Source organism: Stenotrophomonas sp. Pemsol (assembly GCF_003586545.1).
GTDB lineage: Bacteria > Pseudomonadota > Gammaproteobacteria > Xanthomonadales > Xanthomonadaceae > Stenotrophomonas > Stenotrophomonas sepilia.
On the sequence record NZ_CP025780.1, the window covers coordinates 1695697 to 1806821 of the forward strand.

At 65.5% G+C, this 111125-nt stretch carries 110 protein-coding genes (1 of these 110 running past the window's edge); 40 read left to right on the plus strand and 70 right to left on the minus strand.

Translation table 11 applies throughout. The features are described 5' to 3' along the window. The 13 genes from PEM_RS07860 to PEM_RS07920 form a co-directional block, all read right to left on the minus strand. A partial coding sequence (locus PEM_RS07860) for a flagellin (RefSeq protein WP_162911583.1) occupies nt 1-1185 on the minus strand: 1185 nt, incomplete at its 3' end. A gap of 399 nt (nt 1186-1584) precedes the next feature. Then, on the minus strand, nt 1585-2787 hold the full coding sequence (gene flgL / locus PEM_RS07865; RefSeq protein ID WP_111127722.1) for a flagellar hook-associated protein FlgL: 1203 nt from the start codon (nt 2785-2787) through the stop codon (nt 1585-1587). Then, nucleotides 2784-4664 (minus strand): flagellar hook-associated protein FlgK, encoded by a 1881-nt coding sequence (gene flgK, locus PEM_RS07870; RefSeq protein ID WP_111127719.1) that lies wholly within the window; start codon nt 4662-4664, stop codon nt 2784-2786. Before flgK ends, flgL begins: the two co-directional genes overlap by 4 nt. Nucleotides 4665-4672: 8 nt before the next feature. Next, nucleotides 4673-5872, minus strand: coding sequence for a flagellar assembly peptidoglycan hydrolase FlgJ (gene flgJ / locus PEM_RS07875; RefSeq protein WP_111127717.1), 1200 nt, complete (start codon nt 5870-5872; stop codon nt 4673-4675). A gap of 1 nt (nt 5873) precedes the next feature. Then, nucleotides 5874-7016, minus strand: coding sequence for a flagellar basal body P-ring protein FlgI (locus tag PEM_RS07880; RefSeq protein WP_032954158.1), 1143 nt, complete (start codon nt 7014-7016; stop codon nt 5874-5876). A gap of 2 nt (nt 7017-7018) precedes the next feature. Further along, the gene (gene flgH, locus PEM_RS07885; RefSeq protein WP_005416456.1) at nt 7019-7711 is read right to left on the minus strand and encodes a flagellar basal body L-ring protein FlgH; all 693 of its coding nucleotides are present in this window, start codon (nt 7709-7711) and stop codon (nt 7019-7021) included. A gap of 22 nt (nt 7712-7733) precedes the next feature. Then, entirely contained in the window at nt 7734-8519 is a 786-nt protein-coding gene (gene flgG / locus PEM_RS07890; RefSeq protein WP_005416457.1) for a flagellar basal-body rod protein FlgG, read from the minus strand. 103 nt (nt 8520-8622) lie between these two features. Then, on the minus strand, nt 8623-9372 hold the full coding sequence (locus PEM_RS07895) for a flagellar basal body rod protein FlgF (RefSeq protein WP_005416458.1): 750 nt from the start codon (nt 9370-9372) through the stop codon (nt 8623-8625). Between the two features lie 32 nt (nt 9373-9404). Next, nucleotides 9405-10628, minus strand: a complete 1224-nt coding sequence (gene flgE, locus PEM_RS07900) for a flagellar hook protein FlgE (RefSeq protein ID WP_005416459.1) — start codon at nt 10626-10628, stop codon at nt 9405-9407. Nucleotides 10629-10660: 32 nt separating this feature from the next. Continuing rightward, nucleotides 10661-11344 (minus strand): flagellar hook capping FlgD N-terminal domain-containing protein, encoded by a 684-nt coding sequence (locus PEM_RS07905; RefSeq protein WP_005416460.1) that lies wholly within the window; start codon nt 11342-11344, stop codon nt 10661-10663. 23 nt (nt 11345-11367) lie between these two features. Continuing rightward, complete coding sequence (gene flgC / locus PEM_RS07910; protein WP_005416461.1) at nt 11368-11775, minus strand: flagellar basal body rod protein FlgC; 408 nt, start codon at nt 11773-11775, stop codon at nt 11368-11370. A gap of 3 nt (nt 11776-11778) precedes the next feature. Then, nucleotides 11779-12174, minus strand: coding sequence for a flagellar basal body rod protein FlgB (gene flgB / locus PEM_RS07915; protein WP_005409576.1), 396 nt, complete (start codon nt 12172-12174; stop codon nt 11779-11781). A gap of 138 nt (nt 12175-12312) precedes the next feature. Beyond that, complete coding sequence (locus PEM_RS07920) at nt 12313-13257, minus strand: chemotaxis protein (protein ID WP_019659622.1); 945 nt, start codon at nt 13255-13257, stop codon at nt 12313-12315. 231 nt (nt 13258-13488) lie between these two features. Here PEM_RS07920 and flgA point away from each other — a divergent pair, with 231 nt between their 5' ends. From flgA to PEM_RS07940, 4 genes are all read left to right on the plus strand, one after another. After that, entirely contained in the window at nt 13489-14145 is a 657-nt protein-coding gene (gene flgA, locus PEM_RS07925) for a flagellar basal body P-ring formation chaperone FlgA (RefSeq protein ID WP_111127714.1), read from the plus strand. A gap of 75 nt (nt 14146-14220) precedes the next feature. After that, nucleotides 14221-14526 (plus strand): flagellar biosynthesis anti-sigma factor FlgM, encoded by a 306-nt coding sequence (gene flgM / locus PEM_RS07930; RefSeq protein WP_111127712.1) that lies wholly within the window; start codon nt 14221-14223, stop codon nt 14524-14526. After that, complete coding sequence (locus PEM_RS07935; protein WP_014037132.1) at nt 14523-14861, plus strand: FlgN family protein; 339 nt, start codon at nt 14523-14525, stop codon at nt 14859-14861. The genes flgM and PEM_RS07935 overlap by 4 nt, the downstream gene beginning before the upstream one ends. Before the next feature lie 91 nt (nt 14862-14952). Continuing rightward, nucleotides 14953-16173: an ATP-binding protein gene (locus PEM_RS07940; protein ID WP_005416465.1), complete on the plus strand. Its 1221-nt coding sequence runs from the start codon at nt 14953-14955 to the stop codon at nt 16171-16173. A gap of 93 nt (nt 16174-16266) precedes the next feature. Here the strand turns inward: PEM_RS07940 and PEM_RS07945 are convergent, their stop codons facing one another. Both PEM_RS07945 and PEM_RS07950 read right to left on the minus strand, forming a co-directional pair. Beyond that, nucleotides 16267-18039 (minus strand): EAL domain-containing protein, encoded by a 1773-nt coding sequence (locus tag PEM_RS07945; RefSeq protein ID WP_005416466.1) that lies wholly within the window; start codon nt 18037-18039, stop codon nt 16267-16269. A 3-nt stretch (nt 18040-18042) separates the two neighbouring features. After that, the gene (locus tag PEM_RS07950) at nt 18043-20145 is read right to left on the minus strand and encodes a PAS domain S-box protein (protein WP_032954159.1); all 2103 of its coding nucleotides are present in this window, start codon (nt 20143-20145) and stop codon (nt 18043-18045) included. 130 nt (nt 20146-20275) lie between these two features. Between PEM_RS07950 and PEM_RS07955 the strand changes: the two genes are divergently transcribed. Next, nucleotides 20276-23035 (plus strand): EAL domain-containing protein, encoded by a 2760-nt coding sequence (locus PEM_RS07955; protein ID WP_049461077.1) that lies wholly within the window; start codon nt 20276-20278, stop codon nt 23033-23035. Nucleotides 23036-23219: 184 nt separating this feature from the next. Here PEM_RS07955 and PEM_RS07960 read toward each other — a convergent pair whose 3' ends face one another. The 9 genes from PEM_RS07960 to PEM_RS08005 form a co-directional block, all read right to left on the minus strand. Next, the gene (locus PEM_RS07960; RefSeq protein ID WP_111127710.1) at nt 23220-24335 is read right to left on the minus strand and encodes a GAD-like domain-containing protein; all 1116 of its coding nucleotides are present in this window, start codon (nt 24333-24335) and stop codon (nt 23220-23222) included. A gap of 283 nt (nt 24336-24618) precedes the next feature. Further along, nucleotides 24619-25077 (minus strand): Imm26 family immunity protein, encoded by a 459-nt coding sequence (locus tag PEM_RS07965; RefSeq protein ID WP_050562696.1) that lies wholly within the window; start codon nt 25075-25077, stop codon nt 24619-24621. 535 nt (nt 25078-25612) lie between these two features. Next, nucleotides 25613-26077, minus strand: coding sequence for a hypothetical protein (locus PEM_RS07975; RefSeq protein ID WP_005416470.1), 465 nt, complete (start codon nt 26075-26077; stop codon nt 25613-25615). 119 nt (nt 26078-26196) lie between these two features. Then, entirely contained in the window at nt 26197-26412 is a 216-nt protein-coding gene (locus PEM_RS07980; RefSeq protein WP_111127709.1) for a hypothetical protein, read from the minus strand. 98 nt (nt 26413-26510) lie between these two features. After that, a complete protein-coding gene (locus PEM_RS07985) occupies nt 26511-27701 on the minus strand; it encodes a methyl-accepting chemotaxis protein (protein ID WP_005416472.1) in 1191 nt (396 codons plus the stop codon). A gap of 216 nt (nt 27702-27917) precedes the next feature. Beyond that, nucleotides 27918-28532, minus strand: a complete 615-nt coding sequence (hflD, locus tag PEM_RS07990) for a high frequency lysogenization protein HflD (protein ID WP_005416473.1) — start codon at nt 28530-28532, stop codon at nt 27918-27920. Beyond that, on the minus strand, nt 28529-29671 hold the full coding sequence (gene mnmA / locus PEM_RS07995) for a tRNA 2-thiouridine(34) synthase MnmA (protein WP_005416474.1): 1143 nt from the start codon (nt 29669-29671) through the stop codon (nt 28529-28531). Before mnmA ends, hflD begins: the two co-directional genes overlap by 4 nt. Beyond that, the gene (locus tag PEM_RS08000; protein ID WP_005416475.1) at nt 29668-30129 is read right to left on the minus strand and encodes an NUDIX hydrolase; all 462 of its coding nucleotides are present in this window, start codon (nt 30127-30129) and stop codon (nt 29668-29670) included. The genes mnmA and PEM_RS08000 overlap by 4 nt, the downstream gene beginning before the upstream one ends. A 1-nt stretch (nt 30130) precedes the next feature. Beyond that, on the minus strand, nt 30131-30604 hold the full coding sequence (locus tag PEM_RS08005) for a hypothetical protein (RefSeq protein WP_005416476.1): 474 nt from the start codon (nt 30602-30604) through the stop codon (nt 30131-30133). Nucleotides 30605-30716: 112 nt separating this feature from the next. Between PEM_RS08005 and clpS the strand changes: the two genes are divergently transcribed. Continuing rightward, entirely contained in the window at nt 30717-31043 is a 327-nt protein-coding gene (clpS, locus tag PEM_RS08010) for an ATP-dependent Clp protease adapter ClpS (protein WP_005416477.1), read from the plus strand. A 104-nt stretch (nt 31044-31147) separates the two neighbouring features. Here clpS and PEM_RS08015 read toward each other — a convergent pair whose 3' ends face one another. Next, nucleotides 31148-31960 carry an APH(6) family putative aminoglycoside O-phosphotransferase gene (locus PEM_RS08015; protein WP_111127707.1) on the minus strand — a complete coding sequence of 271 codons (813 nt, stop codon included), beginning with the start codon at nt 31958-31960 and terminating at the stop codon, nt 31148-31150. A gap of 138 nt (nt 31961-32098) precedes the next feature. Between PEM_RS08015 and clpA the strand changes: the two genes are divergently transcribed. After that, on the plus strand, nt 32099-34384 hold the full coding sequence (gene clpA, locus PEM_RS08020; RefSeq protein ID WP_005416479.1) for an ATP-dependent Clp protease ATP-binding subunit ClpA: 2286 nt from the start codon (nt 32099-32101) through the stop codon (nt 34382-34384). A 72-nt stretch (nt 34385-34456) separates the two neighbouring features. Here clpA and PEM_RS08025 read toward each other — a convergent pair whose 3' ends face one another. The 3 genes from PEM_RS08025 to aat all read right to left on the minus strand — a co-directional run bounded on the left by PEM_RS08025 (nt 34457) and on the right by aat (nt 36085). After that, nucleotides 34457-34837 carry a hypothetical protein gene (locus PEM_RS08025; RefSeq protein ID WP_119706087.1) on the minus strand — a complete coding sequence of 127 codons (381 nt, stop codon included), beginning with the start codon at nt 34835-34837 and terminating at the stop codon, nt 34457-34459. A gap of 202 nt (nt 34838-35039) precedes the next feature. Next, nucleotides 35040-35258 (minus strand): translation initiation factor IF-1, encoded by a 219-nt coding sequence (gene infA, locus PEM_RS08030; protein WP_005409596.1) that lies wholly within the window; start codon nt 35256-35258, stop codon nt 35040-35042. A gap of 86 nt (nt 35259-35344) precedes the next feature. Beyond that, nucleotides 35345-36085: a leucyl/phenylalanyl-tRNA--protein transferase gene (gene aat / locus PEM_RS08035; RefSeq protein ID WP_111127765.1), complete on the minus strand. Its 741-nt coding sequence runs from the start codon at nt 36083-36085 to the stop codon at nt 35345-35347. A gap of 72 nt (nt 36086-36157) precedes the next feature. Here aat and PEM_RS08040 point away from each other — a divergent pair, with 72 nt between their 5' ends. The 3 genes from PEM_RS08040 to PEM_RS08050 all read left to right on the plus strand — a co-directional run bounded on the left by PEM_RS08040 (nt 36158) and on the right by PEM_RS08050 (nt 39679). Beyond that, nucleotides 36158-37426, plus strand: coding sequence for a hypothetical protein (locus PEM_RS08040; protein ID WP_111127704.1), 1269 nt, complete (start codon nt 36158-36160; stop codon nt 37424-37426). Between the two features lie 105 nt (nt 37427-37531). Continuing rightward, nucleotides 37532-38809 carry a hypothetical protein gene (locus tag PEM_RS08045; RefSeq protein ID WP_240431597.1) on the plus strand — a complete coding sequence of 426 codons (1278 nt, stop codon included), beginning with the start codon at nt 37532-37534 and terminating at the stop codon, nt 38807-38809. Nucleotides 38810-39040: 231 nt separating this feature from the next. Continuing rightward, on the plus strand, nt 39041-39679 hold the full coding sequence (locus PEM_RS08050) for a hypothetical protein (RefSeq protein WP_111127703.1): 639 nt from the start codon (nt 39041-39043) through the stop codon (nt 39677-39679). Between the two features lie 18 nt (nt 39680-39697). Here PEM_RS08050 and PEM_RS08055 read toward each other — a convergent pair whose 3' ends face one another. Together PEM_RS08055 and trxB are read right to left on the minus strand one after the other, a co-directional pair. Then, entirely contained in the window at nt 39698-40843 is a 1146-nt protein-coding gene (locus PEM_RS08055) for a GNAT family N-acetyltransferase (RefSeq protein WP_095378003.1), read from the minus strand. A 102-nt stretch (nt 40844-40945) separates the two neighbouring features. After that, entirely contained in the window at nt 40946-41917 is a 972-nt protein-coding gene (trxB, locus tag PEM_RS08060; protein WP_005416486.1) for a thioredoxin-disulfide reductase, read from the minus strand. A 233-nt stretch (nt 41918-42150) separates the two neighbouring features. On the opposite strand from trxB, the gene PEM_RS08065 reads away from it, so the two are divergent. The 3 genes from PEM_RS08065 to lolA all read left to right on the plus strand — a co-directional run bounded on the left by PEM_RS08065 (nt 42151) and on the right by lolA (nt 47244). Next, nucleotides 42151-44511: a DNA translocase FtsK gene (locus PEM_RS08065; RefSeq protein WP_005416487.1), complete on the plus strand. Its 2361-nt coding sequence runs from the start codon at nt 42151-42153 to the stop codon at nt 44509-44511. Nucleotides 44512-44550: 39 nt separating this feature from the next. After that, on the plus strand, nt 44551-46494 hold the full coding sequence (locus tag PEM_RS08070; protein WP_111127701.1) for a DUF3857 domain-containing protein: 1944 nt from the start codon (nt 44551-44553) through the stop codon (nt 46492-46494). 111 nt (nt 46495-46605) lie between these two features. Further along, on the plus strand, nt 46606-47244 hold the full coding sequence (gene lolA, locus PEM_RS08075; protein WP_111127699.1) for an outer membrane lipoprotein chaperone LolA: 639 nt from the start codon (nt 46606-46608) through the stop codon (nt 47242-47244). Nucleotides 47245-47335: 91 nt separating this feature from the next. On the opposite strand, the gene PEM_RS08080 is transcribed toward lolA, so the two are convergent. Next, nucleotides 47336-48508, minus strand: coding sequence for a hypothetical protein (locus PEM_RS08080; protein ID WP_111127694.1), 1173 nt, complete (start codon nt 48506-48508; stop codon nt 47336-47338). A 290-nt stretch (nt 48509-48798) separates the two neighbouring features. On the opposite strand from PEM_RS08080, the gene PEM_RS08085 reads away from it, so the two are divergent. Continuing rightward, nucleotides 48799-50076: a replication-associated recombination protein A gene (locus tag PEM_RS08085; protein WP_240431598.1), complete on the plus strand. Its 1278-nt coding sequence runs from the start codon at nt 48799-48801 to the stop codon at nt 50074-50076. Nucleotides 50077-50264: 188 nt separating this feature from the next. Further along, nucleotides 50265-50636 carry a DUF805 domain-containing protein gene (locus PEM_RS08090; protein WP_026346975.1) on the plus strand — a complete coding sequence of 124 codons (372 nt, stop codon included), beginning with the start codon at nt 50265-50267 and terminating at the stop codon, nt 50634-50636. Nucleotides 50637-50709: 73 nt separating this feature from the next. Here PEM_RS08090 and PEM_RS08095 read toward each other — a convergent pair whose 3' ends face one another. After that, entirely contained in the window at nt 50710-51084 is a 375-nt protein-coding gene (locus tag PEM_RS08095) for a hypothetical protein (RefSeq protein ID WP_005416493.1), read from the minus strand. 320 nt (nt 51085-51404) lie between these two features. On the opposite strand from PEM_RS08095, the gene PEM_RS08100 reads away from it, so the two are divergent. The 9 genes from PEM_RS08100 to PEM_RS08140 all read left to right on the plus strand — a co-directional run bounded on the left by PEM_RS08100 (nt 51405) and on the right by PEM_RS08140 (nt 61435). Continuing rightward, a complete protein-coding gene (locus PEM_RS08100) occupies nt 51405-52433 on the plus strand; it encodes an alpha/beta hydrolase-fold protein (RefSeq protein WP_095378005.1) in 1029 nt (342 codons plus the stop codon). A gap of 122 nt (nt 52434-52555) precedes the next feature. Then, nucleotides 52556-53932 carry a YncE family protein gene (locus PEM_RS08105; protein ID WP_111127690.1) on the plus strand — a complete coding sequence of 459 codons (1377 nt, stop codon included), beginning with the start codon at nt 52556-52558 and terminating at the stop codon, nt 53930-53932. Nucleotides 53933-53983: 51 nt separating this feature from the next. Next, a complete protein-coding gene (locus PEM_RS08110; protein WP_065178574.1) occupies nt 53984-55030 on the plus strand; it encodes an ABC transporter substrate-binding protein in 1047 nt (348 codons plus the stop codon). Then, on the plus strand, nt 55027-56070 hold the full coding sequence (locus PEM_RS08115) for an iron ABC transporter permease (RefSeq protein ID WP_072166990.1): 1044 nt from the start codon (nt 55027-55029) through the stop codon (nt 56068-56070). Before PEM_RS08110 ends, PEM_RS08115 begins: the two co-directional genes overlap by 4 nt. Next, nucleotides 56067-56828 carry a heme ABC transporter ATP-binding protein gene (locus PEM_RS08120; protein WP_111127688.1) on the plus strand — a complete coding sequence of 254 codons (762 nt, stop codon included), beginning with the start codon at nt 56067-56069 and terminating at the stop codon, nt 56826-56828. The genes PEM_RS08115 and PEM_RS08120 overlap by 4 nt, the downstream gene beginning before the upstream one ends. Nucleotides 56829-56892: 64 nt before the next feature. After that, on the plus strand, nt 56893-57642 hold the full coding sequence (locus PEM_RS08125) for a hypothetical protein (RefSeq protein WP_111127686.1): 750 nt from the start codon (nt 56893-56895) through the stop codon (nt 57640-57642). Between the two features lie 416 nt (nt 57643-58058). Next, nucleotides 58059-60095: an elongation factor G gene (gene fusA, locus PEM_RS08130; protein WP_111127685.1), complete on the plus strand. Its 2037-nt coding sequence runs from the start codon at nt 58059-58061 to the stop codon at nt 60093-60095. Nucleotides 60096-60296: 201 nt separating this feature from the next. Further along, entirely contained in the window at nt 60297-60569 is a 273-nt protein-coding gene (locus tag PEM_RS08135; RefSeq protein ID WP_005409616.1) for a hypothetical protein, read from the plus strand. A 110-nt stretch (nt 60570-60679) separates the two neighbouring features. Next, on the plus strand, nt 60680-61435 hold the full coding sequence (locus PEM_RS08140; RefSeq protein ID WP_053496662.1) for a SapC family protein: 756 nt from the start codon (nt 60680-60682) through the stop codon (nt 61433-61435). On the opposite strand, the gene PEM_RS08145 is transcribed toward PEM_RS08140, so the two are convergent. The 11 genes from PEM_RS08145 to PEM_RS08195 all read right to left on the minus strand — a co-directional run bounded on the left by PEM_RS08145 (nt 61392) and on the right by PEM_RS08195 (nt 72741). Continuing rightward, nucleotides 61392-63596: an ATP-binding protein gene (locus tag PEM_RS08145; protein ID WP_240431623.1), complete on the minus strand. Its 2205-nt coding sequence runs from the start codon at nt 63594-63596 to the stop codon at nt 61392-61394. The genes PEM_RS08140 and PEM_RS08145 overlap by 44 nt on opposite strands. 161 nt (nt 63597-63757) lie before the next feature. After that, nucleotides 63758-64423 carry a response regulator transcription factor gene (locus PEM_RS08150; protein ID WP_240431599.1) on the minus strand — a complete coding sequence of 222 codons (666 nt, stop codon included), beginning with the start codon at nt 64421-64423 and terminating at the stop codon, nt 63758-63760. A gap of 278 nt (nt 64424-64701) precedes the next feature. Continuing rightward, nucleotides 64702-65235, minus strand: a complete 534-nt coding sequence (locus tag PEM_RS08155; RefSeq protein ID WP_005416504.1) for a lipocalin family protein — start codon at nt 65233-65235, stop codon at nt 64702-64704. A gap of 8 nt (nt 65236-65243) precedes the next feature. Then, nucleotides 65244-66317, minus strand: coding sequence for a cyclopropane-fatty-acyl-phospholipid synthase family protein (locus tag PEM_RS08160; protein ID WP_005416505.1), 1074 nt, complete (start codon nt 66315-66317; stop codon nt 65244-65246). Then, nucleotides 66314-67099: a DUF1295 domain-containing protein gene (locus PEM_RS08165; protein ID WP_005416506.1), complete on the minus strand. Its 786-nt coding sequence runs from the start codon at nt 67097-67099 to the stop codon at nt 66314-66316. The genes PEM_RS08160 and PEM_RS08165 overlap by 4 nt, the downstream gene beginning before the upstream one ends. Next, nucleotides 67096-67641: a DUF2878 domain-containing protein gene (locus PEM_RS08170; RefSeq protein WP_111127681.1), complete on the minus strand. Its 546-nt coding sequence runs from the start codon at nt 67639-67641 to the stop codon at nt 67096-67098. Before PEM_RS08170 ends, PEM_RS08165 begins: the two co-directional genes overlap by 4 nt. Nucleotide 67642: 1 nt before the next feature. Next, on the minus strand, nt 67643-68902 hold the full coding sequence (locus PEM_RS08175; protein WP_111127679.1) for a cyclopropane-fatty-acyl-phospholipid synthase family protein: 1260 nt from the start codon (nt 68900-68902) through the stop codon (nt 67643-67645). Further along, nucleotides 68899-69666, minus strand: a complete 768-nt coding sequence (locus PEM_RS08180) for a DUF1365 domain-containing protein (protein ID WP_005416509.1) — start codon at nt 69664-69666, stop codon at nt 68899-68901. Before PEM_RS08180 ends, PEM_RS08175 begins: the two co-directional genes overlap by 4 nt. After that, nucleotides 69663-70940: an FAD-dependent oxidoreductase gene (locus PEM_RS08185; protein WP_005416510.1), complete on the minus strand. Its 1278-nt coding sequence runs from the start codon at nt 70938-70940 to the stop codon at nt 69663-69665. The genes PEM_RS08180 and PEM_RS08185 overlap by 4 nt, the downstream gene beginning before the upstream one ends. A gap of 1 nt (nt 70941) precedes the next feature. Further along, complete coding sequence (locus tag PEM_RS08190; protein WP_053496655.1) at nt 70942-71892, minus strand: acyl-CoA desaturase; 951 nt, start codon at nt 71890-71892, stop codon at nt 70942-70944. Between the two features lie 81 nt (nt 71893-71973). Further along, complete coding sequence (locus PEM_RS08195; RefSeq protein ID WP_032954199.1) at nt 71974-72741, minus strand: hypothetical protein; 768 nt, start codon at nt 72739-72741, stop codon at nt 71974-71976. A gap of 131 nt (nt 72742-72872) precedes the next feature. Between PEM_RS08195 and PEM_RS08200 the strand changes: the two genes are divergently transcribed. The 3 genes from PEM_RS08200 to PEM_RS08210 are packed head-to-tail and all read left to right on the plus strand — an operon-like array spanning nt 72873 to nt 74873. Then, a complete protein-coding gene (locus PEM_RS08200; RefSeq protein WP_005416513.1) occupies nt 72873-73496 on the plus strand; it encodes a sigma-70 family RNA polymerase sigma factor in 624 nt (207 codons plus the stop codon). Next, nucleotides 73493-74167, plus strand: coding sequence for a ChrR family anti-sigma-E factor (locus tag PEM_RS08205; protein WP_005416514.1), 675 nt, complete (start codon nt 73493-73495; stop codon nt 74165-74167). The genes PEM_RS08200 and PEM_RS08205 overlap by 4 nt, the downstream gene beginning before the upstream one ends. Before the next feature lie 13 nt (nt 74168-74180). Then, nucleotides 74181-74873 (plus strand): NAD-dependent epimerase/dehydratase family protein, encoded by a 693-nt coding sequence (locus PEM_RS08210; RefSeq protein WP_111127762.1) that lies wholly within the window; start codon nt 74181-74183, stop codon nt 74871-74873. 2 nt (nt 74874-74875) lie between these two features. Here PEM_RS08210 and PEM_RS08215 read toward each other — a convergent pair whose 3' ends face one another. The 4 genes from PEM_RS08215 to PEM_RS08230 form a co-directional block, all read right to left on the minus strand. After that, entirely contained in the window at nt 74876-77275 is a 2400-nt protein-coding gene (locus PEM_RS08215) for a response regulator (protein ID WP_111127677.1), read from the minus strand. Next, nucleotides 77268-77735 carry a response regulator gene (locus tag PEM_RS08220; RefSeq protein ID WP_005416517.1) on the minus strand — a complete coding sequence of 156 codons (468 nt, stop codon included), beginning with the start codon at nt 77733-77735 and terminating at the stop codon, nt 77268-77270. The genes PEM_RS08215 and PEM_RS08220 overlap by 8 nt, the downstream gene beginning before the upstream one ends. Beyond that, on the minus strand, nt 77732-79972 hold the full coding sequence (locus PEM_RS08225; RefSeq protein WP_111127675.1) for an ATP-binding protein: 2241 nt from the start codon (nt 79970-79972) through the stop codon (nt 77732-77734). The genes PEM_RS08220 and PEM_RS08225 overlap by 4 nt, the downstream gene beginning before the upstream one ends. 115 nt (nt 79973-80087) lie before the next feature. Further along, nucleotides 80088-80675, minus strand: a complete 588-nt coding sequence (locus PEM_RS08230) for a biliverdin-producing heme oxygenase (RefSeq protein ID WP_162911584.1) — start codon at nt 80673-80675, stop codon at nt 80088-80090. A 127-nt stretch (nt 80676-80802) separates the two neighbouring features. Between PEM_RS08230 and PEM_RS08235 the strand changes: the two genes are divergently transcribed. After that, complete coding sequence (locus PEM_RS08235) at nt 80803-81096, plus strand: hypothetical protein (protein WP_088497482.1); 294 nt, start codon at nt 80803-80805, stop codon at nt 81094-81096. A 16-nt stretch (nt 81097-81112) separates the two neighbouring features. Here PEM_RS08235 and PEM_RS08240 read toward each other — a convergent pair whose 3' ends face one another. Both PEM_RS08240 and PEM_RS08245 read right to left on the minus strand, forming a co-directional pair. Next, complete coding sequence (locus PEM_RS08240; RefSeq protein WP_005416521.1) at nt 81113-81598, minus strand: TspO/MBR family protein; 486 nt, start codon at nt 81596-81598, stop codon at nt 81113-81115. A gap of 73 nt (nt 81599-81671) precedes the next feature. Further along, a complete protein-coding gene (locus PEM_RS08245; protein WP_111127671.1) occupies nt 81672-83867 on the minus strand; it encodes a hypothetical protein in 2196 nt (731 codons plus the stop codon). A gap of 133 nt (nt 83868-84000) precedes the next feature. Here PEM_RS08245 and PEM_RS08250 point away from each other — a divergent pair, with 133 nt between their 5' ends. The 3 genes from PEM_RS08250 to PEM_RS08260 all read left to right on the plus strand — a co-directional run bounded on the left by PEM_RS08250 (nt 84001) and on the right by PEM_RS08260 (nt 85734). Further along, a complete protein-coding gene (locus PEM_RS08250) occupies nt 84001-84480 on the plus strand; it encodes an N-acetyltransferase (protein ID WP_111127669.1) in 480 nt (159 codons plus the stop codon). A gap of 70 nt (nt 84481-84550) precedes the next feature. Beyond that, the gene (locus PEM_RS08255) at nt 84551-84871 is read left to right on the plus strand and encodes a hypothetical protein (RefSeq protein WP_119706088.1); all 321 of its coding nucleotides are present in this window, start codon (nt 84551-84553) and stop codon (nt 84869-84871) included. Nucleotides 84872-85374: 503 nt separating this feature from the next. Next, nucleotides 85375-85734, plus strand: a complete 360-nt coding sequence (locus PEM_RS08260) for a DUF3653 domain-containing protein (RefSeq protein ID WP_080352922.1) — start codon at nt 85375-85377, stop codon at nt 85732-85734. Nucleotides 85735-85771: 37 nt separating this feature from the next. Here the strand turns inward: PEM_RS08260 and PEM_RS08265 are convergent, their stop codons facing one another. From PEM_RS08265 to PEM_RS08290, 5 genes are all read right to left on the minus strand, one after another. Continuing rightward, the gene (locus tag PEM_RS08265) at nt 85772-86251 is read right to left on the minus strand and encodes a hypothetical protein (RefSeq protein ID WP_111127665.1); all 480 of its coding nucleotides are present in this window, start codon (nt 86249-86251) and stop codon (nt 85772-85774) included. Between the two features lie 567 nt (nt 86252-86818). After that, on the minus strand, nt 86819-87409 hold the full coding sequence (locus PEM_RS20255) for a hypothetical protein (protein WP_088430501.1): 591 nt from the start codon (nt 87407-87409) through the stop codon (nt 86819-86821). A 24-nt stretch (nt 87410-87433) separates the two neighbouring features. Continuing rightward, nucleotides 87434-87931 carry a hypothetical protein gene (locus PEM_RS08280; RefSeq protein ID WP_196757859.1) on the minus strand — a complete coding sequence of 166 codons (498 nt, stop codon included), beginning with the start codon at nt 87929-87931 and terminating at the stop codon, nt 87434-87436. 196 nt (nt 87932-88127) lie between these two features. Further along, entirely contained in the window at nt 88128-88775 is a 648-nt protein-coding gene (locus tag PEM_RS08285) for a DarT ssDNA thymidine ADP-ribosyltransferase family protein (RefSeq protein ID WP_080352925.1), read from the minus strand. Nucleotides 88776-89023: 248 nt separating this feature from the next. After that, nucleotides 89024-89725 carry a hypothetical protein gene (locus tag PEM_RS08290; RefSeq protein WP_049414796.1) on the minus strand — a complete coding sequence of 234 codons (702 nt, stop codon included), beginning with the start codon at nt 89723-89725 and terminating at the stop codon, nt 89024-89026. A gap of 170 nt (nt 89726-89895) precedes the next feature. Here PEM_RS08290 and PEM_RS08295 point away from each other — a divergent pair, with 170 nt between their 5' ends. Next, complete coding sequence (locus PEM_RS08295) at nt 89896-90651, plus strand: hypothetical protein (RefSeq protein ID WP_119706089.1); 756 nt, start codon at nt 89896-89898, stop codon at nt 90649-90651. Nucleotides 90652-90711: 60 nt separating this feature from the next. Here the strand turns inward: PEM_RS08295 and PEM_RS08300 are convergent, their stop codons facing one another. Continuing rightward, nucleotides 90712-91236 carry a transporter gene (locus PEM_RS08300; protein WP_111127009.1) on the minus strand — a complete coding sequence of 175 codons (525 nt, stop codon included), beginning with the start codon at nt 91234-91236 and terminating at the stop codon, nt 90712-90714. Between the two features lie 590 nt (nt 91237-91826). On the opposite strand from PEM_RS08300, the gene PEM_RS08305 reads away from it, so the two are divergent. After that, nucleotides 91827-92183 (plus strand): hypothetical protein, encoded by a 357-nt coding sequence (locus tag PEM_RS08305; RefSeq protein ID WP_119706090.1) that lies wholly within the window; start codon nt 91827-91829, stop codon nt 92181-92183. Continuing rightward, nucleotides 92184-92654 (plus strand): hypothetical protein, encoded by a 471-nt coding sequence (locus PEM_RS08310; RefSeq protein WP_111128490.1) that lies wholly within the window; start codon nt 92184-92186, stop codon nt 92652-92654. 39 nt (nt 92655-92693) lie between these two features. Here PEM_RS08310 and PEM_RS08315 read toward each other — a convergent pair whose 3' ends face one another. From PEM_RS08315 to PEM_RS08360, 10 genes are all read right to left on the minus strand, one after another. Beyond that, complete coding sequence (locus PEM_RS08315) at nt 92694-93320, minus strand: nucleotidyltransferase family protein (RefSeq protein WP_111128489.1); 627 nt, start codon at nt 93318-93320, stop codon at nt 92694-92696. Beyond that, on the minus strand, nt 93296-94357 hold the full coding sequence (locus PEM_RS08320; protein WP_111128487.1) for an XdhC/CoxI family protein: 1062 nt from the start codon (nt 94355-94357) through the stop codon (nt 93296-93298). The genes PEM_RS08315 and PEM_RS08320 overlap by 25 nt, the downstream gene beginning before the upstream one ends. Before the next feature lie 9 nt (nt 94358-94366). After that, the gene (gene paoC / locus PEM_RS08325; protein WP_111128486.1) at nt 94367-96571 is read right to left on the minus strand and encodes an aldehyde oxidoreductase molybdenum-binding subunit PaoC; all 2205 of its coding nucleotides are present in this window, start codon (nt 96569-96571) and stop codon (nt 94367-94369) included. After that, a complete protein-coding gene (locus tag PEM_RS08330; RefSeq protein WP_111128484.1) occupies nt 96571-97521 on the minus strand; it encodes a xanthine dehydrogenase family protein subunit M in 951 nt (316 codons plus the stop codon). The genes paoC and PEM_RS08330 overlap by 1 nt, the downstream gene beginning before the upstream one ends. Next, nucleotides 97518-98165, minus strand: a complete 648-nt coding sequence (gene paoA / locus PEM_RS08335) for an aldehyde dehydrogenase iron-sulfur subunit PaoA (protein WP_019336581.1) — start codon at nt 98163-98165, stop codon at nt 97518-97520. Before paoA ends, PEM_RS08330 begins: the two co-directional genes overlap by 4 nt. A gap of 223 nt (nt 98166-98388) precedes the next feature. Next, complete coding sequence (locus PEM_RS08340) at nt 98389-99120, minus strand: hypothetical protein (protein WP_111128483.1); 732 nt, start codon at nt 99118-99120, stop codon at nt 98389-98391. A gap of 127 nt (nt 99121-99247) precedes the next feature. Then, a complete protein-coding gene (locus tag PEM_RS08345; RefSeq protein WP_111128481.1) occupies nt 99248-99763 on the minus strand; it encodes an Ohr family peroxiredoxin in 516 nt (171 codons plus the stop codon). Between the two features lie 47 nt (nt 99764-99810). Next, nucleotides 99811-100578: an SDR family oxidoreductase gene (locus PEM_RS08350; protein ID WP_005416551.1), complete on the minus strand. Its 768-nt coding sequence runs from the start codon at nt 100576-100578 to the stop codon at nt 99811-99813. Between the two features lie 127 nt (nt 100579-100705). Then, entirely contained in the window at nt 100706-101737 is a 1032-nt protein-coding gene (locus PEM_RS08355; protein WP_065186735.1) for a LysR family transcriptional regulator, read from the minus strand. Beyond that, a complete protein-coding gene (locus tag PEM_RS08360) occupies nt 101734-102042 on the minus strand; it encodes a sigma factor-like helix-turn-helix DNA-binding protein (RefSeq protein WP_065186736.1) in 309 nt (102 codons plus the stop codon). The genes PEM_RS08355 and PEM_RS08360 overlap by 4 nt, the downstream gene beginning before the upstream one ends. A gap of 89 nt (nt 102043-102131) precedes the next feature. Between PEM_RS08360 and PEM_RS08365 the strand changes: the two genes are divergently transcribed. The 3 genes from PEM_RS08365 (at nt 102132) to PEM_RS08375 (ending at nt 104028) form a co-directional block, all read left to right on the plus strand. Beyond that, entirely contained in the window at nt 102132-102611 is a 480-nt protein-coding gene (locus PEM_RS08365) for a carboxymuconolactone decarboxylase family protein (RefSeq protein WP_119706091.1), read from the plus strand. 55 nt (nt 102612-102666) lie between these two features. Further along, a complete protein-coding gene (locus PEM_RS08370; RefSeq protein ID WP_065186737.1) occupies nt 102667-103071 on the plus strand; it encodes a cupin domain-containing protein in 405 nt (134 codons plus the stop codon). A gap of 75 nt (nt 103072-103146) precedes the next feature. Beyond that, the gene (locus tag PEM_RS08375; protein WP_111128480.1) at nt 103147-104028 is read left to right on the plus strand and encodes an RNA polymerase sigma-70 factor; all 882 of its coding nucleotides are present in this window, start codon (nt 103147-103149) and stop codon (nt 104026-104028) included. Between the two features lie 112 nt (nt 104029-104140). Here PEM_RS08375 and PEM_RS08380 read toward each other — a convergent pair whose 3' ends face one another. Continuing rightward, nucleotides 104141-105061: an MBL fold metallo-hydrolase gene (locus PEM_RS08380; protein WP_111128478.1), complete on the minus strand. Its 921-nt coding sequence runs from the start codon at nt 105059-105061 to the stop codon at nt 104141-104143. 480 nt (nt 105062-105541) lie between these two features. Between PEM_RS08380 and PEM_RS08385 the strand changes: the two genes are divergently transcribed. Next, complete coding sequence (locus PEM_RS08385) at nt 105542-106495, plus strand: alpha/beta hydrolase (protein ID WP_111128477.1); 954 nt, start codon at nt 105542-105544, stop codon at nt 106493-106495. 237 nt (nt 106496-106732) lie between these two features. Then, nucleotides 106733-107044 (plus strand): hypothetical protein, encoded by a 312-nt coding sequence (locus tag PEM_RS08390; protein WP_061478249.1) that lies wholly within the window; start codon nt 106733-106735, stop codon nt 107042-107044. A gap of 43 nt (nt 107045-107087) precedes the next feature. Here the strand turns inward: PEM_RS08390 and PEM_RS08395 are convergent, their stop codons facing one another. The 3 genes from PEM_RS08395 to PEM_RS08410 all read right to left on the minus strand — a co-directional run bounded on the left by PEM_RS08395 (nt 107088) and on the right by PEM_RS08410 (nt 108192). Beyond that, a complete protein-coding gene (locus PEM_RS08395; RefSeq protein WP_005416560.1) occupies nt 107088-107369 on the minus strand; it encodes a hypothetical protein in 282 nt (93 codons plus the stop codon). 281 nt (nt 107370-107650) lie between these two features. Next, nucleotides 107651-107920, minus strand: coding sequence for a hypothetical protein (locus PEM_RS08405; protein ID WP_005416562.1), 270 nt, complete (start codon nt 107918-107920; stop codon nt 107651-107653). A 56-nt stretch (nt 107921-107976) separates the two neighbouring features. Continuing rightward, a complete protein-coding gene (locus PEM_RS08410) occupies nt 107977-108192 on the minus strand; it encodes a hypothetical protein (protein WP_111128475.1) in 216 nt (71 codons plus the stop codon). Between the two features lie 187 nt (nt 108193-108379). On the opposite strand from PEM_RS08410, the gene PEM_RS08415 reads away from it, so the two are divergent. After that, nucleotides 108380-108628 carry a hypothetical protein gene (locus PEM_RS08415; RefSeq protein WP_240431600.1) on the plus strand — a complete coding sequence of 83 codons (249 nt, stop codon included), beginning with the start codon at nt 108380-108382 and terminating at the stop codon, nt 108626-108628. Here the strand turns inward: PEM_RS08415 and PEM_RS08420 are convergent. After that, on the minus strand, nt 108625-111125 hold the 3' portion of the coding sequence (locus tag PEM_RS08420; RefSeq protein ID WP_111128472.1) for an excinuclease ABC subunit UvrA. It continues 181 nt past the right edge of the window; 2501 of the gene's 2682 nt are visible here — the last part of the coding sequence; its start codon lies beyond the right edge, outside the window; its stop codon occupies nt 108625-108627. The two genes, PEM_RS08415 and PEM_RS08420, sit on opposite strands and share 4 nt — an antisense overlap.

Sequence of the window (111125 nt, forward strand, 5' to 3'; positions counted from 1 at the left end):
TACCTGGTTGGCCTGGGCCAGCATGGCCGTACCGGCCTGCTGCAGGATCTGGGTGCGGGTCAGTTCTGCGGTTTCCTTGGCGAAGTCGGTATCGCGGATGCGGCTGCGCGATGCGGACAGGTTCTCCGAGGAGGTCTGCAGGTTGGCGACCACCGAGGTGAAGCGGTTCTGGATCGCGCCGAGGTCGGCGCGGACGCTGTTGACCGATTCCAGGGCCTTGTCGACGATCGACATCGCCTTCTGTGCGCCTTCGGCGGTGGTGACGTTCAGGTCCTTGACGAAGCTGGCCGCTGCACCGGTCAGGGTGCCGCCGTTGGTGCTGGTCTCGGTCAGGCCCAGGCCGGCGATGGTCGCGGCGGTGACGCCGGCCGGCGGGGTTGCCGCGCTGACGCCCAGGGCGAAGGTCTGGCCATCCTTGACCGAAGCCAGGCTGATGACGCCGGCATTGACCGAGGCCACCACGCCGGTTTCACCCAGCTTGTTGTTGATCGCCGCAGCGGTGGCCGAGGTGATCGACTCGCCGGCCTTCACGGTGAAGTCGCTGATGGTGACCGTGGTGGCGGTGCCGCCCGGCGGGGTGACCGAGACCTGCAGGCCGGAGTAGGTGGTGTCGGCCGTGGCCTTGTCCACCGCCAGCGCGGTGCCGGTGTAGCCGTTGGCGAAGGTGGCAGCCCCCAGCGAATCGGCCTTGGCGTTGACCACGCTGTTGATGGCAATGGCCTGGCCGGCGTTGGCGCCCACCTGGAACAGCTGGCTGGTGAAGCTGCCGTCCAGCAGCTTGGTACCGTTGAAGTCGGCCTGCTTGGCCACACGATCGATTTCCGAGACCAGCTGGGTCACTTCCGCCTGCAGGGCCTTGCGGTCGCTGGCCGAGTTGGTGGCGTTGGAGGCCTGCACGCCCAGTTCGCGGATGCGCTGCAGGTTGTTGCCGACTTCGTTCAGCGAACCTTCGGCGACCTGGGCCAGCGAGATGCCGTCGTTGGCGTTGCGGATGGCCACGTCCAGACCACGGATCTGGGTGGTGAAGCGCTCGCTGATGGCCAGGCCGGCCGCGTCGTCCTTCGCGCTGTTGATGCGCAGGCCGGACGAGAGGCGCTGGATGGTGGTGGCGAGCGAGCTGCCGCTGGTGCTCAGGTTGCGCTGAGCGTTGAGCGACATCGTATTGGTGTTGATTACCTGTGCCATGGGGTCGTCTCCTCTTATATGGAACCCGTTGGTGAATGAAACGAAGCGCCGCCTGTTTTTTTGTGTGGCTGTGTGCTTCGCCGTTGCCAAATGAATAACGGCGCTTTGTCAACAACCTTTAGCCGTGAATTCCGCTGAAGCCAGAATTCGTTGCCTGAAGCTGTTTTCCCGGGGATTTCAGCCCTGTTGCCAGGATGGAAGCGACCCCGGGAGGGGCGGTCGGGCAGGGCCTGACCAGCGCTGATGAAGGTATCGGCGGGGTGCGACCCGGCTTGATGGGCAATCACGGAGAATCGGCCGGAGATGGCCAGAGGGCCGCGTGGTGGCGGACAGGCGCGCAAACGAAAAAGGCCGCGATGCAGTGCATCGCGGCCTTTCAGGGGTGACGCAGGAGAGGCGTCAGCGCAGCTTGTTGAACAGCGACATCGACTGCATCTGCGAGAAGATCGTCTGCGCCGCCTGCAGTGCGGTGCTCTGCAGCTGGTACTGGCTCAGTGCATCGGCGTAATCCAGGTCGCGCATCTGCGACAGCGTGGTCTTCAGGGTCACGCCATTGGCCTCGCGCATCTCCGCCGCGTTGTCCAGCGCCTTCAGCTGCGCGCCTCCCGCAGCGCGCGAATCGATCATCCGCTCCGAGGCGCGCGCCACGTCGCGCAGTGCGCTCTGCAGCTGATTCTGCTGCGCAGTCATCTGCGCGGTGGTACCGGTGTCGGCACCCAGCGCGGCGACCAGGTTGTCCATGGTGGCGAAGATGTCGCGGCTGCTGGCGGCCTGTACGCTGAAGCTGTCGCCCGCTGCGGGTGCACCGGTGATGCGCAGGCGTACACCGTTCACTTCCAGGTCGTCGCCAGCCTTGTAGGTGCCGGTGCCGGTCACGTTGCCCGCACCATCCACCACCTCGTACTGGGTGCCGGTGGTGAAGCGCACGCTGAAGCCCTGGCCGTTCCAGCTGTCGCTGCCGTCGCGGGTGATGTTGGTCAGCACGCCGTTGCCGGTGTTGCCGGCCGCGGCGCTGCCGTCAACGAAGCCGTCGCCGGTGGGAATACGCATGAAGATCTCGCTGCCGGGCAGGGCGTCGCGCACATAGGTATCGGGGCCGACTTCAACCTGGCGCTGGGTCTGGTCGCCGCGATAGACGACCTTGCCGTTGATCTTGGCAAACGGCGGGTCACCGTCGTTGGTGCCACCGAACACGTAGCGGCCGGTACCATCGTCGGCGTTGGCCAGCGACAGCAGGCCATCGCGGATCTGGTTGACCTCGGTGATCAGCGTCTTCTTGTCGGCCGCGCTCAGTGCCGGATTGCTGGCCTGGATGGTCAGATCGTTGACGCGCGCCATCAGGTCGTTGACCTGCGCCAGGGTGTTTTCCTGCACGCCCAGGCGGTTCTGCACATTGCCGGCGTTGAGCTTCATGCGGTCCAGTGCGGCCAGGCTGCGGTCAAGGCCGACTGCAGTGCCGGCGGCAACCGGATCGTCCTTGGCGCTGACGATCTTGCTGCCAGTAGCAATCTGCTGCTCCAGGTGGCTGAGCTTGGCCTGCTTGGCCATCATCAGCGACACCGACTGGTTGAACATCATGCTGGTGGAGATGCGGGTGCTCATCGGCGGACGGCCCCCAGGATGGTCTGGAACATGCTGTCGGCGGTGGAAATCAGCTGTGAGGCAGCCTGGTAGGCCTGCTGCAGGCGCAGCATGTCGGCGGCCTCTTCGTCCAGATTCACGCCGGAGACCTCGTCGCGGGCTTCCTGTGCCTTGTCATTGATCACCAGCTGCGCATCGAGCGAGTACTCGGCCGAGCGGGCGGCGGCGCCGACCTGGGTGGTCAGGCCACCCAGTGCACCGTTCAGTGTCACCGTTCCGGCGTTGAAGGCCTTCGTGCTTTCCACCTTGGCCAGCCTGGAGGCGTTGCTGTTGTCCGACGAACCGGCCGGGGTCGGGGTGATGTTGAAGGCATCGCCCACCTTCGGCGCACCGTCCAGTACGAAGCTCCAGCCGTTGGCACTGATGGTCTGGCCAGGCGTATAGGTCTGGGGCGGGCCACCGTCGATGGTGTAGGTGGTCGCCGAGGTGAACACGATCGCCGACGGATTGCGCAGGTTCGCGTTGGCCGAATCGGTGACGGTGACGCCGCTCAGCTTGCCGGTACCGGTGTTGGCGGTGGCGGCTGCGCCCTTGACTGCGGCGGCCGCGGCAATGCGCGACGGATCGGTGATGGCCATCTCCAGGCTGCCGGCCACGCCGGCGGTGGGCTGCAGCAGGAAGCGGTCATTGGCCGCCGGGGTGCCGCCGACGACCAGGTTCACGCCGTTGATCACCAGCGGATCGGCGGCGGTGCCGGTACCGGTCAGGGGAATGCTGGCGCCGGTGTCGGCGCGGCTGGCCTTCCAGGTGGTGCCATCGAACTGCAGCACCACGTTCTGCGCGTCCAGTTTGCCCAGGTCGCCATAGGTGGCGCTGAGGCTGGCGGTTCCGGTATTGCTGTTGTTGCCGGTCACGCGCGGGCTGCCGATGTTGAAGAAGTCCCCGCCCATCTGGCCATACAGATCCACACCCTGGTGGTGGACCTGGTTGAAGCTCTCGGCCAGGCCCACCGCCAGCTTGCCCAGTTCGGCCTGCGCAGGCGTCAGCACGGTGTCGCGGAATTCCAGCAGGCCACCGATCTGGCCACCGACCGCCTTCGGGTCGAGACGGATGGTGTTGCCCTGGGTCTCCAGTGCCAGCTGCAGGCGCTCGGGCTGGTAAGGATCGGCCACGGTGGTGACCTTGGTCGCCGTGGTACCCACCACCAGCGCGTTGCCGCCGGCAGTGTAGACATTCATGATGCCGCCGTCCTGGATCACCGCGGTGCCACCGGTGTAGCCGATCAGCTGGGTGATCAGCTGATCGCGGCGGTCGAGCAGGTCCGGTGCAGCCGAGGCAATGTTGGTGCCGATGGCACCGTTGATCTGCGCGATCTCCTGCGCAAGGCGGTTGACCTCGGTCGCACCGGCCAGCAGGCCGTTGTTGACCTCGCTGTTGAGATTGTTCAGGTGCGTGTTGAGCTGCACGAAGCGGTTGGCCAGCGCCTTGCCACCGTCGAGCATGTTCTGGCGGTCGGCGGTGCCGGCCGCGTTGGACGACAGGCCACTGACCGAGTCGAAGAAGTTCGACCAGACGCCGGCCACGTTGGTGGCGGCATCGGAGAACAGGGCGTTGACCCGGTCGGCCATGCCCGAAAGCTGCTTCAGGCGCGCCAGCTCACCGCTGCTGTCGAGCAGGCGCGAGATCGCCAGCTGGTCGGCCGTGCGACGGATGTCGGTGATGCGGGTGCCGTTGCCGACCGTGCCGTAGCCATAGTTCTGTGGATCGGCGGTGGCGAAGTTGACCTTCTGCCGGCTGTAGCCGGGTGTATTGAGGTTGGCCACGTTGTGGCTGGTGGTCGCCAACGCTCGCTGGAAGGCGAGCAGGGCACCGGTACCGGTGGAAAGTACGCTGGACATGGTGTTCCTCAACGACGGGTGATACCCAGCGCCGCGGTCGCGGTGCTGGCGAAGGTCTGGCCAAGGCGCGAGCCGGCGTCGGCCACGGCGGCTACGGCGCGCTCGATGGTCGGGCCACCGGCGATCGCAGCGATCTTGGCGGCGTAGCGCGGATCGGTGGCGTAACCGGCGCGCTGGAGGCCACGGGCGAAGCCCTGCACGTCGGTGCCGGCCTGCAGGGCCTGCTGGTAGCGCGGGCTGGTCTTCAGCAGGCGCACGTAGTCGGCAAAGCTCTCGGCCGCTGAACCGTAGGCGCGGAAGCTGGCGGTTTCGTTGCGGCGCACGCCATCGACATATTCATGGGTGCCGGCCGTGGCGCGCTGGCCGTTCCAGCCAGTGGCCTTGATGCCGAACAGGTTGTGCGAGGTGCTGCCATCGGCATGCTTGATGTGGCGCTTGCCCCAGCCGGTCTCCAGCGCGGCCTGCGCGACCAGGGCGCGGGCATCCACGCCCAGCTCCCTGGCCGCGCTCTGTGCGTGCTGCCAGATACTGGCGACGAAGCCCTCCGGGGTATGCTCGCCGAGCTGGGCGACCGCGGTGCGCGTGGCCAGGGCATCGGCCGGGCTCACGGCCGTGCCGCGATTGCTGGCCGTCGCCGTCCACTGGTCGCTGTTGGCGGCCCAGTCCTCGCCCTGCAGGCTGCCGATGTACGGATCCTCGGTGCCCAGCGAGCGGTGCAGGCCGTTGCTCTCACGGCCGGCGATCAGGTCCAGTGCCTGCTCCATCGGTGCCAGCGCGGCCTGCGCACCGTGCTGCGCGCCTGCGGCCATCTGCTGCAGCATGCGCACGGCCTGGCTGCCATCTTCCAGGGGCAGCGACGGTGCCGGCCTGGCCGGCGCGTTGAGCTGGTAAGCGCGGCTGGCCTTGGCCGGATCCACGCGGGTATCCAGTGCCGGACCTTCGGCGGCCTGGCCGGACAGCTGGCGGGTGATCATGCCGGACAGGCCCAGGCCCTTGCCGCGGGTCATCGCCTCGGCAATCTTCTGGTCGTACATGTCGCGGAACATCTTGTTCTCGCCGGGAAACAGCGAGTCGCCGAAGCTGGCATCGCGCATGCTCTTGACCAGCATCTGTGCGAACTGGCCTTCCAGCTGGCGAGCGACCTTGTCGATCTTCGCCGGATCGTTCTGCTGCGCCGGGTGCAGGTCGAATGCGGGATTGATGCGCATGTCAGATCACCTCAAGCTCGGCACTCAGTGCGCCGGCCTGCTTCAGGGCTTCCAGGATCGCGATCAGGTCGCCCGGTGCCGCGCCTACGGCGTTCACCGCATGCACGATTTCGTCCAGGGTGGTGCCGCCGCTGAACTTGAACATGCGGCTGCCGTCGTTGGTGGCGGTGATGGTGGATTGCGGGCTGGCAACGGTACGGCCGCCCGACAGCGCATTGGGCTGGCTGACGTTGGTGTTTTCCTGGATGGTCACGGTCAGCGAACCATGCGATATCGCGGCCGGCCCCACGCGCACCTGCTGGCCGATGACCACGGTGCCGGTGCGTGAATTGACCACCACCTTGGCCGGGGCGCTGCCCGGGGTCAGTTCCAGGTTCTCGATGCGCGCCAGCAGGCCGATGCGTGCGCCCGGATCGGTCGGTGCGGTGACGGCGACGGTCACGCCATCGATCGCGCGCGCCGCGCCTTCGCCGAATGCGTTGTTGAGCGCGGCGACCATGCGCGAGACCGTGGTGAAATCGTTGTTGTGCAGGTTCAGGGTGATGTCGCCGCCGTTGGCCAGCGGATCGGGCAGGGCACGCTCCACGGTGGCGCCGTTGGGAATACGGCCGACGCTGGGCACGTTCACCGAGACACGGGAGCCGTCCTTGCCCTGCGCGCCAAAGCCACCCACGATCAGATTGCCCTGGGCGATGGCATAGATCTGGCCATCGGCGCCGCGCAGCGGGGCCATCAGCAGCGAGCCGCCGCGCAGCGACACCGCGTTGCCGATCGAAGACACCGTGATGTCGATCGGCTGGCCCGGCTTGGCGAACGGCGGCAGTTCGGCGTGGATCGCCACGGCGGCCACGTTCTTCAGCTGCGGATTGACGTTCGGCGGCACGTTCACGCCCAGCTCGCCAAGCAGGTTTTTCAGGCTCTGCACGGTAAAGGGCGCCTGGCTGGTACGGTCGCCGCTGCCATCCAGGCCGACCACCAGGCCATAGCCCACCAGCGCATTGCCGCGCACGCCGCCGACCTGGGCCAGGTCCTTGATGCGCTCGGCGCTGGCAGGCGCAGCCATTGCCAGCAGAAGGAAGAATGATCCGTAGAGCGACGCCATGCGTCGCTGCCACGTAGAAGAGAAGAGAGCTTTCATGGCCATACTCAGAACGGCGTCAGGCCGGAATTGAAGAAGCGGCTCAGCCAGCCCATCGCGTTGGACTGCGCGACCGGGCCGCGGCCGCCGTAGACGATGCGGGCCTCGGCCACGCGGCTGGACGGAATGGTGTTGTCCTGGCTGATGTCGCCCGGGCGCACGATGCCCTGCACCTGCACCAGTTCATCGCCCTGGTTCAGCCGCAGGTTCTTCTGCCCCTGCACCACCAGGTTGCCGTTGGGCAGGCGCTGGATCACCGTGACCGTGACGCTGCCCTGCAGGCGGTTGCTCTGCGCGCTGTTGCCCTTGCCGGTGAAGTCACGCGCGCCCTTGGCGGTGGCACTGAGGATGTCCTTGCCGCCCAGGGTGACCGGCGCGCCAAGGATGGACGGCGTGCCCAGGCTCAGGTTGGATTCCTTGTTGGTGGCTGTGTTGGCGCTGGTCTGCGCGGTGGTGTTTTCCAGCAGGGTGATCGTCAGCAGGTCGCCGACATCGCGTGCGCGGCGGTCCGAATACAGCTGCAGGGTCGGGCCAGCGGCGTAGATCGCACCGGCGGTGGGCGCGGCCTGCGGCGGCATGATCGGCTGGATCGGTGCCATCGCCGGATAGGGGCGCACGTCGCCCGCGATCACGCAGCCACCGAGCAGGGCGACCACGGTGCAGGCGAGGGCAGTACGGGCGAGGTTGGAAATGGGCGACATGGCGGTTTCCCGGTTGGGCCGGTCAGATCTTGTTGTTGAGATAGCCGAGCATCGAGTCGGTGGTGGAGATCGCCTTGGCATTCATTTCGTAGGCGCGCTGGGTTTCGATCATCGACACCAGCTCTTCCACCACATTGACGTTGCTGCCTTCCAGCGCACCCTGCACCACGGTGCCGAGACCGTTCAGGCCGGGATTGCCGTTCTGTGCCGGGCCCGAGGCCGTGGTTTCCAGGAACAGGTTCTCGCCGCGCGCCTGCAGGCCGGCCGGATTGACGAAGTCGGTCAGGGTCAGCGCACCGACTTCCACCGACGCGGCGTTGTCGGCCATCTTCACGCTGATGGTGCCGTCGCTGCCGATGGTGACCGACTGCGCGCCCTCGGGAATCTGGATGCCCGGCTGCACCGGGTAGCCGCTGTTGGTGACCAGCTCGCTGTCCTGGTTGATCTTGAACGAGCCATCACGGGTGTAGGCCGAGCTGCCGTCGGGCATCTGCACTTCGAAGAAGCCGCGTCCGTTGACCATCACGTCCAGTGCGCGGCCGGTCTGCTGCTGTCCACCCTGCTCGAAGTTCTTGGCGGTGGCGACCACGCGCACGCCGGTACCCAGCTGCAGGCCGGTCGGCAGCTGCGTCTGCGCCGACGAAGAGCCGCCCGGCTGCCGCACCTGCTGGTACAGCAGGTCCTCGAAGCTGGCGCGGTCCTGCTTGAAGCCGGTGGTGTTGGTGTTGGCGAGGTTGTTGGAAACCACCGACATGCGCATCTGCTGCGCATCCAGTCCGGTTTTCGCGATCCACAATGCCTGGTTCATCTTCGGAGTCCTGTCTGGGTGAAGCCGGCCGCGCAATGCGGCCCTTGGTAGCGGGTGTGCAAGCGGTGTGCCAGCGCCGCGCCCGGGCGGCGCCGGAAATCCGTCAGCTGCCCAGGCGGAGCAGGCTGTTGGCGCTGCGCGCGTTGTCGTCGCCGTGCTTGATCACCTGAACCTGCATTTCGTACTGGCGCTGCAGCTGGATCATCTGCACCAGCGCACCGGCGGCATCGACGTTGCTGCCCTCCAGTTGCCCGCTGTGCACGACGGTGCCCTGTGCCGGTGCGAACGGCTGGCGCGGGTCGGTGTTGCGGAACAGGCCATCCAGGCCGCGCTCGAGGCGCTCGTCCGGCGCCTGCACCACCTTGATCCGGCCGATCTGCGCCATCGTCTGCGGGCCTTCGCCCTGCGGGATGATCGAGATCGTGCCGTCGGCGCCGATCTCCATCGCCTGGTAGGGCGGAATGGCGATCGGGTTGTTGTTGTCATCCAGTACCGTGCGGCCGCCAGAGGTCACCAGCTGGCCGTTCGGCGTCACCGACAGGGCTGCGCCACGCGTATACGCTTCGCTGCCATCGCTCGCCTGCACCGCCAGCCAGGTGCCGCTCTGCAGTGCAAGGTCCAGCGGTTTGCCGGTGATGTGCTGCGCGCCGGGCCGGCGGTTGAAGCCGGCGTCGACGTGCAGCGCATCCACCCGCGAGGCAAAGCCCGGACCCTTGATCGGGAAGGCTTCGGTGTTGGCCAGCGCTTCCTTGAAGCCAGGAGTGTCCGAGTTGGCGAGGTTGTGGCTGAGCGTTCCCTGCGCCTGCAGGGAGGCGCGGGCACCGGTCATCGCCACGTAAAGGGCTTTATCCATGCGGGGAGTTCCGTGACAGGGTCAGCAGCTCATCAACGGATGTTGATGACGGTCTGGGTGATCTGGTCCTGCGTGGTGATCATCTGCGCGTTGGCCTGGAAGTTGCGCTGCGCGGTGATCATGTTGACCAGCTGCTCGGTGAGATCGACGGTGGACGCTTCCAGCGAGCCGGCCTGGATCTTGCCGAGATTGGAGGTGTCCGGCATTCCGGTGCGCGGCGTGCCTGACTCGAAGGTCTCCACCCACAGGTTGTTGCCCTTCGATTCCAGTCCCTGGGTGTTGTTGAAGGTGGTCAGTGCGACCTGGCCCAGCGGCTTGTCGTCGCCGTTGGAGTAGCGCGCATAGACCACGCCCGACTCGGACACAGTGATCTCGTTGAGCTTGCCGGCGGCATAGCCGTCCTGCTGGGTGTTGCGCAGGGCGAACTTCTCGCCGTACTGGGTCGAACCGCTGATGTCCAGCGTCATGTTCAGCTGGCCAGCGCCCGTGGTCGGGGTGAAGGTGCCGAGGCCAACCTTGCCGTTGGCCGGGGCGGTCAGCTTGCCGCTGTTGTCGAAGGTGACCGCGGTCGGGGTGCCAGCGGGCTGGCCATCGACATAGTTGTGCACGGTCCATTCGTTGGGGTTGGCGCCCTTCACGAAGTACGAGACCTGGATGTGGCTCACGCCCAGCGAGTCGTACACGGTGATGCCGCCGCTGGAGTGGTTGTAGCTGTTGGAGTCGGTCGGGTCGAACGTGGCCACGGTCGGCTGCTTGGCGTTGGCCGGCAGGGTGAAGCCCACCTTCACTTCGCTGGTCTGCTTCGGCGGGCTGTCGGTGGTCAGCAACTGCAGGTCGACCAGGCGGCCGGCGTCGAAGTTGGTGCCATCGGCGTTCGGCGCGAACACCTGCAGGCGCGCGCCCTGCGGATTGACCACGTAGCCGGCCGAATCGGTCTGGAAGTTGCCGGCACGCGAGTACACACGCGAACCGTTCATGTTCATGGTGAAGAAGCCCTCACCGGAAATGGCCATGTCCAGGCTGCGCCCGGTCTGCTCGTTGTGGCCCTGGATGAACTGCTGGGCGACGTTGGAGACGCGCACGCCCGAGCCGGTCTGGTTCTTCGACAGGCCGTAGCTGGTGGAGGCGAACAGATCGGCGAACTCGGCGCGCGACTGCTTGAAGCCGGTGGTGTTGACGTTGGCGACGTTGTTGGCGGTGACGCTCAGGTCGGTGTTGGCGGCATTGATGCCGGACAGCGAGACATTGAAGCCCATGGGATGCTCCTGGTTGATGCGGGATGTGCGGCTCAGCTGACGCGGAGCACGTAGTCGATCGGGGCCGTGCCCAGGCCCTTGAGGTTCAGGTACAGGCCGTCGGATCCGACGGTCACGCTTTCCACCGGCGCCTGCACATAGGTGGACAGCTTGGTGCTCTTGCCGGCGGTATCGACATGGTTGGCAACGATGGAATACTTGCCCGGTTCCATGCGCTTGCCGTTGGCGTCCTTGCCGTCCCACTGGAAGGCGGTTTCGCCTGCTGCCTTGGCTTCCACGCTCAGCGAGGTGACCTTGGCGCCGGTGGCATCGGTGATATCCACGGTGATGATGCCGGCCGACGGCGCGGCCACCGTGCCCTCGACGCTGCCTTCCTTCTCCAGCACCAGCTTTTCCGATGGCACCAGCACCTGGTGGCCGACCAGCGCCGCGCCACGCAGCACCTGGTCGCTGGCCATCGATTCCTGGAAGCCCTTCACCGTCTTGTTCAGATCGGTGATGCCCTGCACGGTGGACATCTGCGCCATCTGCGCGACCATCTGCGTGTTGTCCATCGGCTTCAGCGGATCCTGGTGCTGCAGCTGCTCGGTCATCAGGCGCAGGAAGTCGGCCTGGTCGAGCGTGTTCTTCTTTTTCGTGGCGTTGCTGTTGGGGGCGTTCAGGCCCAGCGCGGAATAGACGTCCTGGCTGGTCTGGTTGTTGACGGCGGTGGTCATGGCGGTATCCGGTGCTGCGGGCCTCAGCGGCCCATGGTCAAGGTGGCCAGGGCCAGTTCCTTGGCGGTGGTCAACATCTCCACGCCGGCCTGGTAATTGCGCGAGGTCGAGATCAGGTTGACCATCTGCGCCACCGGATCGACGTCGGGCTGGTAGATGTAGCCATCGGCGTCTGCCAGCGGGTGGCCCGGCTCGTAGCGCTTGATCGGCGCCGCCTCGCTCTGGGTGATCTCCTTCACCTTCACCGAGGTGATGTTGGGATCGTTCTTGCTGGTGACGGCCTGGAAGATCGGCTCCAGCGGCTTGTACACGGCGTCGGCAGAACCGGCGACGGTGTCGGCATTGGAGAGGTTGGAGGCGATGGTGCTCATGCGCACCGACTGCGCCTGCAGCGCGGAGCCGGCGATATCGAAGATCGGCAGGTTGCTCATGGCTTATTGCCCCGTGATCGCGGTCAGCATGGAACGCACCTTGCTCTCGACGAAGCTGAGCGAGGCGCGGTACTCGAGCGCGGCTCGGCCATAGGCGGCACGCTCGGCATCGGGATCGACGGTGTTGCCGTCCAGGCTGGGCTGCACGCCCTCGCGCGCGATCTGGAACGGGTTCAGGCCACTACTGATTTCGTAGTGCTGCTCATGGGTGGTGGCCATCAGGCCGTTGGCATCCTGCCCCTGGGCATGGCGCAGGGCGGCATCGAAGTCCAGGTCCTGGGCCTTGTAGCCGGGCGTGTCGGCATTGCCGAGGTTGCTGGCGATCAGCTTCATCCGCTGTTCGCGCAACGGCATGGCCTGGGCGTGGACGCCCAGGTAGTCGGTAATCAGGTTGCGCACGGTGCACTCCCACGGGAACGTTGCCCGGGAAGCTGCAAGGGGTGTGCCAAGTTCGAGAGGGTAGTGCCGGCCGCTGGCCGGCTCCCCGATGGATCTGCGGTTGCCGGCCAGCGGCCGGCACTACCGGATCAGTGGCCGTCAGGCCGCCATCGCCACCTTGCGCAGGCGGTCCAGCACGAAGTCAGCCAGCTCGTGCGGCGAGTACTTGGCGACGAAGGCGTTGGCGCCGACACGCTCGACCATGGCGTTGTTGAAGACACCCGACAGCGAGGTGTGCAGCAGCACGTAGAGGCCGGCCAGGCCCGGGTGGCGCCGGATTTCCGTCGTCAGCGTGTACCCATCCATGGCCGGCATCTCGATGTCGGAGATGACCATGGCATAGCGTTCGGCCGGGTTCTCGCCCGAGGCGTGGATCTGCAACAGGTGGTCGAGAGCCTGCTTGCCGTCGGAAAGCAGGGTGGCACCCACGCCCAGCTGATCCAGCACGCTGCGGATCTGCTGGCGGGCCACGCGCGAGTCGTCCACCACCAGCACCTGCAGCTGGGGGCCATCGGCGGGCATTGCCATCGCCGGATCGAGTACGGCGTCACCGCGGACCTGGGCGATATCGGCCAGCACGCTTTCAACGTCGATCACCTGGATCAGCTCACCCTGGAAGCGGGTTACCGCGGTCAGGTAGCTCGACTCGGCGCCAAGCTCCGGCGGGGGGTGGATGTCTTCCACCGCGATGTTGACGATGCGTTCGACGCCGCTGACCAGGAACCCCTGGATCGAGCGGTTGAATTCGGTGACGACCAGGTAACCCGGCGAGGTATCGGCATCGGGCTCACGTTCGGGGTGGCCGATGGCCAGGCCCAGGTCCAGCACCGGCACCGAGCGGCCGCGCACGTCGGCCACGCCGGCGAACTGGCTGGGCAGGCCGGGTACCTGGAACAGCTCCGGGCGCCGCAGGACTTCCTGCACCTTGAAGACATTGACGCCAAAAAGCTGACGTCCGCCGAGACGGAACAGCAGCAGCGCCAGGCGGTTGTGGCCGGCCAGGCGGGTCCGCTGGTCGATCCGGTTGAGCAGGTCATGGGACATGGCTGCTGTATCGGCGCGTTGGGCGCCAAACTTGAGGGCGCTCTGCCACTGCGCGCTCCGCACCGCAATTGTGGCGTCGCCCCATGTTCGACCGGGGCTCTTGTAGCGTCGAGCGATGCTCGGCTGGCTGTTGGGCGCAAAGCGGTCGAGCATGGCCTGACTCTACAAGTGCCCCTCTGGCACACCCCTTGCACGCACCTGGGCCAGCTCTTGCCGATTGAAGGAGGCGCCATGTGCCGGGTCACATCTCTATTCGCCATCGCGCTGGCCGTGGCCTCGCCGTGGGCGGCTGCCGCCGACTGGCAGCCGGTGGCAAGCATCCGCGCGGCGGCCTTGTCGACGCTGCCGGCGGGCGGCGAGGGCGAGGCCCAGGTGGCCGATGCGCTGCGCCTGCCGAAGTGCGGGGGGGCGTTACAGGTGCAGCCCACCGCCAACACCACGGTGGAGGTCAGCTGTCCGGATGCGGGCGGCTGGCGCCTGTTCGTGCCGGTAAAGGTGCGGCGCAACCAGACCGTACTGGTGCTCAACCGTGGAATCGGTACTGGAGAAACCCTCACTGCCGCCGATATCACCACTGCCCAGCGTGACGCTGCCCGGATTGCCGGCGCGGTGCTGTCCGATCCCAATGCAGCGATCGGCCGCGTCGCCCGCCGTCCGTTGCAGGCCGGAGCCCTGCTGTCGAACAACGATCTGGTGGTGCAGCGTCTCATCAAGCGAGGAGACAATGTGGCCCTGGTGTCGCGTCGCGGCTCGGTCGAGGTCCGCATTGCCGGCCGTGCGATGGGTGATGCCGGTGAGAACGAACGGGTCTCGGTCGAGAACCTGTCCTCGCGGCGGATCGTGCAAGGCACGGTCGATGCCGCAGGTGACGTAATCGTGGCGCGTTGAATTACCGCAAAATATCCCTAAAGATCACGGCCCTGCGGCCGTTATCCCTTGTGAACGGCAACTCCAGGACACCCCATGAGCCAGAAAATCGACGGCAACCTGCAGGTCCCCCAGGCACTGCGCAGCGTGACGACCCCGGCCAACAAGCCCGGTGTCAGCACCGATGCGGCGGCGCGCCCGGTCGAGGCGGCCGACAGCCTGCGCCTGACCGGCGAGGCCACCAATCTGCGGGCCATCGAGCGCGAGCTGACCACCGCCCCGGCGATCGACGCCCAGCGCGTGGCCGCCGTGCGCGATTCGCTGCAGAACGGCACCTACAAGATCAATCCGGACGCGATCGCATCGCGCATGCTCGATCTGGACCAGCAGCTGCACGGATGACTGCGGCGATGAGCGAGCCGCTGCAGCGTCTCGCCCAGGCCCTGGACGTTGAACGCCAGGCCCTGGTCGAGCACGACGTGCACGCCCTGATCCGGGCTACCGGCGCCAAGCTGGAAGCGTTGCGTGCGCTGGAAGGCGCGCCACCGGTGGGCGAGGGCGAACAGCTGCAGGAACTGGCCGAGCGCAACCGGGCCAACGGCGTGCTGCTGTCGCGCCGCCGCCGCGAGGTGAACTGGGCGCTGCGCCAGCTCGGCCGCACCGAAGACGCCTCGGCCTACGATGCCAAGGGCCAGTCGCACACGGTCAGCATCGGCCGGCCCCTCGCCGTCGCCTGAGGCGACGGCGGTCGCATAACCCCTCCCGGCGGGCTGAAGCCCGCTGCATGACCGCGTATATTGGGCGCCTGTTCGAACGTCCCGAGTCGCCGTGTCCGCTGCCAACGCCCTGGTTACCGCCCCCCTTCCGCCGCAGCCGGTGCTGCAGGCCCTGCTTGAGCGCCTGCGCGAAGGCCTGCTGCTGTTCACCGATGACGGGCGGGTGGCCCTGGCCAATCCGGCCGCACAGAACCTGCTGGCCAGTGGCGAGGACGGCGGGTTGCCGCCGCCGCAGCGCCTGCGCGAACTGCTGCCGCCCGATGCGCTGGAACAGGCTCGCCAGCATGGTCACTGGAATGGCAGCCTGCCGCTGGGCGAGGGCGTGGTCATCGCCCATCTGTACCACCATGGTCCGGTCGGCCAGGGGCATTTCCTCGCCCTGTTCCGCCACATCGAAGGGCAGGAAGACTACGAACGCGAGCTGCAGCAGCGCCATGCCGAACTGCGCCAGGCCTACCTGCGCCTCAATGGCACCCAGGAAAAGCTGCTGCAGTCGGAGAAGATGGCGTCGATCGGCCAGCTGGCCGCCGGCGTCGCGCACGAGATCAACAACCCGATCGGTTACGTGCACTCCAACCTGGGCAGCCTGCAGGAATACCTGCGCAGCCTGTTCACCGTGATCGAAGCCTACGAGCGCGCCCTGCGCGCGCCGGACCCGAAAGCGCTGATTCCGGAAATCGATGATATCCGTGACCGTCTGGATATCGATTTCATCAGCCGCGACCTGCCGCAGCTGATGGCGGAATCGCGCGAAGGCATCGAGCGGGTCACCCGCATCGTGCGCGACCTGAAGGATTTCTCGTATTCCGGCCGCGACGAGTCGTGGAAGCTGGTCGACCTGCACGCGGGCCTGGAATCGACCATCAACATCATCTGGAACGAACTCAAGTACAAGGTCACCCTGGTGCGCGAGTTCGGCCAGTTGCCCCTGGTGGAGTGCCTGCCATCGGAGTTGAACCAGGTCTACATGAACCTGCTGCTCAACGCCGGCCATGCCATCGCCGAGCGCGGCACGATCACGGTGCGTACCGGCGTTGATGGCGATCACGTTTGGGTCGAGTTCGAAGATACCGGCGGTGGCATCTCGCCGGAACTGCGCCAGCGCATCTTCGATCCGTTCTTCACCACCAAGCCGGTTGGCAGTGGCACCGGCCTGGGCCTGTCGATCTCCTACAGCATCATCAACAAGCACCACGGGCGCATCGACCTGGACAGCACGCCCGGCGTGGGCTCGCGCTTCCGCGTGGTGCTGCCGATCAAGCAGCCGCGCTGACCGCTTCTGGCAATGCCGGCCGCTGGCCGGCAACCTCATTGAACCCGATATCCAGAGCAGCCGGCCAGCGGCCGGCTCTACCAGAGGGGATGGTTACCGCAATGGGCGATCCTCGCCGCCATCTCCGCTCTCCACCGGCGCCGGGCCGGCATTGCTGCGGCGCTGTTCCTCGTACGTGCGGAACGCCTGGTGGATGTGCTTGCGCAGCTCGTCGTCGTTCCACGGCTTGGTCAGGAAGCGATAGATCGCGCCGCGGTTGATTGCATCGGTCACCGTGTTCAGATCGGTGTAGCCCGACAGCACCAGGCGGATCGTATCCGGGTACAGCATCTTCACCCGGCCCAGGAACTCGGTGCCGCTCATGTCGCTCATTCGCTGGTCGGACAGGATCACCTGCACGTCGTTGATCGCCAGCAGGTCGAACGCATCGCGCACGTTGCCGGCGGCCAGGATGCGGTAGCCGTCGCGGCGGAACAGGCGCACCAGTGAGCGCAGCACGTTTTCCTCATCATCCAGCAGCAGCAGCGTCCGGTCCGGACGTGTCTCAGCGAAGGCTTCCGGGCGCAGGTAGCGGCGGCGCAGGGTCATGCCGGCGGCATCGGCCGACATCGGTTCGCCGAACAGGTAGCCCTGGAACACGTCGCAGTCGTTGCGGCGCAGGAAGCCCAGCTGCGCCTGCGATTCCACGCCGTTGGCAATCACGGTCATGCCCAGCTGGTGGCCCATGGCGATGATCGCGCGGGCGATGGCCGCTTCACGATTGCCGGCCGGCGCGCTCTTGATGAAACTGCGGTCGATCTTCAGCTTGTCCACCGGGTAGCGCACCAGCGCGCTGAGGCTGGAGTCGCCGGTACCGAAGTTGTCCAGGCTCAGGCTGATGCCTTCGTTGCGCAGGTTGGCCAGCGTTTCGTGGACGAAATTGACGTTGTTGGTCAGCGCACTCTCGTTGATCTCCAGCGTCAGCATGTGCGCCGGTACGCCCGCCGCCTGCAGCAGTGACATCACTTCGGCGAAGAAGTTCGGCCGCAGCAGCTGCAGGGTGGACACGTTCACTGCGATGGTGAAGTCATCGAAGCCCTGGTCGCGCCACAGCCGCGCCTGCTTCAAGGCGCCTTCCAGCACCCAGGTGCCGATCTGCACGATGATCCCCAGGCGTTCGGCGGTGCGCATGAAGCGCTCCGGCACCAGCATGCCCAGGGTCGGCGACTGCCAACGCAGCAGCGCTTCCATGCCCACCACGTGGCCGTCGCGCGCGCTTACCAGTGGCTGGTAGCGCAGCTTCAGCTCGCCATTGGGAATGGCATCGACGATCTGGCGCGCGATGATGCTCTCGCTGTGCGCGCTTGGCGGGGTGTCCACCGCATGGATGCGCACGGCATTGCCGCCTTCGCGGGCGGCCTGGTACAGCGCATCCTCGGCATGGTCGAGCAGGCGCGAGGTGCTGCTGGCATGTTCCGGGCACAGGCTCACGCCCAGCTTGCCGGTCATGAACAACGTGTACGGCAGCACCGACAGTGGCAGCTCCATCTGTTGGCGGATCTCCTCGGCGAAATCCTCCGGCAACGGCAGATCGGCGGTGCGCGGCACCGCGATCAGGAACTCGTCGCTGCCATGTCGCCACAACTTGCCGCGCCCGCGCAGGTAGGACTGCAGGCGCTGTGCCACCAGCACCAGCGCCTGGTCGCCCACTTCGGCACTCATGTTTTCGTTGACCGATGCGAAATGGTCGATGTCCACGTGCATCAGCATCAGTGCGATGCCGCCTGAGGCTGCCTCGGCAACCATTGCCTGCAGCTCGGGGTTGCCGGCGCCAAGGCGGTCGGGAGCGTCATCGATGCTGACCGGGGGCAGGTTGGGATTCCACATGGCTCAGTATTCCGGTGAATCGACGGCAGCCCTGCTGGCCGCCTGGTAGGGGAGGTGGACATCGACCAGGGTGCCTTCGCCATGCGCGGATTCAATCCGCACGTGGCCACCGACGCTCTGTGCGCGCTCGCGCATCACGATGAGGCCCAGGCCGCGCGGGCCGTCCGGATCGAAGCCTTCGCCGTCATCGCGGATCTGCAGGTGCAGGCCGCGCTGGCCGACATCGCGCAGCTGCAGCAGGACCTGGCTGGCGCGCGCATGGCGCAGCGCATTGGTCAGGCTTTCCTGTGCGATGCGGAAGCAGGCCTGTTCGATACTGTTGTCGGGGCGATGGGGCAACGGCTCGATCTCGGCCAGCAGCTCCACCGGCGAGGAGCGGAACAGAACCCGCGCCTGCCAGCTGAGCGCTGCCTCCAGGCCCAGTGCATCCAGCTGCGGGGGGCGCAGCAGGGTGGAGATGTCGCGCAGTTTGGCCACGGTGGTGTCGGCCAGGCTGACGATCTGCGCCAGATCCTGCCCACGCCGCTGCGGATCGTCCTCTTCCAGCGCCGCGTGCGCCGACAGCTTGATCGCGGTGATGGCTTGGCCGATGTCATCGTGCAGGTCGCGCGAAATCGCACGACGCTCGTCCTCCTGCAGCGAGAACAGCCGCCCGGCCATCGCCTGCAGTTCGCGGTTGCTGGTTTCCAGCGCGCTGCGGATGCGCTCGGAATCACTGAGGTCGCGCACGATCAGCAGCTTGCAGTCGCGGCCACCGTAGCGCACGTCGCCCACCGCCAGGCCGGCATGGAAGCTGCGGCCGTCGCCGCGCTGCATGGCCACCACGCTGCTGTGGCCCGGTCCCAGGTGCGGCTGGCCGGCACGCAGCTGGCTGCGCACCCGCGGCAGGTCTGCGGCAGCGACCAGCGCCGACAAGGGCTCGCCCAGCAGGGTATGGCTGCCGTAGCCGAACAGGCCGGCGGCCCAGGCGTTGGCGTACAACACATGTTCGTCGGAGAGGATCACCACGCCGTCGGGCAGTACCCGCACCAGCTCGCGGAACTGCTCCTCGCGCTCGCGCAGCAGTCGCCGCGACTGCTCGCGTTCGGTCACGTCCTGCAGCGTGCCCAGCACGCGGTTGCGGCCAGCCTCATCGAGACCACTGGCGGCGCGCAGGTGCACCATCAGCGCGCGCCCGTCCATCGACAGCAGCGGCAGCAGCACGTCCACCTGTACCGGCTCGCCGGAGCACAGCTCGGCCAGCAGCTGCTCGGTCTGGGTGGCGGTGGCCGGGTCGGCCGGCACCAGCAGTTCGTCGAAGCGGTGCCAGCGGCGGGCTTCGGGCGGGCGGCGGCCGAGCAGGCGATAGACCTGGTTGGAATAGCGGCCCAGCCCGGTGGACGGGTCCAGCTCCCAGGCGCCGATGCGGGCCAGTTCGTGGGCTTCTTCCACCCGTGCCAGCGCCTGGTCGCGACGCAGCTGGGCCAGGTCCTCGGCAGTGCGATCGATGGCGATCAGCAGGCGCGCATTGTGACCGTCGTAACTGATCGCGTTGGAGCGCAGTTCCATCTGCCGCAGCGCGCCATCGCGCAGCTGCAGCTGCGCGCGCAGGATGCACAGCTCGTCGGGCGCCTCGCGGATCGCCTCCAGCTTGGCCTGCAGCGCCTGGCCCTGGCCGGGTGGCCACAAGGCGTCGATGGTCTGTTCCAGCAGCTCATCGCGCTCCCAGCCGAAAGCGGTGCAGGCGGCTGGGTTGGCGTCGAGGATCGCCAATGTGTCCAGGTCATAGACGAGGATCGGGCCGGGGTTGCCCTCGAACATCTGCCGCAGGCGCAGCTCCGAGGCCTGCTGGCGGGCGTGGGTATGCAGCACGTGCTCGGCCAGCGGGCGCAGCAGCAGGTACAGCAGGCCCGCGCTGGCCAGGGCGAAGAACGAGCCCTTCAGGCCCTGCCACAGGGCCGCCTGCTGCGGATCGGGCACCAGCGCCTGCACCACGCTGTCGGTGGAGATCATCCAGGCCAGCGCCATCACCAGGTAGCTCAACACCACCCGTCGCCGGTCACGGCTCAGCGCCTGCGCCATCCGCGGGTCGGGAACTGGGGCGTTGCCGGTCGGTTCTGCGGGCATGGACGGGGAGGGTGAAAGGGGCGCCGGTCATCTTACCCCGCAGCGTGCCGTCACCACTCAATTATCCGCCGCAGGCGCCGTTAACCACTGCGTGCCCCGCTGACGGGCGAGTCATCCGGAGCAAGATCGCGTGGACCAAGGGATCATCGCCAGCCTGCTGCAGCACCCGCTTGCGTCGGCGCTGGTCATCGTCGACCGTACCGGGCGCCCGCTGGCGGCCAATCCGGCCGCGCGCGAGCATGGCCTGCCGGCCACCGTGGCTGCCTATGCGCCAATGCTGGAAGATCTACGCCTGATGGCCGCTGATGGCGGCATCGTGCCCTGCACGCTGCCAGGCGGCCCGCGCGGCCACTACGACGGCCACCTGCGCGCCGTGCATGACGGTGCCGGCAACCTGCTGGCGTTCACCCTGAGCATTCCCGAGCCGGTGCCGGTCGATGGGGGTGGGCGCTGGGAACTGGCACTGGACAGCGCCGGCCATAGCCTGTGGGACTGGGACATCCCCAGTGACCGGGTGGCGCGCACGCCGGCGCTGGGCGACGAGACGGCCACCGAACTGCTGTCGCGCGTGCACAGCGAGGACATCGACCAGGTGCGTGCCGCGCTCGACGAGCACCTGCGCGGGCGCAGCGAGCAGTACAGCGCACAGTTCCGCTTCCGCCAGGCCGATGGCCAGTGGCGTTGGGTGCTGGATCGCGGCCGCGTGGTCGCGCGCACCGCCGATGGCCAGCCGCTGCGCATGGTCGGCACGCATACCGATATCGAGCAGCAGAAGCAGCTCGAATCGCTGCTGCAGGAACAGCAGCTGCACCTGAGCGAGGCCCAGCGCATCGCCAGCATGGGCAGCTGGTCGTTCGACCCCAACAGCGGGCACTTCTGGTGGTCGCCGGAACTGCGCTCGCTGCTGGCGCTGGAGCACGGCGCCGTGCCCGGCCAGCGGCGCTGGCTGAAGCAGCTGCATCCGCGCTCGCGTGGCGCGTTGCGTGCGGCATGGCGGCGGCTGTGGCGCGATGGTCGTGCCGCCAATCTCGAGCTGGAGCTGACCCGTGGCCATGAGCCATCACAGCACCTGCGGCTGTGGATGCAGCCGCTGCTGGACATGGACGGGCAGCCCAAGCGCCTGCTCGGCCAGGTGCAGAACATCACCGAACAGCACCAGACCGACGCGTTGATTCGCTGGCGCACCGAACTGCTGAACCGGGTTTCCGCGCTGGGCCGCATCGGCGGCTGCGAGATCGAGGTGCAGACCCGGAGCATGCAATGGACCGAGGAATGCTATCGCATCCACGGCCTGCGCAAGGAGCCGATCACCCTCGATCAGGCGATGGCGCTGTATACCGAAGACTCGCGCGATGCGTTCGAGGCGGCGCTGGCCCGCATCGCCAACGGCGGCCTGCCCGAGCAGCTGGACCTGTGCTTCTACCGCCAGTCCGGCCTGCGTGTCTGGGTGCAGGTGCTGATCGAGCTGGATCGTCGTGACGGACTGCCGCCGCGCTTCGTGGTGCTGTTCCGTGACATCACCCGCGAGCGCGAGGCCAACGAGCGCATTGAGCTGCTGGCCCACTACGACCTGCTGACCGGCCTGCCCAATCGCGTGCTGCTCGGCGAACAGACCGCCGAGGCCATCGAGGAGGCGCGTGATCGCGGCACCTCATTGGCGATGCTGTTCATCGACCTGGACGGCTTCAAGACCATCAACGACAGCTTCGGCCACGCCACGGGTGATGCGCTGCTGAAGGCTGCCGCGACCCGCCTGCACCAGAACCTGCGCAACAATGATCTGTTTGGCCGTTTCAGCGGCGACGAGTTCATCGTCGTACTGCGCGACCTGGCTGAGCCCGAGGATGCGGGACATGTCGCCCGCAAGCTGATCGCCTCGCTGGCCGAGCCGCTGCGCCGTGGCGAGACCACGCTGAAGGTCGGTGCCAGTGTCGGCATCGCGATGCTGGGCGATGCGCAGACCGATTTCGATTCACTGCTGCGCGCTGCCGACGCCGCGATGTACGCGGCCAAGGAAGCCGGACGCAACACCTACCAGTATTACAGCCAGGACGCACTGGCCCGCATCCAGCGCAGGCTGGAGCTTGAGCACGCGCTGCACGGTGCGATCGAGCGCGAGGAGTTCAGCCTGGCCTATCAGCCGCTGCTGCATGCCCACCAGGGCGAGCCGCCGGCAATCGAAGCACTGCTGCGCTGGCATCGCCCCGGCATCGGCTATTGCAGCCCGGCCGAGTTCATTCCCATCGCCGAGAAATGCGGCGAGATCGTGCGCATCGGCGACTGGGTTCTGAACGAAGCCTGCCGCCAGGCAACCGCCTGGGACCGGGCAGGACTGCATTTCGACCGCATCGCGGTCAACGTGTCGGCGGTGCAGCTGCGCGACCGTGGCTTCGCCGAACGTGTGATCGAGATCTGCCATGCCCACGGCTGGCCGCCGCAGCGGCTGGAGCTGGAGCTGACCGAATCGGCGCTGATCCGTGACACCGACATCCTGCGCCACTGCTTCGACGTGCTCGAACGGCACGGCGTGCCGCTGGCGGTGGACGACTTCGGTACCGGCTTCTCCAACCTCAACTACCTCAACCGCTTCCCGGTGGGTCGCCTGAAGATCGACCGCAGTTTCGTGCAGGGCATGCTGCACGACTCCGGCACGGCCGAAGTGACCCAGGCCATCGTGCACCTGGGCCACGCGCTGGGCATGAAGGTGGTGGCCGAGGGCGTGGAGACGCACCAGGAAGAAGACATGCTGCGCCGCCAGGGCTGCGACGAGATCCAGGGCTACCTGTACTCGCGCCCGCTCAGCCCGCGCGACCTGGCGCAGTGGCTGCGTCAGCAGCGTCCGTTACCGATGCGCACCGACGCCAGCAGCGAAGCAGTGCTGGTGCGCTGACAGCCATACTTTGGTGGGTGCCGACCTTGGTCGGCACGGATGCATGTACCTTGCGATCATCCACGCATGGCGTGGTTCTACTTGCAGCACCTGCAGTGGCGAGTGCCGGAGCCTGCCACGGTGGGTGCCGACCGTTGGTCGGCGCCGATGCCAGAGATCGCGACCAGCAATGAACGGCGCGGGTTTACCTGTCTTCAGCATCAGACCGCAAGGACCGTCTTGCTGCTGTCTGCTTGGCGAGTGACTTCAATTCAGCGAGACGATCCCGCTTGACCAGGTGCGCTGCCTGCCAGCCACCTTCAACAACCGAGGGTGAGAAGCTGTAGATCTCGTTGGGAGCCAGGTGGCCCAGTAAATCGAGTGCGCGTGCGTACAAGGGCTGCTCGTCATCGTCGGTTGCATCGAGATAGGGCCCATCCAGGTGGTGCAGCAGGAACTCCAGTTTCCAGTTGCGTTCAGTCGCGCCGGCAGTGGCTGCTACATCCGAGTCCGCCGAAACCTGTCCGCTGTGCGGATCGATGCTGATATGCATGGAGGTGTTCTCTCCACACAAGAGCATCTGGCCGAAAGGTGTCAACGCATAGGCATGGAACCGATCAGCACCTTCCATCGGAGTGCCCTGCAGGAAGGCTGCGACAACCCCTGAGTACAGATGCGGATCGACCAAGATGAGCCTGTCGTCGCGATAGCGTGCGAACCCGTCGCGTCGCCACAGCGCCAGCAGCAGGTCGGGCAGCACGCCCTTCCATGCGGCAAGAGTCGCCTCGGAGAGCGCCTCGCCCCGGGAGCTCGCACTGAAGCTCTCCATGAACGCCCTGGTTTCAAAGCTTGATTCCTGCGCTTCGATGCCTGGTTCCACCAACGCATTCCTCCCGGCGTCGAACGGCAGATAATCCAGGAATGTCAGCATTCGCTCGGCCTGTGTGGCTTCCTTGTTCGCCTCCTGAGTTGAGATGATGGCCGCTGTGTTTCCAGAGACGAGCAACAATGTTCCCGCCGAAAGGCTTTGCCAGGGCTCGTTCAGCACCAGATAGCGCTCGGGTGCCTCGTCTACATCCGCGTCCAGGATGATGACCTGTGGACCATCCCGCAGGCATCCGGCGGAGATCTCGACAGTTGCATCGATCGTACCTGCATCAGGATCGGCCACATCCACAGGTGCAGAGTAGGGCTGTTGGAACTCGCCGAACGACTGGAGCGCCTGGTAAAGCGCCTCAAGGGAATCGGGATCCATGGTCAAGGGGTCAGGGGTTGCCGGAAGCTGCAAAGCAACCGAAAGGCAGAGGGCGGCGCTGGTCATCGGGCTGGACTGATCTGAACCGAAATCGGACCTTCACGATGAAGGGCGCATCGTTCACGGTCCATGCAAACAATCCGAAAATCGCGGATTTCGGGGCGTGATCCACGCATGGCGTGGATCTGCTGGTCACGCACGTGGGTCGAACTACGCGCCGAATTGAACCGCTTTGGTAGGTGCCGACAGTTGGTCGGCAATGAGGCTGGTACTGGCAATCATTCATGCCGACGATGAGTGCGCCTGTGTTTTGACGGCATCCTTACGTGGGGTGCTTCGGCAATCAGCCTTACTCTGCCCACCGATGGGAGAGGCTGTCGATCTCCCTCCAGACCTTGAAGTTGTTCAAGGGAGAATGGGGGGGTAGAACCATGGCCTCTACTTCGGTTGCAGCGCAGCGGACGGAGTTGGTTGCGTTCACCTTGCTCCAGTTCCCGGGGACGCCGTAGACGAAGAAGTAGTGCTCCAGGTCAGTCGCATTGACAGGTTCATATCGACCGATGATCCGCCAATCGCCATCTTGATCGCTTTTCATGTCAAAGAGTGAATAGCTATCCAGCACAACGGGCTTCATCACGGGTATAGCTTTCTGCAGCTCGACATGAGTGAGCGACGGCTCTCTCCGGCGGATATCAAGGATCTGTGCGAAATGACCCATGGAGCTTTCGGAAATGATCTGTCCGAAGTAGTAGGGCCCATCATTACGAGTAAAGCAGAACACGTCGCCTGGGCGAATGAAGCGGAGCATCGTTCTGCGCTTCCGGGTCCAGCCATCAAGAAGTACAGCGGCGCTCCCAGTTTCCTTCTTCGTTCTCTTTGGTGTCGGCGTCGCCATAGCGTCTCACTCGGTTCGCGGTCCGGAGCCGTCGATTGTTGAAGAGGCTCATTGCCAGTTCCATGCAAACAATCCGAAAATCGTGAATCCCAGGACGTCATCCACGCATGGCGTGGATCTACGCCCAGCCACTTGTCGGTAGGAAGGTCGTACTCCAGCCCGATCAATGACAGTTGGGTCAGCTCGGTAGGAGAGGCGGCGATGCGCTGGTTGGACAGGACGACGCCGGTGCGGAAAAGGAGCGGCGACCAGAACAACAACAGCAGGAGTTCCAGCAGCATCAATGCGATCAGGGCGATGGCCATTGGTCTTCCATGAGCGGGACCGGCGCATCATGCCATAGCGATTCAGTCCATCTGGTAGATCCACGCCATGCGTGGATGATCCCGGGCACGAGCCGAAGTCCCGATGGGGCCGACAACTTAATCGAGCATTGTCTCTCTTGGTGTCAGTCCTCTTCCACGAGATCGCTGAGATCCAGAATCTTGGGAGCGACACTATGCGCGACGACGCTTCGGATCATTCCAGGCCTGGGTCGAAGTGAATAGCCTCGCATCGTGTGGATGGGATTGAACTCCAGCCACGGGCAGGTTGAATGCCCCAGGATGACCGGCATGTTGAAACTGATGTCCTTCGGATCATCCAGTTGCAGAGTCCATTTGCCGCCGTGATGCAGGCGCACGATTTCCCCAAGATATCGCGCAAATACTACCCTCAAGGCAGCCTGTTCGTCTTCCGACAGCGTTGCAGCCATCAGGTTGTACAAGGTTTCGAGGTGATCAAGGCTCTCTAGGCTACCGTCGAGGTCGACGCCACGGTGCTGTCCCTGTTCGATCAGCCATTCAATCTGATCGTCCATGATGATCAGAAACTGTTCGAAGTTTTCTTGCGCTTCTTCCGGATTGAATGTCATGCCGTCACCAAGCAGGGAGAGCGATCAATATGCCCGGAGCCGATGACCCGGGCCATGCAACAAGTCCGAAAGATCGGAAGGTGCAGGGTCGTCCAGATGCATCCACGCATGGCGTGGATCTACTTCAGCGCATCCCCATCCAGCCCGAGATCCCACGCCAGTCCCAGCAGCGCCTCATCCGCTCGCGACGTGCCAGGCCGCGCATCCGCCAGTTGCTGCAGCTCGCGGATCTCCTCGCGTGCCACCTCTTCCAGCTGCTGCAGCTGCTCACGCACGCTCGCGTTGCGCGGGCGCTCGGTGTCGGTGAGGGCGGGCAGGGCGCGGATCAGGGTCATGGTGCGCGTACAGGATGCATCCAGCGGCGGGTTACAGGCAAAGGCCCCGGACGAACCGGGGCCTTGCGGGCTGCCGGCGAGGGCAGCGGACATCAGGATCAGAACAGCTCTACCGTGCCGGCACCCATGCTCTGCTGGGCAACCGGCTTGTGCGGCGGGCGTTCCCATTCGCTGCGCAGTTCGCGCAGGCGGTTGCCGGTGCGCTGCAGGGCCGTGGCGATCTCTTCGTCGAACACGCCGCCATTGCGGTGCAGCAGTTCCTGCAGGGCCACCGCTTCACGGTTGATCGCGGTCAGGCGGTCCAGGTGGGTGTGCACGCCGCCCAGCGCCTGGGTGGCGATGTCTTCGAACTGCAGGGCGCGCACGGCTTCGGCCACGCTGCCATCGATCGCACGTGCGCACTCGGAGACTTCGCGCATGCCGTCGCCGAGCGAGGCATTGATCTGCGCGACATTGTCGAGCATTGCCGCCGCTTCCTGGCGTGCTTCGCGGGAGCGGTCCATGTCACGCGAGGCCATGTGCGAGACCGTCTCGCGCACCTTGGCGATGGCGTCCTTGGAGCTGTGCGCCAGCTTGCGGATCTGCTCGTTGAAGGTGGTCGAGCGCTCGGACAGGTTGCGCACTTCGTCGGCGACCACCGCGAAGCCTCGGCCGGCTTCACCGGCACGCGCGGCTTCGATGGCGGCGTTCAGCGCCAGCAGGTTGGTCTGGTCGGCGATCGACTTGACGTCTTCCAGCAGCGCGAAGATGCCATCCAGGTGCTGTGCCATCTGGTCGATGTGCTGCACGGTGGTGCTGCTCTGGCCGCTCACCTGTTCCAGCGCTTCCACCAGCTGTTCCATGCGGTGGCTGGCGTGCTGGGCGAAACGGGCAACGTCGAGGCCGGCATTGCCTTCATCGCCGGCGCGGTCGACGATGCGCGACAGCGCCTGGCTCTGCTGGCGCGACTTGCGGTTCATCGCATCGAAGCTGCCGCCCAGGCTGGAGACCGCCTGGCGGATAAGGTCGCGGGCGCGTTCCACTTCACCACGCGAACCGTCGATTTCGTTGCCGACGAAGTTGCGCAGTTCGGTCAGCAGCTGGTCCTGCTCACGCAGGACACGGGCATGTTCCGGGGAACGATGCGCCTGGGCGCGGGTGGTCCACCACGCAAAGCCGAGCCAGCTCAGCGTCATCGTGGTCAGGATCGCCCAGCGCAGGGCGGCCGGCCATTCGAAACCGATGGCGAAGGGGAGCAGCAGGGTCAGAGCCAGGGGGGCGGCCAGACGGATGAAAATGCGTGAGTACATGGACGTTCTCGGGAGGTGCACGGAGGATGTATCGGCCGTACCCCCTTTCTCTTTAACGTCGATGTGCTTGGAAGTGCATTCTGAATGCGCCGGTTTTCCGGCGCTTGGCGGCTTCGGGGTCTGAGCCCTTTCCGTGCCGGAAAGGGATCCGACCCCTGGGTAGGCAGCGGCGGGGTCGGATCCCTTTTCATGGAAAAGGGCTCTGACCCCAGACCCTTACGCCAGCTGCCGGTCCACGGCCTCGATCATCGCCTTGCGGCCGAACAGGAAGTCCCAGTAGCTGCCGCCCAGCTGGCGCCACAGCACTGCCGAGCGCACCGCGGCCAACAGCAGGGCACGGATCTCGGCCACCACGCCGGCCTGGCCCAGGTAGTGCGGGTTGCCCTGCACCATCACCCGCGGCTTGAGGTGGCTGATGGTGTCCGCGTACAGGCTTCCCAGGCTGGCCAGCACATCCGGGTGGCCGCTGTCGCCCAGTTCGGTGGCCTGGCGCTGGGCACGCTCGATGCCCGAAGCAACCTTGTTCACGGTGGCGCCATCCTGAACAAAGCGGCGCTCCAGCTGCAGCACCGACAGCGCCAGTTTCGGCAGGATCGGATCCTGGCCCTGGTTGCGGAAATAGTTGTGCAGCAGGCGCAGCCCGGCCTTCAGTGCATGGCGGTCACCGAACACCGCCTGCGGCGAGGACGCATCGACACGGAACACGCTGTCCACGGCGGTGCGCACGGCGGCGGCGTCGGAATGGCCGGTATCGGCGATGCGGCGTACCTGCTGCAGGGCCTGGGCAATGCCGGCCAAGGCCAGGACGCGGTCGTCGACAGTGAAACTCATGCAGCGATTACCTCAAAAGGGGAGGGGGTGGTGCGCAGGCGCTGTTCCAGCGGCGCATCGGTGGCGGCGATCACCGCGCCACCCAGGCACACATCACCGTCATACAGCACCAGCGATTGACCGGGGGTAACGGCACGCTGCGGGCGCGCGAAGGTGACCAGCACGCTGCCATCGTCCAGCACGTCGACCGTACACGGCTCATCGGGCTGGCGGTAGCGGGTCTGGGCGGTGCATTCGAAGCGTCGCGCGGGTGGCGAGCCCGAGATCCAATGCGCCGGCTCCGATCGCAGGCGCTCGGACAGCATCCATGGGCTGTCGCGGTCCTGGTCGACGTACAGCACGTTGCTGGCCACATCCTTGCCGACCACGTACCACGGTGCGGCCGGGCGGCCGCGTACGCCGCCGATGTTCAGGCCCTCGCGCTGGCCCAGGGTGAAATAGAACACGCCCGGATGTTCGGCGATCACGCTGCCGTCGGCCGGGTCAAGGATCTGGCCGGGCCTGGCCGGCAGGTAGCGGCCGAGGAATTCGCGGAAATCCCGCTCGCCGATGAAGCAGATGCCGGTGGAGTCTTTCTTGGCGTGGGTCGGCAGGCCGACGTCGCGCGCAATCCGTCGCAGGTCGGTCTTCTCCAGGTCGCCGATCGGGAACAGGGTGGCCGCCAGCTGCTCCTGGCCCAGCTGGTGCAGGAAGTAGCTCTGGTCCTTGGAGCGGTCGGCACCGCGCAGCAGCAGCCACTGGTGGCCGCGCTGGGTCACCCGTGCGTAGTGGCCGGTGGCGATGCGCTCGGCGCCCAGCTCGCGGGCGGCGTCCAGGAAATGCTTGAACTTCACCTCGCGGTTGCACAGCACGTCCGGGTTCGGCGTGCGGCCAGCGGCGTATTCGGCCAGGAAGTGCTCGAACACGCCCTGCCAGTACTCGCTGGAAAAGTCCCGGAAGTGGAACGGGATACCGAGCAGGCCGCATACGGCGACCGCATCGCGGCGGTCATCCTCGGCACGGCAGTCACCGCTGCCGTCGTCGGCCCAGTTCTGCATGAACAGGCCGGCCACTGCCTCGCCCTGCTGGACCAGGCGCCAGGCGGCGACCGAAGAGTCGACACCACCAGAGACGCCCACCATCACGCGCGGCGTGCTCATGCGACCTCCCGGACCAGCGAAAGCGGATGGCGCTGGCCACCCAGGTAATCCGCCACCACCTGCCAGACCAGCGGGCTGCGCTGGCGCTCACCGGCGGCCTGCAGCTCGGCCGGGGTCAGCCACAGCGCGCGGTCGATGCCGGTGTCCAGCGGTTGGGCCGGGTCGTGCGAGACCGGGTGTGCTGCGTAGCAGAAGCGCAGGAAGGCGGTGCCGTCGCCGGCAGTCCACTGGTAGCAGCCGATGAAATGGGTCAGCTGCACGGTCCAGCCGGTTTCCTCCCGGGTCTCGCGCAGGGCTGCCTCGGCCAGGCTTTCGCCTGGCTCGAGGTGGCCGGCCGGCTGGTTCAGCACCTGGCGGCCTTCAATGGTCTCTTCGACCAGCAGCACGCGGCCGCCGTCAACCACTACCGTGGCGACGGTGGCGTGCGGTGCCCAGCGCGGGTCCGGCGTGGTGTTCAACTCAGAACTCGTCCTTCTTGGTCAGCTCCAGCTCCATCGCGTCGGCGGTGCGGATGGCCGCATCGATGGCGTCGCTGAGCTGGTCCGGGGTGGCATCGGCGTCGATCTTGACCACGAACATGGCGGTGGTGTCCTGCTTTACCCAGCCCCCCATCTTGGCGTCCTGCGAATCCTCCAGCAGGCGGTTGGCCACGGCCACCGGGAACTGCTTGGTCTTGGCGTTGTAGGCCGGCGACCAGATCTCACGGATGTTGTGGCTGCCGAAATCCTCCACCGCCGAGCGCACGTAGACCATCTGGGTGCGGTCACCCTCGACGTCGAACACCATGCGGTAGTCGCCATCCTCGTCGACTTCGTAGGTATAGCCCAGCTTGTCCAGATGGCGGGCCACGGACTTGTCGGCGCTGGTTGCGGCAGTGGCAGAGCCGGCAGCGGCCAGCGCGATCAGCAGGGCGGGAAGAAGGGTCCTTTTCATGAAGATCCTGTGAAACAGTGTTGGGAGAGGGTGCAATTGTGACGGTGGGCGTGCGTGCCGTCCAATCTGCGGCGGGCCGACGCAGGCCTGCCCGAGCCCCTATAATGGATGGATGCCCCATGAGTCCTCCCCCGATTCCCAGCACGAGCACGGCGTTGCCGTAGAGCCCGCGCGCCCGGAAGTGGCGCCGCCGCCGTTCTACCAGGTGATGCTGCTCAACGACGACTACACCCCGATGGATTTCGTGGTGGATGTGCTGCAGCAGTTCTTCAGCATGGACCTGGACAAGGCCACCCAGGTGATGCTGCACGTTCATACCCGCGGCCGCGGCGTCTGCGGTGTCTTCACCCGCGAAGTGGCCGAGACCAAGGTTGCCCAGGTCAACGAGTACTCGCGGATGAACCAGCATCCGCTGCTGTGCACGATGGAAAAGGCCTGACCGGCCCCGACCTGTAGAGCCGAGCCGATGCTCGGCTGCTGTTCACCCAGGCATCCAGATCTCTGCCAGCAGCAGCCGAGCGCAGGCTCGGCTCTACAGCTGGATCAGGCCTCCGCCAGCGCCTCCAGCGCCATCCGCGCCACCGCCTCGTCCACGTCGGCCGGGTCGCCGTCATCCCTGAACCACACTGCCGACAGCGCCATGCTGGCCGCGATCCAGCGCAGCAGGCGCGTGCGCTCCAGGCCGGCCAGTGCGCTGACCTGTTCCAGCCGGGCAGCAAACCGCTCCGGCCGCGTGGCCACGTGGATGCCCGGGCCACAGAGATCCGGATTGCTGAACATCGTCGTGTAGTCGTACGCACGGTCGCCCAGCAACCGCTTCGGGTCGATCGCCAGCCAGCCGCGCTCGCCGAAATCGAGCACGTTGTCGTGGTGCAGGTCGCCATGCAGGGGCCGGACCTCGCGCTCTTCCTGCAGCAACCCCTCCGCCAGTGATCTGCACTGTTCCAGCAGTGGCGGCAGCGCAGCCCTTGGCTGCAGCAGATCGGCGAACCATGTACGCAGGCAGACCAGTTCCGCTGGCGGCGCGCTCCGTGGCCGGTGCAGCCGTTGCAGGACCTGGCACAGGATCGTGGTGCAGGCCTCATCGTCGCCCTCGATCGAGCGTTGCCGCAGCGAGTCGCCGCCGGCACGCTCGATCAGGATCGCCGGCCCGGCGTGGGCCAGCAGGCGGGCAGCGCCATCGCCGTCCCACCAGCGCAGCAGGCGATGGCTGTTCTGCTCCTCCGCTTCGCTGCTGATCTTCAGCATCGCCGGCTCGCCGGCAGCGGTCAGCACCGGCCAGAGCCGGGCATGGGGCGTTTCGATGGCCGGGCCATCACGCCGCAATCGCCAGCGGCTCAGGTAGGGTTCGCTCATGCCGGTTGAGGTCTTCTGGAGTGAACGAAGATCAAGCGTTCTGCAGTGCTAACGCCATCTGAACGCAGCAATCCGCTAGGGTGATGGAAATCGCGTAGTCAGGCCGCATATTGTTCACATCTGCCGCCGGAGTAATCCATGTTCAGCAAAGACCTCGAACACACCATCGGCCAGTGCTACAAGCGCGCCCGTGAGGCCCGGCATGAGTTCATGACGGTCGAACACCTGCTGTTGGCACTGCTCGACAACCCGTCCGCCCAGGCCGTCCTGAAAGCCTGTGGTGCCGACGCCGAACGCCTGCGCCAGGAGCTGGAGCAGGCCATCGAGGCCTCAGTGTCGCGCCTGGCCGAAGATGACGGTCGCGATACCCAGCCGACCCTGGGCTTCCAGCGCGTGCTGCAGCGGGCCGTGTACCACGTGCAGTCCTCGGGCAAGAAGGAGGTCACCGGCGCCAACGTGCTGGTCGCCATCTTCGGCGAGAAGGACTCCCACGCCGTCTACTACCTCAACCAGCAGGATGTGACCCGGCTGGATGTGGTCAATTACCTGTCCCACGGCATCGCCAAGCTGGGCGAGGAAGGCGAGCAGCCGTCCTCCTCCTCCGACGGCGAGGGCCGCATGGAAGGCGGGGAGGGTGAGCCGAAGGGTGATGCCCTGACCGAGTTCGCCAGCAACCTCAACGAACAGGCCCGGTCCGGCCGCATCGATCCCCTGGTCGGTCGTGGTGACGAGATCGAGCGCACCATCCAGGTCCTGTGCCGTCGCCGCAAGAACAACCCGCTGTACGTGGGCGAGGCCGGCGTGGGCAAGACCGCCATCGCCGAGGGCCTGGCGCGCCGCATCGTCGAGGGCTCGGTGCCCGACGTGCTTGCCGACGCGGTGATCTATTCGCTCGACCTGGGCGCGCTGGTGGCCGGCACCAAGTACCGTGGCGACTTCGAGAAGCGCCTGAAGGGTGTGTTGACCGCGCTGAAGAAGGTGCCCAACGCAGTGCTGTTCATCGACGAGATCCACACCATCATCGGCGCCGGCTCGGCGTCGGGCGGCACCATGGATGCGTCCAACCTGATCAAGCCGGCCCTGGCCTCCGGGGAGCTGCGCTGCATCGGTTCGACCACTTTCCAGGAATACCGCGGCATCTTCGAGAAGGACCGGGCACTGGCCCGCCGCTTCCAGAAGATCGACATCGTGGAGCCTACCGTGGGCGAGACCTACGAGATCCTGCAGGGCCTGAAGTCCAAGTACGAGCTGCACCACAGCGTGACCTATTCGGATGAAGCGCTGCAGGCGGCGGTGGACCTGTCGGTGAAGCACATCGGCGACCGCCTGCTGCCAGACAAGGCCATCGATGTGATCGACGAGGCCGGTGCCCGCCAGCGCCTGCTGCCGGAAGGGCAGCGCAAGGAACTGATCGACGTCGAGGAAGTGGAGGCGATCGTGGCCAAGATGGCGCGGATCCCGACCAAGCAGGTCAGTGCCACCGACAAGGACGTGCTGCAGCACCTGGAGCGCAACCTGAAGATGGTGATCTTCGGACAGGACCCGGCCATCGAGACGCTGTCCTCGGCAATCAAGCTGGCCCGTTCGGGCCTGGGCAATCCGGAAAAGCCGATCGGCAACTTCCTGTTCGCCGGCCCGACCGGTGTCGGCAAGACCGAGGTGACCAAGCAGCTGGCGCTGCAGCTGGGCATCGAGCTGGTCCGCTTCGACATGTCCGAATACATGGAGCCGCATTCGATCAGCCGCCTGATCGGTGCCCCTCCAGGCTACGTCGGCTTCGATCAGGGCGGCCTGCTGACCGAGAAGATCGTCAAGACGCCGCACTGCGTGCTGCTGCTGGACGAAATCGAGAAGGCGCACCCGGACATCTTCAACATCCTGTTGCAGGTGATGGATCGCGGCGTGCTGACCGATACCAACGGTCGCGAGGCCAACTTCAAGAACGTGGTGCTGGTGATGACCACCAATGCAGGTGCGGCGCAGGCCTCGCGGCGCTCGATCGGCTTCACCAAGCAGGACCATGCCACCGATGCGATGGAGACCATCCGGCGCAGCTTCACCCCGGAATTCCGCAACCGCCTCGACGCGGTGGTGCAGTTCCAGGCGCTGGGCTTCGAGCACATCCTGCGCGTGGTCGACAAGTTCCTGATCGAGCTGGAGATGCTGCTGCAGGACAAGCACGTCAGCCTGTCGGCCACGCCGACCGCGCGCGACTGGCTGGCCCACCACGGCTTCGACCCGCTGATGGGTGCGCGTCCGATGGCCCGGGTGATCCAGGACAGGATCAAGCGTCCGCTGGCCGACGAGCTGCTGTTCGGCAAGCTGGTCAACGGCGGTAAGGTGAGCATCGATGTGCGCGACGACGAGCTGGTGGTCGAAACCCAGGCCGAACCGGAGCGCCTGCTGCCGGCGACTGTGGAGTGAGCTGACACCGGGCCTGGCCCGGTGGACCTGAAACAACAAGGGCGGCTTCGGCCGCCCTTGTCATGTGCGCCGTCAGCGGCTGCGCTGGCGGGCTTTCTTCTTGAAGGTTGCCTCGTCGACTGGCTCGATCTGCGACACGATGCAGCGACTGGAATCGGTGAGCAGCTGGCTGCGGCCGGCAGAGCACAGCAGACCCTGCTGGCCGTCCGTGGCGAAGCTCAGTTTCCGCGAGTAGCCTGCCGCCGAGCAGTCGTCCTGGAAATGCACGACGTAGTGGCCCTGGCCATTGCGCAGAAGGATGTTGCGCGAGGCGCCGGCGCGCACCAGTTGCTGGTCGCTGCCCAGCTGGACGCAGTCACTGGAGGTGGAAAGAGTGTCGGCGGCGTGCACGGGCGCTGCGCTGGCGGGCACGGCAAGGGCGACGAGCAGAGCGGTCAGCGGGAGCATGTTCATGGCAGGGCAGGGGGGGGCGGTCCGGACTGGACCGGGTCCCACGATGCCGCTACGGATGCAGATGCGAATCTGCCGCAAGCAGGGCTGACCGACGTCACGGTGAGTTCGGTCACGATGACCTCCGGCAGGGCCGGATTGCAGGCATGACAAAAGGCCAGCAACCAGGGCTGGCCTTGTCGAAGTGGCGCACCGCGCCGACCGCTTACTTCATGCGGTAGGTGATACGACCCTTGGTCAGGTCGTACGGGGTCATTTCAACCTTGACCCGGTCACCGGTGAGGATGCGGATGTAGTTCTTGCGCATGCGGCCGGAGATGTGGGCGATGATTTCGTGCCCATTTTCCAGACGAACGCGGAAAGTGGTGTTCGGCAGCGTCTCGCTGACGGTGCCCTCGAACTCGATGGAATCGTCTTTCGACATGTAGTCCTGTGCGGTTCAGAAAACGGCCACGCTGGGCCTAAGGCGCGGTATTTTACGCGTGACCGGCCCAGCTTGCAAAGTTTGTGTTAACCGCCGGCCAAATGCCGGGCTGGCAAGCGTCCGACGGCCTGTGTCCACGAGCCTTCACGGCCGTCATGGCGCACGGCCTGGCGCACGTGCTGCAGGAATTCCGCGCGCGGCAGGTGTTCGGCGCCCATCCGCAGCAGGTGCGGATTTTCCACCTGGGCGTCGATCAGCTCCCAGCCCCAGCCGTGAATCGTGGACGCCAGTGCCGCCAGCGCGATCTTGGAACCACCGCTGGCGCCACTGAACATGCTCTCGCCGAAGAACATCGACCCGATGGCCACCCCGTAGATGCCGCCGACCAGCGACTGACGGTCCCAGACTTCGAAGGAATGGGCGAAGCCGAGGTCGTGCAACTGGCTGTAGGCCTCGACCATGGCCGGGCTGATCCAGGTGCCGTCCTGGCCGGGCCGAGGTGCCGCCGCACAGGCGCGCATCACCTGGCTGAAGGCGGTGTCGGCGGTGACCTCCCACGTGCTGCCGCGCAGCTGGCGGCGGAAGCGGCTGGACAGGTGCACGCCGTCGGTGCGGAACACCATGCGCGGATCAGGCGACCACCACAGGATTGGCTCGCCCTCGCTGAACCACGGGAAGATGCCGCCGGCATAGGCGTTGAGCAGTCGCACCGGATGCAGGTCGCCGCCCACCGCGAGCAGGCCATCGGGCTGGCGCAGTGCGGTCTCGGCCGGAGGGAAGGGAGCGTCCGGCGCATCGGCCAGGCGCCAGGGCAGCTGGCGGGTCATGCCGTCATTGTATTCGTCGTGGCGGTCGCTGATGTCTGGCACCATCAGCGTCCAACGGCAAGGAGCCCACGCATGAGTGACGCGATCACCGCCATCCTCGATGTGCACGATATCCCGCGCACGCGCAACGACAGCCAGGGCATGCTGCTGGCGCTGGCCACTGAACAGCCCGGCCAGCTCGGTGCGCTGATGCTGCTGGCCCTTGCCCGGCGTTCACCCAGCTCGGCCTTTCTCGACATGGCGCTGGATCTGCTGCCCGATGAAGCGATTGTGCCGGTCTGTGCCGAGGCCTGGCGCCGCTATCGGGATGGCGAGCGCGGCGAACTGCTGGCCAGCGTGATCGAATTCACCAGCTACCAGGCGCCGCAGGTGCTGCAGGACGACTGGGAGGCCTTGCTGGCGCTGGCCACCGAAGACGAGCTGCAGCTGGCTTCGCAGGTATGGCAGGGCCTGCCCTCCGTCATTGCCGTGCAGTGGGCGCAGATTCTGGCTGAGGCCGACGACGATCGCGAGATGGCGCGGGCCAGGGCGCTGCTGCTGGCGGCGCAGCCCGAGCGCTATGCCGTTGCCCGCGGCTACCTCGCTGACTGGGGCGCGCTGGATGCTGAGGTCTGGGCGCACTGGGCCGGCGTCGCCGACGGACCGCAGCCGCGGCGCCTGCATGGGGAGCGGCCGCTGCACATCCGCTTCGGCCGCGAGCAGCATCGCGCGCAGCAGGCGGACGAACCGAGCTGGCGCAAGCGCATCTGGCGCCTGCACCCGACCTGGAATGGCGGGCAGGTACAGTACGCCGGGCAGATGGGAGGGCCGCTGGAATCGTTGTGTGGCAGCTGCCATGCACCGCTGCAGCGCCTGCTGCGAACCGACGCTGCCGCGCTGCAGCCGGGCGCGGCGGGTGAGATCACGCTGGGCCTGTGCCTGGACTGCTGCGGCTGGGAAGATCCGCCCGTGCGTTTCTATCGCCACGATGCCAGCGGCCTGCCCAGCTGCCACCCCAGCCAGCGTCTGGAGGTGCCGGCGACGCCGACCGACAGCGGTGACCTCATGCAGGCCGAGGTCGGCCTGGTCGCCATGGACACCATGCGGTGGGAGCAGCAGGACTGGGGCCAGTCAAACCACCGGCAGAACCTGTCGCGCGTGGGCGGCGCACCGAGCTGGGTGCAGAGTGCCTGGTATCCGGCGTGCATCGATTGCGGTGAGGAGATGCCCTTCGTGATGCAGCTGGATTCGACGCTGCCGACCACCGGTGGAGGCGCGCTGCTATGGGGCAGTGGCGGCATGCTCTACACGTTCTGGTGTGCGAAGTGCCGGGTGAGCGGGCACTTCTGGCAGTGCACCTGACGGCCCCGGTTGTCGGAAGGCTTCCTTATTTTTTGAGATTTGTTGCATTTCCGTGGAGTGCATTGCCAGTCACCCTCTTGGTTTACATGCCCTGAGCTAACCGCCATGACCCGTGTCGTTGCCATGCGAGAGCTGCTTGAAATGGCCCGAATGCCGGAAGGCTCAGATGGAGCCTTGGTTGCGATGCTGGATCTCTATGAGCGTGATCCTGCCGCCCTCTCGACACTGCTCATCCTGGCGATGAAGTTTCAGGCGGAGAAGAGCGGGATGCTAATGGCTGCGGCGGAGTTGCTGCCGGATGACAGCGCCGCAGAGGTGTGCCGATTTGCCTGGGGCGAGTTCAAGAGCGGTAGCCGCCATTGGCTGGCGGCCAGGATCGCGGCGCAGGCGGCCTATCGTCTCCCCGGATTGCTTCATGATGACTGGGATGCCGTCCTTCGCCTGTCGGCACACGAGCCAATAGAAGGCCCATTCTGGCGGGAGCTGCCGATTGAGGTCGGTCGGAGATGGATCCAGGAGGCAAGAGGGCCGTCGTCGTCTGATGCTGGCTTGCCCGGATTGCCGCTTGAAATGAGTGGGGTAGTGGAGTTCCAGGACGCCGTGCGTGACCCATCTGGTTCACGGGATGAACCTTGGGCGACAATCGGTAGGGAGGGATTGTCTGGCCTTGAGCTGGGCTCGGGACGCGCATTGCATGGAGAGCGTGGTCTCCACCTGCGTTTCAGTGCGCGACTTCAGCGCTTGCAACTGGCGGAAGCCACAAAGGTCGAGCGTCGCCTCCAGCGCTTTCATCCCACCTGGAAGGGTGGGAGTGCGAAGGCAACGGCGCATGTGGGTGGCCGCCTGGAAGGGAGATGCGGAATATGCGGCTCACCGCTGCAGCGTTTGCTGGAACTGGAGCTGGCATTGATCGGCCCGTGCACCCTCTCGAAGGTGACGCTCGGCATATGCCTGGACTGTCCCGACAATGGAGAGTCCGGTTGGTGCCACGGAGATCCCGTGTATTTCCGCCACGATTCGCAGGGCTTTCCCAACGCCCATGAATCGCAGGTATTCGATCCGCGGACATGTCCTGAAACGTCCACCACCCTGATGGAGGCGGAGGTCGATCTGGTCGAGCTTGCGGGTCGGTTCTGGCAACCGCCGAGTTATGTGGGTGGCTTGCAGAATTACAGCCGAGTGGGCGGATTGCCATCCTGGATCCAGAGCGGCTTTTATCTGTCCTGTCCCGATTGTTGCCGCACGATGTTCTTTGTCATGCAGCTTGATTCCCACATTCCATTGGACGATGACTCCCTGATGCAGTGGATGAATGGAGGCATGCTCTACACGTTCTGGTGCGACCAGTGCAGGATCAGTGGGCACTACAGCCAGTACAGCTGAACCAGTCGAGCAGGTTCGATGCTACGGGAGAAATACCAGTAAGCCGCCGATGTCGGCTGCGCACGATCGTAGGCAGGCAGCTGCGGGGCTGCGCTGGCCGATTGGGCCCAATTTCAGGGCGCGCTGTTCTGGCTTGGCCAATTCTGGTGCTGGAAGATATGCAAGAAATCCTATTGAAGAAGTGAGAGGTGTTCGTCAGGCTGAGGGTTACATCCAGTCCCAGGTTGTTTGATGAAGTTCTTTGCAATGTCTCACGTCAAGGAGCCGGGCTGTCCCGGGTACGTGGAAGCCTTCATCGTTGATAAGGGACACCCGCACCTCTGCGATCACTACTATGCCGACCATGCGAACTGCAAACGTCCCTTATGGCATAGGAGAAGGGAGGGGGAATACGCCCCAGTCTTTCAGCCTGGAATGATCGCGGTGAACTGGGATCCTCGGTGGAGGTTTGACATCTGTAGCGCTAGTAATGGTGCGTACTTTGCGAGTGATCAATTCATGGAGATCACTCGCAACGCAGGGGCAGGAGTCGTCGATCAGTCGCCTCTTACGGTGCGATCGAAGCGCGGTGTTGACTTGGTGCAGTTCGGCTACAACGCTGTGATCTTCAAGGAGCTTGACGTTCTTGACGTTGCGGCAGCTGAGTCACTTCTAGTTCGGGACAGGACGTACGGCCACATCCATCGAGTGAAGAAACTTGTCGTCAGGGAGGGCTTTGTCGAGCCTATTTTTCGATTCAAGGGGATGTCGGGGAGCAGTCATACATTGATCTGCTCTGAGGAGTTTCGACAGGCTGCAGGTGAAGGGCTCAAGGGTGTGGAGTTCATCGACATCGATGGTGCCATCTGGCCGCATATCAAAATCATCTAGGCGCGCGCCACCCTTGAGTTACAAGCGGGCAGTGCCTTGTGAGGTCTCTCCTCGGAACGGTCCATGCCCCTGCAACGCCTGCTGGTACCGCCGCACATCGCGCCGCTCCTGCCGGCACCACTCCTGCAACGCCTCGGCGAAATCCGCGTCGGCCACCCAGTGCCGGCTGCGTACCAGCGTCGGCAGGAAGCCTCGCGCCAGTTTGTGCTCGCCCTGTGCGCCCGGCTCGAAACGGCTCAGCCCTTCGCGCAGGCAGTATTCGATGCCCTGGTAGTAGCAGGCTTCGAAATGCAGGCCGGGCAATGTGGCGCCACCCCAGTAGCGACCGTACAGCGTGTCACCACCGCGCAGGCAAAGTGCGCCGGCGATTGGCTGGCCTTCCTGCTCGGCCAGGAACAGCACCAGCCCACGACCCAATGAAATGGCCAGATGGCGCAGGAAAGCCTCGGTCAGCGCCGGGGCATTGCCGTACTCAAGGAAGGTCTGCAGGTAGAAGCGATACATCGCCTGCAGGTCGGCGCGGCTGGCCTCGTCGCCATGCACCACGCGGAACGTGATGCCCTGGCGGGTGACCTTGGTCCGTTCCTGGCGGATGTTCTTGCGGTGCTTGTGGTTCATCGCGCCGAGGAACTGGTCGAATGTCGCCCAGTCACCCGGGTTCTGCCACTGGAACTGCACGTCCTCGCGCAGCAGCCAGTCATCGCCGAACAGCGCCTCGTCCGCTGCGGTGTGGAAATTGATATGGGCCGATGACACCTCCAGTGCTGGCAGTGCATCACGCAACACCGAAAGCAACGCGGTGCGATCTGAATCGTGACGGGCCAGCAGGCGCGGCCCGGTGACCGGCGAGTACGGCACCGCGCCCAGCCACTTCGGGTAGTAGTCGCGGCCATGGCGGGCATAGGCGTTGGCCCAGGCATGGTCGAACACGAATTCGCCGTGGGAGTTGGTCTTCAGGTAGCCCGGAATGGCGCCGATCAGGCGCTCGCCCTCCCACAGCGTGAAGTGCCGGGGCTGCCAGCCCCAGTCCTCGCGCAGGCAGCCGTGCTGTTCAAGCCCGGAAAGGAAGGCATGGCTGACGAAGGGGTTGCGGCCGTCGTGCAGGGCATCCCAGTCGGTCGCGGCGATGGACTGCAGGGAGTCGAGAAAGCGGGGGGAAGGCATGGGGGAAGGATAGGGCAGATGAAACAGAAAGGCCGACGCACTGGCGTCGGCCTATCATCCGGAGTCGGGTGTGGCTCGACCCTGCAGGAGCGGGTCAGCCTCTCAGCTGGCCTTGCCCTGCGCGTCCAGGTAGCGCTCGGCGTCCAGTGCGGCCATGCAGCCGAAGCCGGCCGAGGTGATCGCCTGGCGGTAGTGCTGGTCGGCTACGTCGCCGGCGGCGAACACGCCTTCCACCGAGGTCTGGGTGGCGTTGCCGCCCAGGCCCGAGCGGATTTCCAGGTAGCCGTTGTTCATCGCCAGCTGGCCGTCGAACAAGGTCGTGTTCGGATGGTGGCCGATGGCCACGAAGAAACCGTGTGCGTCGATGTCGCGGGTGCTGCCGTCCAGGGTGGACTTCACGCGAACGCCGGTCACGCCGGCATCGTTGCCCAGCACTTCCTCCACCTGGTGGTGCCAGACGGTCTCGATCTTGCCTTCGGCGACCTTCCTGAACAGCTTGTCCTGCATGATCTTCTCCGCCTTCAGGGTGTCGCGGCGGTGGACCAGGTAGACCTTGCGGGCGATGTTGGACAGGTACAGCGCCTCTTCCACGGCGGTGTTGCCGCCACCGACCACGACCACGTCCTGGTCGCGGTAGAAGAAGCCGTCACAGGTGGCGCAGGCGGAGACGCCGCGGCCCTTGAAGGTCTCTTCGGTCGGGATGCCCAGGTATTTGGCGGTGGCGCCAGTGGCGATGATCAGCGCGTCGCAGGTGTACTCGTGACTGTCGCCGATCAGCTTGAACGGGCGCTGCGACAGGTCGGCGGTGTGGATATGGTCGAAGATGACCTCGGTCTCGAAGCGCTCGGCGTGCGCCTGCATGCGCGCCATCAGGTCCGGGCCCATCAGGCCGTGGGCGTCACCCGGCCAGTTGTCCACCTCGGTGGTGGTCATCAGCTGGCCACCCTGCTGCAGGCCGGTGATGACGACCGGCTTCAGGTTGGCACGGGCGGCGTAGACGGCGGCGGTCCAACCGGCCGGGCCGGAACCGAGGATGACGAGGCGCTGGTGGCGGGAGGGCAGGCTGGTGCTCATGTAAACTCGCGAAAAGGTAGATGGGACAAGGCGCTGGCGATGTTTGCGCAGCATCCATGGCTGCTCATAGAGTGGCGGCTGGGGCAGGGTGATTCAAGCCGATGAACAGAACGCCGTCATCCAGCGGTGGTTCCGGGCCTCGGATTGCCTTGCCCGACGTCGCATAACTGAAAACTGACGCCGTCTCATTTATTATCAATCACTAACAGCGCATTCCAAAGGTATGGTCTAAGGTGGCGAAGCAGGTCCCTGAACGCTCCAAGTCGGACGACAGCAAGGCGTCACGTCGCACGGCCGCGGCGGCGACGACCGACAATCCACGCCGCCAGCGCCTCTGGCGCGATCTGGGCCTGATCGCCATCGCGCCGGCCCTGCTGTACCTGGCGGCCAGTCTGTTCACCTATTCAGCCACGGATCCGGGCTGGTCGCATACCGGCAGCGTGGTCGCGCCGGTGCATAACCTCGGCGGCCGCGCCGGGGCCTGGATTGCCGACGTGCTGCTGCAGCTGTTCGGCTACATCGCTTTCCTGTTGCCGGTGGTGCTCGGCGCACTGGCGTGGATCGCCATGTTCGGCCTCAAGCGCGAGAGCAAGGGCGAGAACGATCTGGACCCGGCGCTGCGCCTGGTCGGTCTGGTCGGTTTCCTGATCGCCGGCACGGGCTTCCTGCACGTGCGCCTGTTCAGTGGCGATGTCGCCAGTGCCGGCGGCATTCTCGGCAAGCTGGTGGGCAATTCGCTCACGGTGGGCTTCGGTGCGCTGGGCGCGAACCTGTTCGTGCTGGTATTGCTGCTGGCCTCGATCACCCTGGCCACCGGGCTGTCCTGGTTCACGGTGATGGAGAAGATCGGCCGTGGCGTAATGTCGCTGGCACCGCTGCTGGAGCGCAAGAAGGAAGAAGTCAGCGAGTGGAAGCAGACCCGGGTGATGCGCGAGGAGCGCCAGGAAGTGCGCAAGGCCGACGCCGAGGTGCGCGCCAAGCGCGAGCCGGTAAAGATCGAACCGCGCCCTGAGCCGGTGATCGAGAAGAGTGATCGCGCCAAGCGCGATACCCAGATTCCGATGTTCCGTGGCGTCAACGGCGATGGTTCCGACCTGCCGCCGCTGGCGCTGCTGGATGATCCCAAGCCGCAGCCGAAGGGCTACGACGAAGAAACGCTGGAAACGCTGTCGCGGCAGATCGAGTTCAAGCTGAAGGACTTCCGCATCGATGCGCAGGTGGTCGGCGCCAACCCAGGCCCGGTCATCACCCGCTTCGAGATCGAGCCGGCACCGGGCATCAAGGTCAGCCAGATCAGTTCGCTGGACAAGGACATCGCGCGCGGCCTGTCGGTGAAGTCGGTGCGCGTGGTCGACGTCATCCCGGGCAAGTCGGTGATCGGCCTGGAAATTCCCAACGTCACCCGCGAGATGATCTTCCTGTCCGAGCTGCTGCGCTCGAAGGAATATGACAAATCGGCCAGCGTGCTGACCCTGGCGCTGGGCAAGGACATCGCCGGCCGCCCGACCGTGGCCGACCTGGCGCGCATGCCGCACCTGCTGGTGGCCGGTACGACCGGTTCGGGCAAGTCGGTGGCGGTCAACGCGATGGTGTTGAGCCTGCTGTTCAAGGCGTCGCCGAAAGACCTGCGGATGCTGATGATCGACCCGAAGATGCTCGAGCTGAGCGTCTATCAAGGCATTCCGCACCTGCTGGCGCCGGTGGTTACCGACATGAAGGAGGCCGCCAACGGCCTGCGCTGGTGCGTGGCCGAGATGGAGCGCCGCTACAAGCTGATGAGCGCGGTGGGTGTGCGCAACCTGGCTGGCTTCAACAAGAAGGTGAAGGAAGCCCAGGACGCCGGCCAGCCGCTGATGGATCCGCTGTTCAAGCCGAACCCGGAGCTGGGCGAGGCGCCGCGTCCGCTGGAAACGCTGCCGTTCATCGTCATCTTCATCGACGAATTCGCCGACATGATGATGATCGTCGGCAAGAAGGTGGAAGAGCTGATCGCGCGCCTGGCACAGAAGGCGCGTGCGGCTGGCATCCACCTGATCCTGGCCACGCAGCGCCCGTCGGTCGATGTGATCACCGGCCTGATCAAGGCCAACATCCCGACCCGCATCGCCTTCCAGGTCAGCTCCAAGATCGACTCGCGCACCATTCTCGACCAGTCTGGCGCGGAGACCCTGCTGGGCCACGGCGACATGCTGTACCTGCCGCCGGGTACTGCGCTGCCCGAGCGCGTGCATGGTGCGTTCGTGTCCGACGACGAAGTACATCGCGTGGTCGAGCACCTCAAGGCGATGGGCCCGGCCGACTATGTCGACGGCGTGCTGGACGAAGTGCAGACGATGGGCGACGGCGTGGTCGTCGGCGCCACTGGCCTGCCCGAGACCAGTGCGGCCGGCGACGAGTCCGACCCGCTGTATGACGAAGCGCTGCGGGTGGTCACCGAGACCCGCCGTGCCTCGATTTCCGGCGTGCAGCGCCGGCTGAAGATCGGCTACAACCGTGCAGCGCGACTGATCGAGGCCATGGAAGCGGCCGGCGTGGTCAGCCCGCCCGAGCACAACGGCGACCGCACGGTGCTGGCACCGCCGCCGCCGAAGTAAGACCCGACGTATCCCCCACGACGTCCAAGGAACCGACGCATGCTTCACCCCGTACCAAGCGCGTTGGCGCTGGCGCTGGCTGCCCTGATGGCTGCCGGCCCGGCACTGGCAGAAACCGCCACCTCCGCGCCCGCCACGGCGCCGCCTTCCACCAGCGGCGATACCGAAGCCAGCAATAATTTCAGCATTGTCCGTTACCGCGCCGACTACCAGGTGCGGCCCGATGCGGGCAATGTGCAGACCGAAACCTACGAAGTCCTGCTCAAGACCAAGGCCTCGGTCGAGCAGTTCAGCCAGGTGCGGCTGAGCTACAGCGAGAAGATGGAAACGCTGGAGGTGCTTGGCGCCTACACCATCACCGCCGACGGCCAGCGCCGCGACGTGCCGGCCGACCGCATCTACACCCAGGAAAGCTACTCCAGCGCCTCGGCGGCGATGTATGCCGACCGCAAGGTGCGGGTGATCGTGTTCCCGAACCTGGCCCCGGGCACGCGCCTGTACTACCAGGTACGTCGCACCCAGGCTACGCCGTACTTCCCGGGCTATTTCGGCCTGTGGGAGACCTTCAACGTCTTCACCGAGTACGAGGACGCCGAGGTCACCCTGAGTGCGCCGGCCAACCTGCCGATGTTCGTCGACAGCCGCGGCGTGCAGGGCAGTGACCGGCCGACAGTGAAGAATGGCCAGGCGCAATGGCGCTGGCGCTACCAGCGCCGCGAGGCGATGCCGGCGCAGAACTGGTCGGCGGCGGGCTGGGAGTTCGGCCCGAACATCATGGCCAGCACGTATCGTGACTGGTCGCAGATGGGGCGCGCCTACCAGCTCAAGGCGGGCCCGGCGGCCCAGGTGACCCCGGCGCTGCAGGCGCTCGCTGATGAGATCACCGCCGGCATCAGCGACCGCCGCGAACAGGCTGATGCGCTGTATCGCTGGGTCGCGCAGAACATCCGCTATGTGGCGGTGTACCTGGGCAACGGCGGCCTGGAGCCGAACAGCGCGCAGAGCATCCTCGACAATCACTATGGTGACTGCAAGGACCACGTGACGATCCTCGAGGCGCTGCTGGCGGCCAAGGGTATCGCCAGCTCGCCGGTGCTGATCGGTGCGGGGGGCGGCCCGACGCTGCCGAAGATTCCGGTGCTGGGCCGCTTCAACCACGCCATCACCTATATCCCCGAGTTTGATCTTTACCTGGATTCGACCACCGCGTGGGCACGCTTCGGGCAGCTGCCGGAAGGTGACCTGGGTGCGCCGGTGATGCGTACCCGGGACGCTACGCTGGCGCGTACCCCGGCCAATACGCCGGAGCGCAATGCGACGTCGATGGAAGTGCGTTTTACGTTTGATGCCAACGGCAACCTGCGCGGCGAAACGATTCCGAAGCTGGGCGAGAACGCCGAGATCGGCATGCGCGCGCAGTTCTCACAGCTCAACGCGCAGAACCGTGCGCGCGCTGAGGAGCAGATCATGGCCGCCTCAGGTTTCGATGGGCGAGGGCAGCTGCAGATCCAGGGCGTACCGGTCGACCTGACCCGGCCGTTCGGCTACCGCATGGCCTTCCAGGCCGAGGACTACGCCGACTTCAGCGTGGCCGGCGGCATGGCCGTGCCGGACCCGCCGGGTGGCGAGTCGGTGCGTGGCTTGTACGCCACCGCCTCGGCGCCGGCCAACGAGACGCCGTTCTACTGCAATGCCAGCCTGCGCGAGGAAACCTATCGCCTGCAGTTCCCGGCCAATGCGCCGATCATCGCCATTCCGGCCAGCCAGCGCTTTACCAATGCCGCTGGCGAATACCGGGTGGACTGGAGCCGCGAGGGCCAGGAGGTGATCGTGCACCACCGCTTGCAGCAGAACGCGGTGCGTGGGCCGGAGGCGCTGTGCCAGCCGCAGGACTATCCGGCGTTCCGCGCGCTGTACCGCGAAGTGCGTCGCGGCTTCCGCGGCCAGGTGCTGTACGGCAAGCTGCCGGCATCTGGCGGCTGAATCGCCGATGGACGTTCAGGGCGGCATAATGTCGCCCTGATCGCCCATTCATCTTCTCCCGGGCACACTGGCAACCACCTTTCCTGGCGCCCGCGCCCACAGGATTTCCGCATGAACTTCCGCTTCCGCCATTTCCTTGCCACGACTACCCTGGCCGTCGCCTGTGCCGCTGCCGGCAGTGCCTGGGCCGGTGCCCGCGATGACCTGAAGACCTTCACCAGTGGCCTGAAGGGCCTGGATGGCCAGTTCAGCCAGCAGGTGTTCGACAGCCGCGGCAAGGTGAAGGAATCGACCAGTGGCCGGGTGGCCCTGTCGGCGCCGCGCCTGTTCCGCTGGGAATACGTGCGCCCGCACGAACAGCTGATCGTGGCCGACGGTAAAAAAGTCTGGATGTACGAGCCGGACCTGGAGCAGGTCACCGTGCGCGAGCAGGGCAAGGAAGAGCAGAACAGCCCGCTGACTGCGCTGATCAACCCGGCGCTGCTGGAACAGCAGTACGACGTCAGTGAAGAGGCTGCGCAGCGTGATGGCCTGCAATGGCTGTCGCTGTCGCCGAAGCGCGAGACCGAAGCCAGCTTCCAGTACGCCGCGCTGGGCTTCAATGCCCAGGGCCTGGCCAAGATGGAGATCACCGACGCGGTCGGACAGCGCACCGTGATCAGCTTCAGTGGCTGGAAGCGCAATCCGGGCTTCGCCGCCGGCACCTTCAGCTTCACCCCGCCGAAGGGCACGGACGTCATCGGTAATTGATCGAGGATGCCGGGCATGACCCGGCGCTACCTGCTCCGGTGGGTGTCAATCGTTGGTTGGCACGCTTGAGATCTGCCGGCCAGCGGCCGGCTCATCCGTTGTCCGGATGAACGATCACTTGCCACGCGGTGCCATCAAATCGAATCAGGTCCCAGGGCGTCAGCACCCACAGCACGCTACCGACGGAACTGATATCAACAATTGTTGCGTCTCTCAGTTCTTCGGGGATGCCTTCCAGCAACGGTTCAACTACGCCGGTTTCTAGACTGTAGACGTAGAGGCCGCCATTCTCCGAGCCGATGTAAAGCTGTTGCTTGTACTGGCACGCAGAGTTGAAGTTGATGCCTTCGCTCACGTCGTGGTGCAAGCACTCGAATCCAGTGGAGATGTCGCCCGTAACGATGGTGCCGTGCATGCCTACAAAGACGAGTCGGCCCTGGTCGGTCCTGCAAGCATGAAACAGCTCCGCAGTAGTGACTTGTTCGGGCGCGGTCCAGCTCGAGCCATCCCAGTGCGCAATAAGGCCTTGGGAGCCGATTGCGTAGAGGTCAGCAAAGCCCGTTCCGCAGAGGTCGTTCACGCTGCCCACGCGAAACTCAGCGAGTAGCCGGTTGAATCCTTCATCCTCCCGCACATGGGTCATGTGGGCGCGCCAATCGGCGAATCTCCGGCGAAGCTCTGCGTCGCGTTCCATCGGATCTCGAGGAAGTGCGGGAGCATCGCCCAGTTCGAGCAGGTGGCCGACATCTTCGAGCCAACTGTCGAAGTCGTCCAGATCCGACTCGTCTTCGTCCTCCTCGCAGAAGGCAGTCGCGAATTGGGTTGGAAGCTGCCGCCATCCGCCGTCGCCCCGATGATGGATCTGTCCTCTTGTGCCCGCGCAGAAAAGGGCGTCGCCCAGCAGTCGCAAACGGGTAAGACCTCCGGGGAAGTCGGCGCCTTCAGCCGAGACGTACTCGATCGTGGCCCCAGCACGGGAGTAATCTTCCAGCTGCCCATAGAAATCCAGCGCAAGCACACGACGGGGGCGACCGCCTTCTTCCTCTGGGACAAGCTCTGTGGACATGACCTGGAAGTCCTGCAGGTCATGGTAGAACCACTCCTCTTTGGGGGTGCGGCCAAAGACGAACATGCGGGTGGGTGGGCCGGGATCCGGGTCGTAGTAGTCATGCCCGGGGCCAAGGGCGGCAGCCAGATAGTAGATGTCCTCGTCGACAGCGCAGCCAGCAATGAACTCAAGGAGATTGGATTCGGGATCGCGCACGCTTGGGTCCTGGATGGCTGGGTCTCTCGAATTTTCAGTCGCTGGAAACAGTAGGCGGAACTGCCCAGTATGGATTCCTGTTGAATCAGTGACTTATCGACGAGGTGCTTGCGCAGCTACGGCTCATTTCCGACAGATTCTGGGGTTGCCGGCCAGCGGCCGGCACTACCGGAATCGTCGTCACCCTGTCGCGGTACAATGAGTGGGTGGCAAGACATCGTTCAACTTCCTTCCCCGGCCCCGATCTGCTGAGCGTTGATCGGGAACATCTGCGCCCGCTGGCCGAGCGCATGCGCCCGCGCACCCTCGACGAAATGGTCGGGCAGAAGCGCCTGCTGGCGCCGGACAGCGCGCTGCGTCGCGCGGTCGAATCCGGGCGCGTGCATTCGATGATCCTGTGGGGCCCGCCGGGCTGCGGCAAGACCACGCTGTCACTGCTGCTGGCCGAGTACTCCGATGCCGAGTTCCGTGCCATCTCTGCCGTGCTGTCCGGCTTGCCGGAAGTGCGCCAGGTGCTGGCCGAGGCTGCGCAACGATTCGCCGAAGGCCGGCGCACCGTGCTGTTCGTGGACGAGGTGCATCGCTTCAACAAGGCGCAGCAGGATGCCTTCCTGCCGCACATCGAGCGTGGCACGATCCTGTTCGTCGGTGCCACCACCGAGAATCCGTCGTTCGAGCTGAACTCGGCGCTGCTGTCGCGTTGCCGCGTACATGTGCTGGAAGCGGTATCGCCAACCGATATCGTCGAGGCGCTGGAACGCGCGCTGGGCGACCGCGAACGCGGCCTGGGCGAGGAGGGTATCGAGGTTGCGCCCGAGCTGCTGCTGGAAATCGCCACTGCCGCTGATGGTGACGTGCGCCGCGCACTGACCCTTCTTGAAATCGCCGCCGAACTGGCGGGTGGGGAGGGCGGTCGCATCACCCCGCAGACCCTGACCCAGGTGCTGGCCGATCGTACCCGCCGCTTCGACAAGGGCGGCGAGCAGTTCTACGACCAGATCTCAGCGCTGCACAAGTCGGTACGCAGTTCCAATCCGGATGCCGCGCTGTACTGGCTGACCCGCATGCTCGATGGCGGTTGCGATCCATCCTACCTGGCACGTCGACTGACCCGCATGGCGATCGAGGACATCGGCCTGGCCGATCCGCGCGCGCAGAGCATGGCGCTGGAAGCCTGGGACATCTACGAGCGGCTCGGCAGCCCGGAAGGCGAGCTCGCGTTCGCCCAGCTGGTGCTGTACCTGGCCAGCACCGCCAAGTCGAACGCGGGCTATGCGGCGTTCAACCAGGCCAAGGCCGACGTGCGCCAGAGCGGTACCGAAGAGGTGCCATTGCACCTGCGCAATGCGCCAACCAGGCTGATGAAGGAGCTGGGCTATGGCGCCGAATACCAGTACGACCACGATGCCGAGGGGGGCATCGCGCTGGACCAGACCGGTTTCCCGGATGCGATGGGCGAACGGGTGTACTACAACCCGGTGCCGCGGGGCCTGGAGATCAAGCTGAAGGAAAAGCTTGATCGGCTGCGCGCCGAACGTGAGGCGGCGAGGGCCGCGAACGGCCGTTGAGCTGGCTTATGTAGCATCGAGCGATGCTCGACTCCGCTCTGGACCGACCCAGCAGCACCTGCGGAAGCAGCAGCCGGGCATGGCTCGGCGCTACAGGGGTAATGGCAGTCGAGTGTGCTTCGTCACCACATTGTCCTGCGGGCGCTCCTTCGGCACACTGCGCGGCTGCTTTTTCAAGGATTGATGCCGTGCAGGAAATGATTCTGCCGTTGAAGCGTTATGCCCAGTTCGAGGGTCGTGCCAACCGTCGCGAGTACTGGATGTTCCAGCTGTTCCTGTTGATCGTCTCCGCCGTGCTGATGGTGCCGCTCATCGCCGGGCTGGTGATGCAGTCCGACGTGCTGGGCATCGCGTCGATCATCCTGTTCGTCGTGTTCTGGCTGGCCACGTTCGTGCCGGTCATCGCCGTCACCGTGCGCCGACTGCACGACTGCAACCAGTCGGGCTGGATGTACCTGCTGGCCTTCGTTCCGTTCGGTGGCCTGGTGATCTTCGTGTTCGCGCTGCTGCCAGGTACACCGCAGGAGAACGTCTACGGCCCGGTGCCTGCGGGGCCGTGAGACTGCGTGAGTCGAGCATGGCTCGACTTCTACAGGGCGGGAAAACGAAGCCGGCGTTTCGCCGGCTTCTTTCTTACTTGATGCTGCAGTCGCCGAAGGAAAGGTAGTCCGTTCCCGAGCTGAACTGCAGCGTGCAGCTTGCGGTGAAAGTCGCGCCTTCTTCCAGCGCGCCCAGCTTGGCCGCCTGGTGCTCGTCGTCGCTGGTCAGCCGGGCCAGGACATTGCCCTGGTCGTCGCCGGCCTCGATCAGCGGCTCGCCCGCCAGGTTGCTGGAGACGCCCAGGGCAACGGCAGTGAATGTCACCGTCTGGTTGAGTTCTTCCATGCCCAGTGACGAATTGCCGGCCTCTTCAAAGGCCTGGTAGAGCGTTGGCAGATCCTGTGCGGCATGGGCGGCCAGCGGTGCAAGCAGGCCGAGGGAAAGGGCGATCAAGGCGGTGCGCTTCAAGGTGTTCTCGCAGTCACGGGATTCATTCCCGTGGATGGTGGTCAGTAGATCCACGCCATGCGTGGATGGGTTTGGCAAAGGACAGGGCGCGGCCGGCGACTCGATTGCCCATCCATCCGCAGCCCTGCGAGGGAAGGGCGCTCCTGCGCCCCGCTGCCCGGCAAAGTAGTGGATCCGGTGTTTCCGGCGCAACCGGGAAAATGAATGCATCGCGCGCGTGATACACAGTGTGACGTTTGATCGATGTGATAATCATTCGCGTTTAAGGTAGACTGCGGTCCCCTGAGAACCGGCGGCCTTGGCCGCTCCTGCCGCCACTGATGAAGCTTTTCGTCCTGCCTTCGCGCCGTGGCCCATTGGCCCGCGGCCTGGCTGCCATGATGATGGGTCTGCTCCTGGCCACTCCTTACGCCCATGCGCAGCAGCGTAATCCGCTGCAGAAGATCGGCCACACCGTGCTGGACGAGCCGGCGGCCAGCTATCGCTTCGAGCGTTTCGTGGTGGACAGCCCGGACCAGCAGCGCCGTTGGCGGGTGAACCTGGCGATTCCGGCCAGGGCCGGCAAGACCCCATCCCCGGTGCTGTACGCGCTGGATGGCAATGCCGTGGCCATGGTGCTGGACCAGCCGCTGCTGGCCGAGCTGGCTGCGCGCAAGGCACCGCCGGTACTGGTGCTGATCGGCTACGACAACGACCTGCGCATCGATTCCAGGGCGCGTACCCGCGACTACACCGCGTGGATCGACCGTGCCGACGACGAGAGCGGCACGGCCCAGGCCGTCGGCGGCGGCGCTGCGGCTTTCCTGGATGTGATCGAGCGCCGCATCAAGCCGGAAGTCGAGCGTCGCGCACGCATCGATACGCGGCAGCAGGCGCTGTGGGGCCATTCGCTGGGCGGGTTGTTCGTGCTCAACGCGCTGTACACGCGACCTGCCGCGTTCCAGTCCTATCTGGCAGCCAGTCCGTCGCTGTGGTGGAGCCAGGGCGCGGCGCTGGGTGATCCGGAGCAGCAGTTCGTGCAGAACGTGCACGGCCAGCCGGCCAAGCTCTGGCTGATGCTGGGCGGCGCCGAGCGCGTCGGTGATCGCGGCAAGCGCGATATGAGCAACCCGCGCGTGGTTGCGCACCTGCGCCGGATCAGTGGCGCCACCCCGGATGCGGCGATGCAGTTGTCCGAGCGGCTGGGCAAGGTGCCGGGCCTGAGCGTGCAGTACCGCGAGTTCGATGGCCTCGGCCACGGCCCGATGCTGCCCGCGTCGTTCCATGCCGCGCTGCATGAGTTGTACGGCGTGACCGACCGCAGCGCCGGCGATGGCGCGCCCAATGGCGGGGACAGCGCCGCCGAATGAATGCCTTCGCGCGCCATGCCGTGCGACCCCACTACCCAGGCGAGGCTGCCGGCGTGCAGCGGCCCAGGCAACCGATGAATCCCGCGCCACGTGGCGCGGCCTACGTGTGCAAGGAGCCTGCCATGTCGTTCCGTCCGTCTTTCCGTCTCACCTCTCTCGCCGCCGGCCTTTTGCTCGCGGTGACCGCCACCGCGCAGCCGGTGTTCGATCAGCCGGCCAACGCCACCTTCAAGGGTGAGGTCGTCTCGCGCGGTGAGAACGTGGTTCCCGGCAGCACCGCCGACGTGGTCGGCCGTGGCTTCGTGCCGGGCCAGAAGGTCAGCCTGCTGCGTGGCGACAGCGTGCTCAACGCACAGCCGGTGGTGGTCGATGCCGATGGCAACTTCAAGACCCAGCTGAGCATTCCGACCGACGCGGTGCCGGGCACCCACCCGGTGGTGGTGCGCGCCAGCCAGCCGGCTGCAGCCACCGTGCTGAAGCTGCGCGTGTCGCCGCAGCTGCCGCTGTCCGGCCAGGCGCAGTTCGCCACCCAGTCCAACAAGCTGGTGCCGGGGCTGTATCAGTCCGCTTACAGCGCCGCCAGCAATGCCGTGTTCGTGACCTCGGCGGTGGGCCGTCCGCCGGTGACCCAGTCGCAGCTGCTGAAGCTGGATCCGAAGTCGCTGAAGGTGATCAAGGCGATCACCCCGGCGCAGGTGCCGGGCAGCACCAACGGCGCGGTCTATGCGGTCTACGGTGTGGGCGTGGATGACGCCAATGGCAATGTCTGGGTCACCAATACCCGGCAGAACTCGATTGCGGTCTACCGCCAGAAGGACCTCTCGCTGGTCCACCAGTTCCCCGTCGACACCGTGCCGCATGCGCGCGACGTGGTGGTCGACGGCACCCACGGCAAGGTGTTCGCCTCGGCCACGGGTGAAGACCACCTGTCGGTGTTCGATGCGAAGACGTTCAAGGAACTGCCGCAGGTGACGCTGGAGTCCGGCGTGGATGATGGCAAGTTCACCCCGATGAGCCTGGTGCTGGACGAGAAGGGCGGCAAGCTGTTCACCGTCAGCATCGGCACGCCGGAAGCGGCGGTGATCGATGTGGCCAGCGGCAAGGTCGACAAGGTCATCGACCTGGGCAATTCGATCAGCGCCTCTGGCGTGGCCTTCGACGCAGCACGCAACCGCCTGTACGTGGCCTCGCAGGGCACCGACAACCTGCTGATCGTCGATGTGGCTTCCGGCAAGGTGCTGCATGACGTGCCGGTCGGCGCCGGCGCGCTGAACGTCGCCTTCGATGATGCCTCCGGCCTGGCCTATGTCAGCAACCGTGGCGCCGGTACGATCACTGTGGTGAACGGCGACGGCAAGGTGGTGGCCAACCTCGATGGCGGCACCCTTCCGAACCATGTGCGTGCCGACGGCAAGGGCAACGTGTTCGCGGTGAACAAGTCACGTGGCGCCGAAGATCCGAAGGGTGATCGCATCACCCGCATCACCCCGAAGCAGTAAGTCACAGGGCAGGGCGGCGTGCGCGTCGCCCTGCCAGCAAGGAGAACGTCCATGAACATCGCGTCCCGTCTGCGCCCGTGTGCGCTTCCGTTGGCTGTTTCGCTGGCGCTGGCCGCCTGCAGTGGCTCGTCAACGCCGTCTGATGGCCACAAGACTGCCGAGCCGCCTGCCGCAACAGCTGCTGCCGAAACCGCGTTGCCGGCAGGCTGGCAGCGCGTGGCCGGTGCCGAGATGCCAGCGGTGCATGAACAGAGGGCCGTGCTGCCGGCCAAAGTGCATTCCGATGACGGTGCTGACATTGAAGTGTCCGACACCAGCCGGATCATTGCCGGTGGTGACGACGTCATCGCGGTGATCGAGGCGCTGGGACTGGGCAAGCAGGTATTCGCTGCGCCAACCAACACCACCACCCAGGCCGGCCTGGCTGCCCCGCACCAGTTCCTGTTCAACCGCACCACGGGCGTGGAAGGCGTGCTGAGCCTGCAGGGCTCGCTGTTCCTCGGCAACAGCCTGCGCCGCCACACCGAGCTGGCGAAAAAGCTGCGCGAGGTGGGCGAGCCGGCGGTGGTCATCGATGACCTGCAGCCGGCGCCGGACAAGGTGCGCAAGGTCGCTGCGGCACTAGGGCTGGCCGAAGCGGGGCAAACACTGGCCACGCAGGTGCAGCGCCAGCTCGACGAGGCTGCAGCGATTGGCAAGGGCCTGGGCCATGCGCCACGACTGATCCACGTATCGGCGACCGGCGCTGGCGGCTCGCCCACCGTTGCGGGTGCCGACAGCGCCTCGGCGCAGCTGATCGCCCTGGCCGGCGGCATCAACATCGGCACCGAGGCCGGGGTGAAGAACTACTCGCAGCTGAGCAACGAGGGCGTGGTCGCGGCGGCACCGGAAGTGATCCTGGTGACCGAGCACGACCTGCAGCTGTTCGGCGGTGCCGATGGCCTGTGGAAGGCGTACCCGACGCTGAAGCAGACCCCGGCCGGGCAGGCCAACCGGGTCTGGGTGATGCCGGATGTGCAGCTGAAGTACACCAGCGTGGGTTCTGGTGCGGGCGCGCTGGCGCTGGCCAAGGCCCTGGCAGCGTTGCCGAAGGCATGAGTCCGGCGGATCGGCGCCGCCGTCGCGGGCGGGCGATGTTGATGGTGGCCTTGCTGGCACTGCTGGGAGCGGTGCTGGCGTCGTTCGCCGTGGGCCCGCTGCGGTTGCCACCGCTGGAGGTGATGCAGGCGCTGGCGGTGAAGCTGGGCCTGCTTGATCCGCAGGCGGTCAGCAGCCGCGATCTGGCGGTGGTCTGGCAGCTGCGTATTCCGCGTGCCCTGTTGGGCGCGATGGTCGGTGCGTCGTTGGCGATGGCCGGTGCCAGCCTGCAGGGCCTGTTCGGCAATCCGTTGGCCGACCCCGGCATCGTCGGTGTCAGCCAGGGTGCTGCGCTGGGTGCAGTGGCTGCCATTGTTCTCGGCGCTGCCGGTGCCGCCGGTTGGCTGGTGCCGGTTGCCGCCTTCGTCGGTGGCGCCCTGGCCATCGGCCTGACCTATGCGCTGGCGCGGCCGGGCAAGGGCAGTGGCAATGCGACGCTGCTGCTGGTCGGTATCGCGATGGCGGCGTTCTGTTCGGCGCTGATCGGTTTTCTCACCTATATCGCAAGCGAAAGCGAACTGCAGTCGCTGGTGTTCTGGCAGATGGGCTCGCTGGCACGTGCCAACTGGGCCGATGTGGTGGCGGTGGTGCCGCTGTTTGCGATTGGCGTGTTCGCATTGCAACGATTGGCAACGCCGCTGGACATGCTGGCGCTGGGCGAGCGCCAGGCCCAGCATCTGGGGCTGGATGTGACCCGCACGCGGCGCCGACTGGTGGCGTTCAGCGCGCTGCTGGTGGGGGCGGCGGTGGCGTTTGCGGGCTCGATCAGCTTCGTCGGCCTGGTGGTGCCGCACGTGGCGCGCCTGCTGGTGGGTCCCGGCCATCGCTGGTTGCTGCCGTTGTCCGGCCTGCTGGGTGCAGTGCTGATCGTAGTGGCGGATACCGCGGCGCGCACGCTGGATCCACCCGCTGAGATTCCGCTGGGCCTGTTCTCGGCGGCGCTGGGTGCGCCGTTCTTCCTCTGGCTGGTGCTGCAGCAGCGCCGCAAGGCGGTGCCATGAGTGTGCTGTTGAAGCTGCACGAGGTGGTGGTGCGCCGCCAGCAACGCGAGATCCTGCACGGCATTTCCTTGGCGTTCGAACCGGGTACGGTGACCGCGCTGGTGGGCCCGAACGGTGCGGGCAAGTCCACGCTGTTGGCGGTCGCGGCCGGCGACCTGCGCGCCGATGCGGGCGAGGTGAGCCTGTTGGGCAGGCCGCTGGCCAGCTACAAGGCAGGGCCGCTGGCGCGCGAGCGCGCGGTAATGCCGCAGGAGCACGGCGTGCGCTTTGCCTTCAGCGTGGAAGAAGTGGTGGCGATGGGACGGTTGCCGCATCCGCCGGATCCGCGTGTGGACGACGCGCAGGTGGAAGCTGCCATCGATGCCGCCGAACTGCAGGCCCTGCGCCTGCGCGAGGTGCAGCAGCTGTCCGGTGGTGAGTCCGCCCGGACCACGTTCGCGCGCGTGCTGGCACAGGACACGCCATTGCTGCTGCTGGATGAGCCCACTGCTGCGCTGGATCTGCGCCATCAGGAGCGCACGCTGCGCAGTGTGCGTGCCTGTGCCGAAGCCGGTGCGTGCGTGATCGTGGTCCTGCACGACCTCAATCTGGCCGCAGGCTATGCCGACCGCATCGTGCTGCTGGAGCAGGGCACGGTGGCGGCCGATGGCACGCCATTGCAGGTGCTCACCGAAGACAACCTGCAGCGCGTGTACCAGCAGGATGTAGTGGTGCTGGAGCATCCGCGTCGTGGGGTGCCGCTGGTGGTGGTGACCTGAGCGAAGGTCCACCAGGTTGCTCCGGGTATCATGGAGGCTTCGTTTTCTTCAATGGACTGATGCCATGTTCCGCACCGTTACCCGCAGCGTGCTGCTTGCCGCGATGATTGCTTCCGTTTGCGCAGCCCATGCAGCGTCGACCTCCCAGGTTTCGCTGACCAACGCGGCCGAGAATGCCTCGCTGATCGAAACCCGGCATTCCAGTGGCGACGGTGCCGCAGTGACGTCGATGAAGACGCAGTACTTCGCCAACGAGGAAATGTCCGTGAGCTGGGACGACCAGCAGGTGCTGGTGCTGTGCAGTGAAGCGGCGTACCTGCAGATTCCTGCCGCCAAGCTCAAGGCCGGAGCGCTGACTACCGAGCAGCGGCAGATGATCGTCTATCAGGCACTGATGTTCGGCTTGGGGGCTGTCGCGGGCGTTGTCGGGCCGGCAGGCGAGGTGGTGACCGTGGCGGATGACGGTAGCGAGACCCGCAGTGTTGGCGAGAACAGCTGGGCATACGGTATCGAGCGCTACGACGTGATCAGTCAGCGGCTGCCGGATGGTGCTCTTCGGGTCCGGACCCGTAAGACGGAAACCGTGAATACCACGCCGCCGGCGGGCCCGGACGACACATTCAGCACCGAAGATGATCAGGCGGCACGCCTGTCCGAGCTGGCGCCGGTGGGGAGCTGGGTCGAGGTCGTGATTCATGGTGGCCCACGGCTGCCGCACGTGGACCCGGCGATTTCGTTGAAGGGCTGGATGTCGATGGGGGATGACCAGCCTGCAACAGTGGCCGAGGCGCGCAAGCTGCACGGCTGCAAGTGAGGGCTGCCAGGGGTCAGATCCCTTTGCCAGGGGCAAAGGGATCTGACCCCGATCTTTGCTGGTCTCATCGTTCTATTTATGTTTGCAATATTCACTTGCGCGCCAGATTGGTAGGTCTAGAATGCGCCCCATGAACCGGATGCCGCTCCTGAAGTTTTTCACCCTGACCCGCGCAAGTGCGGAACGGGCGTGTCTGCCTGGAGCTCCACAGGGCCGCTGAAGCGGCTATCGGTGGATCATCCACAGAGCGCCCTCCGGGGCGCTCTTTTCGTTTCTGCAGTTTCATTTCCGCTAACCCGATGTACCGCAAGGAGAACGTGCCATGCACCAGATCGCCGAGACCGAACGCTAGCCGCGCACCCTGTCGCCAACCGGGGTGCGCGGCCCCCGAAGTTGGCTTTGCAGGAACCTTTCTCATGAACACCCAAGTCCTTTCCCGCCGCCGCAACCTTGGCATCATTGCCCACATCGATGCCGGCAAGACCACGCTGACCGAACGGCTGCTGTGGAAAAGCGGCGAAATCCATCGCGTCGGCGAAGTGCACGACGGCAATGCGACGACCGACTTCTCGGCGATCGAGCGCGAACGTGGCATCACCATTGGCGCGGCCGCCGTGCAGGCGCAGTGGGCACCGCGCGACCTGCCGGCGCATCGATTGACCCTGATCGATACTCCCGGCCACATCGATTTCGCCATCGAAGTCGAACGTTCACTGCGCGTGCTCGACGGTGCCGTGGCCGTCTTCTCGGCCGTGGACGGCGTGCAGCCGCAGTCCGAGACGGTGTGGCGCCAGGCGCGTCGCCATCACGTGCCGCTGATCGCTTTCGTCAACAAGATGGACCGCGTAGGCGCTTCGTTTGAGCGCGTGCTGGAGCAGCTGCAGGACAAGCTGCGCGCGCGGCCGTGGGCGCTGGGCGTGCCGTTGGGCAGCGAAAGCGGCTTCAATGGCTGGGTCGATCTGGTCGATGAGCGCGTGCTGCAGTGGCAGGAGGGCGGCGCAACCACGGTGACCCCGTGGGACGAAGCGGCGCGCGCCCAATGGCAGGCCCAGCGCGATGCGCTGGTCGAAGCTGTGGCCGATCATGACGAAGAACTGGCCGATGCCTGGCTGGAAGGTCGCGTGATTGGTGCCGATATGCTGCGCGCGGCGATCCGGCGGGCGACGCTGGCAGGTGCAGGCGTGCCTGTGCTGGCCGGTGCTGCGTTCAAGGACAAGGGCATCGAGACCCTGCTGGATGCCGTGGTCGATTACCTGCCGTCGCCGCTGGATCGCCCTGCTGTCAGCGCCGAAAGCGATGAGGGCGAGGTGATGCTGCCGCCGGATCCGGACGGTCCACTGGCAGGCCTGCTGTTCAAGATCACCCATCAGCAGCACGGCGCGCTGAGCTTCGTGCGGCTGTACTCGGGCACCTTGAAGGTGGGCGACGCGGTGGCCAGTTCGCAGCATCCGCAAGGGCGGCGTGTCAGTCGCCTGGTGCGGGTGCAGGCCGACCAGACCCATGACATCGAGCAGGCCGTGGCCGGTGACATTGTCGCGGTACTGGGCTGGAAGGATGCGGTCAGTGGCGAGACGCTGAGCAGCCGTGCGCAGCCGCTGCGCCTGGAGAACATCCAGGCCCAGGCGCCGGTGCTGGCCTGGCGGTTGGAGCCGGCGCGTGCGGCGGACCTGATCCGGATGGCGCAGGGCCTCGCCAGCCTGGCCCAGGAAGACCCCTCGTTCCGTGTGGAAACGGACCGGGAAACGGGTGAAACCCTGGTCTGGGGCATGGGCGAGCTGCACTTGGAAGTGATGGTCGAGCGCCTGCGCAGCGAATGGAAGGTCGACGTGGCCGTAGGTGCGCCACGCGTGGCCTACCATGAGACGCCGATGCGCCCGATGACCGGTGTCGTCGGGCGGCTGGTCAAGCAGACCGGTGGCCAGGGCCAGTTCGCGCACGTGGTGCTGGATGTGACGCCGCGCGACGACGATCTTGTCGTGTTCAACGACCGCATCGTCGGTGGCGTGGTGCCGCGCAGCTTCATCGCGGCGGTGGAAAAGGGCGTGCGTGCTGCGCTGTCGGAAGGTCCGCAGGGACATCCGGTGGTCGGCATCGAGGTCAGTCTTGTCGATGGCCAGACCCATGCCAAGGACTCTTCGGAGATGGCATTCCATCGCGCAGGCGCCGAGGCGATCAAGGCGGCGCTGGCCGAGGGTGGCACGCAGCTGCTGGAGCCGGTGATGGCGGTGACGGTGCATTCGCCGTCGGCGTCGGTGGGTGATGTGGTCGGCGACCTCAACCGGCGCCATGGCCGCATCGCCCGCATCGAGGACCAGGACGGTCGTGCCGAGGTCAGTGGTTTCGCGCCACTGGCGCAGTTGGTGGGTTACACCACCTCGCTGCGCTCGCTCAGCCAGGGGCGGGCCAGCAGTGAGGCGCAGCTGCACGGCTATGAGCCAGTACGCGCGGCATAGGCAAGGTGAGGGGAGCCCGTTCGCGGGCTCCCTCTTTGCATTGCGGTGGGTTCCGTATCCACACCATGCGTGGATGAGGCCGCATCGGTGCGCGAACGTTTGCATTGCGCTGCAACAAATTCGCAGAAAAAGCTGGATTAAAGTGATGCCTCACGATAAATTGCGCACCCCCCGTTGCTCGCCGCCGCCCGCACCCCTCTCATGCGTGATGACAAAGACCCCGGAACCTTGGAGCTGACCCTGCCGCGCAAGCGCGGTCGTCCGCCCAAGTTCGGGTACGCGATGAGCGATGCGCAGCGGGCGGCGCGCTATCGTGCGCGCAGGGCAGGGCAGGCCAATCATGCCGACGTGCGTTCCTGCAGCGACATGGTGCTGCTGGACAAGATCCGTGCGGCGGTCAGTGCCCGCGACACCGAGCTGGCCGGTTTCCTGGTCCACGTACTCTGGCAGCGCTACCCCCTGCAGCTGAAATAGTTCGCCGGTGGGGTGGCCGTTGTCATCGAGCTTGTTGATAATGCGGGATTCAGGTTGTTCCCGCTGGCGTGCCCGGGATGGCAGGCGCGCATGATCGAACGGTTCCCAACATGACCACCACCAGCGACACCACCACCGAAGCGGCGCCGAGCGGCGCCCCCCTGTTCTATACCCGCCCGGTGCCGCTGCAGGCCGATGTGCATGCCGATCTGCGCATCCTGCCGGGCAAGCTGGAGTTCGCCGCCGGCAACAATGCCATTCCGCTGGTGCTGGGCGAGTTCTCGCTGGCCCTGCACCACTTCCCGATCCTGTTTGCCGGCCCGAGCGCGGTTCCGATGGCTGCCGTGGGCGTGTCCGACCAGAACCTGTTCATCAAGGATGGCCTGTGGGAAGACGAGGCCTATATTCCCGCCTACCTGCGCCGCCACCCCTTCATCTTCATCGACACCGGTGCGGAGAATGATTTCCTGCTGGGCATCGACGAAGAGAGCCCGCGCGTGGTCAAGGGGGGCGAGGAAGGCCAGCCGCTGTTCGTTGACGGCAAGGCCACCGAGATGGTGCAGCAGGCCCTGGAATTCTGCGGCCAGTACACCCGCGAACACGAACAGACCCAGGCTTTCTCCAAGGCCCTGGTCGACAACGGCCTGCTGGTGGAGCGCAACGCCACCGTGCGTATCCCGGATGGCCGGGAGTTCAACCTCAACGGCTTCCTGGTCGTGGACGTCGAGAAGTTCGTCGCGCTGCCGGAAGCAACCGTGGTCGAGTGGCACCGCAGTGGCTGGCTGGCACTGATCCACCAGCACCTGATGTCGCTGGGTCGCTTCAATGACCTGACCCGTCGCCAGGTCGAGCGCCTGGCCGCGTGATCAAGGGGGTGGGCAGGGTTCCCGCGACGCGGGCGCCCTGTCCGGCCTGCAGTACGCCCAGCAGGCGCCGTGCGTCGGTCCAGTCCGGCGTGGCGTCCTGCGCCAGATCGACCAGCTCGGCCGCGATTGCGGCGTGCTCGCATTGACCCAGCATCTGTAGCGCGCCCTGCAATCGGTGCGCGTGATAACCGAGCGCCGATGCGTCTGCATGATCGACAATCCGCTCGATCCTGCCGAGTTCATCGCAGATGTCGGCGCTGTAGGCCGCGTCCATTTCAGTCGCCGGCTCAAGTGCGTCCACGCTCTCCGGCGCCGGAATGCCCAGCGCAGCGAGCAGTTCGGCGGCGCGCAACGGCTTGGCCAGCACCGCATCGAAACCCGAGCGACGGCAACGTGCGTGGTGACCTCGCCCGGTGCGGGCGGACAAGGCGATCAGGCGGAGCGGATGCCCGTTACGGGCGCGCAGTTCGCGTGCCAATGCGTAGCCATCGATGCCACGCAGCCCGATGTCGATCAACGCGGCAGGGCGGGGGTGGCGTATCTGTTCGGCCAGCGCGCTGGCCGCATCTTCCAGGGCACATACCTCGGCGCCCCAGCGCCGCAACTGTTCAGCAATGACGTGGCGATTGAGTGCGTGGTCCTCCACCAGCAGCAGTTGCAGCCCGGCCAGTGGCGTGCCCTCCACGGGCATGTCCCGGACACTCTCGGCAGAGTCAGCTGCGCACACCGGCAGGCGCAGGATGAAGCGGCTGCCGCGACCGAGGACGCTGTGCACGGTCAGATCGCCTCCCATCGCACGCGCCAGCTCGCGTGCAATGGAAAGCCCGAGGCCACTACCGCCACGCTGCTGCCCATCGCTGCCTTGACGGAAAGGCTGGAACAGTTCGGCTACCTGTGCTGGCGCGATCCCGATCCCGCTGTCGATCACCTCCATCAGCAGCTCCTGCGGCCGCGCTGCTGGAAGCAGTTGCAGGCGCAGCTCGATGCCGCCGATATCACTGAACTTCACCGCATTGGCCAGCAGATTGCTGGCAATCTGGCGTAGCGCATCACTGTCTACCAGAATGATCGGCGAAGGTTCGGCCGGGGCATCAAGATGCAGTTGCAGCCCTTTCCGTTGCGCCTGTGGCCGAATGGCCTCCAGTGCCTGCCGGCAAAGCTGGGTCGCATCACAGGCTTGTGCATGCGGCCTGAAAGAGCCGCTGGCGAGACGCGAAAAATCCAGTGCGCGATTCAACAGGCCGCGCAGGGATTGGCTGGCGCTGCTGGCAGCGGCGAGCAGATCGCGCTCGCCTTTCGGCAGTGCCGATTGTCCAAGCAGCTCGATCGAGGCCAGTACGGCCTGCGCAGAATTGCGCATCTCGTGACTGATCATCCCGATGGCCTGCGCGCTGCGGCGGTCGCCCCGTACCCGCAGGTGACGGGTCATGGGCCACAGCAGCAGGGCGACCAGCAGAGGGGCCAGCAACAGCCAGCCGCGCGGGGGCGAGGCCTGCATCCAGTCCAGTGCGTTTCCCGCCGCTGCTGGCAGGGTCTGGCCTGCCCACAGGTGGAGCAGGCTCGCATGCTCCTCGAGTGTGATCTCCCGCAATGCCTGTCCGATGCGTTCAAGCAGCTGCTGGTCTTCCTGGCGGACGAGCAGGTAGAGGTCGGTGGAGAAGTCGCTGTCGAATGGCTGCAGGCGCAGGCTGCCGTTGAAATGGCGTCGAACCAGCGGGCGCAGCGTGGATTCCAGGCCAATCGCCACGTCGGCCACGCCGGATTGCACTGCCGCCAATGCTGCGTACCGATCAGGCAGGGGCTGCAGCCGGATCTGAGGGTGATGCGCGCGCAGCCAGCCGGCGTAGGGCCCGCCTTCAACCACGGCTACGACCCGGCCGTCGAGCTCGCGTATCTCCCGTGGCAGCCATTCGCCGGCGCGCCCTGCCAGCAGAGTGGCGCCACCCCGGAAGCGGCTGGACGCGGCAAGGTCGGGGCAGGGTAGCTTCTGGTGTCTCGCACCGCCAAACACCATGACCAGGTCGGCCTCGTGATGGCACACAGCGAGGATTGATGCGGCGGTCGTCGGGTAGGGCTGTTCCAGGAAGCTGAGTTGGGCGTGACGCGCCACCAGGTTGGCGTAGCCATGGGCGAGCGTCGGCGGTGATGACGGATCGGCCATCGCCGCGGGCGCGGGGCGTAGGGACGGGGCGGTGGAGACCCGCACGCTGCTGCCCGGCAGCCAGCGTGGTGACCGGATATCTTCCGCCGACGCAGCGGGAAGGAGAAGCAGCACCAGCAACCCGAGGATCAGCAGGCACGGGCGCAATGGCGCATGGCGCCTCACGGAGACTCCAGCCGTTCACGCAGCGCATAGATCTCCACATCGCTGCGCAATCCCAGCTTGCGCAGCACCGCGACCTTCTGTGTGCTGACGGTCTTGATGCTGCGGTGCCGGCGCAGCGCGATCTCCGATACGGTCAGGCCTTCCAGCAGCAGCTCCAGTACCTCCCGCTCGTTGCGGCTGAGCTCGCCACGATCACCGGCCAGCCTGACGTCCGGCGGAATCCGGATCAGGCCCTGGAAGACGCGCACGATGGCGTCGGACAATGCCGCAAGGGGTTCGGCCTTGCTGACGAACCCACCGAGTCCGGCATCGATCAGGCTGTTGAGATTCGTGGTGGGAGAGAGCGTGGCGAAGGCCAGCATTGGTGTTCGCGGGAATTCGCGGCAGAGCAGCGTAACCAGCTCGATGCCGCCCAGGTCGCCACGGGCGAGCGTGAGATCGATGATGGCCACATCCACGGGCAAGCGGTGCAGGCTCTCGATCAGCGCACCGCTGCAACCATGGCTGGCGACGATGTCGAACCGGAGATCGCCTGACAGGTGCAGGGCGGTGCCGCGACGGACGACTTCATGATCGTCCAGGAGCGCCAGGCGAAGCCGGCGCGGTGCAGGAAATCCATTCATGCGCGGGAGGTGATCAGCGCCCATGGGCGTGGCCGCCATTCTGGCGCCGCTGTCGCGTCGAACATCGAATTTGTTGCGTTTTTACGACTATTCCTAAAGATCGATGTATGAGCTCCATCGATAAGAGCTGATCCATGGGCTGGACGTATCGTCAGGTTGAAAGCCGTGTGGACGCAGTGTCCTGGCGCGCTCTCGCTGGGTACAGGTGGCCTGGGTTGCAGGGCTGCCGGCACCCTACGAGGGGGGGGGGCATTAATGTGACGCGTCACGCCGAAGTGCCTGGTCACCCGCGAGCCGAATGGTGGGCGGTTGGCGATCTATCGCACCGACTGAGGTACGCGCCTGAGCCTGCCGGTGTCGTAGCCCATGGCCGCGATGCGCTCCACGGCGTGCTGGTAGTCGCTGTCCGATACGTGCGGGGTACGCGCCATGTACCAGACATAGTCGCGCTTGCTGCGTGCGACGATGGTCTGGCCATAGTCGTCGTCCAGCCAGGCAATCACATACTCAGCCTGGATCGGCCAGACGAACTGCATGCCCCAGATCGCGCCATTGCCGTTCTTCTCCACCCGGCCAACCGGGTGCATCGACTTCTGCGGGGCGTCGAAACTGCCCTTGCGATAGGTGAAGGTCGTCTGGATGCGCCCGTCCGGCCGCAGCGCATAGCTCTCCACCGCGTCGAAGGCCTCGCGCTCCGGCCATGAGGGTATGTGGGCGATCACATACCAGTCGCCCATGAAGCGCGGCACGTCCACCGAGGGCGGGCGGGGCAGGGGACGGGTATCGCTGGAACTGCAGCCGGAACCGAACAGGCTCAAGGCCAGCAGGGGAAGCAGGGAGCGCATGCGCATGACACACCTCAACGGGGACGGAACAGGTAGTGGGCAACCAGCCACTGCTGGCCATCGTCGTAGCCGAACAGCTCGGCGCAGGCCATCCAGAACATGCGCCAGCGCTGCCACCAGATCTTCGCCGCCGCCTGGCCGTAGGTTGCGACCAGAACCGGCATCACCGCCTCGCGGGCCGCATCCTGGTTGGCCAGCCAATGGTCGGCGGTGCGCTGGTAGTGGGTGCCGTCCAGCAGCCAGCGCTGATCGAGTCGCAGGTCGCGCTGGAAATGCAGCAGGGTGTCAGCGGCCGGCATCAGGCCGCCGGTGAAGAAGTGGCGCCCCATCCAGTTGTCGCCGCCCTCGGTCTCGAACGGGTACATCAACGTGCGATGGGCGAAGATGTGCACGAACAGCGCACCGTCGGGCTTCAGCCACTGCGCGATGTGCGCCAGCAGTCGCTGGTAGTTGCGCACATGCTCGAACATTTCCACCGAGACACAGCGATCGAAGCGTGCCGTGGGCAGCTCAAGCTGGTTGACGTCGCGGGTCAGTACCTCGACGTTGTGCAGGCCCCTGGCCTGGCATTGCGCCATGATGTGCTGGCGCTGGCTGTGCGAGTTGGACACCGCAGTGATGTTGGCCTGCCGATAGCGTTCGGCCATCCACAGGGTCAGCGAACCCCAGCCACAGCCCAGTTCGAGAATCTGCTGGCCGTCGGCAAGTCCGGCACGCTGGCCATACAGTTCCAGCATCGCCTCCTCGGCCTGGTCCAGCGTTTCGCGCCCGGTGGGGTAGTAGCAGCTGCTGTACTTCAGCCGCTTGCCCAGGCAGGCCTGGAAGAATGCCGCGGGAACTTCGTAGTGTTGGCGGTTGGCCGCGTCGGTATGCAATGCGAGCGGACTGTCGGTCAGTTCTGCGATGCGACGGCTGAAGCGCGCGGACTGTGCCTCGATACCTCCCGCCGATTCCTCATGCAGGCGTTGCGCGCACAGGCGCCGGATGCCGGCACGCAGCGCCGCATCGGGAACCAGCCCGCGTTCGGCCCAGGCGATCAGCCCGGTTTCCGCATCTTCGGCCGGATTCAGTGACGGGATCGCGCTCATGCGGAATGCTCCTTGGAAGAACGGGGGAACCAGGGAAAGAACATAGGCGTGCTGCGCTGGTAGGCACGGTAGTCGTCGCCTCGGCTGCGCAACGCCTGCTTCTCGGTGAAGGGGATGCCGCTGAGATAGCGCAGGAACAGATACATCAGCAGCGGCCCGGCCCACGCCAGCCACCACAGGGGGGAGCCGACGGCAAGCAGCACATAGGTGAACCAGTGCAGCCACTCGAAGAAGTAGTTGGGGTGGCGTGAATAACGCCAGAGCCCTTCGCGGCAAGTGCGGCCCTTGTTCGCCGGGTCGGCGCGGAAACGCGCGAGTTGGCGGTCGGCCAGGCTCTCGCCGCCGACGCTCAGCAGCCAGGCCAGGGCTGCGGCGACTGTCCACGGTGTCAGGCCAGCATGGGGATTGGCTGCCACCGCAACGAAGGGCAGGGCGAACAGCACGACCAGCAGCGCCTGCGCCATGAAGAAGCCAAAGATCTTGCCCTGGTGGCTCTGCCAGTGTTCGCGCAGATAGCGGTAGCGCCCGTCTTCGGGTTCACTACGGACCCGGCGCCACAGGTGCAGCGCCAACCGGCTGCCCCACAGGCCGCCGAGCAGGCCCAACGCAACCCGAGGCAACATCGCGCCATCGCCGAGCAGCGCCAGCAGCAGGGCCGAGGCACCCACGCCCTTGGCCCAGAGCACGTCGACAACGCCGATGTTCTGGTGGCGGCGCTGCCAGGCCCAGCCCCAGCTCATCACCAGCACGGCATACAGCAGCACCCACAGCAGATTGATCATGACGATGCTCCGGCCAGGGAGGGCGGGGTGGTGCGAGAGCCGCGACGAGCGGTGACGCACAGCAGCGAAAGCGCGATGCTCCAGCCCGCACCCAACACCAGCAGGCCCTGCCACGTGGGTGTGGCGAAACGGACCGCATCGAAACCGCGCGCTGCGGAGAGATAGGCCAGCGGTGCCAACAGCAGGCCGAACAGAGCCGGCAAGGCCGGGTGGCGCAGCAGGAAGCGCATCGAGGTGGTCAACGTCATCGCGAACGCGGCCCACAGCGCCATGATCCAGGGAGGCGGCACCCAGCCCAGCGGGGCGGCGGCGTAGCGCACGGTGCCGCTGGCGGCAGCACTGGCGTCGACCAGCCATGCGCAGGCAAGTGCCAACACCATCAACCGAAGATCCAGCCGTGGTTGCGGCGACGTCAGCAGCTGGCTGCCGATGTAGAGAGAGGCTGCCAGCAACGCCGGCCACTGCCAGCCGCGCCCGGCGCCGGCCACGGCGCACACCCAGACCAGCTGGTTGCCAAGCAGATTGGGCCAGAATCTGCGCATCTCAGCTGCCTTGGCCCGATGAGGCGCCCGGGCGATGCCCCGGGCGCGCCATCAGCAGATGGGAGACCCCGATCGAGCGCTCCAGGAAGCCGCCCTCGCAGTAGGCCAGGTAGAACTCCCACAGGCGGCAGAAGCGCGTATCGAAGCCTTGCGCCTGCACGTCGGGCAACCGGTCGAGGAAGCGCTGGCGCCAGGCGCGCAGGGTCAGCGCGTAGGAGTGGCCGAAGTCCTGCTGGGCGATCAGCTGCAGGTCGCTGGACCGCGTTTTGGCGGCCATGATCGCGTTGATCGACGGAATGAAGCTGCCGGGGAACACATAGCGCTTGATGTAGTCGACGCTGCGCCGGGCCTGCTCGTAGCGATGGTCCTCGATGGTGATGGCCTGCAGCAGGGCAACGCCATCAGGCTTGAGCAGGCGCTGCAGCGTGCCCATGTAGGTGTCCAGGTATTCCGCGCCGATGGCTTCGATCATCTCGATCGACACCAGCTTGTCGAACTGGCCCTGCAGGTCGCGGTAGTCCTGCATCAGCAGCGTGACCTGGTCCTGCTGGCCCGCTGCCTGCACGCGCTGGGCAGCCAGCGCGTGCTGCTCGGCGGAGATGGTGGTCGTGGTGACGTGGCAGCCGTAGTGCTGCGCGGCGTGCAGCGCAAAACCACCCCAGCCGGTGCCGATCTCCACCACGCGATCGCCCGGCTTGAGCTGGAGCTGCTGGCAGATGCGGTCCAGCTTGCGCCGGGAGGCGGATTCCAGCGACTCGTCTTCTGTGTCGAACAGGGCTGAGGAATACATCAGGTCCGGCGACAGGAACAGGGCAAAGAAGTCGTTGCCAAGGTCGTAGTGCGCGGCAATGTTGCGGCGGCTGCCTTCACGGCTGTTGCGGCGCAGGCGGTTCCAGCCGCGCAGCAGCCAGCCACCCACGCGGGCCGGGCCGCGCTCCATGCCGTCGAGCAGGTCGCGATTGCGCACCAGCAGCCGGATCAGCGCCACCAGGTCATCGCAGTGCCATTCGCCCTGGATGTAGCTTTCACCTGCGCCCACGCTACCTTGCGCTGCAACCTTGCGGTAGAACGCCGGGTCATCGATGGTGACGGTCACCTGCAGTTCGCCATGGGCTTCGCCCAGCCAGACTTTGCCGAGTGCATCACGCACGCACAGGCGGCCGTCGCGCATGGGGGCAAGCTGTTCCAGCAGGCGGCGGCGCAGGAAGGCATCCAAGGCGCCGGGACGCGGCAGGGCGACCAGGGGAGTCATCGAGTTCATCGCGGTTTCTCGGCAAGGGCAGGGTGGTCATGCACGGGGTTGCGCTTCAGCCACAGCCGCAGCGCGTGCCAGTGGATGGCGGCCATCACCTGCATGGTCATCAAGGGATAGCAGGCCAGGACCCGGGCCAGCCCGCGGCCATCCAGCGCGTGCCGCTGCATGGTCTGGGTGGCATCAAACTGGCGAACGCCTTGGCGCCAGACCTGCATGTGCACGCGCAGATCATCCTCCGGGCAGTTGAATCGCCAGTCGTAGTGGCAATCCATCGGCATGAACGGTGAGACATGGAAGCGCTTGTCGAACCGCCAGCGCAGCGAGGCGCCTTCGTGGGTGGCCGTGGCGACTGGCAGCACATAGGCGTGCCGTTCCTTCCAGGGCGTATTGGTGATCTCGGCGACGATGCAGTCCAGGGCGCTGCCATCGGACTGGTAGCAGTAGTAGAAGCTGACCGGGTTGAATACGTGCCCGGCGAAGCGAAGATGGGTGAGCAGGCGTACCGGGCCGGTAGGCCGATAGCCCAGGGTGGCCGCGGCACGGTCGCGCACCGCATCGGCCAGTGGTTGTGCGGGATTGCCGAAGTAGTCGCTGCGGCGGAACTCGGCCAGGTTGCGGCGATTGACCGACCACAGCCAGCGCCCGGCGAACACGGTCTCCAGCTCGTCCAGATCGAGCAGCAGCTGCGCGATCGGATAGCGGAATGCGTGGGGCTGCGGATGATGCCGTCGGTGCATCACCTGCCCGAAGTAGAGTGCGCTGGCACTCACGCTGCCACCTCGCCGGGTACAACGCTGTCACGGTGCGCGGTGCACTCGCGCATCGCGTCCACCACGCGGCGGGCGCTGCGGATGCCGTCTTCGTGGAAGCCCCAGCCCCAGTATGCGCCCGCGAACCAGGTGTGGCGGCGGCCCTGCAGCTCTGGCCAGCGCTGCTGGGCACGGATAGCGGCATGATCGTGCACCGGGTGGGCATAGTGCAGCCTGCGCAGCACCTTGGCCGGGTCGATCGCCTCGCTGCGGTTGAGGGTCACGACCAGCGGGGTGTCACCGGGCAGGCCCTGCAGGAGGTTCATGCAATAGCTGACCGTACAGGGCGCGCCTGGATCCCTGGGAACGTGTGCATTCCATGCAGCCCATGCCTTGCGGTTGTGCGGCAGCAACGATGCATCGGTATGCAGTACTGCTTCGTTGGGCTGGTAGCGGATGGCGCCGAGCACTTCGCGTTCGACCGGATCGGCGTCACGCAGCAGGGCAAGCGCCTGGTCGCTGTGGCATGCCAGGATGACCTCGTCGAAACCCTCCACGCCGGCCGCGCTGTGCACGCGCGCGCCCCACGGCATGCGTTCGACCGAGTGAATCGGGCATTCCAGCCGCTCGCGCACCCGCCAGCGGGCGCGAAGGGCATCGACATAGCGTGCCGAGCCACCGCTGACTACCCGCCAGGGTGCGCGCCCGGTCATCTGCAGCATCTGGTGGTTGGCCATGAACTGGGCCAGGTAGCGGGCCGGGAACTGCATGACCGTGGCGGTCGGTGACGACCACAGTGCCGAAGCCATCGGCAGCAGGTGCTCGTCGATGAAAGCGGTGCCGTAGCGCTGGCTGCGCAGGTACTGGCCCAGTGTCGGGCCTTCGTCTTCCGCCAGCAGCAGCGGCGCATCCCGGTAGAACCGGCGCAGGTCGGCCAGCATTCCCCAGAAGCGCGGCGAAACCAGATTGCGACGTTGGCAGAACAGGCCATCCAGCGAAGTGGCGTTGTACTCGACGCCACTGCGCTCGCTGTGCATCGAGAAGCTCATGGTGGTCGGCTGCGAAGCCACACCCAGTTCTTCGAACAGCGCCGTCAGCAGCGGGTAGTGCAGGGGATTGAAGACGATGAAACCGGTATCCACCGCCATGCGCGTGCCGTCCACCTGCACGTCATGGGTGTGGGTATGCCCGCCCAGGTAATCGTTGGCCTCGAACAGCGTCACTTCGTGTTCGCCGTCCAGCCACCAGGCGCTGGCCAGGCCGGCAATGCCGGAGCCGATGATCGCGATGCGCATGTCAGTACCTCGCCTTGGCCAGTACCCACTCGGGGATGGGCTTGAGCCCCTTCACCAGGCCCATGGCCGCCATTGCGCGCAGCCCGTACCAGGTCAGGTCGATCTCCCACCAGCGGAACCCCTGGCGGACGGTGCCGGGGAAGAAATGGTGGTTGTTGTGCCAGCCCTCGCCGAAGGTAAGCAGCGCCAGCCAGAGGTTGTTGCGGCTGTCGTCGCGGGTCTCGAAGCGCCGCCGGCCAAAACGATGGGCCAGCGAGTTGATGGTGACGGTGGCGTGGAACAGCACCACGGTGGAGATGAAGAAGCCCCACACCAGCAACTGCGGGCCAGAGGTGTGCAGTCCGGGCGCCCAGCGCTCCAGGCCGGCGCCGAGTGCGTACAGCGCAGCAGCCAGCAGTACCGGCACCGCCGTATCGAAGCGGTCCAGCCAGCGCAGCTCCGGGAAGCGCGCCAGGTCAGGCACGCGCGATAGATCCGTGGCGAATGCCTCGCGGGTGAGGAACCAGCCCATGTGGCTGCGCCAGAAGCCGCCTTCGCGCGGCGAGTGCGGGTCCAGTGGCTGGTCGGCATGCCGATGGTGATGGCGATGGTGGGCGGCCCACCACAGTGGCCCGCGTTGCACGCTGGACGCGCCGATCACTGCGAACACGAACTGCACCGTTCGCGATGCCTGGAACGTCCGGTGCGAGAAGTAGCGGTGGTAAAAGGCGGTGATCGCAAACATGCGTACTGCGTAGAGGGCTGCGGCGACGATCACTGCGGTCCACGAGATACCTACCCAGATCACCGCGATGCAGGCCAGGTGCATCAACGCGAACGGTACGGCGCGCAGCCAGTCGATGCGTCCGGGCTCGCCAGCGGCGTGGTCCGCAGCGCTGCCGGTGTCGACCCAGCGCTTCAGGGTGCGCAGCAGGCGCCAGCGTCGGCGGGGGAGGGGCGCTACAGAGGCCATGGCGGATCTCGGCGGGTGTCGTGTCTTCCTCTACGCAGCAGTGCGCGCAATGGATGCGGCCGGCTGTGGAGAATTTCGGCTTCACTTGGGCATCACGCTGCAGCGCCCGACCAGGGGCTGCGTCCAGGCCTGTTGCCATTCGTTGGCGGACCGCTCGGCCACCGGCGAGCTGAAGCGCACCGTGACCTGTGGGTAGGTGCCGCGGGTATCGCGCAGGTTGCTGGTTCCGCGGAATTCCAGCAGGCGGCGGTCGGCGCTGGCATAGACCAGCGACAGGCGCGGCGCGATGCCGCCGTACCAGGTGTCCAGACTGACCTCGATGGCCTGGGCGTCGATGCCCTGCCAGCGAACAGGGCCGGTACGCCGCACCTGCACCGGGAAGAAGCGCTGCCGCCCCGGCACCAGGAAGGGCAGGCTGATGCGTTCACCTTGCAGCAGCGCTGGCCAATGCTGGCGCACCGCGGCGTCGAAGCCCGTGTCGATCACCGCATCCGGTGCCAGCTCAAGCCGACGCTGACGCAGCTCGCTGGCGGCATCTTCTTTCCAGGCGATCGACACCGACTCGCCACTGGCGTCGACTTCAGCGGTTTGCCCGCTACGGCTGTCCTGCAGCGAATAACCCCGGGCCTGCGGGCGGGCGCTGGCCGGCAGATGCTTGCGGGCGAAGGGGCGGCCATCCGGGCACTGATAGAGCACCCAGCGCTCGGCACCCTCCGATGGGCCGCGCCGCCAGTGCACTTCACGATAGAGCAGGTCGCCCTGCGCCGAGGTGGCCACGCCCTCGTTGCGCAGCCAGGGCGCCGCCAGCGCGGCATGGGGCAGGCACAGCAGCAGCCAGGCAGTGCGCATGGTGTTCATCCGGTAGGGAGGCTCAGGTCATACGGCGGGCGCGGCTGCTTGGATGCACAGTGCCTGCTGCATCCAATGGCCGCCCCTGCGCGTAGAGAGGACAGACCTTCACCTGCCCGCCGCTCACGCAGATGTACCCTGACGCTGCCAGCACCCTCCTCAACTTCGATACCGCACGCACCGTGTCCAGTTCCCAGCAGCCCAGCAGCGAGCCGACGAACTGGGCCGATGACATGGACAGTGTGGCGCGGCTGCGCGACCGCGACTGTTTCATGCGGATCTATGACTACTTCATGCCGCGGCTGTGCGTGTATCTGCGTGGCCTGGGGGCACCCGACGCCGTGGCCGAGGAAATGGCGCAGGAGTGCCTGCTGCGCCTGTGGTTGCGGGCGGCCGAGTATGATGCAGCCCAAGGCGCGCTGAGTACCTGGCTGTACCGGATCGCGCGAAACCTGCATATCGACCGCATCCGTCGCGAGCGCAGCTGGATGCGGGTGCAGGCAGCGGTGGAAGACGCCGCGGCCGTGGAGATGATCGAGCGCAGCAGCGCCGAGCAGTTCGCCGACCAGGCGCGCCTTCGCCAGCGCATCAACGAGCTGCCCGCCGTGCAGGCGAGGCTGGTGCGGATGTCCTATTTCGAGGCGAAGAGCCACAGCGAGATTGCCCAGGCGCTGGGCATGCCGCTGGGAACGGTAAAGTCACACCTGCGACGTGCGTTCCTGCAACTGCAGGCCAAAGTGGGAGGTGCGCTGTGAATCCGCACCACCACCTGCACGAATCCACGCTGATGAGCTATGCCGCCGGCGCGCTGCCGGCGCCGTTGAGCATCGTGGCCGGTGCCCACCTTGAGCAGTGCCCCCACTGCCGCCAGCGCCTGCGCGATGCCGAGGCGATCGGCTCGGTGCTGCTGGAGCAGACCCAACCGCCCGCAGCCGATGCGCGTCGCGAGCAGTTGCGCGAGGCCATGCTGATGCAGTTGGCCTCGGAAGTGCCGAGCGCCATCGCCGGAACCAGGCGCCCTGTGCCGAGGGAGCGGCCCGAGGCCGATCCGGACCATCTGCCCGCCTCGTTGCATCCTTACTTCGGCGCTTCGCTCAGTGCCCTGCGCTGGCGCTGGATGGCGCCCGGCGTGCACTGCATCAGGGCTGAGCAGATGCCCTCGCTGATCATGCTGAAGATTGCCCCGGGCAAGTGCCTGCCGATGCACAGCCATGGCCGCAGCGAACTGACCCAGATCCTGCGGGGCTCGTACAACGACGCGCTCGGGCTGTTCGCGCCGGGCGACGTGGCGGACCTGGACGAGGAGGTGGAGCATCAACCGGTAACTGCCCCGGGTGTTCCCTGCATCTGCGTTTCAGCGCTGGACGCGCCGTTGGTGTTCAGTGGCTGGCTGGCGCGGAAGATCCAGCGTTTCGTGAAACTCTAGCGTGGGTGCGACCATGGCCGGGAAAGGTGCGTTGAGGATTCTGTTGACCGGTGCCTCGGGCCTGGTCGGGCAGGGCGTGGCGTTGGCCTGCCAGCGCTCGCCGCAGGTCGGCCATCTGGCCGCGCTGGTGCGGCGCCCGGGCAGCCTCAGCGGAGCGGGTAGGGAGCTGATCGTCCCCGATTTTCTGCATATGCAAGTCCGGCATGAGCAACTGGCCGGCTTCGACGCATGCTTCTACTGTGCCGGTGCGCCACCGGTCGGCACGGCAGAGGCCGAGTATCGACGCGTGACCCTGGACATCACGCTGGCGGTTGCACGCGCCTGGGCGGCGGCGAATCCCGAGGGGCGCTTTCTATATGTATCCGGTGCGGGTGCGGATCCGCAGAGCCGGGTAATGCCGCTGAGGGTCAAGGGCGAGACCGAAGTGGCATTGCAGGCCCTGCCGGTGCGCACGGTGATGCTGCGCCCAGGAGGCGTTCGTCCGGTCCCGGGTACCGGCACCCGTCATGCACTGCTGAAGCCGCTGTACTGGGGCGGTGCGCCATTGATGAAACTGGTCGGCGCGGTTGCGCCTTCGCTGGTGACGAGCAATCTGGCAATGGGCCAGGCGATGATCGCACTGGCCGGGCGGGAGCATCCGCCGGGCACGGTGGAATGCGCGGACATCAACCGGATCGCTGCTGGCGCGCGCGATCCGGCGTCCTGATCTCAGAGTGGCACCGTCTCCAGCGCGGTGCGCACCGCAGTCGCCAGGTCACTGCGGGTAAACGGCTTCGGCAGCAGTGCAACGGCCCGTCCCTGGCTGCCCACCTGGTCGTGGTCGCGCGGATAGCCCGACGTGAACAGGACGGCGACTTCCGGCCAGCGTTCACGGACTTCACGCACCAGCTCCCAGCCCGACATGCCGGGCATCACCACGTCAGAGAACAGCAGGTCCACTTTGGTATCAGGGCGTTCCAGCAGCCGCAGTGCGGAGGGGCCGTCGTGGGCTTCCAATACCCGGTAGCCCAGCAGCCGCAGTGCATCCACCGTGTGGGCGCGGACATCGTCGTTGTCCTCGGCCACCAGGATGGTTTCCTCGCGCGGCGAGTAGCCCGCCAGGCCGGTCTGCGGGGTGCGCGCTTCGGAGGGCAGAGCCAGCGGTGAGCGCGGGAACATCATGGTGATACTGGTGCCGCCGCCTTCCACCGAATCGATCAGTACGTGGCCGCCTGACTGCTTGACGAACCCGTGCACCATCGACAGGCCCAGGCCGGTGCCACGGCCAACCTGCTTGGTAGTGAAGAAGGGTTCGAAGACCCGGGCAAGCGTCGCCGCATCCATGCCGTGGCCGTTGTCACGCACCCGCAGCATCACGTACTCGCCCGGCGTCGCATCCGGGAACAGCGCAGCGTAGTCGTGGTCGAGGTGGCTGTTGTCGACCTCGATCACCAGCCGGCCGCCGTGCGGCATCGCATCGCGGGCATTCACCGCCAGGTTCAGTACGGAGGCCTCCAGCTGGCTGACGTCGATCTCGACACACCAGATGTCCTCGGCGCTGCGGATCTCCAACTGCACCAGCTCACCCAGCGCACGCTGCAGCATGTCGTGCATGTCCAGCAGGCGCTCGTTGAGGTTGGCGGCCTGGCTGCGCAGCGGCTGGCGGCGGGCAAATGCCAGCAGACGCTGGGTCAGGCTGGCGGCACGGACGACACCCTTCAGTGCATTGTCCAGCGCACGGCTCACCATCGCTCCGGGTTCGCCCGCGCGCTCGCTGAGCAGCATGGCGTGCTCGACGTTGCCGGATATGACCGTCAGGATGTTGTTGAAATCATGTGCGATGCCGCCGGTGAGCTGGCCGACCGCCTCGATTTTCTGTGACTGGCGCAGCGCATGCTCAGCTTGCACGCGCGCGGTGGTTTCCACGGCCTCGGAGACCACAGCGGTGACCACCCCTTCCGTATCGAGCAGTGGACGGAACGAGAAATCGAAGCTGCGCCGCCCGGTCGGGAGTTCCAGTTCCAGCGCATGCAGTGAACTGCGGCCCTGTACGGCTGCGGCCACGGCCCGATCGATCAGCGCGCTGATGCCCTCGGTGGTGCCGAACCAGACCGATTCGGCGAAGCGTTGGCCAACGACGTCCTTCTTGTCTCCCAGCACCGCGGCCAGTGACGCGTCATTGGCATCGACCACGCGTCCGGACAGATCCAGCAGCACCTGGTGCTGGAAACTGGATTCGAAGATCGCCTGCAGGCGCCGCTTGCTGGCGCGCAACTCGGCCGTGCGTGCCTGTACCTGCTGCTCAAGCAGCTGGTTGTCTTCGCGCAGGGCCAGCTCGGCCTGCTTCAGCAGCGAAACGTCGCTGCCCAGGCAGATGTACCCGGCCACGCTGCCATCGGCGGCATGCTCGGGCACGCAGTCCATCTGCACGAATCGTAATTCGCCACTGCGATGGATCAGTTCGACCTGGAAGCGGGCTCGCTCCCCCTGCAGTACGCGTTCCAGGCTGGGCAGGGCGTGCTCGAAGGCGGAAATGCCGCTGACATCCCGAGCCGGCCGACCCAGCAGTTCTGCAAGGCTGAATCCATGCCAGTCCAGGAACGCCTTGTTGGCAAACCGGTAGCGATGGTCCTTGTCCAACTGGGCGATCAGCGCCGGGACGGCATCGGTGACCTGCTGCAGCTGGGCCTGGCTTTCGTTCAGCGCGGCCTGCGCATTGGCCAGCTGGGTGCGCTCGTGCGCCTCTTGGCGAGCGCGGCGGATGGCGTCGGGCAAGCGTTGCAGGCGTTGCTTCACCACGTAGTCGCGGGCGCCGCGCGTGAGTGCCTGTACCGCCAGTTCCTCGGTAAGGGTGCCGGAAACAAAGATGAAAGGCGTGTGCGGCACGCACTCGCGCGCCAGGGCAAGTGCTGCGTCACCATCGAAGCCTGGCAGGACATGATCAGCGAGGATCACGTCGAACGGGCGATTTTCGATGGCCTCGATGAACGCGTTGCGGGTCCACAGGCGCTCGGCCTCGAAATCGAGGCCGGCACGCTGCAGCTGGGCGCTGATCAGCTCCGCATCAAGCGCGCTGTCCTCCAGCATGAGGATGCGCAGGCGCTCGCTGCGGCGCGATCCATCACGCATTGCGCTGCCCCGAACCGTTGGGCCGATGCGGTGGCGGCTGGTTGGTGATGCCCCAGAACATGCCCAGGCCCTGGATGGCGTCGAAGAATTCCTTGAAGTCGACCGGCTTGACCACGAATGCGTTGACGCCCAGTTCGTAACTGCGCACCAGATCCTGCTCCTCGCGCGAAGAGGTCAGCATCACAACCGGGGTGCTGCTCAGGTACGGGTCGCCACGGACCTGCTCCAGTACTTCCAAGCCATTGACTTTGGGCAGCTTCAGGTCCAGCAGCACGACCACCGGGCCGCCGTGCATGGCACCGGCGAACTTGCCTTCGCAGCGCAGGTAATCCAGCGCTTCGGCGCCGTCGCGTACATGGATGACATCGTTCAACAGCTGGCAGCGCTCAAGCGCGGCCATCGTCAGCTCTGCATCCTTGGGGCTGTCCTCTACCAGGAGGATCGGCCGCAGGTCCCTCATGGGTGTTCTCCTGTGGAGCGGGGTAGGGTGAAGTGAATGGTGGCGCCCTTGCCGGGCTCGCCCTCGGCCCAGGTACGGCCGCCATGGCGGCCGATGATGCGGCGTACGTTGGCCAGACCGATGCCGGTGCCTTCGAATTCTTCCACATGGTGCAGGCGCTGGAACACACCGAACAGCTTGTCGACGTAACGCATGTCGAAGCCGCAGCCGTTGTCGCGCACGAAGAAGTGATCTTCGTCGTCGCTGCGGTCGTGCCCAATCTCGATCATCGCGTGCTCACGCTCGCGGGTGAACTTGATCGCGTTGGCCAGCAGGTTCTGCCATACCAGGCGAAGCATCGTCGGGTCGGCTTCCACCTCCGGCAGCGGCGCGAGCGTCCACTGCACGTCGCGGCCGGCGTAATCCAGCGCCAGGCTCCGGCGCACGTCCTCGGCCAGCGCAGCCATGTCCAGCCGCACCCGCCCCAGCGTGGAGCGTCCCATCTGCGAGAAGCTGAGCAGGTCATCCACCAGTGTGCCGGCGGACTTTGCCGAATCGACGATCGTATCCAGGAAGCGGCGCTCGGTCTCGTTGAGGCGGTCGCCCGCCGAGCTGCCAAGCAGCTCCGAATAGCCCACGATGTGGCGGAAGGGGGCGCGCAGGTCGTGGCTGACCGAATAGGAAAAGGCTTCCAGTTCCTTGTTGCTGCGCAGGAGCTGCTCGTTCAGTTCCGCCATCTCCTCGGCCTTGCGCAGCACGATATCGACGATGGCCGTGCGCATCTCGTGTGCCGCATCGCAGTCGGCGTCGGTCCACGGCAGGCTGCGCTGCCGCACGGTCTCTTTCCAGGCGTCGAAGGAGCTCCGCGGGGAGAGTGCGACGCCGGGCGCTGCGGTCTTGCGGGGGTCTCCCCCCCAGCGCACGGTTCGCACCACCTCCGGCCGGAACCACATCAGGTAGCTGTCATGCAGCTGCGAAATGGACACTGCCAGCAGGCCGCTGGCTACATCGGCCAGGTGCGCGGCAGGCGACCAGTCGGCGGCAAGGTGGTCGGTGCAGTAGGTTTCCTGGCCGGGCTGCCGGGTAGCCAGCCAATCGGCCAGCGCCAGCACGTCGCTGGCGGGCGGGCACTCACCCACGCGCATGCAGTCGCCCTTGTGCACGATGGCAGCCCCGGCCGCGCCGGTCAGCGACAGCAGGCTGCCTTCGTCCTGGCGCAGGGCCGCCATGAATTCTTCGTCGCCGGCCATGCGGCCCAGCAGCTTGACCAGTATCGAGCGACGCGCGACGCGTTCTTCAATCGCGAGCGCGCGCTCCTTCAGTGCAATCTGCAGCGACAGGATCTGGCCCATGAACTCGCAGGCGGTACGCACGTGGTAGGGCAGGCGGCGTGGCTGCACGGTGTGGCAGGACACCAGGCCCCATAACCGCCCCTCATGTACCAGTGACACCGACATCGACGCCCCGGTCCCCATGTTGCGCATGTACTGAAGATGCACGGGGGACACGCTGCGCAGCACGGCCAGGCTCAGGTCGGTCGGTGGCGCCTCGCGGTGGTCTTCGGCCCGCATCAGCGGGGTAGGGGTATAGTTGTTGTCCGCGATCAGGCGCACCCGGTTCCGGCGGTACAGTTCGCGGGCCTGTGCGGGAATGTCCGACTCGGGAAAGCGCAGGTCCAGGTAGGACGGCAACAGGCCATTGCCATCTTCGGCCACCACGATGCCATTCCAGCCAGCATCGAATTGATAGACCAGGGTGCGGTCAAAGCCGGTGAGCCGCCGCATGTGCGCGGCCGCAAGCCTGCACAGGTCTTCCACCGTCGCTGCCGATTCAATGCCGGTCATCAGCTCGCGGATGGCTGGATACAGTTCTTCCAGCGAACCGGGCTGGCCGGGAACCGGCGCCTCCAGCTCGACCAGAAGATCCGTGGCGGAGCGGTGCACGAGCAGCTGATGGCGGCCGTGCCCATCCAGGTGCACGGCACCGACATGCGCGCTGCTGCCCACCGTCGCCTGTTGCAACACGCCCTGGAACGGTGCCAGCACGCCGCCCAGCACTTCACTGACGTGCCGCATCAACGGTTCGCCGAACTGTTTCAGCAGCCCGGGGTGGCTGATGGCGCGCTCGCGTACCTGCAGGGACTGCGGTTCAACGACCAGAAGCACACCGTAGGGCTGGATCGCGCCAGGGGTGTGGATCGGTTCGCGCGCGCAACGGGACAGGGCAGTGTCGTGCGCGGATTCGGTAGGAGGCGTCAAGGGCGGGACTCATGATTCGTGGATGGCTGGAACGGCCCAGCACTGCATCCGGTGTGCATGGATGGTGAAGCAAAAGCGTGCCGCCGCATACCACCACGTGAATGTGAAGGGGCTTTCATTCAAACCTGAATTCTTCATCTACGCAGCGACGGATGAACTGGAAGGCGTCTGTCGCGCCCCTGCATGCCTGTGCGCGCTCCTGGTCACTTAAAACGAGCGCATCCAGCTCCTCCCGCTCGCGTCTCCAGTACTCGGCCACACCGAGCTCGGAAGGACGCAGGTGGCGCGCGCCGTACCCGGCATGAAGCTGCAACGCAGCGGCCATCTTCAACAGCACGGCCGCCCCCAGCGTCGAGCCCTCCGCTACGTAGCGCCAGCCCAGAACGGTCGCTTTCGAGAACACATGCGGCTGCGGTTGCCAGGCATGGGGTGCCGGCACGGAAGCGCCGAGGTCGCGAAGATCCTCCTCGATCAGGGGCAAGCGGGTCGCGCCCGGATCCTGCATCCGGTACAGCGGCGCAACAGCGCTATGGAAGTGCCATTGCACGCGCAGGAAGCAGAGGTAACGCTGGCGCGACGCGAAGATGTGTTGCTGTAACAGGTGCTGGTCGAGGCGATCGTGGGCCGCTCGGGTGTGCGCTTTCAGGGCGGCGCTGAGGGCAATGGGGTGATCGGGTTGTGCTGGCAATGTGGATGTAGGCATCGGCGCGCACCCTAGCAGATTTCGATGCAGAGACCGGTGCAGGTTTCGCGGCCAGCACATCTGCGCTGCACGCCAACTAGACAGCGGCTGCCCTACGGTGACTGCACTTCCAACAGATGCCACGCCCGTGAACCTGCAGACCGCACCCGCGCCCCAGTACCGTATGCTCCCTGACAGCTGCCAATTTGAATTGCTGGATGTGGATGCATTGCAGGATCCAGCCAGTGGCCGGCTGCTGCACCTGTACTCGCTGGTAGCGCGTTGCCTTTCCTGCGAGACGATCTTCAAGGCAGAAGAAGGGCAGGGCCTGGTCAGCCATACTGCAGCGCGAGTGGTGCGGTGCCCCACCGGTTGCGGGCAGCAGGCGTTCAAGCCGGCCCTGCTGCGGACCTGGTGCCCACAGGCCGTGGCCCAGGCCTGAACGCTGGATCCGCGTGTCACAGCAGCCCGGGATTGGCCCGCCAGACGGCGAAGTTGAGCGCCGAGGCGAACGAAATCCAGGCAAGGTAAGGAAGCAGCAGCACCGCCGCAAGCCGGCGGATGCGCGCGAACGTGACGATCGTCGCGCACACCAACACGATCAATACAAGAATGTCGGCGAAGGCAAGCGCGCCCAGCTTCCAGCCGAAGAACAGCCAGCTCCATAGCGCGTTGACGGCCAGCTGCACCAGATAGAGCAGCAGCGCGGGCCGTGCGCCGCGCCAACCGCGTTCGCGCCAGACCAGCCACGCGGCAACCGCCATCATGGCGTAGAGCAGTGTCCACACCGGGCCAAAGACGCTGGCCGGTGGTGCCCATGCGGGGAGGGCAAGGCTGGCGTAGAAGCTTGCTGCGGACGTGGACGCCCACGCCCCCAGGGTTGCCGCGACGAAGGTGATCGCCACCCATCCCAGAAGTCCGGAAACCTGTGAACTCCGCTTCATACCGTGCAGCTCCTTGATACGTATGCGGCCTGTCTACGCACAGGGGCAGCGAATGGATGCAGGCTGTCGGCCTTCAATCTGAAGAGCCGACGGCACCGGCTCCCTGGCTCGCTGGCAGCAGGGAAGGTCGCTGGTCAAACCACTCCCTTGCCTTCGCCAGGTGCCATTGGCGCTGGTCACCGTCCAGCTCGATGCCCGCACCCAGCAGCCCCCAGCGCAGGTAGAGATCACCGCGCTTGCGCTGGTCGAGCAGATCCAGCCGCGCGCGTACCGAAAGCCGATCGTTCTCGGCCTGCAGTCCATCGATGATCAGATGGCCCGGGCGCCAGCGCAGCGTCGCCCGTGCCTGCACCTGGCCGGAATCCAACAGCGACAGGGTCCAGCGCGGGTAGTCGGTACGCTCTGCGAACAGTGCAAGCAACGGCCGGGCATCGCTGAGATCCAGATCCGTGGTGGCATCGACCTGGAAGGGCGACTGCGCGTCGATGCGGCCACGCTTGAAGGCCACGCGGCCTTTCCATGCGCTTGTTTGCTCTGTATCCGCCACCTGCACATTGCGCAGCTCGACGGTGGTGCCGGACAGATCGAAATGACGCTGATTGAAGTCACCGCGGCGCAGCGTTGCCTTCACGTCGATGTCGCCGCCCATGTCCAGCCCTGCCACCTTGGCGCTGGCATTGCGCCCCAGCAGCCGGGCAGTGCCGTGGCCGACGCGTCCATCGGTGTCGAGCGTGGCATCGCCGCTCAGGCTGCCGGTGCCACGGAGCAGTCGCACCTGCGGCGAGTCCAGGTAGCGGTTGTAGGCGGCCAGGTCGGGAATCGTTGCTTGGCTGAATCGCAGGTGCGCGCGGACACCCTTGCGCAGCTCCTGCAGGCGACCGTCGCCGCTCAGGTCCAGGGCCAGATCACGGCCGTCGAACAGGCGCACGTCCTTGGCATCGGTTGGCCGAGCAGTGAATCGTGGCAGCCGGACAGCCAGCTGTGCCTGGCTGGGGCTGCCGGCCTTCAATTCGCCATGGGCGCTGGCCGTGCCCGCCAGTCGTACGCCGGCGACTTCGGCCACGGCTTCGGCGGCCGGAATGTCCACGGTGCTGCCTTCGATCAGTTCGCCATTGCGCACGCGCAGATCCGCTTTCAGCGTGCCACCGCCGTCCAGCTGCAGCCACGGCTTGCGAACGAACAGGGCAGGGATCCAGTTGAGCGAAGTGAACGTCCATTCGCCGCGCACGGTACCAGAGCTGCGTTCCAGCAGCTGGGCGGGCTGCTGGAAGGGGATTTCCCGGCCACGGACGCGCAGATCCGCATCCACTTCACTGCCTGAGCCGGGCTTGGGCGGCAGGCGGGCCTGCAGGCGCAGGTCGTTGGACACATTGAGCTGCAGGGCCAGGACGCCGCGATTGGGGGCACCATCACCCAGGTAGAGCGGCACCTGCCAGATCGCGCGGTCCCCGGGCTGCAACTGGCCGTCGATCAGGTGCAGCGCCAGCTGCAGGCGTCCGGGCACGGGCGCGCTGGAGATCTTCGGCGTTGTGGCATCCGTGTCCATGCGCAGGCCCTGGCTGCGGGCGTCGACCTCAAGCTGGGCATGCAGCAGCTTCAACTTGGCCAGACCGGGCGCCTGGTCCCGATAGTGGCGCGGATAGCTGAAGCGCGCGGTGAGATCCATGTCGCCCAACAGCTGCACGCCGTCAAAACTGGTGTCCGCATCGCTGAACGCCACCTCGGATTCGAAGAGCTCCGACGGCCCGCCGCGCAGCTGCTTGAGGAAGCCCACCGTACCCCGGCCCTTGCCAATGATCAGCAACTTGCCAAAGCGTGCGCTGCGGATGCTGTCGCTGTGGATGGCATCGAAACGGAGCGTCCAGCCGCGGTCGCTGCGCGGTGGTGGCGGGATGGCTTCTTCGACGCGGCTGATCTCGGCGGAAACCCCCGTCGCCTGCAAGCGCGGAACCCGCACCTCGCGCTGGAACAGGGGCAGCACCGCCAACCGGGCGCTGGCGCGCTCGGCATGCAGCACGTAGACCGTGTGGTTCACGTGGCCGCGCATGTGCACGTTCCAGGCGATGACATGGCCGGGCAGCAGCGTGATGGCCGGGCCGGTGGTCATCACGAACTTGTGCGGCTTGCGGTTGGTGACCTGATCGAACAGCGGGGTATTGAGGAAGATGTTGCCGGCCAGCAGGTACAGCAGGTAGATGCCCAGCAGGACGTACGCGGGAACGCGCCACCGTCGAAGCCGGTGCGGGATGTGCACGGAAACAGGAGACATCTACTGCTCTGAGGGCCGGAATTTCCACAACTATTGCGGAGCCGATGGCGGTGGCGCGTGAAGCAGCCATGGGGCAGGGGCTGGATTCTGGTAGTGTCCGGCCTGGTCATCACCACAAATCTGCAGGAGACGCATGGAGATCCGGCCCGCCCATGCAGGCGATTTCGACGCGATGTGGGGCATGTTCAAGGCGGCCATTGCGGCGCAGGATGCGCTGCCCTTTGCCGGGTCTTTTGAAGTCGAAAGGTTTCGCGCGCATTGGCTCCTGCCGCAGACACCTTATGTGGCCGTTCTGCAGGGCCGGGTGGTGGGCATGTACAAGATGGGCCCGAACTTCCCTGATCTGGGGGCGCATGTGGCGAGCGCCACGTATGTGGTGGATGTTTTCGCACAGGGGCAGGGCGTGGGCCGGGCCTTGGTGGAACACAGTCTGGAACGGGCGAGGGCGGAAGGATTCCTCGCCATGCAGTTCAATTACGTGGTCAGTACCAATGCCCCGGCGGTGGCGCTGTACAGGAAGCTGGGGTTCGAGGTGGTCGGTACGTTACCCAAGGCGTTCCGGCATGGGACGCTGGGTCTGGTGGATGTCTTTGTGATGCACAGGTTCCTGTGATGCGATGCGTCCGCCGCGCGTGGTCGGCGATATCCAGCCGAGCTGGCTGCACAATTCCTGAGGATGTCCCTTGAATCCATTGGTACAGTTTTTGCTGAGTCTGCTGGCGGCCGCGTTCCTCTTTCTGTTGGCTGTGGGGCACGACTACTGGAAGCGCCTGCGTTGGCTCTTCGGACGGGATCCCAATCTGGGCCATGAATCTGCAGACAAGCTCATTTCCATCGCCAACAGGACGGTGCTGGTGACGGCCGCCTTGCTGTTGGTTTGGGCGGTGACAGGCCCATCCCCGTACCGGAGGAACTGGGAGATGGAGGTTTGGGGTTTGCCGGCCGGCACGTTGATTGCGTATGTGGCGCTCATCCTCAGCGCATCGACGCGGTCCCGCGCCTAGATGGCATGGAGCTCGCCGGCATGGAACGGCCCAATAGCGTGACGCGTCACGACCATTGAGTGGCTACGGCTGGGGTGCCAGAACGCGCTCCTGAGGCCTCGGTTGTTGGTGCCGAATCGGCGAAAGCGCTCTTGCCAGGCTGGCGTGCAGCCACGGCAAGATCAGCGGCAAAACTACGCCCGCAAAGCCGTCTTTACCCGCCACTGTCAGATCCGCAAGATCCTTTGCCATTCCTGCAGAGGTTGAGGGAAGCCCAAAGGGCGGTTGGCAGTGATCGAATCACTGACAATCAGGCCGGCGCCTGGAGTGGATCAGGGGCGTGACTGGTGAAGCCTGGATCGGGCAATGGCGTAATGAACATAATATACATTATGCGAAATGCTGTATCGGGCGTGATCCGGTTCATGGGTTCTGCTTGGCAATGGCTCTGGCTTGGCTCTGGCTTGGCTCTGGCTTGGCTCTTGCCTCCCTGTTGGCTCCCCCGACAAGGATGAGATTGCAGCATGAGCAAAATCGATCCCCATGATCGCATCGACCTAACCGGCCCTTGGGCCGGTTTCGGATTCCAAGCTGGGCATATGTTCACCCCTGAGGGTCACCAACTGGAGCCTTGTGACATGACCTGGTGGTCCTTGACCTGCAACATCGCGCGGGAATGGCGGCTGATGATGGCTGAGGCGGCTCCCCGGACCGCAGCTGCACGGAAAGCTTCGACCACGGCGAAATCCAGCGTCATCTACCTAGCCGAAGCGCTCAGAATTCGCCGAGAACGACGGTTCTGCGTGCGTGATCCCGGCCCCGGCGCCGAGACGTCCAATGTGGTCTACATGAGTCGTGGGCCGAAACCGCGTCAGCGCGTGTAAGGCTTTGTTCGTAGGGGCGCTGCCCCTACACCCCAGATCATTCAGTGACGGATGCTCTGGGGCGGTAGCTCTCTGCAGTCCGAGTGATATAGCCAGCGGCCCCGATTATTGCCATGTTCAACTTGTGCGCACGCGAATCATCATTCCGGTGATGCTCGCTCAAGCCGGGCATCGCGCTTAGGAAATCATCGATCTTCCTTTCAAGGATGGACAGGTCCCGTCCATGGGCTAGCTCGTTGCGCGCGGAATTGAGTTTTTCAAGTGCGGGCCAGATGTCGACACTCTTGCCAACCACTCCCTGCGCAAGCTTCAATTTTGTCCAAAAGCTCAACTTAGCCTCAATTACAGCCTCAGGCTCGGAGAATACGGACATAATGATCACTTCAAGTTGCTCTTCTATGAAGAGGTGGCCCTGAAGAAGGTTGTGAGCGTATGGGTGCGGCTTGTTATAGCGCTCAAAGAACTCAGCTCCACGCACGTCACGAAGCTGGTCAGAATCTTCCTTGCTGATAGCCATCTTGCACCTGAGGTTAATTTCACAGTGGTTGTTGCGCGCTACATCGGTTGGAGGCTGGCTGGTTTGCAGGGGCTCCGCGCCCTGCCCTTGAAATCAACGCTCCCGGCAGCGAAGCCAGCCGCCTCTGGGAGACAAAACCTGCTCCCAGCCGTTCGATAGCTTACGCATTGCCTGACCGCCTATGCAGGCCATTCCTGAGCGTTTAGCTGCATCCGTACCCATTGCAGGCAATGCAACAACCTCGGTTGATGGCTTAGGGCGTCCCGCCTGCCTGGACTCGCCTTGAAGGACATCGGCCTCAAGCCCGTCACAAAGCGGGTTCATTCCCGGGTGCGGGTGATTAGGCCAGCGGTACTGGTCACAGTTGAATGGCGTAGTGGTCTTTGCCATCGAGTTGTGGGTCGCGCTGGGCGCTATCGGGATGTGATTTGGTGCAGGGCCCCTGACTGAATGGATCTGCTGCCCTGAAACAGAGCCGGCTGCAGCTAACAACACTCAGAAGATGCCAAGTCGAGTATCCATCCCCTCCTCCTGAGGATGTTAGCCAGCTTCCCGTTGGTGGAATTCCTACGGCGTCACCAATTTGCTGCCTACCAGGATGATCTGTAGCAACAGTAATACTGCATATGCGATCCCCGCGATGCCCGCAAGCGTCAAAATTCGCACCATTCGGTATCGCCAAGCCGGCAACTTCTCGTAGAAATTAAGCTCTACATGCCTCGCCACTGCTTGCTCGCTTCGGCAGCTTTGCATCTGAGGCAGCGCTGAGCCGAATCCAATCACCTCTACCAAAAAGTCTTCGCCTGGCGCCAAGCTCTTGATCCCCACGACATGGCGGCCGTCATGTGTTTGCTCCTGAGAGAATGGGCGCGGAGGCCAAAGGTGCATTCCATCTGGCTTCCACTGCCAAACCACCTCCACTCCATTCAGAGGAATTTTTCCATCGTTCCGAATGAAATAGGAGATGGTGTGCACAGTGATGGCATCTCTCTGCTGTCCCGAGCTATCGGCTTCAGGAGGGATATAGAAGGTAAAGCCATGCCTCTGGGCACAAAGCAGCCTAGCGCGCCCCTTGGAGAGCCAGCCGAAAGTCGCTGTTAGCACAGGAGCTAACAACGATGCGATTTCTTTGCTGTGGTCTAGTAAGAACATGTGCATTCCCTGTCGCCGTAATCATCAGCCCTAAATGAGTCGACTTTGAACAGAGGTATCCTCGCGTGCATTGCTTACATGATTGGTATCGACAATGGATAAGAACGCGAATTTGTCTTTAAGAACATCCACCGTCAAAAGACCGCGCCCCCGCAAGGATGCATAGAGCGCTGCGGAATAAGCTTGGCAGTTTACGGATTTTTCCGGATTAAAAGCTATATCAGTAAAGGCTTGATACCTCATCACCTCATCGGCAATTGCGGGCTGCTTGTGAAGTGCGTTGATGTACAACCAATCATAAAACGCGGTCTTGGGCTCCAGTTCCCAGTCGATCCCAAAGAACCGGAAGCCAACCAGTCGACCACTTCGAGTCAGGCGCGGATCTCGCTTGGCATCAATCGATGATGCATCCATCAAGTCAACGTAGGGACCTCCAGACTCAAACACCTTGCTTGCTTGATATGCGCATTCCAAGCTGAACTCGCGGCCACGCTTGACTGTCTTGATCATCAGATTAAAGGCGCTCAAGCTTACTCCAAGAGCGTCGGCTGACTTGCTTGATATCTCAAGTATATCGTCCAGCCCAAATTGCCTATTCGCTTCCGCATGCAGGGATCGAATCGACTTTTGAGACTGAGTTTTCGACATCCCAGGGAACCACTGAAAGTCGACGTGCCTCGTGAGCACGAGCAGGTCGCCACTGAGTGAAGGCGCAAATACTGGCCTAGATGCCACTGTCAGCCACCTGTTTCCAATGGGCGTAGTCCTGGCGGTAGCGGAAAATACTCGCATTGACTGCAACATTTCTTTCGTTCAGCTTTGCGTGCGTAGCAACAAGCCTAGCCTTTACCGCTTGATTCAAAGCAAATACTCCAAGTATGTGCTCTCTCGAAACTCCCTCTAGCATTAGGACTTCAGCTTGTGGATTAGTTGGGTATCTATCGGGGATGCCTAGAGTTGCGCGGCTCACACCATTCCAGTCAGCGTACATGCCCTGAAGGGCTTGTAGCCCCATGCGTTGAGCGATCGGAATGCTTGTCATCGCGGCCGACGCTGCATTGCCTGCGCAGAATGCGACAGTGGGTGACGACAGTACAGCGGGGCTAACCGCCACAATTACCCAGCTTTCGTCGACATCTGCCTGCTTAACCTTGAAGAACATCTTGTAGTTGGGGAAGTCAATTGAAAGACAGACTGCCGATGTCCCGTCTAGCCGTACAGTATCGTTAAACTTAACCCCGCCTTCTCCAGCTAACAGATCCCTAGGTACAAGTCCTCGCTGAATGATGGAAGTCAGATTGCTCTCCCTCGTGAAATGAACCAGATACTTGATACCTCGTTCGTGTACGAACTCCTGGATCGTCGCTGCCATGATGATTTCCTTCTCTGTCATGTGCTGTCAATGATGACCCGGCGGCCAGTGGCTCGACCCCGGCGCGGGCACGTCAGTGCGAACCGCATCTTTCAATTTATCATGCCGCAGTCGATGCGGCGAGCAAAGAACAACCCGCCCTAGTTGAGCCAGAATGAAAGCAATACTTATGAGAGCCTGTGAGAATTAGTTGATATCTATCGTAGGTGTATGGAGCGGCCAGATTTCCGTAGTGCTTACCCCGCGATCTATGAGTCTGATGATGCGAGGATGCCGCAAGCTAGCTTCCCCTTAACCTCCAGGAGCGCAAAGTCCAATGTCTGATAGGCGATTCGTACAGCTGCTGCGTAGCCAGCCGCAACCACAGACAGCCCGATGAACAGGGTTGCTACAGCGATGGCTGGAAAGATGCTCGCCTTTACAGTGTCCAGTGAAATGGCCGGGGATAGCACGCGTGCCGTGACGAGCCAGAACAGGGCGCCCCAAAGGATGCCAGCGAACACATTGAAACGCGCCATTCGCTCGGTCGTTTGAGCTTTCACTAGCTGCACGCCGGAGGACAATCGCTCCAGCTCTGCTTGATCCTTCACAAATTCCTCGATAGCAACTGCAAGCTTTCCAGTAGACGTTGCGGTGACGCCCGCAAGGACCGTTCGAGTAGGAAGACCGAAGTAGACGCTGACAACACTCAGCACCAATGCGGCGATAATCATGACAGGATCGAAAGCGGATTCCATAAGGAAGAATCCACTCATGAAGATGAGCGTGAGGAGGAAGATCCAGAGTAGGCGTTTCCAGATGATGCTGAAGCCACTCATAATTAACCATGGTCCGACTAAAAACTCTTCTGAAAATGCAAGCAGCGGACCCTCCTTCACCCGGAGTGGCGGCCGGTCGACGACCGTGTATTCCGCAAGCCTGACTACTGCCCGGATCTTCTCAAACTCCATTTGCCCTCCGTTTAATCACCCGGTTTTTTACCGCATCGGTAGGCCCGCCCTGCGTCGAGGAGGGGTTGATCCAATTAACGTGACGCGTCACGCCCGATCGCCCCCCGCCCATTGGCGCCCCACCCCTCCCCCACTATAGTGCCAACCCTCACAAGGACGAGGCGGCACACATGCCCTATATCGGAATCGGACTCCACGTACTGGCGGCCATCTACTTCGCGGTGCACGCCATCCGCTCGGGCCAGAGCTTCTACTGGCTCATCCTGCTGTTCTCGTTCCCGCTACTCGGCAGCGTCGTCTACTTCCTGGCGATCTATTTTCCGGAAGTCCGCCACTCGCGCGGCGCGCGACAGGTCGTCCGTTCCGCCAAGCAGCTCATGGACCCGGGCCAGGACCTTCGCAACGCCCGTACCGAACTGGCGCGCACGCCGACCGTGCAGAATCGGGTTCGCCTGGGCATGACGCTGCTGGATGCCGGCCAGGCCGAGGAGGCCAGAATCCTGCTTGAGCAGGCAGCCAGCTCGCCGCTGGGCGACGATCCCTACATCCTGACCGGCCTTGCCCGTGCCCGCCTCGAGTCCGGGCACGCTGCGCTTGCGGTAGAGACGCTGGACGGCCTGTTCGCACGCCACCCGGACGTGCGCCGCAAGCCGGAACAGACGCTGCTTTACGCGCAGGCACTGGCGGCCGCCCAAGTACCCGGAGCCCGCGCCGCGTTCGAGCGCGCCGTCGAATTCGGAAACGATGCGGCCGCTCGCTGCATCTACGCCGAATGGCTGATGGCGCAGCCGCAACCGGACGATCGCGAGCAAGCGCGCAGCCTGTTCGCCAGCATCATCGACGATGCCCAGCACTGGTCGCGCCACGCGCGCAGCCACAATGCCGCCTGGTTGGAAAGGACCAAGGCGGCGTTGAAGGGCTACTGACGACCTGGAAGCAGGTGACAGGCTCGAACATCGGGACTTGCAGGAAACTATCGCAGGGGCCTAGCGCGAGCCCAGCTTGGGGAAGAGCAGCTTGGGGGTTCCGATAAACAGCAGCCATGCACCCAGGGCCGCTGCGTAGGCGAGCACCGTTCCCACGAGGAACGTGCCGAACAGATTGCCGGTGAACAGCTGATACAGCCCTTTGCCGCGACCTGCAGCGCTGCCTCCAACAGTCAGCGCGATGACCGGCAGCATGATCATTCCGCTGCAGAGGATCAGGGAGAACGCGCCCAGCAACCAGCGCTTGAGTGGCGGGTTCCATGGCATGGGGTAGCCTGCGAGCAGTCGCCTCATCCAAAGAAACAGTACTGGAAAGGCGATCAGGTACATCAATGCCACATACAACCAGGTTCGAGCATCAGCGCTGCCCGCCTCGAAGATGGCTCGCGGGTATACGCCTGTGCGATAGAGCGTTTCTGCGCTTGCCGCCAGCGTCGCGCTAATGATCATCGCAGGCTTGAACAGGCGCGACACCTTGCCCCATTGCGCGTTTCGTAGTTGCTGTCCGTCAGTCATGCCAGACATGAAAACCTTCTTGGGCGGATGTGTCCATGAGGTACCAAGGGGCATTGTGCTGATGATCCGCCCGCCACATGGTGACATGCCGCGCCTTACTTCGCAGATTTCACGCATTAACGTGACGCGTCACACGCAATCGGCAGCGCATTGCTGGACAGGCATGTCGCATCTGCCTTGCTCACAGCCTCGCCGGGCGGATGCCGACACTCGCTAGGCTTGCACCACCGACATCGTCGATAGCGTTGTAGCGCAAGGCTCCAGCTTGGTTGCGTCGTATGCAACGATTCTGAAAATGTTGAAAGTAGTGACGTCATCAGCCCTACTGCATTGGCATCACGCATAGGTCCGCGTATTCCTTGCCCTGCCACCGTGCATCGGTGGTCGGGATTCGAAACCCCGGTTCTACGCTGAAGTAAACGCTTGCCAGCCGGCATCACCCATCAGGTGGTGCCGGCTGGCAATCCGTCGGCCGGCTATGGCGGGCGGTGCGCGGAGGCCTCGTGCCTGCCGGTTTTAGCGTAGACCGGGTTTCGAACCTCGCACCGTCCGCCACCTTTATCGGTGGCGGCTTCTGCATGCACGCAAGGAGCCCCGCCATGACCCAGCCCCCCTCCCCTGCCCCGCACCCCATCCACGACGCGCCTGCCAACGGCCCGGCGCTGGACCCGAACACTCTCATCGCCCTGCTGCACAGCATCGGCGCCGGTGCCGCCTCCGATGGCCAGCCCTGGCCGGAACGCCACCAGATGCCGGGCCGGCGCATCGCACTGGCGGATGCCGATTGCTCGCTCGCGGGCCTTCGGGTGGTGCTGGAGATCCTGCTGGCCGCGCAACGCGCCCGTGAGAACGGCGAACTGGAACAGTGCGTCGGCCCGCGCGTGATGGAGGGGCTGATCATGGCCGGAATAGGCCTTACCGCACACGCCAGTACCCGACTGCATCCGGAGGGCTGAGTGGCCTGGTGGCGCTGGGCGGCCACCGCGCTCTGTCTTGTGGTGGTGGTTGCGGCACAGACGCAGTGGCTGGCACCGCCCAAGCCCTCGCCTATCGGTTTCCACAGCATCCCCGGCGATCGCTTTCTGCAGTTGCGCCGCCAAGCCATGCAGTTCGCGAAGGCTCGGCCACAACAGGGCTTCCAGTTCGTCGAGCGGCGCCGAGATGCCGAGTTCCAGGTTCATTGCCGAGGCATACCCGTGCTGTGGCTGGAGAGGCGCTCGCAACATCTGCTGTTGCAGGTCTCACTGGACGCGAAGCAGCGGGCGCCTGCCGTTATGCGGTTGCGGGCGCTCCTCGAATGGCAGTTGGAGCCGTTGGATTACCTGGAGCAGGTACTGGCTGACGTGCCGGAACCTGTTCTGTTGGATCGGGTGCTGCAGATGTTCGGGGGAGAGGTGCCTGAGGGCACGCGATGTGGCCCACACTAGTCACCTGCGCGACAGGCATTGGCCCAGTGATCATGCGGGTCACCCCTCGGCATCGATCCAGCCCGCATCGCGCGCACGCGCAAGATCTTCTGGCGTATCGATATCCAGGCCCAGTTCCGGTGCCTGTAGGACATGCACCGTATCGACAGGAAGTTGCCGCAGGCGCGCTCCGAAGCCGCGGTCACCGGTTGCACGCGCAGCGTTGAACCATGCACGCGGCACCACTGCAGGAACGCCAAGCGCATTTCCGTGGCGGGTGCCCGCGCACCCTGACGCCGAGACGCTGGCACCCGAAAGCAGCGCCTGCAGATGGGAGCGCTCGATTGCGGGCTGGTCGCATGCCACGATCATCACCGCAGTCACCGTGGGCAGCAAGTGTGCGCCGGCAACCTGCAGGCTGCTCGCCAGGCCGCGTTCCCAGTGCTGGTTGGTTACCGGAGTGGCCTCCAGCCCGGCAATGCTGGATGTCACGGCCTGTGCGTTCGCGCCCACCACGACCAGTACCTGCGCTGGCACGAGCTCGCGCGCCAACCGCACCACGCGATGTACCAGGGTCTCGCCCTGCCGGGTCAGAAGTTGCTTGGGCTGGCCAAGTCGGGTGCTCCCGCCGGCAGCCAGCACGACGACCGCATGCGCGTCAGTCACCTGCCGTGCGCGCTTCGCCATTGCTGCAGCTGCGCGGCGATGCTGAGCGAAATCGCCTCTGGCCCTCGGCCGCCGATGTCCAGGCCGACCGGTGATCGAAGTCTCGGGGAAAGGCGGTGGCGCTGATCCGGTGTCAGCAGCTTGAACAGGTCCTCGCGCCTTCGCCGCGGACCCAGCAGTCCAATGAACGCAACTTTGGTATCAGCCAGGGCCACCAGCGCCTCCCGGTCCAGTTCGAAATCGTGATGCATCACCAGTACCGCGTCGCACGGGTCGCCATGAAGGGCCTCGGCCGGGCTGGTCTGAAGATGCGCATCCGCGCCCTGCCCGGCTGAGGCCCAGCGCGCTCGCCGTTCGGCCACGCTGACCCGCCACCCCAGGCCCCGCAGCAACGGAACCAGGGAGGGCGTTTCGGGACCGCCCCCCAACACCAGGGCCCGCGGAAGCCGGGGCAACGGCAAACGCCACGCACCCTCGCCAAAGGGCTGCGTACCCTCCATCGTATGCAGCTGCCACGCCTGCTCGTGATGGCCGGCACGGAAAATGACCTGCCCCGACGTGCGAAGGTCGCGCTGGAGTGACACACCCTCGCGCAACCAAGCCTCGATGACGTCGTCGATGCCGGCCATGGCACGCAATGGCAGGAGCGCCATCCGCAGCCGGCCGCGGCAGCCGAGCGCGGACCCGCTCAACAGGTCGTCGTCACTGCGGGTGTCGATCTCGATCCAGTCGACCCGCCCTGCCGCACTTACCTGCTCCGCGCGTCGCGCGAGCTCGGGCTCCAGGCATCCGCCGCTCAGCCAGCCGACCTGGCTGCCGTTGCAGAACAGCACCATGTCGCCGGCACCGGCGTAGGTGGAGCCATCGGTCTCCAGCACCAGCGCGAGTACGGCGTGCTCCCCCGCGCGCACGCGCGTCAAGGCCGTCTCGAGTACGCCGCGCGGGCTGCCTTCGGCGAGGAAGCCCGGCGCTGCCGACAGGTGCTCGGCAAGATCGCAGGGCTCCCCTCCGCCTGCGGCGGCGGCCTCCAGAGTGGGCGAGGCTGCGGGTCGGTCCATGCGCAAGGGTCAGCCCACGTCGGGCAAGCCGGGCAGCAGCTTGTCCAGGGTAATGGGATAGTTGCGCACGCGCACGCCGGTTGCGTTGTAGACCGCATTGGCGATCGCGGCGCCGACCCCGCAGATGCCCAGTTCACCCACACCCTTGGCCTTCATCGGCGAGATCACCGGATCCAGCGTGTCGAGGAAGACCACTTCCTGGTACGGGATGTCGGCGTGCACGGGAACCTCGTAGCCGGCCAGGTCATGGTTGATGAACAAGCCCAGCCGTTTGTCGACCACCAGCTCCTCCATCAGGGTCGCGCCCGCACCCATCACCATCCCGCCGATGACCTGGCTGCGTGCGGACAGCGGATTGAGGATCCGGCCGCCATCGCATACGGCAAGCATGCGGCGGATGCGCGTCTCTCCCGTGTAGGCATGCACGGCAACCTCGCAGAAGTGCCCTGCATAGGTGCCGACGTCGTAGCCTTGCTTGAATTCGCCGAAGGCAATGCCGTCCTCCGCCGACAGTGTCCCCGCCTCCGCCAGCTTGATCGTCCGCCCACCCGCCTGGATGTGGCCATTGGCGAAGTCTGCGGTGTCGCCGTCGAAGCCCAGTTTCTCGCCCACCTTGCGGCGCAGGCTGACGCACGCCGCGTACACGCCTGCGGTGGAGCTTGCCGCGCCCCACTGGCCGCCGGAACCGGCGGAGGCGGGATGACGGGAGTCGCCGAGGGTCACCTGGACCCGCTCCAGCGGCACGCCCATGGTCTCGGCTGCCGTCTGCGCGATGATCGTGTAGGAGCCGGTGCCGATGTCGGTCATGTCGGTCTCCACAATCACCCCGCCCTGGCCGTCAAGCCGGACCCGCGCCGCCGACTTCATCGTCGGTGCGCCGCGATAGCCCGCAGACACGCCCATGCCGACCAGCCAGTCCCCTTCCCTGACCTGCGCCGGCTTGGGGTTGCGCTTGTTCCAGTTGAAGCGCTCCGCGCCTTCGCGCAGGCAGCGCACCAGGTTGCGGTCGGAGAACTTCTTGGACGGATCGCCGGGCACGACCTCGGGCTCGTTGAGGATGCGGAACGCGATCGGGTCGAGGCCCAGCTTCTCGGCCATTTCGTCCATCGCTACTTCCAGCGCCATGTGGCCCGGTGCTTCGCCCGGTGCGCGCATCGCATTGCCTTCGGGCATGTCGAGCGTGGCGATGTAGTTGGCGACCAGGCGGTTGGCGCCTGCATAGAGCTTGGGCGTCTGCAGGGTGCCGTTTTCGCCATCCTCGCCGTTGATGTTGCCCGACCAGTTCTCATGGGCGATGGCGGAGATCCGGCCGTCCTTTCCGCAGCCGATCCGGATGCGTTGAATTGTCGCGTGCCGGTGGGTGGTGTTGTTGGGCATCAACGGGCGTTGCAGCGCGATCTTCACCGGTCGCCCGATCTGCTTGGCCGCCAACGCGGCCAGCACCGCGTCGGCACGGATGAACAGCTTGCCGCCGAAGCCGCCGCCGATGTAGGGCGAGTCCACACGCACCTTGGCAGGATCAATGCCGAGGATCGCCGCCATGCCCTGCCTGGCCCAGTCGATCATCTGGTTCGCCGTCCACAGCGTGAGCGTGTCACCCTCCCAGGCGGCGATGGTGGCGTGCGGCTCCATCATCGAATGACTTTCGTCGGAGGTGTGGTAAGTCTCGTCGAGCTTGACCGCGGCGCTCGCGTAGGCGGTGTCGAAATCGCCGAGCGTCTGCCGGTCGGGCTTGCCACCGCGCCCCTTTGCCAGCGGCGCGGAAGGCGCCAGGGCGGGGAAATCGAAGCGCCCCTTGCCGCGCTCGTAGCGGGTGCGGATCAGCGCCGCGGCGGCGCGGGCCTGCTCGAAGGTCTCTGCCACCACGCAGGCGATGGCCTGGTGGTAGTGAGCCACTTCGGGTCCGCCGAACAGCGGCGCATTGTTCCAGTTCGATTTGCCGACCGGCTTGGTTTCCGGTGCGGTGATGACCGCCAATACGCCGGGCGCGGCACGTGCGCGGGAGGCATCCATCGAAATGATGCGCCCCTTGCCGATGCCCGCACCGACGATGTAGCCGTAGGCCTGGTTCGGCGCCACGTCATGGCGCTCGTAGGCATAGGGGGCGGTGCCGGTGGTCTTGCGTGGACCGTCGATGCGCGGCGTCGACTTGCCGACGACCTTGGCCTTGTCGAACAGGTTGTCGCCGGCGGGGGCGTTGAATTCAAGGGGCATCAGCGCTCTCCTTCCACCAGCACCGCTGCGAGAGTGCGCTCGGCGAGCGCGATCTTGAACGCGTTCTCCGGCGTCGGACGGGCACCGGCGAACACCTGCCGGGTCGCGGCCTTTACGCCGTCGCGCAGCAGCGGTTCGGCTGCCTCGACGCGCCACGGTTTCGGCGCGACCCCACCGAAGGCGAACCGCGCCGAGCCGTCACGCTGCACGACCGCGGCGACCGACACCAGTGCGAACGCATAGGACGCGCGGTCCCGTACCTTGTGGTACACGTGCCGACCGCCCAGGGGTTGTGGCAGCGTGACGTGGGTGATCAGCTCACCGCGCTGCAGCACGTTGTCCTGCTGCGGCTTGTCGCCGGGGGAACGATGGAAATCGGCAATCGGGATGCTGCGCGTACTGCCGTCACCCCTGACGGTCTGGATCGAGGCGTCCAGCACCCGCAGGGCCACCGCCATGTCGCCCGGATAGGTCGCGATGCAGCTGTCCGAGGTGCCGATCACGCCCATCTGCCGGGAGAACCCCTCGAGTGCGCCGCAGCCGGATCCGGGCAGGCGCTTGTTGCAGGGCAGATTGGGATCGTAGAAATACGGGCAGCGCGTGCGCTGCAGCAGGTTGCCGCCGGTGGTGGCTTTGTTGCGCAACTGCCCGGAAGCACCTGCCACGATCGCGCGGGTCAGCACCGCGTAGTCGCGGCGCACGCGCTCATGCGACGCCAGTGCGGTATTGGTGACCAGCGTGCCGATGCGCAGGCCGCCTTCGTCGGTGGGTTCGATCCTGTCCAGGCCGATGTCCTGCACGTCGACCAGGTGCGCTGGCGTCTCGACCTCAAGCTTCATCAGGTCGAGCAGATTGGTCCCTCCAGCCAGGAATTTCGCGCCCTCGGTACCGGCGACGGCCCTGGCGGCCTCGGCCGGGGATTTGGCGCGTTCGTAACTGAAGGCCCTCATGAGCGCCTCCCTGCAGAGGTCACGCCAGCGACCTCTGCCATCGCCTCGGCAATATTGGAATAGGCGCCGCAGCGGCAGAGGTTGCCGCTCATGCGTTCGCGCATTTCCATGTTGGTGGCCTGGGGCCGTGCGCTGACATCCGCCTGCACATGGCTGGGGACACCCCGCTTGATCTCGTCCAGTACCGCCACCGCCGAACAGATCTGCCCCGGCGTGCAATACCCGCACTGGTAGCCATCATGCTTGATGAAGGCGGCCTGCATCGGATGCAGGTCATCGGGGGTGCCGAGGCCTTCGATGGTGGTGATGGCATCGCCCTGGTGCTGTACCGCCAGGCTGAGGCAGGCATTGATGCGCTCACCATTGACCAGCACGGTACAGGCACCGCATTGACCGTGGTCGCAGCCCTTCTTCGTTCCAGTCAGCTTCAGATGTTCGCGCAGGGCATCGAGCAGCGTTGTCCGGGTGTCGAGTTCAAGCTCCCGCCGCTCGCCGTTGACGGTCAAGGCCACCGTGCTGATGACCGGCGGCCTGGGCGGCGGGGGCGCGGCCAGTTCGGCGGCGAGCGATGATGCCCCCGGTGCGGCGGACATCGCCACGGTCGTGACGCCGCCGGCGATCACCTGGCGACGCGTCAACTTCATTCCTTCATCACAACTTGGCACAGTGACCTCCTGGCGTTCGGGGAAACCCCGTGGCTGGATGGACGCGCTCACACTACCGAAGGGCCACTATGCCCATCTGCGGGGTACAGATCTGTGAAGTCGGCGAAATGTACGACCCTGCCAACTTGGGCCATGTGTATGCCTCACTGGATGGCTCACAATCCTGTTTGTCCCTCAACATGAAGAACATGATGGCCCGACGCTACAAGGGCGTTGACTGGGAGGGCTCGGGCTCGTGGATGGAGCCTTCCAACAAGGCAACGTAGGTATCGAGCCTGGTGCGAAGGCCGATCAGCATCCAGCCCAGCAGGTACAGCAGCACCATGGCGAAGATAAGCAGTGCGCCTAGCAATCCAACATCGAAAGCGCCCGCCCAGTCGCCCCATTTCCATCCGCGGAACTGCAGATAAAGGGCAATCAACAGCGGGAATGGTCCCAGCCGCTGCAGGCCGCCATACATCATGCCCATGCGTTCAATCATGTTCGTGCGCAAGGTGCTGACGAACTTGAGTCGCCGCTCGCGCTGGACGCGCGGGAAGTCGCGAAGCTCGCTCACCACTGCTTGCCAGTGGGCAAAGTCCTCATCCATCTCCTGGGCGTGCGAGAGCCGCGGCTGGCTGAACTGGCGAATGCCCCTGCGGGCGGCCAGGACGCCACCGACAATGAACCCTCCGATTTCGATTGCCAGGCAGGCAACCACCACCTGGAGCACTGCGCCAACAGGCAGCCATCGATCCGGAAGCTGACCCATGAGAATGCCGATGATCGCCGCACCCACGCCGATGCGGAACGCCCACGTCTCCACCCTGCCCGCCTTGGGGTAGATGCTGTGCTCAACCAGCCCCTGCACCCGCTGGTAGAGCCAGTGGAACGTGAGTTCCTGCGAACCGGTCTTCGCGGGCGGTTCGAATCCGCCCCGTGCCTGTATGTCCATTGCGCCCCCTGCCCCGCCGGCCAGGTTGCCGGCGCCACCATCGTAGCCGAGCTGGGTTGTGGCGGAATACGGCCTAGCCGTGTAATCGTCAGGCCAGGACCTTCCCGGAGTCGAGCATGGCTCGATTCTACAGAGGCGGAGCCTGCGGGCCGACCCGAACATGCACCGCATGGCTGATGCCACGATGGAACATCTTGGCGTATGGGCAGACGCGTTCGGTGTTGCGCACCAGTTCGCAGGCGAGGTTCTCATCCATGCCGGGAAGATGTACCACGATCTCGGCCGACAGCAGGTACAGCCCATCTGCCGGATCACGGGCGAAGGTGACCGCCACCTCGATGCTGGGGTTGTGCAGCAGCAGGCCGGCACGCGCGGCCACCAGCACCATGGCGCCGTGGAAGCAGCCGGCATAGCCCGCAGCCAGCAGCTGCTCGGGATTGGCGCCGCCGCCAGGCCCGCCGAGCTCCGGCGGCAGGCGCAGGTCCACCGCCAGTGCACCGTCGTCCGATCGCACGACGCCGGACGCCCGCCCATGCTGGGCCTGGCCTCCGCTCACCCGCACGCGGCCGGTGTACAGCGGCTTCACGTCGTCGCCCTGGTAGCGGTCCAGCATGGCAGGCGAAGGCGGCTTCAGCTCGGTCATTGCACGGCTCCATCAAACGCAGCTGCGGCAGGCGATCGATTCGCCGCTCAGGCAGGCTGCCGCTGCAACAGACCGGACTGCTGCAGCCAGGCTTCGAAATCGACCTGCCCCAGCCACGCGTGGCCCGCGGGCACCAGCGTCTCGGTCTGTAGCGGCGCGCCGAAGTACAGTGCATCGGCGTCCGCCACCACCTGCCGGGAATCACCCGTCAGTTGCAGATAGCGCCTGGCCAGATCCGCCATCGCGCTGCGCTGCGGCCCGGCGATCTCCAGCACGCCATTGGCTGGCGCCTGCTGCGCGATGCGTGCCACCGCTTCGGCAACATCCTCGGCGGCAATCGGCTGCACGTCGGCGGCCGGCAGCCGCACGGCCGTCCCGTCGCCGGCGGACTGGATGATGCCCGGCAGGAACTCGAAGAACTGCGTGGAATGGATGATGGTGTACGGCAGGCCCGAGTCGCGGATCAGCCGCTCCTGGGCGATCTTGCCGCGGAAGTAGCCACTGGCGGCAAGCTTGTCGGTGCCCACAACAGAAAGCGCGACATGGTGGCGCACGCCGGCACGGGTGGCGGCCGCAAGTATGTTGTGGCCGGCGGTCACGAAGAACGAAAGCACTGCTGCGTCTTCGAACGAGGGCGAGTTGGCCAGGTCCACCACCACGTCGACGCCGTCCATGGCGGCATCCAAGCCCTCGCCGGTCAGTACATCCACCCCGGTGGAGGGCGCTGCCACCACGACCGCATGCCCGGCGACACGCAGGCGCTCCACCACCTTGCTGCCGATGCGGCCGGTACCACCGATGACGAGGAACTTCATTGCGTGTCTCCTGGAATATAGAGGGGCTACCGGCGTGTGGCCGGGCGCAGGCATCGTAGGTGGCGCGGGCGCGAGGGAGTAGGTCCGTGACCGGCCGCGCACTGTTGCCCGGCACGCACCAGTACGCTCAGGCCAAGGCAGGCTGTGCGCCTGGCTTCAGAGGGGTGGCCTGCTGGCGTGCTTCCCAGTGCGAGATCACATCCAGTTCGAGCGCGCGCACCCGCTGCGTGCTGAAGTCGATGAAGGCACGCACGCGCTTGGGCAGCTGGCGGCGGCTGAGGTAGCACAGGTAGTGGCCGCGATCGAGCGGCGCATGCCGATCCAGGCAGGTCACCACCCTGCCCGCCCACAGCGCTTCACGCACCTGATAGCTGGGCAGCTGGGCGATGCCCAGCCCGTCGATGACGGCCTGCAGGGCCAGGTCGGCATCGTTGAACACCAGTGCAGCAGGCGGCTGAAGGTGTACTTCGGCACCGTCGACACGGAATTCCCAGGGCTGCATGCGTCCGCCCGGCAGGCGCCGCCCGATGCAGGCATGCGTGGGCAGCGTGTCCACCGACGCGGGAAGGCCGTGCACCTGCGCGTACGCCGGTGATGCACATACGACCAGCTGCATCGGCACCAGCTGCTTGGCAATCACTTGGCTGTCTTCCAGTAGGCCGTCGCGAAACGCCACGTCGATGCGATCACCGGCCAGGTCGGGGGCCTGCTCGTCCAGCAGCAGCTCCACGGATACCTGCGGGTACTCGGCACGGAAGGCTGCCAGCAAGGGCGCAATCACCCGACGGCCGAAGCCGTGGCTGGCACTGATGCGCAGGTGCCCGCGCGGCGGGCCCTCGCGCAGGTCGCGCATTTCCTCCAGCGCCTGCAGGATGCAGGTCACGCCCGGGTTGCAGCCCTCCAGGAACAGCTCGCCTTCGCGGGTGAGCGTGGTCGAGCGCGTGGTGCGCAGGAACAACCGCACGCCCAGCTGGCTTTCCAGCTTCTGCACGCTGCGGCTGACGGCCGAGCGGCCGATGCCGAGGCGGTCGGCCGCGCGCGCGAAGCTGCCCTCGGACGCCACTGCAATGAAGGCCAGCACGCCGGCGTAGCTGGTGGAGAAGGACGCATTGAGCGCATCGTGGCCGTCGCTGGCCAGGCGGGGCGTTGAGGCGTTCATGGGTGGCCTGGCTCCGGGCGGGCACGTTGTGCGTGCAGGTGGCTCCGCGCCAGCTTCAACCGTTGCCTGCACGCGGCAAGATCGAGCCCCAGCAGGGGCACGATGTCCTCGAATCCGGCACCCAGCACATCGTGCAGCAACAGTACCGCACGTGCATCGGGCGGCAGTTCGCGCAATGCGGTGAGGAAGGCCTGCCAGACCTGTTCGCTGGCAGGGCGCGATGCGGTGCGCAGGTGCGATGAGGTGTCCATGCCCGGCAGACGGCCGAGCATCGGCCGCTGTGACAGGACATTGGTGCTTTTCATACAACAGCGTGCGGCCCGGCCCCCGCCTACCGGCATTGCGAATGCAGGCCTAGCCTCGCTGTGCCCTTCACACGCTACAGGAACACACCATGACCGCACGCCTGGATTACGCCGCGCAATCCCCCGAACTGTTCAAGAAGCTCGGCCTGTACTCGCATGCCGCCCACACCGCCTCGATCGAAGCGGCCATCATCGATCTGGTCAACATCCGTGCATCGCAGCTCAACGGCTGTGGCTTCTGCCTGGACATGCACGTGAAGGAAGCCACCCTGCGCGGCGAGCGTCCGCTGTGCCTGCATCACCTGGCGGCATGGCGTGAATCAACGCTGTTCAGCCCGCGCGAGCGCGCCTGCCTGGCCTGGACCGAAGTACTGACCCAGCTGCCGGCGCAGGGCGTGCCCGACGAGCTGTACGCACGCGTGCGCGGCCAGCTGTCCGATCAGGAAATTGTCGACCTGACCCACGCGGTGATGGCGATCAACGCCTGGAACCGCGCCAACGTTGCCTTCCGTACCACGCCCGGCACCCTGGACGCAGTCTTTGGCCTGGAGAAGGCCGGCCTGGCCTGATCCTTCCGCCGCTGCCCCATGCTGCGGCCCTGCTCTACCGCTTTGGAGACCTGCCATGCGTCGTTCTGTTCTGGCCCTGTTTGCGCTGCTGCCACTGTGCGGCGCTGCCGCCACCCCGCCCTCTGCTGCGCCCGAGCCCCTGGTGCGCGAGGTGATGACCCGCGCCCTGCCGGAGCAGCCCGGCAAGGAAGCGCTGATCCTTACCGTGGAGTATCCGCCGGGTGGCGCCGATCCTGTCCACCGCCACGATGCCCATGGCTTCGTCTATGTCCTGGAAGGGCGGATCGTGATGGGTGTGGCCGGCGGCAAGGAAGTCACCCTTGGCCCGGGCGAGGCCTTCCATGAAGGCCCGGCCGATCTGCACACCGTAGGCCGCAACGCCAGCGCCACCGAGCCGGCGAAGTTCGTGGTGTTCCTGATCAAGGACATCGGCAAGCCGGCGGTGCTGCCGCCGCACTGATCGCACGTCCGGCGCTGGCACCAACGACAGGTTCCCGGGTGTCACAATCCGGGGACCTGTCCCGTCTACGCTGGCATGGACGAATCCACTGCGCTGTTCTCACGCCTCCGCCCACGCCTGTTCGGCGTGGCCTACCGCATGCTTGGGTCTTCGCACGAAGCCGAAGACGTGGTGCAGGATGTCTGGCTGCGCTGGCATGGCACCGACCAGTCACAGATCGAGAATCCGGAAGCCTGGCTGGTGGCGACCACCACCCGTCGCGCCATTGATGGCCTGCGCCTGGCCCGGCACGCGCGCGAACACTATGTGGGCATGTGGTTGCCCGAGCCGCTGCTGACCGATGACACCGCCACGCCCGAGTACGTGCTGGAAACCGCCAGCGATCTGTCGGTCGCCTTCCTCAGTGTGCTGGAACGGTTGGCCCCGGATGCGCGTGCGGCTTTCCTGCTGCACGACGTGTTCGATCAGGATTACGCCGTGGTCGCGCGCACCCTGGACAAGACGCAAGCCGCCTGCCGGCAGATCGTGCATCGTGCGCGCCAGCAGCTCCGGCAGGAACGCCCGCGCTACAACGTCCCGCAGGACGTGCACCAGAAACTGCTGCGCCGCTTCGCCGAGGCCGCGTCCAGCGGGGATTTCCGCACGATGAAGGCCTTGATGGCCGAATCGGCCGAGCTGGTGGGTGACGGCGGCGGTATCGTCACCAGCTTCCCCGGGCCGATGGTCGGGGGTGCACGCATTGCCCAGCTGCTGTATGCCCCGCACCTGCGGCGCAGCGCGCAGTTGCGGATGGTGCCGGCCATGCTCAACGGACGGTTGGGACTGCTGCGCTATTTCGATGGCGAGCTGGAGGCGGCGATGGCCTTCGAGACCGATGGCGAGCGGATCACGCAGATCCTGGTGCAGCGCAATCCGCACAAGCTGCAGCGGTTGGCTCGCCCGACCGCCATCCAGTAGTTCCACGCCAGCCAGGGATGGCGTCCGTTGCCGGCCGCCCTTGCGGGATTCGAGCGGGGCGCCGATGCGCCCCGTCGAAAACCCTTGCTTGCGCTGTATCCGCAGGATCCGATCAGAAGTCCCAGAACACCGGCACCCAGCGGAACGTCTCGCCGTCCAGCGACACCCGGCCCACTGACGGGAACGGAAGATGGGTGGCCACCAGCAGTTCGCCGGTGCCGGCCAGGTCCTTCAGCAGAGCGACGCGAACGCGTGCGGATTCCTCCGGATCGTGCTCAAAACCGTTGTGCCAGTTCGGCTGGTCGAAGCCGACCGCGAACACCGCGTCACCGGCAAAGGTCAGGGCCTGCCCCGCGGACGCTACGCGCACCACGCAGTGGCCCGGGGTATGCCCACCGGTACGGCGGGCCGTCACGCCCGGCGCGATCTGCTGTTCGTCCTGGAAGGTGTGCACATAGCTGCTGTACTCGGCCCAGAAGTGCTTGGCCGTGGCGCGCAGCGCATCGGGGAAGCCCTGCGGCATGTTGGTACGGCTGAAGTCCGGCGACTTCCAGAACTCCACTTCCGCGGCTGCGACGTGGATTTTCAGGTCCTGGCGCAGCCGTTCCTTTACGCCTTCAACCAGCAGGCCGCCGACGTGGTCCATGTGCATGTGGGTGATCACCACGTCGGTGATTTCGCCCAGGTTGATGCCGGCGGCACCGAGGCGGCGGATCAGCTGGCCGGCGCGCGGCAGCTGCAGGTCCGGGTCCATGCCCAGGCCGGCATCGATGAGGATGGTGCGATCACCGCTGTGCACCACCATCACGTTCAATGCCCAGTCGAAGGCATCCTGGGGCAGGTACATCTCTTCGAACCATTCGGCACGGTCGGCGGCCGGCACGTTGTGGCCGAGCATCTGGGTGGGCAACGGCAGGACGCCGTCGCTGATCACCAGCACTTCGACGTCGCCCACTTTCAGGGCGTAGCGCGAGGGCACCAGTTCATCGAGGGCGGGAGCAATGGGCGCGGCGGTGTTTTCCATACTGAACATGAGGGATCTCCACGAAGAGCCATTTGGCGGGCAGCAATGCAAGGCTGGCGCTAGCGATTCCGGGCGCTTTCCCACGACGCAGGGCGCGGCGCGGCCAGGGCGCGGATGCCTGGCACGCCAGCACTGCGTGGTTCATGGGAAAGTGGGCACTGCGTGAGCGGTGGGCCCGGGACACGGCAGGTGCCGTGTGGGATCAGCCTAGGCAGCACGCCGCAGGTGCGGTAGCGCCGTGAAGGGGTACGTCATGTTGCGTTCCGGGAAGCAATGCGGAACCGGCTGCAATGCCACCATTGCAAGCGCCTCTGGCTCGTTCGGTAGTGCGCAGGCCCAGGTCGGGCAGCTTCGGATGATCATCCAGTCGACCCCACTGTGGGTCCGCGCAATCAGGACGATCTATCAAGAAATTCGGACTTGTCATATCCCAGATGCCTGATTTCTGGCGCAAAGTACGTCTCACCACCCACCCATGAGAGTTCCCGCATGAACACCTTCGCCCGTACCCTGGCCGTTGCCACCCTCGCCCTCTCGGTCCAGGCCGGCCTGTCCGTGCAGGCCGCCGAACCGGCCACGCCGGCGGCAGTCACCAGCATCGCGCGCACCGCCAGCTACATCACCACCGCCGATGGCGTGCAGCTGTACTACAAGGACTGGGGCCCGAAGAACGGCCCGGTCGTGACCTTCAGCCACGGCTGGCCGTTGAACTCGGACAGCTGGGAATCGCAGATGATCTTCCTGGCCAACCACGGCTACCGCGTCATTGCCCATGACCGCCGCGGCCACGGCCGTTCCAGCCAGCCGTGGGATGGCAACGACATGGATCACTACGCTGATGACCTGGCCACGGTGATCAATACGCTGGACCTGCACGATGTGACCCTGGTGGGCTTCTCCACCGGTGGCGGCGAAGTGGCGCGCTACATCGGCCGGCACGGCACTGGACGGGTGAAGAAGGCCGTGCTGATCAGCTCGGTGCCGCCGTTCATGCTGAAGACCGCCGACAACCCGAACGGCCTGCCGATCGAAGTGTTCGATGGCATCCGCAAGGCACAGATGGATAACCGCGCGCAGCTGTACAAGGACATTCCGTCGGGCCCGTTCTATGGCTTCAACCGCCCGGGCGCGAAGGTGTCGCAGGGGCTGATCGATGCGTGGTGGGCGCAGGGCATGCAGGGCGGCCACAAGAACACCTACGATTCGATCGCCGCGTTCTCGGCCACCGATTTCCGCGCCGACCTGAAGAAGTTCGATGTTCCTACCCTGGTGATCCACGGTGACGACGATCAGATCGTGCCGATCGATATCTCGGGCCGCCAGTCGGCAAAGCTGATCAAGGGCGCAAAGCTGATTGTCTACCCGGGTGCGCCGCACGGCCTGACCGACACCCACAAGGACAAGGTCAACCAGGATCTGCTGGCGTTCCTGCAGGAAAAGTGAGTGTACGGGGCTCCGTCGTGATGGCGGAGCCCTTCCTGCCCAGAGGCAGGGCTGGCACCGGACGAGCGCCGGCTGCCACGTCAGTGCACGATTGCGGCCGTGGGATTTCAGGCCAGTCATGGCGCGCGGTGTGCACCTTGATGAAGGGTTAACCTCCAACAAAGCACACTGCGCTCTCACGGCTCTTCTCCGGCGCAGAATCCTTTGCTCCCGTGTCCAGCCCCAGACGACACGGCCATGCATCCTCCCAATGCCTTCCGGATCCACGCGATCCAGCCCCTTCTTGCGCGCAATGGCGCCATCGTTCGCCTCGATCAGTTGCGATCGACCTGCAAGAGCTGCGGCTTGCGCTCATCAATGACTCAGGACGAGGGCCTCAAGACGAGTCCATTGGGCACGACGCTCACGTGCCCCGCGTGCGGTGCCACGGGGCTGATGGACGAGGTGGAGATATGGCACCACTGGCTCGAACAGTGCCGGCGGGAACGGATGCTGGCGCTCTTCGATCCCGCACCTGACGAACCTCTGGAGCCTGATGGCCCCGAATGAGAGCGACACATGGACTGTCCGGCCGGCGCCTCAGCGCCGCGCCTCAACCGTCGCCGGGGTGACGCCCTGCCAGGCTACCCATCGTAAAGGCGTAGCCCGCCTCCTCCAGCAGCGCTCTCATGCGCAGCTCCACACGCCGGGGGGAAAGCAGGCTGTTGGGCGCGTACAGGGCATAGACGTAGCCTGCGCCGTCGATGATCTCGCGGCGCACGGCGCACTCATTGGATTCGGCAGCCTCGGACCAGACGGACATCAACCTGGCGGGACTGATGGATTGGCCGTTGCGAAGACGGAAGAACAGCCAGCGCACTCCCAGGGAACGCACCGGATTCAACCTAGCCACTGCGAACCCCCGATGCGCCGGAAAAGGTCCCTCAGGACCTCTGGATCCAAGCGTGGATGCTCGTCTTTCGAAGAGCGCGGAAGGTCGATACGTGCGGCGCCGTTCACCAGCGCGGGCAGATCGGACTGAAGGTCGATCCACCACCCCGTGGGCAGCCGGAGCCCCGTGCCCGTTCTATCGTAGATGCAGATCGGAAAAGTCATGGCGTTGCTCCTGGATGACCCGAGCATACGCCTGCGCGATGTCAGGTCTGGATGCGACGCCTAGGAAGATGCCGCATCGGCGCGCTTTGCGCATTCGAATACGTGTGCTTCGTCCTGCTGGACCCTGCGGAACGACTCCAGCCAGCCGAACGCTGCGCCACGATTGTGAATCGTTTCGCCAAGCCTTCCGGTCAGGCACCGTGCGCACTCCATCCCGCCAGGACTGGGCGCATCGCAGCAACGGCATTGCGCCATCGTCGTCGTTCTCTCCGGGCGGCACTGGTACATGATCTTGGTCATCAGGCTGATCGCCTGGCTTTGCGAGGACATGCGCGCTCCCTGTCTGCTGCGGAAGCAGCCGCTCGGCGCGCGGCTCCTCCTGTTCCTCAGCGGCGGGTATCGCCGCCGAGACCGCCCTTCTTTTCATCCGCTGGCTTCGGGCTCTCGCTATCCTTGTTGTCCTGCTGCTGTTGCTGTCCTTGCTTGCCGGGCTCCTCCCCGCCGGGTTCGCCCCCCTCGCCCTGCCCCTGCGGTGCAGGCTGCTCTGCTTCAGCGGACGCGTTGGAGCGGTCATTCCTGTTCTGTTCGGGGACGCTGTTCATTTCGATTCTCCGCCGCAGCAAGTCTGCTGCCGATTGACTGTGGGCGTGTCGCCGTTACGGGAACGTGCCGGCAAGCGCGTTGTATGAATGGTTGTGATGAACAGGCTCCCGGCAGCGAGCGTGTACAGTGAGGTTTCGAACAGGGGTAGGCGCCGTGAGCCACGGAAGAAGCAAGCACGTTGTCGATGTGGAGCGCGAGCTGGCCCACTGGGAAACCGCCTTCAGTCTGGGTGCGCTGCCCGCGATGAGTTTCCGGCACGAAGTGGCGCCGGTCATCCGGCTTGCCTGCGATATCTATGTGAGAGATCCGCACGGTACCCGGTCAGCCTGGATGGACGACCTGCAGTGCCGCCTTGCGAAACGATCAAGCCTGCGCGGCCACCCTGGCGCGGCAGAGATTGCCGATCGTTGCTGGACGCTGCTGTCCTGCGGCTAGGCGCCTCCTGCCGGACGATTCCGCTCGCGCACACCCTGCCCCAGCTCGGATGCCAGGAACGGTGCCGTCCTGCTGCCCTTGGCGCGGGCCACCTGATGCGGTGGCCCCGCCGCCACGATGGTGCCGCCCGCGCTGCCTGCGCCCGGGCCGACGTCGATCACCCAGTCGGCCTGTGCGACAGAACGCATGTCGTGCTCGATCATCACCACCGTGTTGCCTGCGTCCACCAGCCGCTGAAGCTGCACCAGCAGCCTGTCCGCGTCTGCTGCATGCAGCCCGGTGGTGGGTTCGTCCAGCACGTACAGCGTGCGCCCGCGCTGGCTGCGCTGCAGCTCTGTGGCCAGCTTGATGCGTTGCGCCTCACCCCCTGAAAGCTCCGTGGCCGGCTGGCCCAGCCGCAGGTAGCCCAGGCCGATCTCCTGCAGCAACTGCAGCGGGCGGGCGATGGCCTCTTCTTCGGCGAAGAACGCATGGGCCTGGTCCACCGTCATCTGCAGGACCTCGGCAATGTTGCGGCCGTTCCACTGCACCTTCAGCGTGGCCTCGTTGTAGCGGGCGCCGTGACAGGTGGGGCACGGCGCATAGACGCTGGGCATGAACAGCAGTTCGACGCTGACGAAACCCTCGCCTTCGCAGGTTTCGCATCGGCCCTTGGCCACGTTGAACGAAAAGCGGCCCGCGTCGAAACGGCGGCGGCGCGCGTCGGGTGTCGCGGCGAACAGCTTGCGCACGTGGTCGAACAAGCCCGTGTAGGTAGCCAGGTTGGAGCGTGGCGTACGCCCGATGGGCTTCTGGTCTACCTGTACCACGCGTTGAATGGCGTCTACGTCGCCGGCCAGCTGGCCCCGAGTGGCTTCGATCACGGTGGGTCCATCCGTGGGCGCGCTGTCGGCGCCGTCGTCTGCTGTCTCATGCCCGAGGTGCAGCAGCATCAGCTCAGGCAGCGCCTGCGCCATCAGACTGGACTTGCCCGATCCGGAAATGCCGGTCACTGCAGTCAGCAACCCCAACGGCACCTGCGCATCCACGCCGTGCAGGTTGTGGCGATGGATGCCTTGCAGCGCCAGCCAGCTGTTGGCACTGCGCTGCCGGCTGGCCGGCGCGGGCACCCGGTCGAACAGGTACTGCGCCGTGCGCGAATCCTGAACGTTGCGCAGGCCGTCGGGCTCGCCACTGTAGAGAACGCGTCCGCCATGTTCCCCTGCCTGCGGGCCCACATCCACCAGCCACTGCGCGCGGCGCATCAGCTCCAGATCATGTTCAACAACGAACACCGAGTTACCGCCGTCGCGCAGGCGTTCCAGCGCGTCGTACAGCGCCTGGCTGTCGGCCGGATGCAGGCCGGCCGACGGTTCGTCGAGCACGTACAGCACGCCGAACAGCAGCGAGCTGAGCTGCGTGGCCAGGCGCAGGCGCTGCAGTTCGCCGGCCGACAGCGTGGGCGTGGCGCGATCCAGCGAGAGATAGCCAAGGCCGAGCTCGCGAAGTTGCCGTACCCGCGCCATGACCCCGCCCGCGAGCCGTTGCGCCGCCAGGCGCTTTTCCTCTGACAGGGCTGAGGTCAGGCGCACGTCGGGGGCGCCTTCGTGGGTCGCGCGGCCACTTGCTGCCCGCTTGGCGTGATCGCGGGGCGTTGCACGCCTGCTGGTACGCGCGCCGTGGCTGTGTGCACTGAAATCGCCCTGCGCGATGGGCTCGAGCAAGGCCGCCAGCTGATCCAGCGGCAGCCGCAGGAACTCGCCGATGTCCACGCCGGCGAAGGTGACCGAAAGCGCTTCCGGCTTCAGGCGCTTTCCCTGGCAGGCGGGGCACAGGCGGCCTTCCATGTAGCGGGAAACACGCTTGCGCATCAGCGCGCTCTGGGTGTTGGCAAAGGTGTGCAGCACGTAGCGGCGTGCGCCGGTGTACGTGCCCATGTAGCTGGGCTCCAGCTTGCGCTTGAGCGCGGCGCGGGTCTCGGCCGGCGTGAAGCCGGCATAGACCGGCACCGTGGGCGTTTCCTCGGTGAACAGGATCCAGTCCCGGTCCTTCTTCGGCAGTTTCTTCCACGGCACATCGATGTCGTAGCCCAGCGTGACCAGAATGTCGCGCAGGTTCTGGCCATGCCATGCCGGTGGCCAGGAGGCGATGGCGCGCTCGCGGATGCTCAGCGAAGGGTCCGGCACCATCAGTGCTTCAGTCACTTCGTAGACATGCCCCAGGCCATGGCAGGTGCTGCAGGCGCCCTGTGGGGTGTTGGGCGAGAAGTCTTCGGCGTACAGCATGGGCTGGTGGGCCGGGTAGGCCCCTGCCCGCGAGTACATCATGCGCACCAGGCTGGACAACGTCGTCACACTGCCCACCGACGAGCGCGCATTGCTGGCACCGCGCTGCTGCTGCAGGGCGACAGCCGGCGGCAGCCCGTCGATGGCATCCACGTCGGGTACGCCGGCCTGGTCGATCAGGCGGCGTGCGTAGGGCGCGACGGATTCGAAATAGCGGCGCTGCGCTTCGGCGA

What these genes read in the sequence shown, in the direction of transcription:
- flgL (WP_111127722.1), bottom strand. Translation starts at nt 2,787, where the DNA reads ATGAGCACCCGCATCTCCACCAGCATGATGTTCAACCAGTCGGTGTCG.
- flgK (WP_111127719.1), bottom strand. Translation starts at nt 4,664, where the DNA reads ATGTCCAGCGTACTTTCCACCGGTACCGGTGCCCTGCTCGCCTTCCAG.
- flgJ (WP_111127717.1), bottom strand. Translation starts at nt 5,872, where the DNA reads ATGCGCATCAATCCCGCATTCGACCTGCACCCGGCGCAGCAGAACGAT.
- PEM_RS07880 (WP_032954158.1), bottom strand. Translation starts at nt 7,016, where the DNA reads ATGGCCATGAAAGCTCTCTTCTCTTCTACGTGGCAGCGACGCATGGCG.
- flgH (WP_005416456.1), bottom strand. Translation starts at nt 7,711, where the DNA reads ATGTCGCCCATTTCCAACCTCGCCCGTACTGCCCTCGCCTGCACCGTG.
- flgG (WP_005416457.1), bottom strand. Translation starts at nt 8,519, where the DNA reads ATGAACCAGGCATTGTGGATCGCGAAAACCGGACTGGATGCGCAGCAG.
- PEM_RS07895 (WP_005416458.1), bottom strand. Translation starts at nt 9,372, where the DNA reads ATGGATAAAGCCCTTTACGTGGCGATGACCGGTGCCCGCGCCTCCCTG.
- flgE (WP_005416459.1), bottom strand. Translation starts at nt 10,628, where the DNA reads ATGGGCTTCAATGTCTCGCTGTCCGGCATCAATGCCGCCAACACCGAC.
- PEM_RS07905 (WP_005416460.1), bottom strand. Translation starts at nt 11,344, where the DNA reads ATGACCACCGCCGTCAACAACCAGACCAGCCAGGACGTCTATTCCGCG.
- flgC (WP_005416461.1), bottom strand. Translation starts at nt 11,775, where the DNA reads ATGAGCAACCTGCCGATCTTCGATATCGCCGGCTCCGCGCTGCAGGCG.
- PEM_RS07920 (WP_019659622.1), bottom strand. Translation starts at nt 13,257, where the DNA reads ATGTCCCATGACCTGCTCAACCGGATCGACCAGCGGACCCGCCTGGCC.
- flgA (WP_111127714.1), top strand. Translation starts at nt 13,489, where the DNA reads ATGTGCCGGGTCACATCTCTATTCGCCATCGCGCTGGCCGTGGCCTCG.
- flgM (WP_111127712.1), top strand. Translation starts at nt 14,221, where the DNA reads ATGAGCCAGAAAATCGACGGCAACCTGCAGGTCCCCCAGGCACTGCGC.
- PEM_RS07935 (WP_014037132.1), top strand. Translation starts at nt 14,523, where the DNA reads ATGACTGCGGCGATGAGCGAGCCGCTGCAGCGTCTCGCCCAGGCCCTG.
- PEM_RS07945 (WP_005416466.1), bottom strand. Translation starts at nt 18,039, where the DNA reads ATGTGGAATCCCAACCTGCCCCCGGTCAGCATCGATGACGCTCCCGAC.
- PEM_RS07950 (WP_032954159.1), bottom strand. Translation starts at nt 20,145, where the DNA reads ATGCCCGCAGAACCGACCGGCAACGCCCCAGTTCCCGACCCGCGGATG.
- PEM_RS07960 (WP_111127710.1), bottom strand. Translation starts at nt 24,335, where the DNA reads ATGACCAGCGCCGCCCTCTGCCTTTCGGTTGCTTTGCAGCTTCCGGCA.
- PEM_RS07965 (WP_050562696.1), bottom strand. Translation starts at nt 25,077, where the DNA reads ATGCTCCGCTTCATTCGCCCAGGCGACGTGTTCTGCTTTACTCGTAAT.
- PEM_RS07975 (WP_005416470.1), bottom strand. Translation starts at nt 26,077, where the DNA reads ATGACATTCAATCCGGAAGAAGCGCAAGAAAACTTCGAACAGTTTCTG.
- PEM_RS07980 (WP_111127709.1), bottom strand. Translation starts at nt 26,412, where the DNA reads ATGACCCTGATCCGCGCCCTGCCCGCCCTCACCGACACCGAGCGCCCG.
- PEM_RS07985 (WP_005416472.1), bottom strand. Translation starts at nt 27,701, where the DNA reads ATGTACTCACGCATTTTCATCCGTCTGGCCGCCCCCCTGGCTCTGACC.
- hflD (WP_005416473.1), bottom strand. Translation starts at nt 28,532, where the DNA reads ATGAGTTTCACTGTCGACGACCGCGTCCTGGCCTTGGCCGGCATTGCC.
- mnmA (WP_005416474.1), bottom strand. Translation starts at nt 29,671, where the DNA reads ATGAGCACGCCGCGCGTGATGGTGGGCGTCTCTGGTGGTGTCGACTCT.
- PEM_RS08005 (WP_005416476.1), bottom strand. Translation starts at nt 30,604, where the DNA reads ATGAAAAGGACCCTTCTTCCCGCCCTGCTGATCGCGCTGGCCGCTGCC.
- clpS (WP_005416477.1), top strand. Translation starts at nt 30,717, where the DNA reads ATGCCCCATGAGTCCTCCCCCGATTCCCAGCACGAGCACGGCGTTGCC.
- PEM_RS08015 (WP_111127707.1), bottom strand. Translation starts at nt 31,960, where the DNA reads ATGAGCGAACCCTACCTGAGCCGCTGGCGATTGCGGCGTGATGGCCCG.
- clpA (WP_005416479.1), top strand. Translation starts at nt 32,099, where the DNA reads ATGTTCAGCAAAGACCTCGAACACACCATCGGCCAGTGCTACAAGCGC.
- PEM_RS08025 (WP_119706087.1), bottom strand. Translation starts at nt 34,837, where the DNA reads ATGAACATGCTCCCGCTGACCGCTCTGCTCGTCGCCCTTGCCGTGCCC.
- infA (WP_005409596.1), bottom strand. Translation starts at nt 35,258, where the DNA reads ATGTCGAAAGACGATTCCATCGAGTTCGAGGGCACCGTCAGCGAGACG.
- aat (WP_111127765.1), bottom strand. Translation starts at nt 36,085, where the DNA reads ATGACCCGCCAGCTGCCCTGGCGCCTGGCCGATGCGCCGGACGCTCCC.
- PEM_RS08040 (WP_111127704.1), top strand. Translation starts at nt 36,158, where the DNA reads ATGAGTGACGCGATCACCGCCATCCTCGATGTGCACGATATCCCGCGC.
- PEM_RS08045 (WP_240431597.1), top strand. Translation starts at nt 37,532, where the DNA reads ATGACCCGTGTCGTTGCCATGCGAGAGCTGCTTGAAATGGCCCGAATG.
- PEM_RS08050 (WP_111127703.1), top strand. Translation starts at nt 39,041, where the DNA reads ATGAAGTTCTTTGCAATGTCTCACGTCAAGGAGCCGGGCTGTCCCGGG.
- PEM_RS08055 (WP_095378003.1), bottom strand. Translation starts at nt 40,843, where the DNA reads ATGCCTTCCCCCCGCTTTCTCGACTCCCTGCAGTCCATCGCCGCGACC.
- trxB (WP_005416486.1), bottom strand. Translation starts at nt 41,917, where the DNA reads ATGAGCACCAGCCTGCCCTCCCGCCACCAGCGCCTCGTCATCCTCGGT.
- PEM_RS08070 (WP_111127701.1), top strand. Translation starts at nt 44,551, where the DNA reads ATGCTTCACCCCGTACCAAGCGCGTTGGCGCTGGCGCTGGCTGCCCTG.
- lolA (WP_111127699.1), top strand. Translation starts at nt 46,606, where the DNA reads ATGAACTTCCGCTTCCGCCATTTCCTTGCCACGACTACCCTGGCCGTC.
- PEM_RS08085 (WP_240431598.1), top strand. Translation starts at nt 48,799, where the DNA reads ATGCGCCCGCGCACCCTCGACGAAATGGTCGGGCAGAAGCGCCTGCTG.
- PEM_RS08100 (WP_095378005.1), top strand. Translation starts at nt 51,405, where the DNA reads ATGAAGCTTTTCGTCCTGCCTTCGCGCCGTGGCCCATTGGCCCGCGGC.
- PEM_RS08105 (WP_111127690.1), top strand. Translation starts at nt 52,556, where the DNA reads ATGTCGTTCCGTCCGTCTTTCCGTCTCACCTCTCTCGCCGCCGGCCTT.
- PEM_RS08110 (WP_065178574.1), top strand. Translation starts at nt 53,984, where the DNA reads ATGAACATCGCGTCCCGTCTGCGCCCGTGTGCGCTTCCGTTGGCTGTT.
- PEM_RS08115 (WP_072166990.1), top strand. Translation starts at nt 55,027, where the DNA reads ATGAGTCCGGCGGATCGGCGCCGCCGTCGCGGGCGGGCGATGTTGATG.
- PEM_RS08120 (WP_111127688.1), top strand. Translation starts at nt 56,067, where the DNA reads ATGAGTGTGCTGTTGAAGCTGCACGAGGTGGTGGTGCGCCGCCAGCAA.
- PEM_RS08125 (WP_111127686.1), top strand. Translation starts at nt 56,893, where the DNA reads ATGTTCCGCACCGTTACCCGCAGCGTGCTGCTTGCCGCGATGATTGCT.
- fusA (WP_111127685.1), top strand. Translation starts at nt 58,059, where the DNA reads ATGAACACCCAAGTCCTTTCCCGCCGCCGCAACCTTGGCATCATTGCC.
- PEM_RS08135 (WP_005409616.1), top strand. Translation starts at nt 60,297, where the DNA reads ATGCGTGATGACAAAGACCCCGGAACCTTGGAGCTGACCCTGCCGCGC.
- PEM_RS08140 (WP_053496662.1), top strand. Translation starts at nt 60,680, where the DNA reads ATGACCACCACCAGCGACACCACCACCGAAGCGGCGCCGAGCGGCGCC.
- PEM_RS08145 (WP_240431623.1), bottom strand. Translation starts at nt 63,596, where the DNA reads ATGGCCGATCCGTCATCACCGCCGACGCTCGCCCATGGCTACGCCAAC.
- PEM_RS08150 (WP_240431599.1), bottom strand. Translation starts at nt 64,423, where the DNA reads ATGGCGGCCACGCCCATGGGCGCTGATCACCTCCCGCGCATGAATGGA.
- PEM_RS08155 (WP_005416504.1), bottom strand. Translation starts at nt 65,235, where the DNA reads ATGCGCATGCGCTCCCTGCTTCCCCTGCTGGCCTTGAGCCTGTTCGGT.
- PEM_RS08160 (WP_005416505.1), bottom strand. Translation starts at nt 66,317, where the DNA reads ATGAGCGCGATCCCGTCACTGAATCCGGCCGAAGATGCGGAAACCGGG.
- PEM_RS08165 (WP_005416506.1), bottom strand. Translation starts at nt 67,099, where the DNA reads ATGATCAATCTGCTGTGGGTGCTGCTGTATGCCGTGCTGGTGATGAGC.
- PEM_RS08170 (WP_111127681.1), bottom strand. Translation starts at nt 67,641, where the DNA reads ATGCGCAGATTCTGGCCCAATCTGCTTGGCAACCAGCTGGTCTGGGTG.
- PEM_RS08175 (WP_111127679.1), bottom strand. Translation starts at nt 68,902, where the DNA reads ATGAACTCGATGACTCCCCTGGTCGCCCTGCCGCGTCCCGGCGCCTTG.
- PEM_RS08185 (WP_005416510.1), bottom strand. Translation starts at nt 70,940, where the DNA reads ATGCGCATCGCGATCATCGGCTCCGGCATTGCCGGCCTGGCCAGCGCC.
- PEM_RS08190 (WP_053496655.1), bottom strand. Translation starts at nt 71,892, where the DNA reads ATGGCCTCTGTAGCGCCCCTCCCCCGCCGACGCTGGCGCCTGCTGCGC.
- PEM_RS08195 (WP_032954199.1), bottom strand. Translation starts at nt 72,741, where the DNA reads ATGCGCACTGCCTGGCTGCTGCTGTGCCTGCCCCATGCCGCGCTGGCG.
- PEM_RS08200 (WP_005416513.1), top strand. Translation starts at nt 72,873, where the DNA reads ATGTACCCTGACGCTGCCAGCACCCTCCTCAACTTCGATACCGCACGC.
- PEM_RS08210 (WP_111127762.1), top strand. Translation starts at nt 74,181, where the DNA reads ATGGCCGGGAAAGGTGCGTTGAGGATTCTGTTGACCGGTGCCTCGGGC.
- PEM_RS08215 (WP_111127677.1), bottom strand. Translation starts at nt 77,275, where the DNA reads ATGCGTGATGGATCGCGCCGCAGCGAGCGCCTGCGCATCCTCATGCTG.
- PEM_RS08220 (WP_005416517.1), bottom strand. Translation starts at nt 77,735, where the DNA reads ATGAGGGACCTGCGGCCGATCCTCCTGGTAGAGGACAGCCCCAAGGAT.
- PEM_RS08230 (WP_162911584.1), bottom strand. Translation starts at nt 80,675, where the DNA reads ATGCCTACATCCACATTGCCAGCACAACCCGATCACCCCATTGCCCTC.
- PEM_RS08240 (WP_005416521.1), bottom strand. Translation starts at nt 81,598, where the DNA reads ATGAAGCGGAGTTCACAGGTTTCCGGACTTCTGGGATGGGTGGCGATC.
- PEM_RS08245 (WP_111127671.1), bottom strand. Translation starts at nt 83,867, where the DNA reads ATGTCTCCTGTTTCCGTGCACATCCCGCACCGGCTTCGACGGTGGCGC.
- PEM_RS08250 (WP_111127669.1), top strand. Translation starts at nt 84,001, where the DNA reads ATGGAGATCCGGCCCGCCCATGCAGGCGATTTCGACGCGATGTGGGGC.
- PEM_RS08260 (WP_080352922.1), top strand. Translation starts at nt 85,375, where the DNA reads ATGAGCAAAATCGATCCCCATGATCGCATCGACCTAACCGGCCCTTGG.
- PEM_RS08265 (WP_111127665.1), bottom strand. Translation starts at nt 86,251, where the DNA reads ATGGCTATCAGCAAGGAAGATTCTGACCAGCTTCGTGACGTGCGTGGA.
- PEM_RS20255 (WP_088430501.1), bottom strand. Translation starts at nt 87,409, where the DNA reads ATGCACATGTTCTTACTAGACCACAGCAAAGAAATCGCATCGTTGTTA.
- PEM_RS08285 (WP_080352925.1), bottom strand. Translation starts at nt 88,775, where the DNA reads ATGGCAGCGACGATCCAGGAGTTCGTACACGAACGAGGTATCAAGTAT.
- PEM_RS08290 (WP_049414796.1), bottom strand. Translation starts at nt 89,725, where the DNA reads ATGGAGTTTGAGAAGATCCGGGCAGTAGTCAGGCTTGCGGAATACACG.
- PEM_RS08295 (WP_119706089.1), top strand. Translation starts at nt 89,896, where the DNA reads ATGCCCTATATCGGAATCGGACTCCACGTACTGGCGGCCATCTACTTC.
- PEM_RS08300 (WP_111127009.1), bottom strand. Translation starts at nt 91,236, where the DNA reads ATGTCTGGCATGACTGACGGACAGCAACTACGAAACGCGCAATGGGGC.
- PEM_RS08305 (WP_119706090.1), top strand. Translation starts at nt 91,827, where the DNA reads ATGACCCAGCCCCCCTCCCCTGCCCCGCACCCCATCCACGACGCGCCT.
- PEM_RS08315 (WP_111128489.1), bottom strand. Translation starts at nt 93,320, where the DNA reads ATGGCGAAGCGCGCACGGCAGGTGACTGACGCGCATGCGGTCGTCGTG.
- PEM_RS08320 (WP_111128487.1), bottom strand. Translation starts at nt 94,357, where the DNA reads ATGGACCGACCCGCAGCCTCGCCCACTCTGGAGGCCGCCGCCGCAGGC.
- paoC (WP_111128486.1), bottom strand. Translation starts at nt 96,571, where the DNA reads ATGCCCCTTGAATTCAACGCCCCCGCCGGCGACAACCTGTTCGACAAG.
- PEM_RS08330 (WP_111128484.1), bottom strand. Translation starts at nt 97,521, where the DNA reads ATGAGGGCCTTCAGTTACGAACGCGCCAAATCCCCGGCCGAGGCCGCC.
- paoA (WP_019336581.1), bottom strand. Translation starts at nt 98,165, where the DNA reads ATGAAGTTGACGCGTCGCCAGGTGATCGCCGGCGGCGTCACGACCGTG.
- PEM_RS08340 (WP_111128483.1), bottom strand. Translation starts at nt 99,120, where the DNA reads ATGGACATACAGGCACGGGGCGGATTCGAACCGCCCGCGAAGACCGGT.
- PEM_RS08345 (WP_111128481.1), bottom strand. Translation starts at nt 99,763, where the DNA reads ATGACCGAGCTGAAGCCGCCTTCGCCTGCCATGCTGGACCGCTACCAG.
- PEM_RS08350 (WP_005416551.1), bottom strand. Translation starts at nt 100,578, where the DNA reads ATGAAGTTCCTCGTCATCGGTGGTACCGGCCGCATCGGCAGCAAGGTG.
- PEM_RS08355 (WP_065186735.1), bottom strand. Translation starts at nt 101,737, where the DNA reads ATGAACGCCTCAACGCCCCGCCTGGCCAGCGACGGCCACGATGCGCTC.
- PEM_RS08360 (WP_065186736.1), bottom strand. Translation starts at nt 102,042, where the DNA reads ATGAAAAGCACCAATGTCCTGTCACAGCGGCCGATGCTCGGCCGTCTG.
- PEM_RS08365 (WP_119706091.1), top strand. Translation starts at nt 102,132, where the DNA reads ATGACCGCACGCCTGGATTACGCCGCGCAATCCCCCGAACTGTTCAAG.
- PEM_RS08370 (WP_065186737.1), top strand. Translation starts at nt 102,667, where the DNA reads ATGCGTCGTTCTGTTCTGGCCCTGTTTGCGCTGCTGCCACTGTGCGGC.
- PEM_RS08375 (WP_111128480.1), top strand. Translation starts at nt 103,147, where the DNA reads ATGGACGAATCCACTGCGCTGTTCTCACGCCTCCGCCCACGCCTGTTC.
- PEM_RS08380 (WP_111128478.1), bottom strand. Translation starts at nt 105,061, where the DNA reads ATGTTCAGTATGGAAAACACCGCCGCGCCCATTGCTCCCGCCCTCGAT.
- PEM_RS08385 (WP_111128477.1), top strand. Translation starts at nt 105,542, where the DNA reads ATGAACACCTTCGCCCGTACCCTGGCCGTTGCCACCCTCGCCCTCTCG.
- PEM_RS08390 (WP_061478249.1), top strand. Translation starts at nt 106,733, where the DNA reads ATGCATCCTCCCAATGCCTTCCGGATCCACGCGATCCAGCCCCTTCTT.
- PEM_RS08405 (WP_005416562.1), bottom strand. Translation starts at nt 107,920, where the DNA reads ATGTCCTCGCAAAGCCAGGCGATCAGCCTGATGACCAAGATCATGTAC.
- PEM_RS08410 (WP_111128475.1), bottom strand. Translation starts at nt 108,192, where the DNA reads ATGAACAGCGTCCCCGAACAGAACAGGAATGACCGCTCCAACGCGTCC.